The sequence below is a fragment of the Micromonospora sp. NPDC005163 genome (genome assembly GCF_053599835.1).
Genome location: NZ_JBSFYP010000010.1, coordinates 1 through 114,080 on the forward strand (window position 1 = coordinate 1; position 114,080 = coordinate 114,080).

Annotated in this window: 102 protein-coding genes, 8 pseudogenes and 1 riboswitch (1 of these 111 running past the window's edge); of the genes and pseudogenes, 68 read left to right on the plus strand and 42 right to left on the minus strand. The window is 68.9% G+C overall.

Annotated elements, in window-relative coordinates; genetic code table 11:
• Positions 1-5: 5 nt before the first annotated feature.
• Positions 6-1,136 (minus strand): IS110 family transposase, encoded by a 1,131-nt coding sequence (locus ACWD6N_RS09825; protein WP_450004654.1) that lies wholly within the window; start codon positions 1,134-1,136, stop codon positions 6-8.
• Between the two features lie 276 nt (positions 1,137-1,412).
• On the opposite strand from ACWD6N_RS09825, the pseudogene ACWD6N_RS09830 reads away from it, so the two are divergent.
• From ACWD6N_RS09830 to ACWD6N_RS09845, 4 genes and pseudogenes are all read left to right on the plus strand, one after another.
• A pseudogene (locus tag ACWD6N_RS09830) lies at positions 1,413-1,832 on the plus strand (transposase); the annotation flags it as partial.
• A gap of 590 nt (positions 1,833-2,422) precedes the next feature.
• Positions 2,423-3,892 carry a group II intron reverse transcriptase/maturase gene (ltrA, locus tag ACWD6N_RS09835; RefSeq protein ID WP_450004655.1) on the plus strand — a complete coding sequence of 490 codons (1,470 nt, stop codon included), beginning with the start codon at positions 2,423-2,425 and terminating at the stop codon, positions 3,890-3,892.
• Positions 3,893-4,001: 109 nt separating this feature from the next.
• A pseudogene (locus ACWD6N_RS09840) lies at positions 4,002-4,229 on the plus strand (transposase); the annotation flags it as partial.
• Positions 4,193-5,338, plus strand: a complete 1,146-nt coding sequence (locus ACWD6N_RS09845) for an IS30 family transposase (protein WP_450004656.1) — start codon at positions 4,193-4,195, stop codon at positions 5,336-5,338. The pseudogene ACWD6N_RS09840 and the gene ACWD6N_RS09845, both read left to right, overlap by 37 nt.
• 98 nt (positions 5,339-5,436) lie before the next feature.
• Here the strand turns inward: ACWD6N_RS09845 and ACWD6N_RS09850 are convergent, their stop codons facing one another.
• The gene (locus ACWD6N_RS09850; RefSeq protein ID WP_450004657.1) at positions 5,437-5,688 is read right to left on the minus strand and encodes a transposase; all 252 of its coding nucleotides are present in this window, start codon (positions 5,686-5,688) and stop codon (positions 5,437-5,439) included.
• Positions 5,689-5,721: 33 nt separating this feature from the next.
• Here ACWD6N_RS09850 and ACWD6N_RS09855 point away from each other — a divergent pair.
• Positions 5,722-5,874 (plus strand): annotated as a pseudogene (locus ACWD6N_RS09855) (IS256 family transposase); the annotation flags it as partial.
• An 88-nt stretch (positions 5,875-5,962) separates the two neighbouring features.
• Here the strand turns inward: ACWD6N_RS09855 and ACWD6N_RS09860 are convergent.
• From ACWD6N_RS09860 to ACWD6N_RS09875, 4 genes are all read right to left on the minus strand, one after another.
• Positions 5,963-6,859 (minus strand): phosphotransferase family protein, encoded by an 897-nt coding sequence (locus tag ACWD6N_RS09860; RefSeq protein ID WP_354965902.1) that lies wholly within the window; start codon positions 6,857-6,859, stop codon positions 5,963-5,965.
• A gap of 975 nt (positions 6,860-7,834) precedes the next feature.
• Positions 7,835-8,509: a DUF2848 family protein gene (locus ACWD6N_RS09865; RefSeq protein ID WP_354965901.1), complete on the minus strand. Its 675-nt coding sequence runs from the start codon at positions 8,507-8,509 to the stop codon at positions 7,835-7,837.
• 46 nt (positions 8,510-8,555) lie between these two features.
• Positions 8,556-9,356 carry a carbon-nitrogen family hydrolase gene (locus ACWD6N_RS09870; protein WP_354965900.1) on the minus strand — a complete coding sequence of 267 codons (801 nt, stop codon included), beginning with the start codon at positions 9,354-9,356 and terminating at the stop codon, positions 8,556-8,558.
• A 55-nt stretch (positions 9,357-9,411) separates the two neighbouring features.
• Complete coding sequence (locus tag ACWD6N_RS09875; RefSeq protein ID WP_354965899.1) at positions 9,412-10,905, minus strand: aldehyde dehydrogenase family protein; 1,494 nt, start codon at positions 10,903-10,905, stop codon at positions 9,412-9,414.
• 136 nt (positions 10,906-11,041) lie between these two features.
• Between ACWD6N_RS09875 and ACWD6N_RS09880 the strand changes: the two genes are divergently transcribed.
• From ACWD6N_RS09880 to ACWD6N_RS09945, 14 genes are all read left to right on the plus strand, one after another.
• Entirely contained in the window at positions 11,042-11,959 is a 918-nt protein-coding gene (locus tag ACWD6N_RS09880; RefSeq protein WP_354965898.1) for an ABC transporter substrate-binding protein, read from the plus strand.
• 67 nt (positions 11,960-12,026) lie between these two features.
• Positions 12,027-12,371, plus strand: coding sequence for a cupin domain-containing protein (locus tag ACWD6N_RS09885; protein ID WP_074308873.1), 345 nt, complete (start codon positions 12,027-12,029; stop codon positions 12,369-12,371).
• Positions 12,372-12,530: 159 nt separating this feature from the next.
• Entirely contained in the window at positions 12,531-13,544 is a 1,014-nt protein-coding gene (locus ACWD6N_RS09890) for an ABC transporter substrate-binding protein (RefSeq protein WP_354965897.1), read from the plus strand.
• Between the two features lie 4 nt (positions 13,545-13,548).
• A complete protein-coding gene (locus ACWD6N_RS09895; RefSeq protein ID WP_354965896.1) occupies positions 13,549-14,454 on the plus strand; it encodes an ABC transporter ATP-binding protein in 906 nt (301 codons plus the stop codon).
• Positions 14,451-15,305, plus strand: coding sequence for an ABC transporter permease (locus ACWD6N_RS09900; RefSeq protein ID WP_354965895.1), 855 nt, complete (start codon positions 14,451-14,453; stop codon positions 15,303-15,305). Before ACWD6N_RS09895 ends, ACWD6N_RS09900 begins: the two co-directional genes overlap by 4 nt.
• Positions 15,302-16,063: an isochorismatase family protein gene (locus ACWD6N_RS09905; RefSeq protein ID WP_354965894.1), complete on the plus strand. Its 762-nt coding sequence runs from the start codon at positions 15,302-15,304 to the stop codon at positions 16,061-16,063. Before ACWD6N_RS09900 ends, ACWD6N_RS09905 begins: the two co-directional genes overlap by 4 nt.
• Position 16,064: 1 nt before the next feature.
• A complete protein-coding gene (locus ACWD6N_RS09910) occupies positions 16,065-17,267 on the plus strand; it encodes an FAD-dependent oxidoreductase (protein WP_354965913.1) in 1,203 nt (400 codons plus the stop codon).
• On the plus strand, positions 17,264-18,511 hold the full coding sequence (locus ACWD6N_RS09915; protein WP_354965893.1) for an MFS transporter: 1,248 nt from the start codon (positions 17,264-17,266) through the stop codon (positions 18,509-18,511). The genes ACWD6N_RS09910 and ACWD6N_RS09915 overlap by 4 nt, the downstream gene beginning before the upstream one ends.
• 47 nt (positions 18,512-18,558) lie before the next feature.
• Complete coding sequence (locus ACWD6N_RS09920) at positions 18,559-19,212, plus strand: hypothetical protein (RefSeq protein ID WP_354965892.1); 654 nt, start codon at positions 18,559-18,561, stop codon at positions 19,210-19,212.
• A 252-nt stretch (positions 19,213-19,464) separates the two neighbouring features.
• The gene (locus tag ACWD6N_RS09925) at positions 19,465-19,971 is read left to right on the plus strand and encodes a MarR family winged helix-turn-helix transcriptional regulator (protein ID WP_074308883.1); all 507 of its coding nucleotides are present in this window, start codon (positions 19,465-19,467) and stop codon (positions 19,969-19,971) included.
• A gap of 389 nt (positions 19,972-20,360) precedes the next feature.
• Positions 20,361-21,629, plus strand: a complete 1,269-nt coding sequence (locus tag ACWD6N_RS09930; protein WP_354965891.1) for a flavin-dependent oxidoreductase — start codon at positions 20,361-20,363, stop codon at positions 21,627-21,629.
• A gap of 11 nt (positions 21,630-21,640) precedes the next feature.
• Complete coding sequence (locus ACWD6N_RS09935) at positions 21,641-22,543, plus strand: dihydrodipicolinate synthase family protein (protein WP_450004658.1); 903 nt, start codon at positions 21,641-21,643, stop codon at positions 22,541-22,543.
• A complete protein-coding gene (locus tag ACWD6N_RS09940) occupies positions 22,543-22,977 on the plus strand; it encodes a GlcG/HbpS family heme-binding protein (protein WP_354965889.1) in 435 nt (144 codons plus the stop codon). The genes ACWD6N_RS09935 and ACWD6N_RS09940 overlap by 1 nt, the downstream gene beginning before the upstream one ends.
• Positions 22,970-24,466 carry an NAD-dependent succinate-semialdehyde dehydrogenase gene (locus tag ACWD6N_RS09945; RefSeq protein ID WP_450004659.1) on the plus strand — a complete coding sequence of 499 codons (1,497 nt, stop codon included), beginning with the start codon at positions 22,970-22,972 and terminating at the stop codon, positions 24,464-24,466. The genes ACWD6N_RS09940 and ACWD6N_RS09945 overlap by 8 nt, the downstream gene beginning before the upstream one ends.
• Before the next feature lie 123 nt (positions 24,467-24,589).
• Here the strand turns inward: ACWD6N_RS09945 and ACWD6N_RS09950 are convergent, their stop codons facing one another.
• From ACWD6N_RS09950 to ACWD6N_RS09960, 3 genes are all read right to left on the minus strand, one after another.
• A complete protein-coding gene (locus ACWD6N_RS09950) occupies positions 24,590-25,459 on the minus strand; it encodes a DUF6745 domain-containing protein (protein ID WP_354965887.1) in 870 nt (289 codons plus the stop codon).
• Between the two features lie 361 nt (positions 25,460-25,820).
• Entirely contained in the window at positions 25,821-26,765 is a 945-nt protein-coding gene (locus ACWD6N_RS09955) for an alpha/beta hydrolase (protein WP_354965886.1), read from the minus strand.
• A gap of 1,109 nt (positions 26,766-27,874) precedes the next feature.
• On the minus strand, positions 27,875-28,219 hold the full coding sequence (locus ACWD6N_RS09960; protein WP_450004660.1) for a DDE-type integrase/transposase/recombinase: 345 nt from the start codon (positions 28,217-28,219) through the stop codon (positions 27,875-27,877).
• A 33-nt stretch (positions 28,220-28,252) separates the two neighbouring features.
• Here ACWD6N_RS09960 and ACWD6N_RS09965 point away from each other — a divergent pair, with 33 nt between their 5' ends.
• Together ACWD6N_RS09965 and ACWD6N_RS09970 are read left to right on the plus strand one after the other, a co-directional pair.
• Positions 28,253-32,539: a LamG-like jellyroll fold domain-containing protein gene (locus tag ACWD6N_RS09965; protein WP_450004661.1), complete on the plus strand. Its 4,287-nt coding sequence runs from the start codon at positions 28,253-28,255 to the stop codon at positions 32,537-32,539.
• 126 nt (positions 32,540-32,665) lie between these two features.
• Positions 32,666-36,070 carry a beta-N-acetylglucosaminidase domain-containing protein gene (locus tag ACWD6N_RS09970; protein WP_354965884.1) on the plus strand — a complete coding sequence of 1,135 codons (3,405 nt, stop codon included), beginning with the start codon at positions 32,666-32,668 and terminating at the stop codon, positions 36,068-36,070.
• Positions 36,071-36,088: 18 nt separating this feature from the next.
• Here the strand turns inward: ACWD6N_RS09970 and ACWD6N_RS09975 are convergent, their stop codons facing one another.
• Positions 36,089-36,862, minus strand: a complete 774-nt coding sequence (locus ACWD6N_RS09975; protein ID WP_450004662.1) for a GntR family transcriptional regulator — start codon at positions 36,860-36,862, stop codon at positions 36,089-36,091.
• A 132-nt stretch (positions 36,863-36,994) separates the two neighbouring features.
• Between ACWD6N_RS09975 and ACWD6N_RS09980 the strand changes: the two genes are divergently transcribed.
• The 7 genes and pseudogenes from ACWD6N_RS09980 to ACWD6N_RS10010 form a co-directional block, all read left to right on the plus strand.
• On the plus strand, positions 36,995-38,290 hold the full coding sequence (locus ACWD6N_RS09980; protein ID WP_450004663.1) for an ABC transporter substrate-binding protein: 1,296 nt from the start codon (positions 36,995-36,997) through the stop codon (positions 38,288-38,290).
• A gap of 104 nt (positions 38,291-38,394) precedes the next feature.
• Positions 38,395-39,219, plus strand: a complete 825-nt coding sequence (locus ACWD6N_RS09985) for a carbohydrate ABC transporter permease (RefSeq protein ID WP_354965881.1) — start codon at positions 38,395-38,397, stop codon at positions 39,217-39,219.
• The gene (locus tag ACWD6N_RS09990) at positions 39,220-40,116 is read left to right on the plus strand and encodes a carbohydrate ABC transporter permease (RefSeq protein WP_354965880.1); all 897 of its coding nucleotides are present in this window, start codon (positions 39,220-39,222) and stop codon (positions 40,114-40,116) included. It abuts the gene before it with no gap.
• Positions 40,113-41,048, plus strand: coding sequence for an N-acetylglucosamine kinase (locus ACWD6N_RS09995; RefSeq protein WP_450004664.1), 936 nt, complete (start codon positions 40,113-40,115; stop codon positions 41,046-41,048). Before ACWD6N_RS09990 ends, ACWD6N_RS09995 begins: the two co-directional genes overlap by 4 nt.
• A 47-nt stretch (positions 41,049-41,095) precedes the next feature.
• On the plus strand, positions 41,096-42,289 hold the full coding sequence (locus ACWD6N_RS10000; RefSeq protein ID WP_354965878.1) for a hypothetical protein: 1,194 nt from the start codon (positions 41,096-41,098) through the stop codon (positions 42,287-42,289).
• A complete protein-coding gene (locus tag ACWD6N_RS10005) occupies positions 42,282-43,031 on the plus strand; it encodes a sugar isomerase domain-containing protein (RefSeq protein ID WP_354965877.1) in 750 nt (249 codons plus the stop codon). Before ACWD6N_RS10000 ends, ACWD6N_RS10005 begins: the two co-directional genes overlap by 8 nt.
• A 538-nt stretch (positions 43,032-43,569) precedes the next feature.
• Positions 43,570-44,060, plus strand: a pseudogene (locus tag ACWD6N_RS10010) (helix-turn-helix domain-containing protein); the annotation flags it as partial.
• A gap of 90 nt (positions 44,061-44,150) precedes the next feature.
• Here the strand turns inward: ACWD6N_RS10010 and ACWD6N_RS10015 are convergent.
• Positions 44,151-44,915, minus strand: coding sequence for a group II truncated hemoglobin (locus ACWD6N_RS10015; RefSeq protein WP_354965876.1), 765 nt, complete (start codon positions 44,913-44,915; stop codon positions 44,151-44,153).
• A gap of 54 nt (positions 44,916-44,969) precedes the next feature.
• Between ACWD6N_RS10015 and ACWD6N_RS10020 the strand changes: the two genes are divergently transcribed.
• The gene (locus tag ACWD6N_RS10020) at positions 44,970-45,386 is read left to right on the plus strand and encodes a winged helix-turn-helix transcriptional regulator (protein ID WP_354965875.1); all 417 of its coding nucleotides are present in this window, start codon (positions 44,970-44,972) and stop codon (positions 45,384-45,386) included.
• A gap of 36 nt (positions 45,387-45,422) precedes the next feature.
• On the opposite strand, the gene ACWD6N_RS10025 is transcribed toward ACWD6N_RS10020, so the two are convergent.
• The gene (locus ACWD6N_RS10025; RefSeq protein ID WP_354965874.1) at positions 45,423-46,808 is read right to left on the minus strand and encodes a hypothetical protein; all 1,386 of its coding nucleotides are present in this window, start codon (positions 46,806-46,808) and stop codon (positions 45,423-45,425) included.
• 474 nt (positions 46,809-47,282) lie between these two features.
• Here ACWD6N_RS10025 and ACWD6N_RS10030 point away from each other — a divergent pair, with 474 nt between their 5' ends.
• On the plus strand, positions 47,283-49,352 hold the full coding sequence (locus tag ACWD6N_RS10030) for a hypothetical protein (protein ID WP_354965873.1): 2,070 nt from the start codon (positions 47,283-47,285) through the stop codon (positions 49,350-49,352).
• A gap of 55 nt (positions 49,353-49,407) precedes the next feature.
• Positions 49,408-51,000 (plus strand): hypothetical protein, encoded by a 1,593-nt coding sequence (locus ACWD6N_RS10035; RefSeq protein ID WP_354965872.1) that lies wholly within the window; start codon positions 49,408-49,410, stop codon positions 50,998-51,000.
• 180 nt (positions 51,001-51,180) lie between these two features.
• On the opposite strand, the gene ACWD6N_RS10040 is transcribed toward ACWD6N_RS10035, so the two are convergent.
• Together ACWD6N_RS10040 and ACWD6N_RS10045 are read right to left on the minus strand one after the other, a co-directional pair.
• Positions 51,181-51,705 carry a YfbM family protein gene (locus ACWD6N_RS10040; protein ID WP_354965911.1) on the minus strand — a complete coding sequence of 175 codons (525 nt, stop codon included), beginning with the start codon at positions 51,703-51,705 and terminating at the stop codon, positions 51,181-51,183.
• 51 nt (positions 51,706-51,756) lie between these two features.
• A pseudogene (locus ACWD6N_RS10045) lies at positions 51,757-51,873 on the minus strand (RNA polymerase subunit sigma); the annotation flags it as partial.
• Positions 51,874-52,252: 379 nt separating this feature from the next.
• Positions 52,253-52,466: riboswitch (cobalamin riboswitch) on the plus strand.
• A 197-nt stretch (positions 52,467-52,663) separates the two neighbouring features.
• Here ACWD6N_RS10045 and ACWD6N_RS10050 point away from each other — a divergent pair.
• Both ACWD6N_RS10050 and ACWD6N_RS10055 read left to right on the plus strand, forming a co-directional pair.
• Positions 52,664-53,110, plus strand: a complete 447-nt coding sequence (locus tag ACWD6N_RS10050; RefSeq protein ID WP_387330319.1) for an acyl-CoA thioesterase — start codon at positions 52,664-52,666, stop codon at positions 53,108-53,110.
• Positions 53,111-53,113: 3 nt separating this feature from the next.
• The gene (locus tag ACWD6N_RS10055; RefSeq protein WP_354965870.1) at positions 53,114-53,740 is read left to right on the plus strand and encodes a LysE family translocator; all 627 of its coding nucleotides are present in this window, start codon (positions 53,114-53,116) and stop codon (positions 53,738-53,740) included.
• Between the two features lie 62 nt (positions 53,741-53,802).
• Here the strand turns inward: ACWD6N_RS10055 and ACWD6N_RS10060 are convergent, their stop codons facing one another.
• From ACWD6N_RS10060 to ACWD6N_RS10080, 5 genes are all read right to left on the minus strand, one after another.
• Entirely contained in the window at positions 53,803-54,462 is a 660-nt protein-coding gene (locus ACWD6N_RS10060) for a DUF2306 domain-containing protein (protein WP_354965869.1), read from the minus strand.
• Positions 54,463-54,560: 98 nt separating this feature from the next.
• Positions 54,561-55,223 (minus strand): response regulator transcription factor, encoded by a 663-nt coding sequence (locus ACWD6N_RS10065; protein ID WP_354965868.1) that lies wholly within the window; start codon positions 55,221-55,223, stop codon positions 54,561-54,563.
• Positions 55,220-56,299, minus strand: coding sequence for a sensor histidine kinase (locus ACWD6N_RS10070; RefSeq protein ID WP_354965867.1), 1,080 nt, complete (start codon positions 56,297-56,299; stop codon positions 55,220-55,222). The genes ACWD6N_RS10065 and ACWD6N_RS10070 overlap by 4 nt, the downstream gene beginning before the upstream one ends.
• 196 nt (positions 56,300-56,495) lie before the next feature.
• The gene (locus ACWD6N_RS10075) at positions 56,496-57,167 is read right to left on the minus strand and encodes a response regulator transcription factor (protein WP_354965866.1); all 672 of its coding nucleotides are present in this window, start codon (positions 57,165-57,167) and stop codon (positions 56,496-56,498) included.
• Entirely contained in the window at positions 57,164-58,432 is a 1,269-nt protein-coding gene (locus ACWD6N_RS10080) for a sensor histidine kinase (RefSeq protein ID WP_354965865.1), read from the minus strand. The genes ACWD6N_RS10075 and ACWD6N_RS10080 overlap by 4 nt, the downstream gene beginning before the upstream one ends.
• Before the next feature lie 154 nt (positions 58,433-58,586).
• On the opposite strand from ACWD6N_RS10080, the gene ACWD6N_RS10085 reads away from it, so the two are divergent.
• The 3 genes from ACWD6N_RS10085 to ACWD6N_RS10095 are packed head-to-tail and all read left to right on the plus strand — an operon-like array spanning position 58,587 to position 61,911.
• Positions 58,587-59,552: an ABC transporter ATP-binding protein gene (locus ACWD6N_RS10085; protein ID WP_354965864.1), complete on the plus strand. Its 966-nt coding sequence runs from the start codon at positions 58,587-58,589 to the stop codon at positions 59,550-59,552.
• Positions 59,549-61,120, plus strand: coding sequence for a hypothetical protein (locus ACWD6N_RS10090; RefSeq protein ID WP_354965863.1), 1,572 nt, complete (start codon positions 59,549-59,551; stop codon positions 61,118-61,120). The genes ACWD6N_RS10085 and ACWD6N_RS10090 overlap by 4 nt, the downstream gene beginning before the upstream one ends.
• The gene (locus tag ACWD6N_RS10095; RefSeq protein ID WP_450004665.1) at positions 61,117-61,911 is read left to right on the plus strand and encodes an ABC transporter permease; all 795 of its coding nucleotides are present in this window, start codon (positions 61,117-61,119) and stop codon (positions 61,909-61,911) included. The genes ACWD6N_RS10090 and ACWD6N_RS10095 overlap by 4 nt, the downstream gene beginning before the upstream one ends.
• 27 nt (positions 61,912-61,938) lie before the next feature.
• Here ACWD6N_RS10095 and ACWD6N_RS10100 read toward each other — a convergent pair whose 3' ends face one another.
• Positions 61,939-62,748 (minus strand): metallophosphoesterase, encoded by an 810-nt coding sequence (locus tag ACWD6N_RS10100; RefSeq protein WP_354965861.1) that lies wholly within the window; start codon positions 62,746-62,748, stop codon positions 61,939-61,941.
• 87 nt (positions 62,749-62,835) lie between these two features.
• Here ACWD6N_RS10100 and ACWD6N_RS10105 point away from each other — a divergent pair.
• The 3 genes and pseudogenes from ACWD6N_RS10105 to ACWD6N_RS10115 form a co-directional block, all read left to right on the plus strand.
• Positions 62,836-62,928: pseudogene (locus ACWD6N_RS10105) on the plus strand (NAD(P)-binding domain-containing protein); the annotation flags it as partial.
• 25 nt (positions 62,929-62,953) lie between these two features.
• Positions 62,954-63,295 (plus strand): annotated as a pseudogene (locus tag ACWD6N_RS10110) (NAD(P)-binding domain-containing protein); the annotation flags it as partial.
• Complete coding sequence (locus ACWD6N_RS10115) at positions 63,287-63,688, plus strand: NAD-binding protein (RefSeq protein WP_450004673.1); 402 nt, start codon at positions 63,287-63,289, stop codon at positions 63,686-63,688. The pseudogene ACWD6N_RS10110 and the gene ACWD6N_RS10115, both read left to right, overlap by 9 nt.
• A gap of 71 nt (positions 63,689-63,759) precedes the next feature.
• Here the strand turns inward: ACWD6N_RS10115 and ACWD6N_RS10120 are convergent, their stop codons facing one another.
• The gene (locus ACWD6N_RS10120) at positions 63,760-64,206 is read right to left on the minus strand and encodes a DUF6069 family protein (RefSeq protein WP_354965859.1); all 447 of its coding nucleotides are present in this window, start codon (positions 64,204-64,206) and stop codon (positions 63,760-63,762) included.
• A 26-nt stretch (positions 64,207-64,232) separates the two neighbouring features.
• Positions 64,233-65,276, minus strand: a complete 1,044-nt coding sequence (locus tag ACWD6N_RS10125) for an RNA polymerase subunit sigma-70 (protein WP_354965858.1) — start codon at positions 65,274-65,276, stop codon at positions 64,233-64,235.
• A gap of 250 nt (positions 65,277-65,526) precedes the next feature.
• Here ACWD6N_RS10125 and ACWD6N_RS10130 point away from each other — a divergent pair, with 250 nt between their 5' ends.
• Positions 65,527-66,291: a DUF427 domain-containing protein gene (locus ACWD6N_RS10130; protein WP_450004666.1), complete on the plus strand. Its 765-nt coding sequence runs from the start codon at positions 65,527-65,529 to the stop codon at positions 66,289-66,291.
• Between the two features lie 126 nt (positions 66,292-66,417).
• Entirely contained in the window at positions 66,418-66,765 is a 348-nt protein-coding gene (locus tag ACWD6N_RS10135) for a hypothetical protein (RefSeq protein ID WP_354965856.1), read from the plus strand.
• 86 nt (positions 66,766-66,851) lie between these two features.
• On the opposite strand, the gene ACWD6N_RS10140 is transcribed toward ACWD6N_RS10135, so the two are convergent.
• On the minus strand, positions 66,852-67,931 hold the full coding sequence (locus tag ACWD6N_RS10140; protein WP_354965855.1) for a hypothetical protein: 1,080 nt from the start codon (positions 67,929-67,931) through the stop codon (positions 66,852-66,854).
• 107 nt (positions 67,932-68,038) lie between these two features.
• Between ACWD6N_RS10140 and ACWD6N_RS10145 the strand changes: the two genes are divergently transcribed.
• Positions 68,039-69,256: a low temperature requirement protein A gene (locus tag ACWD6N_RS10145; RefSeq protein WP_354965854.1), complete on the plus strand. Its 1,218-nt coding sequence runs from the start codon at positions 68,039-68,041 to the stop codon at positions 69,254-69,256.
• A gap of 29 nt (positions 69,257-69,285) precedes the next feature.
• On the opposite strand, the gene ACWD6N_RS10150 is transcribed toward ACWD6N_RS10145, so the two are convergent.
• Complete coding sequence (locus tag ACWD6N_RS10150; protein WP_354965853.1) at positions 69,286-69,945, minus strand: TetR/AcrR family transcriptional regulator; 660 nt, start codon at positions 69,943-69,945, stop codon at positions 69,286-69,288.
• 99 nt (positions 69,946-70,044) lie between these two features.
• On the opposite strand from ACWD6N_RS10150, the gene ACWD6N_RS10155 reads away from it, so the two are divergent.
• The gene (locus ACWD6N_RS10155) at positions 70,045-71,208 is read left to right on the plus strand and encodes an FAD-dependent oxidoreductase (protein ID WP_354965852.1); all 1,164 of its coding nucleotides are present in this window, start codon (positions 70,045-70,047) and stop codon (positions 71,206-71,208) included.
• A 167-nt stretch (positions 71,209-71,375) separates the two neighbouring features.
• Here the strand turns inward: ACWD6N_RS10155 and ACWD6N_RS10160 are convergent, their stop codons facing one another.
• Positions 71,376-73,613 (minus strand): hypothetical protein, encoded by a 2,238-nt coding sequence (locus tag ACWD6N_RS10160; RefSeq protein ID WP_354965851.1) that lies wholly within the window; start codon positions 73,611-73,613, stop codon positions 71,376-71,378.
• Positions 73,614-73,781: 168 nt separating this feature from the next.
• Between ACWD6N_RS10160 and ACWD6N_RS10165 the strand changes: the two genes are divergently transcribed.
• The 3 genes from ACWD6N_RS10165 to ACWD6N_RS10175 are packed head-to-tail and all read left to right on the plus strand — an operon-like array spanning position 73,782 to position 75,637.
• On the plus strand, positions 73,782-74,270 hold the full coding sequence (locus ACWD6N_RS10165; protein ID WP_354965850.1) for a hypothetical protein: 489 nt from the start codon (positions 73,782-73,784) through the stop codon (positions 74,268-74,270).
• Positions 74,271-74,320: 50 nt separating this feature from the next.
• Positions 74,321-75,406 (plus strand): IS630 family transposase, encoded by a 1,086-nt coding sequence (locus ACWD6N_RS10170; RefSeq protein ID WP_450004674.1) that lies wholly within the window; start codon positions 74,321-74,323, stop codon positions 75,404-75,406.
• A 39-nt stretch (positions 75,407-75,445) separates the two neighbouring features.
• On the plus strand, positions 75,446-75,637 hold the full coding sequence (locus ACWD6N_RS10175) for a GNAT family N-acetyltransferase (protein ID WP_354965910.1): 192 nt from the start codon (positions 75,446-75,448) through the stop codon (positions 75,635-75,637).
• On the opposite strand, the gene ACWD6N_RS10180 is transcribed toward ACWD6N_RS10175, so the two are convergent.
• Entirely contained in the window at positions 75,634-76,902 is a 1,269-nt protein-coding gene (locus tag ACWD6N_RS10180; protein WP_354965849.1) for an MFS transporter, read from the minus strand. The two genes, ACWD6N_RS10175 and ACWD6N_RS10180, sit on opposite strands and share 4 nt — an antisense overlap.
• 167 nt (positions 76,903-77,069) lie before the next feature.
• Here ACWD6N_RS10180 and ACWD6N_RS10185 point away from each other — a divergent pair, with 167 nt between their 5' ends.
• Together ACWD6N_RS10185 and ACWD6N_RS10190 are read left to right on the plus strand one after the other, a co-directional pair.
• Positions 77,070-78,305, plus strand: a complete 1,236-nt coding sequence (locus ACWD6N_RS10185) for a low temperature requirement protein A (protein WP_354965848.1) — start codon at positions 77,070-77,072, stop codon at positions 78,303-78,305.
• Positions 78,306-78,408: 103 nt separating this feature from the next.
• The gene (locus ACWD6N_RS10190; protein WP_354965847.1) at positions 78,409-79,587 is read left to right on the plus strand and encodes a MalY/PatB family protein; all 1,179 of its coding nucleotides are present in this window, start codon (positions 78,409-78,411) and stop codon (positions 79,585-79,587) included.
• A 65-nt stretch (positions 79,588-79,652) separates the two neighbouring features.
• Here ACWD6N_RS10190 and ACWD6N_RS10195 read toward each other — a convergent pair whose 3' ends face one another.
• Genes ACWD6N_RS10195 through ACWD6N_RS10205 form a run of 3 tightly spaced genes read right to left on the minus strand, consistent with a single transcriptional unit; the run spans position 79,653 to position 81,462 of the window.
• A complete protein-coding gene (locus ACWD6N_RS10195) occupies positions 79,653-80,315 on the minus strand; it encodes a response regulator transcription factor (RefSeq protein ID WP_354965846.1) in 663 nt (220 codons plus the stop codon).
• Complete coding sequence (locus ACWD6N_RS10200) at positions 80,303-80,548, minus strand: hypothetical protein (protein ID WP_450004667.1); 246 nt, start codon at positions 80,546-80,548, stop codon at positions 80,303-80,305. The genes ACWD6N_RS10195 and ACWD6N_RS10200 overlap by 13 nt, the downstream gene beginning before the upstream one ends.
• Complete coding sequence (locus ACWD6N_RS10205; protein ID WP_450004668.1) at positions 80,545-81,462, minus strand: histidine kinase; 918 nt, start codon at positions 81,460-81,462, stop codon at positions 80,545-80,547. Before ACWD6N_RS10205 ends, ACWD6N_RS10200 begins: the two co-directional genes overlap by 4 nt.
• A gap of 130 nt (positions 81,463-81,592) precedes the next feature.
• Between ACWD6N_RS10205 and ACWD6N_RS10210 the strand changes: the two genes are divergently transcribed.
• Complete coding sequence (locus tag ACWD6N_RS10210) at positions 81,593-81,994, plus strand: DUF6069 family protein (protein ID WP_387329013.1); 402 nt, start codon at positions 81,593-81,595, stop codon at positions 81,992-81,994.
• Positions 81,991-82,464: a hypothetical protein gene (locus ACWD6N_RS10215; RefSeq protein WP_354965843.1), complete on the plus strand. Its 474-nt coding sequence runs from the start codon at positions 81,991-81,993 to the stop codon at positions 82,462-82,464. The genes ACWD6N_RS10210 and ACWD6N_RS10215 overlap by 4 nt, the downstream gene beginning before the upstream one ends.
• 6 nt (positions 82,465-82,470) lie before the next feature.
• Here ACWD6N_RS10215 and ACWD6N_RS10220 read toward each other — a convergent pair whose 3' ends face one another.
• A complete protein-coding gene (locus tag ACWD6N_RS10220; protein WP_387329016.1) occupies positions 82,471-84,318 on the minus strand; it encodes a glycoside hydrolase family 15 protein in 1,848 nt (615 codons plus the stop codon).
• A gap of 131 nt (positions 84,319-84,449) precedes the next feature.
• Here ACWD6N_RS10220 and ACWD6N_RS10225 point away from each other — a divergent pair, with 131 nt between their 5' ends.
• From ACWD6N_RS10225 to ACWD6N_RS10240, 4 genes are all read left to right on the plus strand, one after another.
• Positions 84,450-84,884: a glutaredoxin domain-containing protein gene (locus ACWD6N_RS10225; RefSeq protein WP_354965841.1), complete on the plus strand. Its 435-nt coding sequence runs from the start codon at positions 84,450-84,452 to the stop codon at positions 84,882-84,884.
• Between the two features lie 144 nt (positions 84,885-85,028).
• Positions 85,029-86,468 carry an APC family permease gene (locus ACWD6N_RS10230; protein ID WP_354965840.1) on the plus strand — a complete coding sequence of 480 codons (1,440 nt, stop codon included), beginning with the start codon at positions 85,029-85,031 and terminating at the stop codon, positions 86,466-86,468.
• Positions 86,465-87,481 (plus strand): acetamidase/formamidase family protein, encoded by a 1,017-nt coding sequence (locus ACWD6N_RS10235; RefSeq protein ID WP_387329021.1) that lies wholly within the window; start codon positions 86,465-86,467, stop codon positions 87,479-87,481. Before ACWD6N_RS10230 ends, ACWD6N_RS10235 begins: the two co-directional genes overlap by 4 nt.
• 72 nt (positions 87,482-87,553) lie before the next feature.
• Positions 87,554-88,726, plus strand: coding sequence for a COG1361 family protein (locus ACWD6N_RS10240; protein ID WP_387329024.1), 1,173 nt, complete (start codon positions 87,554-87,556; stop codon positions 88,724-88,726).
• 28 nt (positions 88,727-88,754) lie between these two features.
• Here ACWD6N_RS10240 and ACWD6N_RS10245 read toward each other — a convergent pair whose 3' ends face one another.
• Positions 88,755-89,420 carry a class I SAM-dependent methyltransferase gene (locus ACWD6N_RS10245; RefSeq protein ID WP_387329026.1) on the minus strand — a complete coding sequence of 222 codons (666 nt, stop codon included), beginning with the start codon at positions 89,418-89,420 and terminating at the stop codon, positions 88,755-88,757.
• Between the two features lie 300 nt (positions 89,421-89,720).
• On the opposite strand from ACWD6N_RS10245, the gene ACWD6N_RS10250 reads away from it, so the two are divergent.
• The gene (locus tag ACWD6N_RS10250) at positions 89,721-90,743 is read left to right on the plus strand and encodes a S66 peptidase family protein (RefSeq protein ID WP_387329028.1); all 1,023 of its coding nucleotides are present in this window, start codon (positions 89,721-89,723) and stop codon (positions 90,741-90,743) included.
• Positions 90,744-90,831: 88 nt separating this feature from the next.
• Here ACWD6N_RS10250 and ACWD6N_RS10255 read toward each other — a convergent pair whose 3' ends face one another.
• Entirely contained in the window at positions 90,832-92,670 is a 1,839-nt protein-coding gene (locus ACWD6N_RS10255; protein ID WP_450004669.1) for a hypothetical protein, read from the minus strand.
• A gap of 154 nt (positions 92,671-92,824) precedes the next feature.
• On the opposite strand from ACWD6N_RS10255, the gene ACWD6N_RS10260 reads away from it, so the two are divergent.
• Both ACWD6N_RS10260 and ACWD6N_RS10265 read left to right on the plus strand, forming a co-directional pair.
• Positions 92,825-93,253 carry a hypothetical protein gene (locus ACWD6N_RS10260; protein WP_387329034.1) on the plus strand — a complete coding sequence of 143 codons (429 nt, stop codon included), beginning with the start codon at positions 92,825-92,827 and terminating at the stop codon, positions 93,251-93,253.
• Positions 93,254-93,255: 2 nt separating this feature from the next.
• Positions 93,256-95,760: a DUF4132 domain-containing protein gene (locus ACWD6N_RS10265; protein ID WP_387329136.1), complete on the plus strand. Its 2,505-nt coding sequence runs from the start codon at positions 93,256-93,258 to the stop codon at positions 95,758-95,760.
• Positions 95,761-95,832: 72 nt separating this feature from the next.
• On the opposite strand, the gene ACWD6N_RS10270 is transcribed toward ACWD6N_RS10265, so the two are convergent.
• From ACWD6N_RS10270 to ACWD6N_RS10285, 4 genes are all read right to left on the minus strand, one after another.
• On the minus strand, positions 95,833-96,759 hold the full coding sequence (locus ACWD6N_RS10270) for a peptidase inhibitor family I36 protein (protein ID WP_387329037.1): 927 nt from the start codon (positions 96,757-96,759) through the stop codon (positions 95,833-95,835).
• Between the two features lie 36 nt (positions 96,760-96,795).
• Positions 96,796-97,575 carry a peptidase inhibitor family I36 protein gene (locus ACWD6N_RS10275; protein WP_387329039.1) on the minus strand — a complete coding sequence of 260 codons (780 nt, stop codon included), beginning with the start codon at positions 97,573-97,575 and terminating at the stop codon, positions 96,796-96,798.
• A 53-nt stretch (positions 97,576-97,628) separates the two neighbouring features.
• Positions 97,629-98,492, minus strand: a complete 864-nt coding sequence (locus ACWD6N_RS10280) for a peptidoglycan-binding domain-containing protein (RefSeq protein ID WP_450004670.1) — start codon at positions 98,490-98,492, stop codon at positions 97,629-97,631.
• A 220-nt stretch (positions 98,493-98,712) separates the two neighbouring features.
• The gene (locus ACWD6N_RS10285; protein WP_387329045.1) at positions 98,713-99,756 is read right to left on the minus strand and encodes an NBR1-Ig-like domain-containing protein; all 1,044 of its coding nucleotides are present in this window, start codon (positions 99,754-99,756) and stop codon (positions 98,713-98,715) included.
• Between the two features lie 136 nt (positions 99,757-99,892).
• On the opposite strand from ACWD6N_RS10285, the gene ACWD6N_RS10290 reads away from it, so the two are divergent.
• Complete coding sequence (locus ACWD6N_RS10290; protein ID WP_387329048.1) at positions 99,893-100,309, plus strand: hypothetical protein; 417 nt, start codon at positions 99,893-99,895, stop codon at positions 100,307-100,309.
• A gap of 112 nt (positions 100,310-100,421) precedes the next feature.
• On the opposite strand, the gene ACWD6N_RS10295 is transcribed toward ACWD6N_RS10290, so the two are convergent.
• Positions 100,422-101,723 carry a vanadium-dependent haloperoxidase gene (locus tag ACWD6N_RS10295; protein WP_387329051.1) on the minus strand — a complete coding sequence of 434 codons (1,302 nt, stop codon included), beginning with the start codon at positions 101,721-101,723 and terminating at the stop codon, positions 100,422-100,424.
• A gap of 161 nt (positions 101,724-101,884) precedes the next feature.
• Here ACWD6N_RS10295 and ACWD6N_RS10300 point away from each other — a divergent pair, with 161 nt between their 5' ends.
• The 4 genes and pseudogenes from ACWD6N_RS10300 to ACWD6N_RS10315 all read left to right on the plus strand — a co-directional run bounded on the left by ACWD6N_RS10300 (position 101,885) and on the right by ACWD6N_RS10315 (position 102,785).
• On the plus strand, positions 101,885-102,058 hold the full coding sequence (locus ACWD6N_RS10300; protein WP_387329054.1) for a hypothetical protein: 174 nt from the start codon (positions 101,885-101,887) through the stop codon (positions 102,056-102,058).
• A gap of 42 nt (positions 102,059-102,100) precedes the next feature.
• Positions 102,101-102,328, plus strand: a pseudogene (locus tag ACWD6N_RS10305) (TetR-like C-terminal domain-containing protein); the annotation flags it as partial.
• A gap of 26 nt (positions 102,329-102,354) precedes the next feature.
• Entirely contained in the window at positions 102,355-102,555 is a 201-nt protein-coding gene (locus ACWD6N_RS10310) for a hypothetical protein (RefSeq protein WP_387329056.1), read from the plus strand.
• Complete coding sequence (locus ACWD6N_RS10315) at positions 102,519-102,785, plus strand: SGNH/GDSL hydrolase family protein (RefSeq protein WP_387329059.1); 267 nt, start codon at positions 102,519-102,521, stop codon at positions 102,783-102,785. Before ACWD6N_RS10310 ends, ACWD6N_RS10315 begins: the two co-directional genes overlap by 37 nt.
• 44 nt (positions 102,786-102,829) lie before the next feature.
• Here ACWD6N_RS10315 and ACWD6N_RS10320 read toward each other — a convergent pair whose 3' ends face one another.
• From ACWD6N_RS10320 to ACWD6N_RS10335, 4 genes are all read right to left on the minus strand, one after another.
• The gene (locus ACWD6N_RS10320) at positions 102,830-103,609 is read right to left on the minus strand and encodes an SDR family oxidoreductase (protein ID WP_450004671.1); all 780 of its coding nucleotides are present in this window, start codon (positions 103,607-103,609) and stop codon (positions 102,830-102,832) included.
• 88 nt (positions 103,610-103,697) lie between these two features.
• A complete protein-coding gene (locus tag ACWD6N_RS10325) occupies positions 103,698-105,491 on the minus strand; it encodes a glycoside hydrolase family 15 protein (protein WP_387329065.1) in 1,794 nt (597 codons plus the stop codon).
• Positions 105,492-105,519: 28 nt separating this feature from the next.
• Positions 105,520-106,038 (minus strand): MmyB family transcriptional regulator, encoded by a 519-nt coding sequence (locus ACWD6N_RS10330; RefSeq protein ID WP_387329138.1) that lies wholly within the window; start codon positions 106,036-106,038, stop codon positions 105,520-105,522.
• Entirely contained in the window at positions 105,942-106,544 is a 603-nt protein-coding gene (locus ACWD6N_RS10335; protein WP_354965825.1) for a TetR/AcrR family transcriptional regulator, read from the minus strand. The genes ACWD6N_RS10330 and ACWD6N_RS10335 overlap by 97 nt, the downstream gene beginning before the upstream one ends.
• Positions 106,545-106,888: 344 nt before the next feature.
• Here ACWD6N_RS10335 and ACWD6N_RS10340 point away from each other — a divergent pair, with 344 nt between their 5' ends.
• From ACWD6N_RS10340 to ACWD6N_RS10355, 4 genes are all read left to right on the plus strand, one after another.
• Positions 106,889-107,449, plus strand: coding sequence for a hypothetical protein (locus ACWD6N_RS10340; RefSeq protein WP_354965824.1), 561 nt, complete (start codon positions 106,889-106,891; stop codon positions 107,447-107,449).
• Between the two features lies 1 nt (position 107,450).
• Complete coding sequence (locus tag ACWD6N_RS10345; RefSeq protein WP_354965823.1) at positions 107,451-108,872, plus strand: dihydrolipoyl dehydrogenase family protein; 1,422 nt, start codon at positions 107,451-107,453, stop codon at positions 108,870-108,872.
• Between the two features lie 171 nt (positions 108,873-109,043).
• Entirely contained in the window at positions 109,044-109,400 is a 357-nt protein-coding gene (locus ACWD6N_RS10350; RefSeq protein WP_354965822.1) for a DNA polymerase ligase N-terminal domain-containing protein, read from the plus strand.
• Positions 109,401-109,492: 92 nt separating this feature from the next.
• A complete protein-coding gene (locus ACWD6N_RS10355) occupies positions 109,493-110,209 on the plus strand; it encodes an alpha/beta fold hydrolase (protein ID WP_354965821.1) in 717 nt (238 codons plus the stop codon).
• A gap of 33 nt (positions 110,210-110,242) precedes the next feature.
• Here ACWD6N_RS10355 and ACWD6N_RS10360 read toward each other — a convergent pair whose 3' ends face one another.
• Positions 110,243-110,419 carry a hypothetical protein gene (locus tag ACWD6N_RS10360; protein ID WP_354965820.1) on the minus strand — a complete coding sequence of 59 codons (177 nt, stop codon included), beginning with the start codon at positions 110,417-110,419 and terminating at the stop codon, positions 110,243-110,245.
• Between the two features lie 723 nt (positions 110,420-111,142).
• On the opposite strand from ACWD6N_RS10360, the gene ACWD6N_RS10365 reads away from it, so the two are divergent.
• Positions 111,143-112,381, plus strand: coding sequence for an MFS transporter (locus ACWD6N_RS10365; protein WP_354965819.1), 1,239 nt, complete (start codon positions 111,143-111,145; stop codon positions 112,379-112,381).
• Between the two features lie 172 nt (positions 112,382-112,553).
• On the plus strand, positions 112,554-114,080 hold the 5' portion of the coding sequence (locus tag ACWD6N_RS10370) for an FGGY-family carbohydrate kinase (RefSeq protein ID WP_387329072.1). Its footprint extends 12 nt past the window's final position; 1,527 of the gene's 1,539 nt are visible here — the first part of the coding sequence; its start codon is at positions 112,554-112,556; its stop codon lies off the right edge, out of view.

The following is a 114,080-nucleotide window of genomic DNA, read 5'->3' on the forward strand; positions in this document are numbered from 1 at the left end:
CACGCTCACGCAGCTCGTCGGGGTACTTCTTCGGTGCGGGCATCGCTGGTGTTCCTCCCAGGTTTCGATGTCTCCATCAAACCCGGTGCGGAACACTCCGTGTCTTTGATCATGGCTCGGTAGACGACGTCGGCGAGGCGGCGTTTCAGGCAGCGCATGGCTTCTTTGTGGGTTTTGCCCGCGGCTCGTTTGCGCTGGTAGTAGTCCCGGCCCGGGGTCGCTCGTTTGATCTGGGCCATGGCCATGACATGCAGGGCGTAGTTCAGCTGCCGGTCGCCTGCGCGGGATAGGCGATGCCGTTGGATGTCACCGGATGACACTTCTATCGGCGCGACACCGCAGTACGAGGCGAACGCGGACTCCGACCGAAACCTGCTGACCGCACCGGCGCGGGCCAGGATCTTCGCAGCGACCACATCTCCGATGCCGTGCAGGTCGGTCAGGGTGGTGCCTGATGCTGCGACGGCGGCGGACAGGGTCGCTGTTGCCTCGGCGATACGCCGATCGAGGCGACGCACCTCGCTGAGCAGGTCCACGGCAACCTGGCGCACAGTGCGGGCAAGCACGGCCCGAGGGCGGATGCTGCGCAGCGCGGCGGCTGCGGTCTCGGCGGTCAGTCCGCGGGGCAGGCCGCCGGGGATGAGCTGGGCGAGTAGCGCATGCAGCCGGTTGATGGTCTGGGTTCGGGTGCGGACCAGGTCATCACGGTGTTCGGTAAGGCACCGCAGGGTGGCGATCGCTTCGTCGACGACAGCGGCATTGAGTCGAGTGGCGGTGTGCGCGGCGATTCCGACCGACAGGGCGTCGGCCTGGTCGGTTTTGCGGCCGTGCCCGGTCGAAAGCAGCCGGACGCGGCGGGCCAGCTTCGCGGGCACGTCGACCACGTCGATGTGCTCGGCAGTCAGTCTGGCGGTCAGCGCGGCGCCCAGGCCGGTGGCGCCTTCAACCGCCCAGGTCGCGTCTGGCCAGCGGCCGGCGAAGCGTCGCAGTTGTCGGTAGCCGTCGCGGTTGACCTCGACGCGAATCGCGGCGAGGGGCTGGAGTCGGTTATCGACCGCCACGGCGGTCCAGGACGCCTTGTGAGGATCGATCGCGATGACGACCGGGGCAGGTGCTGAGGGCGGGGCCGGGGGCACGGGCTTCTCCTTGCGGAACCGGATAGGGGGAGTCCGGCGAGGAGGGCAGACCAACTTCGGGCTAAACAGACCTCTCTCGAGCCACTCTCGCCGGCGGTTGTGGCCGGGGCGCAGGCCGTTCGAGGGCCAGCCCGTGGGCGGCAGGTGTTTCCCGAGCGACCCCGACCACAACCTCGAAGATCATGGCTGCAGACCCTGATCTCCGCCACCAATCCAACAAGTTGGTGTTTCCGGCCTGACCCGCTAGGCGTTGTGCCTGGTCAGGAGGGTGCCGTGATGACCGCGACACAGAACAACGGGACCGAACGGAAGAAGCGGTCTGAGCCGTCGGCGGAGGCGAAGGCTGCCGCCGAGCTGGTCCGGGCGGCCAAGGAACAGGGCCTGTCCCTGACGGGCCCGGACGGGCTGCTGAAGCAGTTGACCAAGACGGTCCTGGAGACCGCGCTCAACGAGGAGATGACTGAGCATCTCGGCTATGTCAGACACGAACCCGCCGGCGCCGGGTCGGGCAACATTCGCAACGGCACCCGCTCGAAGACGGTGCTGACCGACGCGTCAGGGTCGGTGCAGATTGACGTGCCGCGGGACCGGGCCGGCACGTTCGAACCGCAGATCGTGCGCAAGCGGCAGCGGCGCCTGTCGGAAGTCGACGAGGTCGTGTTGTCGCTGTATGCCAAGGGTTTGACGACCGGGGAGAGTGCGCCGTGAGGCGCTGTTGGATTGTGTGGAGGTGAGAGACCTTCTCCGTCGGGCCGTCGCAGCGGTCTGGCGAAGCTGGGGGCAGCCTGATCCGGGAGGTGCCGGGGAGGGTGGCAAGCGGCCCTGACAACGCCGGGGCGTGTCAGCACTGCCAGATGGTGCGGGTCCGGCAAGCGAATCGGAAAGGCATACGCGAGGAACCGGCGTTTACGTCTCCTAAGTGGTCACCGGCTCGAACCTGGCGGATCTGGGCCGGTCGCGGTGCGCACCTGCTCTTTCATGACGGGCGGGGAACTCCTGAGCGGGGATTTTCACCTCCGCAGGGAGGCCATGGTGAAGGTCTGCGGCGTAGCCGTGGCGATGCCGCGGGGACAAAGTCGGGTGCCTCCTTCGATGAGCGATCCAGCAGTGAACACGGGAACCGTCCGGCGAGGCTCCCGACGGCGGGCAGCCAGCCCGATGGTCGGGATAGGCACATCGTCTGCTGAACGCGTCGGGCGGGGCGGAGCCGTCGTAGTACTCCGAGGTCGGGAAAGCCGACCACATGGGGAAGGACGGCAGCGGTTTCGAGAAGGAAGGACGCTGTAATGCCGAAAGACGCGCCACCGAACGGCGGCGCCCCACCGGAACACGTCCGTGAGGACGGGTTCGGGTGGGTATCGGGGATGCAGACCAAGCTTCACCGTTGGGCTGCGGCTGATCCTGGCCGCAGGTTCGACGACCTGTTCAACCTCGTGCACGACCCGGCGACGCTGATCGTGGCGTTCGAGCGAGTCGCGGGCAATACCGGGGCGCGTACTGCCGGTTCGGACGGCCTCACGGTCGCCCGGATCGAGCGGGAGATCGGTGTCCCGGCGTTCCTGGACGGCATCAGGTCAGCGGTCAAGGACGGTTCGTTTCGTCCGCAGCCGGTGCGGGAACGCAAGATCCCCAAGCCGGGTGGGTCGGGCAAGGTCCGCAAGCTGGGCATCCCGACCGTTGCTGACCGAGTCGTGCAGGCCGCCCTGAAACTCGTCCTGGAACCCATCTTCGAGGCGGATTTCGAGCCGGTCTCGTTCGGGTTCCGGCCCAACCGGCGAGCACACGACGCGATCGCCGACATCCACCTCTTCGGCAGCCGAGGCTACCGCTGGGTGCTGGATGCCGACATCGAGGCGTGCTTCGACACGATCGACCACACGGCCCTGATGGACCGGGTGCGGCATCGGGTCAAGGACAAGCGTGTGCTCGCGCTGGTCAAAGCGTTCCTCAAGGCCGGGGTCCTCACGGAGCTCGGCGAGGAACGCGACACCCCGACCGGCACGCCGCAAGGGGGCATCCTGTCACCGCTGTTGGCCAACATCGCGTTGAGTGTGCTCGATGAGCACCTGCACCGTGAGTGGAAGCCCGGCGGGCGGATGTCGACGGAGAATCGGCGCCACCATCGGCGTGATCATGGTCAGGCGACGTGGCGACTGGTCCGCTATGCGGACGACTTCGTCGTCATGGTGTTCGGCACCCGATATCACGTCGAGGCGCTGCGCGGGGACGTCGCGGCCGTGCTCGCTCCGCTGGGACTGCGACTGTCGCCGTCCAAGACGCGGATCGTGAACATGGCCGACGGGTTCGACTTCTTGGGCTTCCGCATCCGGTGGAGACGCAAGATGGGAACCCGCGACCAGTGGCACGTCTACACGTTCATCGGTGACCGGCCAGTCCGGTCACTGAAGGACAAAATCCGTGCCCTGACACGCAGGTTGTCACAGCAAGACCTGGGAGAAACGCTGATCCGGATCAACCAGATCACGCGTGGCTGGACCAACTACTTCCGGCACGCCGTCGCCAAACACACCTTCGACCGGCTCGCCTACTTCATCTGGTGGCGAGTTGTTCGCTGGGCCAAGGCCAAACGACGCTGGAGATGGAAGGACGTTCACCGCTGGCTGCGCACCCCGACCGGGTGGCGGACCATCACGGCGGACGGGATCGAACTGCACAACATCGCGTCGACCGCCGTTACTCGGTATCGCCGTCGCAGCAGAATCCCCACCCCCTGGGCAACAACGAACCAAGCCTGACGGCAGAAACCGTGGAGAGCCCGTTGCGTTGAGAGGCGCACGGCGGGTTCGGCGAGCGGTCCGCAGAAACGGGCCGGTGGCAACACCGGAACCGCGCTGCGGGCCGACTCAACTCAGCGCGCATTTCGCCGAGATCTACGGCGCCTCGGTGTCGAAGGAGACGATCTCCCGGATCACCGACAAGGTGATCGAGGAGATGACCGACTGGTCCCACCGGCCCCTCGACGAAAGGCGGTTTCTACTGGTCGTTGCGAATCCTGATGGGACGGGGTTCGCATGCCGAGATACGCGCCGAACAAGATGTCGACGGACGTCAAGCGTCGCTATTTCGAACTGATCAGGACAGGAGTGCGGGGTGCTCGAGCCGCCCAGGAAGTGGGCGTGTCGCTGAGTTGTGGATCATTGTGGTTCATCGACGCTGGCAGCGTGAGCTATGTCGAAACCCCGATCAGCGGGCGGTATCTGAGTCAGGACGACAGGATCGAGATCGCCGACGGGCTCGCCCGAGGAGAGCAGGTCAAGTCGATCGCCGCCCGGATCGGCAAGAGTTACCAGAGCGTGTACCGGGAGATCGCTCGCAACCGCAAACCCGACGGCCGGTATCAGCCGTGGTATGCACACAACCAGGCTCATGTGCGCCGACGGCGCCCGAAGCCGCGGCGGCTGGCGGCCGACAACGCGTTGCGCGAGGCGGTTGCCGGCAAACTGCATCGGGGGTGGTCGCCTGCGCAGATCAGCCGGTGGCTGCGACGGCGATACCCGCGCCGGCTGGCGTGGCAGGTGTGCGCCGAGACGATCTACGAGGCGGTCTATCGAGGCCTGGTCCTTCACGCCGATCCCGTCAATCTGCGCACTGGCCGCACCTACCGGCGTCGTCGTGGCCGGGGCCGGTCTCGCGAGGGCGCGCTGAAACAGTCAACCAACATGAAGTCGATCCGTGAGCGGCCAGCCGCGGTCGAGTCCCGCCGTCAGGCGGGGCATTGGGAGGGCGACCTGATCATGGGTGCCCGTCAACGATCAGCGATCGCAACGCTGGTGGAGCGCAAGACCAGGTTCACCCTGCTGGTGAGGCTGCCCGGCGATCACAGTGCCCGGTCCGTTGGCGACGCGCTGATCAGCACGTTCGCGAAGCTACCTGCCAGGCTGCGGCGCACGTTGACCTGGGATCAAGGCAACGAGATGTTCCACCACGAGCGCATCGAGCAAGCGACCGGCCTCAGAATCTTCTTCGCTGACCCGCACTCGCCCTGGCAGCGTGGCTCCAACGAGAACACAAACGGGCTTCTTCGCCAGTACCTGCCGAAAGGCACCGACCTGAGCAGATGGACCGACGATCAACTCCAAGAGATCGCCGGCGAACTCAACGAACGGCCACGCTTGTGCCTGAACGACAAGACGCCGCAGCAGATGATGAGACAATGGAGACGCCAAATGACAACGAGCTGATTCGCGACGATCCCTAGAAACCGCCAAATTTATGCGGCGGTGTTCATCGACGCCATCGTGGTCAAGGTCCGGGCTCTGTCGCCGGTTGTGTGAAGCGTTCAGTGCGCGAGTAGGACGCGTTTGCGCAGTAGGTCGAGGCTGGCGCGGCCGAACATCTGACGTTTGATCATCTTGAGGCGGTTGATGTTGCCTTCGACCGGGCCGGAGTTGTGCGGCAGGGTCAGGCCGTTGCGGACGGCGTCGAGGTCGCGGCGTAGGTTGCGGGCGAACCCGGCCAGGGGCGTGAGGGTGTCGTGTTCGACGGCGGTGATCCACTGCTCGAGGCACTCGCCGTGGCGGCCGGTCATCATGACCGAAGGCTCGTACGTGTGTGACCAGCCGGCGAGCTGGCCGCGTTGAAGTGTCTGTACCTGGTGACCCGGTCCCTTGACCCCACCGGCGTCGGCAGAGCCCGATGGACGATGCGCTGGAAACCCACGTTGAACGCCTTCGCCATCACCTTCAGCGACCGCTTCCCAGCCGCTGAAACCTACTAACCAAGATCGCCGAAAACACCGTTAGCGAGACAGCCCCTCAGCCGATGAGAATGCGGGCGCCATTGCTCGACGATCTTGCCTGCGTCTCCTATTCCATTCGGTAGCGGGCGAGGCACTCCTGCGTCCAGCTGGTGTGACGCTCGCGCAAGTGGGCTGCGGTCAGATCGCTGCGGCCGAGGTCGTGGTAGTTGGGGAGCCAGGTCTCGACGGTGCGGTAGGAGTTGTCGAGGGCGAACAAGTCCCACAGCGCCAGGTCGGGCACAGCTGCTGCTGCCGCTTGCTCGTACGCCGCCAGGAATATCTCAGCCGAGTCCGGGCCGTGCAGCAGAGTCAAATCAAGTCGGCACCAGCTCACGTCGAGGCCGCGTGGCGCCTGTGCAGCCCCTGACCAGTCGACGACGCCAGTGATTACCTCCTGCTCCCACAGGACATTGCCGGACCAATAGTCATAGTGCGTCAGAACGGGACTTTGACCGGCAAGGCGATGAGCATGGGCAGCCAGGATCGATGCGGTAGGCCCCGCGTCGACGCCGGCAGGGGATGAGGCGGATGCTGCTGCCATGCCGTCCCGGAGCCCGGTAAGCCGGGTGAGCGGCACGGCGTGGATGCGGGCCAAGACCCGTCCTAGCTGTTCGGCTGCCCCCCGCGAGGAGACGGACATGATGTCGGCGCGGCCGGGCAGCCGGGTGATCAAGATGGCCGGTTCACCGAACCGATGACCGGCGGGATCCACGTCCACCACCCTCGGAGCCCAGCCGTCCAAGCCGTCGAGAGTTGCCAGCACGCCGGCTTCCCGCGCGGCGGCGTCGTCGCCCGGCGGGAACCGGCGCAGCACCATCTCCCCCGTGGGGCGCTCGGTCCGTAGCAGATGGGTGGCGGCGTGAGTGCCGCCGGTGAGTCGCCGAACGGTGCGCGCGGAGGCACCCGGACCGGCGACTTCAGCGGCCCATGCAACGGCTGATGAAGGAGGCTGCGATTCGGTCACCGCGTCATACTGCACGGTCCGTCTTGCGCTGACCATCGGTGCTGCACGCGGTTCTCACGGGCGAGACGCTGACCACGACTTCTCGCCTGGTGACCTGTTCGGCGAACACGAAGAGGTCACCAACGCGGCTACTCATTAGTAAGCTTCAAAGTCTTGCCGATCGTCATCGACGGTGGGGCAATGGTTCGTGTCGCCCCTCGGACACAAACGATTTACCAATGGTGCGCGCTGAGATCCACTGCAGCGCGCACCGTTTGCGTTTCGGGTTGGTAGGTGAGCCGGAGTCCGAGTTGCCGGTAGACCTCGGCCTTGTCGGTGGGGTTCGCTTCGCGGAGCGCTTCACGGCTGGGTCGGCTCGCCGGCCGTAGACGCTGGATGACGAGGCGTAGACCAGCGCCGTACCCCGGATCAATCCGCACGAGGTGCGAACGTTGCCGACGACGTGCCGCCGAACGCGACCCTGAGGCGATCATTAGCTGGCTGCGCCGACGGTCTCCGGCGGTAAAGACCAGCTGCGGCGCGGGTGCGTGGATCTGCTTCCAGGACGAGGCAGGTCAGGCTCTGCGACCGCCGCGATCACGCACGTGGAGCCGACGCGGGCACACGCCCGTGGTCGCCGTCTCGGGCGAGGGCTCCGGCCGGATCTCGATCGCCGGGTTCGTCTGCCTCAAGCCCGGACGACGCGGCCGGCTGCAAGCGGTCTGCTTTGCCTCTGTCCAGGCAGCTTCAGCGGTATCCGCCGGAGCTCAACCGATAGAGCGCGGGCCTGGACGCTGAACGGCCGACAACGACGTTCGGGGCCGTGCCGAGAACGCGGCACGGCCCCACGGCGTCGGGTGTTCCGTACCTGCCCCTGATCGCATCAGGCGTCGACAAGCTTCTGCCGGCGCCTGATTACATGCCCAAGCCCGGCGCCGCCCTGCAGAAACCACAGCCTTCGCAGATGCGGCTGCGCACTTCTGATTGCCGACCGGATCAGACGCTTCCGTGCTTTACCTGGTAGGCGTGCGTCAGTGACTGGCCGTCCGGCAGGTGCATCTCCATCTCGTAGCTGGTCCCGTAGACGAACTCTCCGGTCAGCAACGGCAGGGTCCCGCAGAACATCACCGTGTCCGCCGTGAGCTTCGTGCCACTGGCCTCCAACTTGCCGAGCAGTTGCTGGGGCGTCAGCATCGCCGCCAGGCGGCCCTGCTGGTACGGCTGGCGATCGGTCCGGCACGTCACAACGATGTCGTCCCATCGCTCTTCGATGGACACCATCGGCACCACTGCGGCGCCCATCGGTTTGGGCGCCGCTGCCTTTGACTTGGCGATGCTCTGGGTTTCGAGTTCGCGGTCCGTGTGGTCACTGCCAATACCGAGGTAGAAGCGGCCCCCGTGGAACACCAGAACCGGTTCCACCTCCCCAGAGGTCTTGTCACCGGCCACGTCGACGGAGGCGTCCGTCGTTAGGAGGTCAGCGTTCAGCTCGTAGAACATCGGGACGCGTGGTGGCGGTGTGACGCCGATGTGGGCCAGTTCGTCAATGTGCGCTTGGACCGCTTGGCGGTCACGGCCGGTGTAGCCCGCCACGACGAGTCTGGGATCGGAGAGGTGGATCTGGTCGGCTGTGCCGGCGACTGTCAGAGTGATCAGGGGTGTGTCAGGCACGAAATGTCCTTCCCTCTGGGTTCGTGTAGACGAGATGGAAAGCTGTTCAGCCGAAGGTCGCCTGATTGCGTAGCCGGCGGTCTTCAAGCACGGGGAACTCGCGCCGTATTTCCGTGACTGCGGCACGGTCGATTTCGGTGTAGAGGACCTCCTCACCGGCGCCTGCTTCGGCCAGCACGCGTCCCCAGGGATCGACCACGACGCTGTGGCCGGCCAGCTCGACCTCGCCCTGCTTCCCGGCGGCGTTGCACGCCAGCAAGAACAGCTGATTCTCCACGGCACGGGTTCGGGTGAAGAGCTTCCAGTGCTCAAGGCGTGCGGCCGGCCAGGCGGCCGGCACGATGATGAGCTCCGCACCCTGGTCGACGAGGTGCCGGTACAGCTCCGGGAAGCGGAGGTCGTAGCAGGTCGTCATGCCGACCTGGCCGATGGCGGTGTCCGCCACGTCCGCCCGCTGACCGGCGCTGAGGAGTTTCGACTCGAGGGACTGATAGCCGAACACGTGGATCTTTCGGTAGTCCAACAGCACCTCACCGGTCGGATCGACGAGCACGGCGGTGTTGTGAAGGCGACCGGTTGGGTCCCGTTCGAGCACGCTGCCGGCGTGCAGGTGGGCCCCGAGCGCTCGGGCCCAGCCCCTGATCGTGGAGAGGAGCGGTCCGTCGAGGTACTGCGCAAGTTCGTCATAGCGGTCGAATGCGAAGTAGCCAGGGGCCCACAACTCGGGGAGGACCACCAGGTCGACGTCGGTGAGGCCGGCAACAAGGTCGCCGACACGCTCGATGCGGCCTTCGACCGGCTCGGTGAAAGGGCTGGCGACCTGCACCAAAGCTGTTTTCATGACCATCCACTCCGTTCGTCGTCGGCTGTTCTCATCGGAAACACCGTTCTTTGGCGCCGCGTCAGGCGGCGAGCTTCACGTGGACGCTCTTGGTTTGCAGGTAGCTCAACAACTCCTCCATGCACTCCTCCCGTCCAAGGCCGCTGTTCTTCCATCCGCCGAAGGGCGTGCCCCAGTAGTGGGTCGTGCTGTCGTTGACCCAGACGTAACCCGCTTCCACGTCATCGGCCAGTCGGAGCGCTTTGCGCACGTCATTCGTCCAGACGCTTGCGGTGAGTCCGTACTCGACGCTGTTCACGTCGCGCAACATCGTCGAGTAGTCGCTCCAGCGGAACACGGACACCACCGGACCGAAGACCTCCTCCTGCGCGATGCTCGAATCCGGCGCGACGTCAGTGAAGATGGCCGGAGCGACGAAGAATCCCTCCTGCGGAACCCGGGGGTCATCGAGTCCGCCCGAGACCAGGGTCGCGCCTTCCGCGGCAGCTCCCCTGATGAAGTCGCGTGTTCTGTCGGCGTGACGGGCGCTGATCAAAGGGCCCATGTCGACGGCGGGGTCGTACGCCGGGCCCAGCGTCAGGGCGGAGAACTCACTGGCCAACGCCTCGACGAACGCGCCGTGCACGTCGGCGTGGACGAACAGCCGTGACGTCGAGCCGCACGACTGGCCGGCGTTGGCGCGCAGATTCATCGCCTTCACGACCTCACGGGCGGTGCGCGCCACGTCAACGTCAGCGAAGACGATCATCGGGTTCTTTCCGCCCAGCTCCAGCGACACCGATCGCACGGCGTCTTCGGCGGCACGGCGCTGGATGAGGCGGCCTGTCGCTGGGCTGCCGGTGAAACCGATGCGGCGGACGTCAGGATGCGTCACCAGCGCGTCGCCGGTGTGCGCGTCGCCGGTGATGATGTTGAACACCCCTGGAGGGAAGATCTCCCGGACCAGGTCTCCGAGAAGCAGCGCCGACATGGGCGTTTGGTCGGCGACCTTCAGCACTACGGCGTTGCCCGCGGTGAGCGCTGCCAGGCTGCCTTTGACCGCGAACAGGAAAGGGTGGTTGTAGGCCACGATCTTGGCCACGACCCCGTAAGGCTTGTAGCGCGTGTAGTGCAGGGTGTCATCGTCGGGCAGGACATCACCTCGTAGCGCGCCCGCGAGCCCTGGCCAACCTCGCAGCGACCTCGTCGCCCCGGCGATATCGCCGAACATTCGCTGGACGGGCAGCCCGGCGTCGATCGCGTCCACCAACGCGATCTCGTGGGCGCGGTCCTCGATGGCCAGCGCGAGGCGCTCGAAGCAGCGACCTCGTTCACCGAGCGTCGTGCGGGCCCAGGATCGCTGGGCGTCCCTGGCCGCGTCGACCGCGGCGGCAACGTCGACCGGACCAGCGACGGCGTAACTGGCGAACTCGGTGCCGGTGGACGGGTTCAGTGTGCGACGCACGACTCCGGAGGAGGGCGTGACCCACTCGTTGTCGATCAGGAGACGCGGGGCCCGCGCCGCCAGCGAGCCAAGGACGTTCGACAGGTCGGGGTGCTGCGTCGGGTCGTGCATGCGTGCCCTCTCCGCCAGGACGTCGTACGGAGCGGGCCAGTGGGCCGGAAGTCCGTTGCGGCTGTATCCGCCGAAGTCCTTGACTCTAGGTACCGTACCTAGATTAACTAAATCACAACCGACCGAGGAGCGCGAGATGCGACTGGCTGTTCCCGACCTGATCTCGAACTCGTACTTTCCTGCTGTTGCGGCGGTGGAGCTTGGCCTCATGCGCGAGGAAGGCCTCGACGTCACGCTGGAGCTGCTCTTCCCGGTCACCGACGCGGCCGCCGCGCTGCGCGATGGCGAGATCGACTTCCTGGCGGGTGCCGCGCATGCACCGCTGTACGACGTGCGAGCGTGGGACGACACGACGCTCGTCGCCGCGCTGTCGAGCAACATGTACTGGTACCTCGTCGTGGCGGCGGACTCGCACATTGACGCCGGCTCGTGGACATCGCTGCGCGACGTGCGGATCGGCGCGGCACCCGGCCCTGACACAGGGCTCCGCCAGCTCCTGGTCGGTGCCGGCCTCGATCTCGACGAGGCTCGGATCGACATCGCTCCGGTTCCGGGCGCTGACGCCCCCAGCGTCTCGTTCGGCCTCACCGCCGCGCAGGCGCTCGAGCAAGGCCGCATCGACGCGTTCTGGGCCAACGGCATGGGCGCCGAGGTCGCGGTTCGCGACGGCATCGGCAAGGTCATTTTCGACGCACGGCGCTGCGACGGAGAAGCCGCTGGCTTCACGTTTCCTGCCCTCATGACGTCGCGGAGGCTGGCTGCCACGTCGCCAGAGGTCGTGTCCGCCGCCGTCCGCGCGATCGTCCGCGCACAGCGGGCCCTCCGGGAGGATCCGTCTCTGGCCGAGAAGGTCGCCGACGGCCTCTTCCCGCCAATGGAGACAGGGCTGATCGCGAACCTCGTAGAGCGAGACCTTCCCTTCTACAACCCCGCCATCAACGACAGCGCCGTCGCGAGCCTGCAGGACTTCGGGTGGCGCGCTGCCCTGCCAGGGGCCGGTGGCTCCTTCGCGCGAGCGGTCGCCAGGGAGTTCGCCCCCCTGTGGTCCTCATGAGGAGGCACCGCGCTGCTCCGCGGCGTTCCTGACCATCGCCCACCGTAGATACGGCCGAGAGGAAGACATGCCGAAGCCCGAGCTGGAGTTCGTCTCCATTGAAAAGACCGCGTTCACACCGTGTGAGGGCGTGGTACCCCAGCTGACCGAAAGAGTCCTCGCCCGCGACCCGGAGCGCGGCGTGGCGACGCGGATCCTCCGCTTCGAACCGCAGACGGACACGACGCCGAACGGTGTGCAGTCTCATGACTTCTGGGAGGAGGTCTACATCCTGGAGGGCTCCATCACCGACCTGCGGTTGGGGCAAACGTTCACCGCAGGGGACTACGCGTGTCGCCCGCCCGGCATGAAGCACGGCCCGTGGAAGTCCGAGGAGGGCTGCCTCACCTTCGAGGTCAGGTACGAGGCGTGAGCCGCGCCGGTGCCGAGGAGCGGCTGGACGCCCGAGGACGCCACCACTCCGTCCCCACGCCACCGAACAGCGTTGTCGTTCCCGGATCGCCAAAGTAGGTCACGAAAAATTCAACCGAAATAAGTTACCTGGCTTAACCACCCCCTAGGGAGTCCCCCGATGAAGCTGAGAGCCATCCCCCGCCTCGCAGCTGTCTTCGCCCTCAGTGCGGCCACGATGCTCAGTGGATGCAGTGCTGGAGCCGGCAAGGGCAGCGCGTCGAACGACACCACCTGGAAGGTGGGTGTCATGCCCTGTACCAGCGACTGCGGCTTCTTGCGCATGGCGCAGGCAAAGGGCTTTTACAAGGAGCAGGGCGTCAACGTCGAGTTCGTCGAGCTCAAGAGCGCGGAGCAGGTCTACCCGGCGCTGGCTTCCGGCGAGGTGGATGCCATCGAGCAGAGCCCCGGCGGACTCTACATCGCCGCGCAGCAAGGAGGTCTCAACGCAAAGGTGATCGGTTCCTCAATGGAGGGCAACCCTTTCGCAATCTTCGCTAACAAGAAGTACGACTCGATTTCGGACCTCAAGGGCAAGAGTGTGGGCATCTCGTCGCCGACAGGACTTCCAGCCCTCGTTGCCAAGCTGATGCTAAAAAACGCCGGCGTCGACTGGACGTCGGTCCAGAAGGTGAACGCGGGCGGCAACCCCGACCGGTACCGGGCCGTGGTGGCGGGCACGGTCGACGCGACGGCCGACGCCACGGACTACGTCCCGCGGGCCGAGAAGGACGGCGTGAACGTCCTCGGCCTCTCCGCCGACATCATCCCCGACTATCCGCGCTACATGATCATCGCTCGCGAGGACAGCCTCAAGAAGAAGGACGACCTGGCCACGGGGTACCTGGCCGGCCTGATCCAGGGTCTGCGGTACGCGTACGACCACCCGGACGAGGCCAGGAAGATCTCCGCGGAGGCGCTGAAGGTGAGCCCGGACGACCCCATGGTCACCTTCACCCACGACGTCATCGTCGAGAAGAAGCTGGTCGATCCCGACGGCGGCATCGACATGACCAAGCTCGAGTACCTGGAAAAGGTGCTGCAGGAGTCCGGTGATCTCAAGAAGTCGATCGATGTGAAGTCCCTCGTCGATGACTCGTACCAGCAAGCCGCGCTGAAGCGTTTGGAGGACTGAGACCATGCAGGCAAGCAGCACCGCCGGGAAGACGCAGGCGAGCCCTCCGACGACTCCACCGGCCCAGTCGCAGCCGAGGGTCGTCATCGACCGCGTCTCCAAGGACTTCACCGTCTCGGATCGCAAGGGAAGTCAGCCTCTGAAGGCCCTGGACCGGGTGTCGTTGTCGATCAACGACGGCGAGATCGTCGCCCTGACCGGCTTGAGCGGCTGCGGCAAGACCACCTTGCTGCGCATCATCATGGGGTTGGAGCGGGCGACCAGCGGCACCGTGACCGTGGGCGACAAAGTGGTCACTGGATGCGGTTTTGACCGCGGTCTGGTGTTCCAGCACGCCGAGCTCTTCCCGTGGCGGACGGCTCTTCAGAATGTGGAGTTCGGGCTCGAGGTGAAGGGCGTGCCGAAGGCGGAGCGTCGCCGGATCGCCCGCGAGAAGCTCGAACTCGTGGGCCTGGGCGCCGCGATGGACAGGCGTCCCAACCAGCTTTCCGGTGGCATGAAGCAGCGTGTCGGTCTGGCCCGCGCGCTCAGCATCGAACCGCAGGTGCTCCTCATGGACGAGCCCTTCGGAGCGCTCGACGCGCAGACTCGCGAGGGTCTTCAGCTCGAGGTGCTGCGCGTTCACCGCGAGACCGGCAAGACAATCATCTTCGTCACGCACGACCTGGACGAAGCCGTTCTGCTCGCGGACCGGGTCGTGCTGATGTCCCCGAACCCGGGCCGCGTGGATCACATCTTCGACATCCCGATCTCCGGGCCGCGCGAGGACCTGTTCGCGATCCGCGGTCTCGACGAGTTCGCTCACACGAGGTACGAGATCTGGCGCCGGCTCATGGCGCGGGTCCACGAGAACAGCGAAGCGGCGCACGGCATCGACCCGCAGGGCCGCGATCGAGGAGGGGACCGATGACTTCCCTAGCGCAGGAACGAACTTCCACCCGTCAGGGACCAGACCCCACCGCTGTCGCGAAGCGGCGCCGGGTCCTGCGCGGCCGACACACCTACACGCTGGTGACCATCGCCTCCCTGTTGGTCCTGCTCGTGGCCTGGGAGATCTTCGGGCGACGGATGAACCCCATCTTCGCCTCGTACCCGACGGCCATCGCCGTCTCGTTCCGCGACCAACTCGCCGACGGGACGCTCGTCACGGCACTGCTCGACAGCCTCAAGCCGCTGCTGCTCGGCTACCTGATCGCTGCTGTCGCAGGCATCCCCATCGGCCTGCTGTTGGGCCGGTACCGGGCCGTCGAGGCAGCCCTCGGCATCTACGTGACGGGCGGCTACGCCATGCCGATGGTGGCGTTCATCCCCCTGCTGATCCTCTGGTTCGGACTCGGCTTCGCCGTCAAGGTGGCGGTGGTCGTGGTCATGACGGTCTTCCCGATCGTGATCAGTACGTGGGCGGGGGTCAACGCCGTCTCGAAGCCCCTCCTCGAGGTCGGCAAGTCCTTCATGGCCAGTGAAACCGCCATCATGCGGAAGATCATCCTGCCCGCGACAGTGCCACACATCATGACGGGTCTGCGCCTGGGTATCGGACGCGCTGTCATCGGCATCGTGATCGCCGAGTTCTTCACCTCGATCGGTGGCCTCGGCGGCTTGATCATCAACGCGGGCCAGCGGTTTGACACGTCGGCGCTGTTCGTCCCGGTCGTCGTACTGATGGTGCTCGGCATCGGTCTGACGCGGGGGGTCGGCTGGCTGGAGTCGCGGGTTGCCCCTTGGTACGCCGGCGTCAGCGGCGGGCGGGACCCGGAGTGACCGCCGCGATCCACGTCGACGTGCTCGAAGGCCTGCTCGACGAGCATGAGCGCGCGGTCTTCGAGGCGGCGGGCTACGGGCAGCGCGCCGGCTTCGGTGAACGCCCGGTCCTGCTGGTCGTGGACGTCAACTACAACTTCTGTGGCGACCGCCCCGAGCCGATCCTGGACTCCATCAGGTCGTGGCGGAACAGCTGTGGCGAGCATGCCTGGGACGCGCTGCCGGACATCGGCAGGCTCACCGCTGCCGCTCGACGGCGCGGGATTCCGGTCATCTACAGCACGGGCCAGGATCCCCGTCCCGACGGACTCGACTCCGGACGCTGGGCGGACAAGAACCGCCGGCGAGCTGAGGACGCAGTCGTCACACGGGGGCGCGGCAATCAGATCGTGGAGCAGATTGCTCCTGAGGATCCCGACATCGTCATCTCGAAGCCGAAGCCCAGCGCCTTCTTCGCCACACAGCTCAACAGCCTCCTGGTGGAGCTGAAGGCCGACTCCGTCCTGGTGTGCGGCGCCACGACCAGTGGCTGCGTGCGGGCCACCGTCATTGACGGCTTCTCCAACAACTACCGGATGGCCGTGGTCGCCGACTGCACCTTCGACCGCGTGCAGCTGTCGCACCGGGTGAACCTGCTGGACATGCAGCAAAAGTACGCCGACGTGGTGACCCTCGACGAGACCCTCGAGTTCCTGGACTCGCTCCCGGACAGTCTCTTCCCGTGGTTCTCTCCGGCACGAACGAAAGAGTGTGGATGACATGGGGCACGTGATCGTCGTCGGTGGGGGACCGGTCGGTGTCGTCGCCGCCCTCGCCGCTGCACGAAGCGGCTTCGAGGTAACCGTGCTGGAGGCTGCGGAGCAGGTTCAGGACGACCCGCGAGCCTCCACCCTGCACCCCTCGACCCTCGAGATGCTCGACGACCTGGGCCTGGTCGACGAGTTGATCAGCGTCGGTCTGGTCGCCCGTCACTTCGACTTCTGGGACAAGCCGAGCCGGAGTCTCGTTGCACGGCTCGACCACGACGTCCTGCGTCACGAGACGAGGTTCCCCTTCGTCGTACAGACCGAGCAGCACAAGCTCGCCCGCATCGGCCTGCGCAGGCTCGCCGAGATGTCGAATGTCGAAGTACGGCTAGGGTGCACGTTCACGAGTCTGGAGCAGTCTGCCGACTCTGTCGTCGTCCATGGGCAGACCGCCGACGGGCCGGTCCGGCTCACGGGCGACTGGGTCATCGGGTGCGACGGCGGCCGCAGCGCCGTTCGCAAGGGGCTCGGCATCGAGTTCGAGGGCTACACCTGGCCGGAGCGGTTCGTGGTGCTGACCTCCCTCTTCGACTTCGCCGATGCCATGTCCTGCAGCTACCGCAGCTACTTCGCGGATCCGTTCGAGTGGTCCAACCTGTTCAAGGTCGCAGGTGAGGACCTGAAGGGGCGCTGGCGGGTGGTGCTTCCCACATCAGTCGGGGAGTCCGACGAACAGGCCCTGAGCGACGAGGCGTCCATGCAGCGGCTCGAGCGCATTTGCCCCGGCGCGTCGCAGGGGGAGATCTTGCACCGCAAGATCTACCGGGTGCATCAGCGCGTGGCGGCCCGGTTCAGGGTAGGCCGGGCCTTCCTTGCCGGCGATGCGGCCCACGTGAACAACCCGATCGGCGGCCTCGGGCTCAATTGCGGAATCCACGACGCCGTCGAGCTCCTTGAGGCGTTGGACGACTTCCGCGGCTCCCGAAACGAGGACGTGCTCGACGCCTACGAACGCCGCCGGCGGGACCTCAACATCCGCTATGTACAGCAGCAGACTGTGAGCAACAAGAAGCGGCTCGAGGAGAAGGACCCGGTCGTGCGAGCCCAGCGGCTCGACGAGCTACGTGCCATCGCGAGCAGCGAGGAGTCGCAGCGGGTGTTCCTGCGCAGGACGTCCTTGCTCGAGAGCGTGCGAGAGCCGCACGCGAGCGCATGAGAGGGCACGGCGGCAATCCGTCGACCGCCTATGAGCCGCTCCTCGCCGGATACCTCGCGCTGGGCATGGGGGTCGGTCCGCTGACGCACTATGCCTTGAGTGCACTGGGTCCCTTGGTCGTCTCCGACCTCGGGTTGTCGGCGACCGAGTTCGGCGGCCTCTGGCTTGTCGCCTTCGGTACGGCGGCCGCCTGCACCCCCGGATTCGGGCGGCTCACCGACCACCTCGGTGCCCAACGGATGCTTCGGCTCACCTTCGTCTGTGCGGGGGCGGCCATGGTGGCCGTGAGCATGTCGCACTCGCTGGTCCCACTGGTGCTCGGCGTGGGTCTCGCCGGCATGGCGGTCGCCACCTCCAACCCGGCGACGAACCTCGCGGTGGCCGGCTCGGTGACCGTCGGGCGACAAGGGCTCGTCGTGGGAGCGAAGCAGTCAGGGGTGCAGGCAAGCCAACTGCTGGCAGGTCTCGCCCTCCCAGGACTGGCCGTGGTGCTCGGCTGGCGCGTGGCGATTCTGCTCTGCGGGGTGTTGGCGGTCCTCGGGTTCGTGGCCACCCGATGGGTCGTGGGCCCCGCGGCTCCACGCGCCGCGCGAGCCGGCGCCCCCCGTGCGGCCATGGACCCCAGTGTGTGGTGGTTGGCCACCTACGCGCTGGTGACCGGTGCCGCCATCCAGGCGACGAACGTGTACCTGCCGCTCTATGCCCACGACGTGCTCGGCCACTCGGTGAGCGAGGCCGGGCTGGTCTCGGCCACGCTCGGCGGGACGGGCGTGCTGGCACGCCTTGTGTGGGGGCGGGTGATGGACCGCATCCTCGATACGCCGTCGCTCCTGACCGGGTTGGCGGTCCTGACGGGCGTGGGCTTGGCGGTATGCGGTCTCGCCGCTGCCGTCAGTGACCTGATGGTCTGGCTGGGCGCCGCGATCTTCGGAGCGAGTGCGTTGGCTGCGAACGTCGTGATCATGATGACGGTGGTGCGCACCGCGCCAAGTGGCTCGGTAGGCCGCGCCACCGGTTGGACCTCACTGGGGCTCTATGCCGGCTTCATGGTCGGGCCGCTCACTTTCGGCATGTTCGTCGACTCGGCGGCCGGCTACGACGGCGCGTGGTCGTACCTGTGCGCACTGACCGTACTCCTCGTCGTCATCACGGCCTGCTGGAAGCGGTTCGGTAGGCACGCCGATGACGTCAGTGGGTCCGAGGCCGCCCGGGCCGGTGCCGGCGGTGCGCGAGGAGCTGGCTAGAGCCGCTTTTTCACACAACGACGCACAACAATTTAGGAGCTACAGCTGTGAGCGCAGTACTTCTCGCGGTCCTCCGTCCGAAGGCCGATGACGTCGACGACTTTTTCACGTGGTACGAGGCCGAGCACGTCACCGGACGACTGGCGATGCCGGGCTTTCTCGACGCCCGTAGGTACGTCTCCGAAGACGATCACGACATGGGTTTGGTGATCTACGACCTCGCGAGTCTGGATGCGCTGGGCACGGAGGCGTACCGAGCCCTGCAGGCCAGGACGGCCGCGACCACGCAGACGCGGATGGGGGGACTGGACCAGTTTGTCAGGGTCACGGGGGAAGTCATCCAGGAGCACGGCGACGTCGAGGCTGCGGTACCCCTGCTCTTCGTCGTGGCGTTCTCGGCACCGCGGAGCGACCTGGACGACCTCGACGCGTGGTACCGCGAGGAACACGCACCCATGCTCCTCAAGGCCGCGGCCTGGCGCGGGGTCAGCCTGATCGATGTGACGGGATCCAACACTCCGTGGACCCGGGTGGCGATCCACCGGCTCGCCGATGCGTCTGCGCTCGAATCGCCGGAGCGCCGTGCAGCGGGGGAAGCGCCTCGGCGACAGCAGCTTGCTGCCCGACCCTGGTTCAACGCCGGCACCCGCTACAGAGTCAGGGCCGTGGATCGTCTGGACTCCGCCTCGAGGCGTCGCTAGACGGGTAGATGTTAACCGTGGGAGGCCTCCGATAAAGTCAGCAGGGCGCCCCAGGAGGCGAATATGACGCCTGGCCGCGCATTCGCGATCGCGAACGTGTATGGACACGTTCGCGACCGACCGGCCACGATTTCAAGAAGCGTAGGTATAGCAGTGGCTCGTCGATCAGTACGGAACCCAGGGCGCGTAGGCCGCGGCATCGCCGCCACCATCAACGCGCTCAGGGGCGGCCCTGGCGGAACCCCCGTCGAGGTGGATGCCTACTTCGAGGGTGTCGCACGTGCTCGCTACATCATCCGGCGCACCTTCCGGATCTTTGACGAGGTGGCCCGCAACTCGGACCTCGAGCCGCTTCAGCACCAGGCGCTCATCCAGATCCTCGGTGGCGGCGTCACCGAGGGAGCCCTTCCCGTGAGCCGGATCGCCGAGCGCCTCAACGTCACGAGTGCCTTCGCGTCGCGACTCGTTCAAGACCTCGAGGCCAAGGAGTTGGTCGTCCGGCGTCCCTCGGAAGTGGACCGTCGGGTCATCCTGGTGGAGGCGACTGCGCACGGTCGCCGGTGCCTCACGACGGTGTCCGACGGCGTCCGGCGCGACGTGGCCTACTTCCAGTCGCACTTGACGGAGGAAGACCGCGCGGCTGCCCTGACCGTCATGGCGTTCTACGTCGGCGTGCCGCTCAACGACGACGACCTGGAGTCCATCAGGAGCCTCGTCCAGTCGGCCATCCACGCACAGCGAGAGGCGGCCGCGAGATGAGTGTTCCGGCCTGAGACCTTGGGGAGTGGCTGGCGGCTGGTCGAGCGCCGAGTGCGGCGTGAGCCTGGTGTCGTAGGCGTGTAGCCGTGCGGGCATGGCGGCGCTCGGGGGGTCTGCGAGCGAAACGGCTTGGCGTAGGCCCCGTTCCAGCGGCGCCGGCGCGATCGCCCCTGCCCTGCTGACGCCCGCGAACGCGCCAGCCGCCGCTGTCGAAACGTTGCCGCGCGCGGAAGCTCGGCACGGCGTAGCGGGCCAGAGGCAGACGCTTCCGTTTCGCCGACCGGTGCCGCACACCCATCTCGCCGCTCCGCACCCCTTGACCCTCCACACCCAGATAGTTAATCTAGGTAACGTATAAAGGTCAGTGATTTCCTCCATAGGAGCGCTGGATGACCCATGCAACGAAAGACACCGAGGTTCTGATCGTCGGTGCAGGAGCGGGTGGCCTGATCCTCGCCCTCAGCCTCAAAGAGATCGGCATACGGTGCCGTGTGTACGACGCGGTGCCCGAGCTGACGGCCGTGGGTGTCGGTATCAACCTGCTTCCGCACGCCGTTCGTGAACTCGACGAACTCGGCCTGGTGCCGGCGCTCGACGAAGTCGGTATCCGCACCAAGGACGCGTCTTACTACAACCGGTTCGGCCAGCACATCTTCACCGAGCCCGCAGGTGAAGCGGCCGGCTACCCGTGGCCGCAGTTCTCTCTACACCGCGGTGACATGCAGATGGTGTTCCTGAAAGCCGTGCGCGAGCGGCTCGGCGAGGACAGCGTCGTCACCGGTCACCGACTCACCCGCGTCGACCTCGGTGACGACATGGTCACCGCCCACTTCGTCGGGCCGAACGGCGAGGACCTTCCCTCTGTCCGCGCCTCCGTCCTTGTCGGGGCCGACGGCATCAAGTCCGCGCTGCGCAAGCAGTTCTATCCGGACGAGGGCGATCCGCTCTACTCCGGCCTCACCATCTGGCGGGGCGCGACCCCCATGCCACCCTTCCTGAGCGGAGCCAACACCGTCCGCATGGGCTGGATGAGCGTCGGCAAGCTCATGGTGTACCCGATCAGGAACAACATCGATGGCCAGGGCAACCAGCTGATGAACTTCGTCGCGACCCTGGAGCGGCCTCGACCCGACTTGTACGACTGGAACGCCAAGGGCAGGCTCGAGGACTTCTTCCCGGTCTTCAAGGACTGGCACTTCGACTTCCTCGACGTGCCTGGCATGCTCCAGAAGACCGACCCGATCCTCATCTACCCCATGGTGGACCGCGACCCACTTCCCACGTGGACCTTCGGTCGCGCGACGTTGCTGGGTGACGCCGCCCACCCGATGTACCCGCGAGGCTCGAACGGCGCAGGCCAGGCGATCCTCGACGCACGGTTCCTCGCCGGCAGCTTCAAGCGCCATGGCGTGACCGACGAGGCACTCCACGAGTACGACGTCACGCGTGTCGAGGCGACGGGCAAGGTCGTCCGCATGAACCGGGCCAACCCGCCGGACGCCATCCTGCGCGAGGTGCACGAGCGCAGCGGCGACAAGCCGTTCGAGCGCCTGAGCGACATCGTCTCCGACGAGGAACTGCGTGCGATCACGGAGCGGTACAAGACCGTCGCGGGCTTCCAGGTCGACCAGCTCAAGCGGAGGCGGTCGCTCGTATGACAAGCACCGTCATGACCATCCCCGGTCTCGTGGTTCCCCCGCTGACCCCGTTCACCGCAGAGCTGACCGTGGACTACGACGCGCTGAAGCACGGTGTCGACTACGTGGTGAAGGACTGTGACGCTGCCATGGTGATCGCGGCGGGCGTCGAGGCGCAGGAGTACCAGTACCTCGACCTCCCGCAGCGGCGGGAGCTGATCCGCAGAACGATCGAGTTCGTCGATGGGCGCCGGCCGGTCGTGGTCGGCGTCTCCCACCCGTCGTTCAAAGTCAGCATCGACCTCGCTCACTTCGCAGAGGAGCTGGGCGCGAGCGCCGTGCAGCTGCTGGCGCCGCTTCGGCCCTTCGGTGGCGAGCCTTCACCCCGGGATCTGGAGCGTTACGTCGACGCCGTGGCCGGCGAAACATCGCTGCCGCTCATGCTCTACCTCAACGCCGGGGCCGGAGCCACCGTTTCCCCCGAAGCGACCATTGCGCTGGCGAGCCGGGACAGCATTCGGTTCGTCAAGGAGAGTTCGCGCGATCTCTCAAGGGTGTCGCGGCTGATCGAAGAAATCGACCAGGCCGGCCTGGCGCACTACTTCACCACCGTGCAGATGATGCTGATCAGCCTCCAGCTCGGCGGATCCGGTGTGACGCTGCCACCGCCCGTCGCGAAGATCGCATCGCTGATCCTGCAGTCGTTCCTCAAGGGCGACGTTGCCGAGGCGGTACGGCTGCAACGGCAGTTCTCGCTATATCCGACGAAGTGGATGCGATACGGCCTGACACCAACGATGAAGGCGTCGCTGAATCTTCTGGGCGTGCCAGCCGGTGCCCCATACCCGCCGTACTCGCCGGTGACCGGAGAGGACCTCGACGACCTGCGTGCCTTTCTCGCGACGACCGACCTAGAGATAGTGGAGGAACTCTGATGCTGACCGTCATAAGGCTCGGACGAGACGACGCCGCCGTACTCGTGGAGGGCGCGCGTCAGGCCGCCGTCGACCTGGGCATCCCGATGAGCATCGCGGTGACCGATGAGAGCGGGCACCTGATCATGTTCGAGCAGATGGACGGCGCCAAGGTGAGCAGCATCGCCACCGCGATCGACAAGGCCTTCACCGGTGCCACCGCTCGCAAGGGGACGCACATCTACAACCAGCTCTGCGTGCCCGGGGAGCCGACCTTCGGCATCCACAACACCAACGGCGGTCGTTTCTCCGTGATCGGCGGTGGACTCCCCGTCGTCGTCGACGACCAGGTGGTCGGCGGCATCGGCATCAGCTCCGGAACCGCGGGGGAGGACCTCGAGGTAGCCCAGACCGCCGTCAACCACTTCATGAAGTTCCATGCCGAGCGTGGTTGAGAGCGGCGGGGCCCAGCACTTAGTGGACGGTACCGCGGAGGCGATGCGCCGCCTTCTGTCCTCCGTGCCCACCGGGTCGTTCATCGACGGCCAGTGGGTGAGCACGGACGCCACGTTTGATGTGCGGAATCCGTCCACGGGCCAACCGCTCGCCGCAGTGACCGACGCCGGTCCGGACCACGGCATGGATGCCCTGGCCGCGGCGTCGCGAGCGCAGGACCGCTGGGCCGCCGTTCCACCACGTACCCGGGGCGAGATCCTGCTCCGGGTGCACGACCTGCTCCATGAACGGGCCGACGACTTCGCCATGCTCATGGCACTTGAGATGGGAAAGACCATCTCCGAGGCCCGGGGCGAAGTCGGCTACGGCGCCGAGTTCTTCCGGTGGTTCTCCGAGGAGGCCGTGCGTGTCGGTGGCGGATATGCGCAGTCGCCCACGGGCGGCAGTCGGATTCTCACCATACGACAGCCGGTCGGGCCGGTTCTCGCCATCACGCCGTGGAACTTCCCGCTCGCCATGGGCGCCCGCAAGATCGCGCCCGCGTTGGCGGCCGGATGCACCGTTGTGGTCAAGCCCTCCGAGCTCGCACCGCTGACCACTCTTGCGTTGGCGCAGGTCCTCGTCGAGGCCGGAGTGCCCGACGGCGTGGTCAACGTCGTGACAACCAGCCGGGCCGGCGGTGTCGCCGAGCCGCTCATTCGGGATCAGCGTCTGCGCAAGTTGACGTTCACCGGCTCAACGGCTGTCGGCAAGCGCCTGATCGCCCAGTCGGCGGACTCCGTGCTGCGCGTGTCCATGGAGCTGGGAGGAAACGCCCCGTTCATCGTCTTCGACGATGTCGACCTGGACGCTGCGGTGGAAGGTGCCCTGCTCGCCAAGATGCGCAATGGCGGCCAGGCATGTACCGCGGCGAACCGCTTCCTCGTGCACGACGCCGTCGTCGAGCAGTTCTCGCAGCGCCTAGCCGACCGAATGAACGCTCTCCTCGTCGGATCAGCAACCGACGAGGAGACGCAGGCAGGCCCACTGGTCAGCGAGGCCGCGGTGCGGAAGGTAGAGCGGCTGGTCTCGGACGCGGCGACGGAGGGAGCCCGCGTTCTGACCGGGGGCTGTCGACTCGAGCGTGAAGGCTTCTTCTACGCGCCGACGGTGCTGATCGATGTGCCGGTCCACGCACGGCTGCTGTCGGAGGAGATCTTCGGTCCGGTCGCTCCGATTACCAGCTTTTCCGACGACGAGCAGGCGACAGCTCTTGCCAACAACACAGAGTATGGCCTTGCTGCCTACATCTTCACCCGCGACCTCAATAAAGCGATCCGGCTGGCTGAGCGGCTTGAAACGGGAATGGTAGGTATCAACCAGGGAGTGATCTCCAACCCGGCCGCGCCGTTCGGTGGTATGAAGGCGTCGGGCCTGGGTAGAGAGGGTGGAACCCAGGGAATCGAGGAATATCTCGAGAGCAAGTACGTGGGAATCGACTTTTCCTAGCCTGCCCGCGACGTCTCGTGTGCTCTGTCCGTGGACGGAGACGTAGGTGAAGCGGCTGGCTTGTGGACGACGGTGCCGGCCGGGCCTGATGGGAGCCCCGACCCGGCCGGCTGTCGGCTCAGGTCACAGTTTCAGGAGCGGTTGCCAGCCGTCGCGGTAGCGCACACCGCGAGGTCGCAATCGGACCGGCTCGTGCACCATTGCGGAGACCGGCTCGGTTCGGATCTCCTGGGGCCGGTCCACCACGACGCAGACGTCCTCGGCCGGCCACCACCAGCCGCAGGAGCGGGCCAGGTTGGCCCACGCGTTGAGGTGTTCGGCCTCGTTCGGCCCGTACCGGGCAAGACCAAGCCGATGCAGCGTGTCGTAGTAGGCGACCCAGGACGCGTCCTGTTGGCCGTACCAGCAAACGGGGACCGGACCGCCGCCGGCCATTGTGGCACGCACGGGTAGGTAGTACCCGTGCGCGAGGCTCCGGTGCAGTGCCGTGCGTACGCCTTGGTGCAGCACGACACCGAGCGAAACGCCGCTGTCGAGCGCGTGGAGCGGCGCCAGTTCGGGCCATGGTTCTTTGGTCTTGCCCGCGCGTATCGGTGACAGCTCCGGGTCGGTGTGAGTGACGCTCGCGCTCAGCGCGCCACGGAGCTGCGAGGTGACCATTGCGAGATCGCTCGCCAGTGGTGGTGTTCCGCGCGGGCGAGGGTCGCGGATCCACTCGTAGAGTTGGTCGAGGGTGGGCCATCCGGTGATCAGGGAGCGTGCCTTGTCGGGCGACTCGACCCATTCAAATCGGGGTTGCGGCCGCTTCATTCTGGCGTAAATGGCGGTCAAACAGCGTTCGGCGGTCGGCTTGTCAGCCGGTTCTGTGGACAAGGCGTGGCCAAGCCACTCCTGCCGAATCCCGACGGCCTGCTGCCACAGGTCACGAACGTTGTTGCTGTAGACGGCCTGTGCAGGCATCGCGGCGTCGTTGCGCCGCGCGGGGGCGCTCATCGCGCCTGGGCGTCGCCGCCCTTCCGTGAAGAGATCATGGGGTGACTATGGCCCACCACGCGGCACAGACGCAAGCGGCTTCGAAAGCCATCCGGGGGAGGACCGAAGTGATCGGTCTCGGCTCGATAGCCTTGCCGCAGCGCGTGACGAGCGAGCGGAACGCGCTGAGGCTGGTGGGCCAGTGGCGTCCCGCTCGGGTCAGAACGTCCCGGGCCCGAGGGCGGTCAGCGCCGATTCGTCGGGCAGCAGCGGACCGCCGTCGTTCGAGGCAGGCGCCGTCCGTGCGACGGATCGGCATGCCCGGGCTCGACAACGGCAGTCCACTGGCCGGCCCCGGTCGGAGCAACCAGGGGTGGTTCGATCAGAGCCCCAGGCTCTTCAGCCAGCTCACTTCGGCTTCGAGTACCGCCTCGGGGTTCTCGTTGAGGCTGTGGCTGCCGCCGGGGATCTCCACGAACTTGATGCTCGGGACCAGCGAGCCCTCGGAGTTGGCCTCGGCCAGCAGCCAGTTGGGCTCGAAGTCCCGGATGGTGGTGTCCTGGTCGCCACGCATCATGAGGATGGGGATGGGAATACGCTTGATCCAGTAGGTGCCGTCCGCGGCGCTGGTGGCCTCCCACCGGTAGGACAGGAAATGCTGCCCGGTCACCGGACCCGTCCGGCTCGGACTTCCGCCCCCACCGCGCATCTCGGTCGGCAGAATCTCGTCAACTCGTCCCGCCGCCAGGAACCGCATCGACTCGTCGAAGAGCTGGTTGTAGTTCTGCTCGTCCTGAGTGAGGAGATGACGCGACTTCCACGGCAGTTTGGCGAACATCGACGGCAGGATGACCCCGCGGATGCGGGGGTCCCAGTTCGTGGCGGCGTAGAACTGGACCTGGATGTTGCCGAGGCTGCGACCGTTCAGGACAATCTTCTTGTATCCCATATCGACGGCGGTGAAGAAGGCTGCCTCGATGTCCTTCCGGATGTCGAAGAAGTTGTCCGTCTCGCCGTTGTCGTCGTGTTGCCGGGTGTTGATCGCCAGTACGGCATAGCCCGCCGCCGACAACCCTGGCATCTCGAATCCCAGGTAGTTTCCGCCGCTGCCGTGGACCCTGAGCACCAGCGTGGTGTCGCTCGGCTTCCTGTCACGGGGTTCGAAGAGCACGGCGTCGACCTTGAACCCGTCGATGGCGTCGATGGTGAGGAACTGCTGCCGCGCGTTCTTCGGCGCCACGAAGTCGTCGGGCACCCAGCCGGGCCTGGGGGTCGTCCGGTAGGTGATCGCCGCGACGGACTTGCCGCCATGGCCGGCTGCGGCCACGTCCGCCTGGCCCTCGGGCTGGAGTTGGCCCTCGGCGACGCCACCCCCCGCCATCGCCGGGCTCGCGGTGGCGCCAATCGCTGCCGCCGTAGCCGTTCCCGCGGCCGCCCCGAGGAAACTCCGGCGGCTCAGATCGTGTGCTTTGCCCATTCTTCTCCTTCTTTCGTCCCTGGCACTCGCGCTCGCCTGTGCGGACGGGCGGGACCGGATCTACAGGCCAAGCTCTTTGGTCGCATCCGACGGCTGCGGATCGTCGTCGGCTTTGGCGATCGACTGCGGCCGTTGCCGGGCCTGAGGGCTGCCGGGTGGGTGCCGTGTTGTTCGGTCACCGGGGTTCCGCCGAGGTGTGGACCTCCATACGTAGATCCGATGGCGTAACTCTACACTCAAATACAGTACATAGGTCAATGACTTATATTGCCGACCTGGGTACGTTATTGGTTCAATGGTCGTCGTCGCCAGCCCTTCTCTGTCCCTTGCAAACGGTGACCGCACCTCGGTCGCGCAGCGGTGCTCGTGGGGCGTGGCCGACGCCGGCGGGGGGAGACTCCTGGCCTGCCGCCCGGGTAGTTGCCAACCGGGCAAAACATTGACGACGTCCGGAGAAGGTTCGTCGGCCCCGGCCGAGGCGTCCAGATGCAGGACCACGCCCGGGACCGGCAGACGGGGCGCGGTCCTCTGCGGCAGGCCGCTGCAGGTCTTGATCGGCCGCACTCGGCCCACCTCCCGCGCCGCAATACGAACCTGACCCAGCCTCGGAGCGCCACAACGTCCATCCCGGACATCAATCGCCAGGCGGTCGGGTCGGACGCGTCCGGCCCGAACAGCTCCTCCTGGCCACGCAGCACGGCCAGGTCCCACACGCCTCACCACCGTCGGCTCGTATCACCGCGGGGTCCACCGCGACCCGGCCCGGGTCGGGCACCCCATGCGGCCGCCGCAACCCCGAGGGGGAGTCGCTGCCCGGCCGCTGAGGTGGACGCGACTGCGGTCCAGCAGCTGCGGCCGCAGCTCGGCCCGGATGGCGCGCCGGTCCCGCAGTAGCGCACCGGACGCGAGTCAGCTCCGGGGGCGGCGAAGGCCACAGACACCCGTGTTGCCGGCGGGTGTCAGCAGCGAGTTCGTAATGTCCGCGGCGGAGGTTCTGCATGAACGTGTGGCCGGATGATCACTTGTGCCGTCTTATCCGTTCGTAGACCGCGCATCGGTCTCAACCGGTGTTTCAGCTGGCTGTGAGCAGCCTCGATCGGATTATTGGTGTACTGCTCGACGTCGTGCCACGCCGACGGGACCAGCTCATCCAGTAACGAGCGGCTCACACTGGACGGCTCGCGCAAGCGCCGATCAACCGCGACGCATCCTCGCGCAGGCGGCTGCCGGCCAAAGTGTTGACACCGCCGTGGAACATGCCCCAGAGTTACTGGACTAGTCCGGTATTCCGTGCGGTAATCCACATGAAGGTGGATCAAATGGCTACGAGATCGACAGTGAGAGCGGGGCTGTCGCTGCTAACGGTGGTGACTCTGGCGGCCAGCTTGCTGGCGCAGGTATCCGAGGAGGTCCAGGCCGCCGGCGTCCAGGCAGTCGGTGAGCAGACAGCCAGCGAGCAAACGGCTCACGATCAGTCCGGCTCTCGCGGTGATCTGACCTTGCCCGATGGCTACGTCGATCGAGTGAACGGCGCGCTGGAGCAGGGATCCGACCACTGGGGCGAGAAGTTGCTTGACCTGCCCGACGGTCCGACCATGACCAACGTCAAGCCGCTGCTGGTGCCGGCCAACCACGGTGGTACGACGGACGCCGCTTCGCCCTGGTACTACCTGCCCTTTACCTACCCGGCGCCGGACCCCAGTCGGTGGGCCGAGGAGCGGGACTTCTCGCTGCACGTCGCTGACGGCAGCGAGCTGATGTCGCAATGGTCGGACGCGCGGGCGACTCAGCGCGTCCGCTTTTTCGTCGGCGCGGGCGGGGCCGAGCGCTACGGCCAGGCCGAGGTGAGGTCGGGCGACCCCCGCCTGACCGGAGGATACCTGCCGATTCTCTCCAACTCCTATCGTGACGCCGCCGGGGTTCGCTACGAACGCGAGTCGTTCGTCACCGAGCTCACCCCGGGCGGCCCGGCAGTCAGCATGCTCCGGTTTGTCGTCAACGGGCCGGCGAAGGCGCACCCGCGGCTCCGGCTCAACCTGAGCCGCGACAAGGTCGCAGACGTCGTCGCCGAGCCTGGGCGGCTGACACTCGATGGAGAGGCCGTGGTCGCATTCAGCGGTGCAGCGACCTGGTCCGCGCCTGACCTGAGCTTCACGCCCGACTTGAGCCGCGGAAAGGCCGAGTTGTACCTGATCGTGCCGAACGAGCCGGCCGAGCTCACCACCGTACGTCCGTCGGCCGCGCTGTACGACGCCGCGAAGTCCCGCACGGGCGACTACTGGACGACGCAGCTTAACGCCGGCGCCAAGGTCCGGATCCCGGAGAAGTACGCCGCGGACGCCATGCGCAGCACGCTTCTGAACAACCTGGTGATGGGCTTCAATCTGACCGTCGGAAACGGCTACGAGTCGCTGGACAAGTCCTTCGCCTTCGTGCCGGAGATCACGGCGACGGTCACCTCGCTCGGCGACTTCGGCTACCAGGATAAGGCGCGCGCGAACCTCACCGAGATGCTGCGACGCGGCCAGGGTAGCTTCTTCCTGTCCTGGGAGCGCGGGATCAAGCTGCAGACGGTGGCGACGTATTACCTGCAGAGCAACGACGGGTCGTTGCTGCAGGAAAACCTACCGATGTTCCGCGACTGGCTCGCCGACTTCAAGCGGCAACGCCTCGCGGACCCGAACGGTCTGCTGGCCAAGACCCGCTACGCCTCCGACATCCCGGAGCCGGTCTACGGCCTGCACCACCAGTCCGAGGTCTGGCGCGGTCTGCGCGATGTCGGTGTCGCGTTGCGGCTCTTGGGCCGTACCGACGAGGCGAAGCCGTTCCTCGATGAGGCGGCCGGCCTACGCTCGTCGCTGCTGGGCGCGGTGGAGAAGTCGAAGACGGTGTTGCCGGACGGCTCGATGTTCGTGCCGATCGCACTGCTGGACCCCGAGTCGTCGAAGCCGTACGACAAGGTAACCACCAACTTCCTCGGCAGCTACTGGAACCTGATCATGCCGTACGCCCTCGCGACCGGGCTGTTCGAGCCGGGCAGCGCGACAGCCACCGGACTGCGGGACTACCTCTACAAGCACGGGTCGCTGTTCCTCGGCCTCACAAGGTTCAACCTGTCGACCGCCGATCCCGGTGTCTGCCAGAACATCCCGCACAACCAATGGCCAGCGGTGCCTGGATACAAGTCCAGCGGCATCGACCAGCAATACGGCTACTCACTGATGCGGTTCCTGGCCGACAATGCCGAGTCCGATCGCCTCGACCTGAGCTTCTACGGGATGCTCGCGCATGACCTCACGCCGCACACCTTCGTCGGCGGCGAGGGCGCCACGATCTCGCCGTGCCCGCAATTCGGTGAGTACTACCGGTCGCAGTACTGGCCCCCGTTGTCGCCGAACAACGCCACCTACCTGGAGGCGCTGCGCGGTCTGCTGGTCAGCGAGGACCTGGACGCCGACGGCATGCCGACCCGGCTGCACCTGGCGCCGGCTACGCCGCGGCCCTGGCTCGCGGACGGCGAGCGGATCGAGATCGCCGACCTGCCCACGTCCTTCGGCAACGTCGGGTTCGCCTCTTCGTCAAAGCTGACGGACGGCCGGCTGACCGTGCGGGTCGACCCACCCCGCGCGGCCGCCGGACGGGCGCCGCTGACGGACGTGGTGTTGCACCTGCGCGCGCCGCGCGGTCACCAGCTGACCGGCGTCACTGTCGACGGCCGACCGGTGACGTTCGACGCCGCGCGCGAGCTGGTCGACCTTGACCGGCCGACGACGGCGATCACGGTCCGGGCGACATACCGGGCGACGAAGGTGGCCGACGCACCGAGCGCGGAGGCCACGAAGGTGACAACTCCGCGTCCATTGCTGGAGCCGGGTGAGACGTTTGCGCTGGACCTGGAGGTCGAGGCGCTCGGGCTGGGCACGGTCAGCGGCACCGCCGAGGTCGGCGCTCCAGCCGGGTGGACGGTCAACGGCTCCAAGCTGCCGTTCAGCGTGAACAGCAACCAGAGACTGGCCTGGTCCGAACTCGCGACCTCCGTCCGGATCCCCACTGATGCGGCACCCGGGAACTACCGGATCGACGTGGTCACCCGACCGTCCGGTGGTACGGCGCGGACCTCCTCGCTGTCGGTCCGGGTCGCCCGGCCGGACCCAACGGACTATGCCGCGCTGGTGAAACGGGACGGGCCGGTGGGCTACTGGCGGCTCGATGACGCCCCGGGCCAGCCGGTGGTCGATGCCTCCGGCAACGGAAACACTGGTGCCTACCGTGGCAGCGTCGGCCGGTCCCAGCCAGGGGCGATCGCCGACTCTGCCGACACCGCAGTCCGGCTGGACGACGGCCATGCTGAGATTCCTGACAGCGCCTCGCTCAGCATCACCGGTGCCTACACGCTGGAGTCGTGGGTCAAGGACGCCGCGGGTGGACCGCAGGGCATCATCGAGAAGTACGACGGCAGCGACTGCCTGCCGTCGCGCAACGGCTACGGTTTGCGACTGGTCAACGGCAACAAGCTGCAGGCGCTCACCGCCGCCGACCAGGCGCAGTCCAGTGCGTCCAGCCCCCGCAGTGTCCAGCAGGGGCGATGGCATCACGTCGCGGCAGCGTATGACGGAACAACGCTGCGGACCTACATCGACGGGCAGCTGCAAGCGTCCACACCGATGGCCAACGCACCGACTGACGGCAAGGGCAGCCTCAAGCTGGGCGCCCGTGGAGACGACGCGTTGGACCGTTTCGTCGGCAGCTTGGACGAGGTCGCGATTTACAACAAGGCCCTGACCCCAGGCCAAATCGATTCCCACTACGTCAAGGGCGTGCTCGGCAACCCCGGCCAGTCGCTCCATGCACTGCAGTCCGATGGGACTACCGTGCGAAGCACCTCATCGTCGGCTCCGGCAGGCTCGGCACCCAGGCACACGTCGCCACGTCAGCAGCCGGCGGTCACCGGCCAGTCCTCCTACGCGGCACAGGTGCTGGCCGACAAACCAGTCGGCTACTGGCGGCTGGGTGAGCGATCCGGCACGAGCGCCGAGGACTCCTCCGGCACCGGCAACCCCGGCGCCTACACAGACGCAGTGACACTGGGCCGCCCAGGCGCGTTGACGGGCGACCCGGACACCGCCGCCGAGCTGACCGACGGCCACATCCCCGTACCGGACTCACCCTCGCTGAGCGTCAGCGGCTCGTTCACCCTCGAGGCATGGGTGAATCTCAATGACGTCTGCCGGCAGTACAGCGTGGTCGAGAAATACGATGCCCCCGCCTACAACGGCTATGTGTTGCGCGTCCTGCCCGGCGGCAAAATAGGCGCCCTCACGTTGGGCGTAGCCGGGCAGTTGGCGTCGGTCGAAGGGCAGACGGTCGCCACACCGGACGAGTGGCATCACGTTGCCGCGGTCTACGACGGGTCGACCATCTCGGTCTACCTCGACGGACGACTCGACGGCTCGGCCGCCACAAAGGTGAACCCGACCGACGGGGCCGGAAGCCTCAAGCTGGGGGCCCGTGGTGACGACGCCGGTACCAGGCTCGCTGGGCTGCTCGACGAGGTTGCCGTCTACGACCATGCCCTGACTGCCGACGAGATCGCGCAACACTACTCGGTGGGCACGCCGGGTTGATGGTGGCCCTTGACTTCGGCGTTGGGCGGGGCGCGGGCATGCCGGCCTTGGCAGGTGCACGCCATCCTCGATGAGGCGGCAGCCGCCGACCGGCCTCGTCCCTGCTGACGTCATGTTGGTCAGTCCTTGCGGTGGCTCCCTCACCGCACGCAACGCCGAGACACGTCCCGAACCACGGCTGGCCCAAATAGATTGAGTGGAGGTTTGATGTTTCTGTTGCGTTCGTCTCGTGGCTATCGCCGCACCGTTGTATTGGCCGGATCGGTCGCGCTCGTCATTGGCCTGGTGAACCCTCCGCCGGCAAGGGGCGAGGCCCAAGTTCCTGATCGGGTGGGCGTCGCGCGTATTCTTCCGGCGCCGCAGCGTGTGGAGCCGCGTCCGGGCTCTGTCGTCCTGTCCGACAACGTCGATGTCGTCGCGGGTGCGGCCGTAGATCCGGCGGCTAAGGCGTCTCTTGTGGACGTGCTCCACACGCGCGGCGTCACCGCCAGGGTCGTCGGCAGCGCGGAAACTGCGAAATCGCGTCCGGTGATCTTCCTCGGCGGTCCGAGCGAGACGTCGGCAAGCACCGCCGCGCTGAATGCTCTCGGGGTGGAGGGGCCGGCGGGGTTGCCCGGTGAGGGGTACGTGCTGGTGGCCGGGCACGATCGGCTCGGCCGACCGCGGATCGTCCTCTCGGGTGTGGACGGCGCTGGCACCTTCTACGCCGTTCAGTCATTGAGTCAGCTGCTCACGTCGAAAGGCTCCCGGGTGGCCGTAGACGGCGTGGCGGTGCGCGACTGGCCGGGTTACCGGGTCCGTGGGGGCATGGAGTCGTTCTACGGACCGGTGTGGTCGCAGGAGGACCGGCGCTCACAGATCGAGTTCCTGGCCCGGCACAAGATGAACCAGTTCTTCTACGGACCGGCGGATGATCTGCGTACCGGATCGCACTGGGACTCCCTGTACGACGAGGCGGAGCTGGGCCGGCTGAAGGAGATCGTCGACCTGGCGACGTCCCGCCATGTCGACTTTGTGTACCGGATCTCGCCGGAGGCGCCCCTGGCACCTGGCCAGGGGATCTGCCACGTGCGCGAGGCCGACCGGGCCAAGCTGCTGGCACGCCTGGCGCAGTTGTCGGAGATCGGGGTCCGCAGTTACGTCATCGCCTGGGACGACGTGTCCGGCAACTTCGCGTGCCAAGAGGACCGGGACGCCTACGAGGGCGATCCGTCGCCGCTCGCGGCCGCTCAGGCCGGGGTCACCAACCTGGTTCAACGGGAGTTCATCGAAAAGCGTCCCGGCGCCAGCCGGATGGTGGCCGTGCCGACGGAGTACTGGGGCATGACGCCCACGCCGTACAAGAACCGGTTCGACGAGTTGGTGAGCACCGAGGTCGACCTCTACTGGACAGGCCCGGAAGTGGTCTCGTCGAGCATCACGGAGGACGACCTCCGGGCCGCTCAGAACGCCTGGCCGCGGCACCGGATCATGATCTGGGACAACTACCCGGTCAACGACTACAGCCCCAACCGACTGCTGCTGGGCCCACTGGTGAACCGTGACGCCGGCATGGCGGACGACGTCGTCGGCATCTCGTTCAACGAACTCGTCCAGCACCAGGAGGCCTCGCAGATCCCACTCGGCACCCAGGCCGACTACGCCTGGAACCCCGGGGCCTACGACGCGGAACGCTCCTGGACTCGGACGCTTCAGATCGTCGGCGGCGACGCGTACGACGAGCTGCGGCTTTTCGCGGAGAACAACAAGGCCAGCGCTCTGGACAACACCGCACGGCCGCAGTTCGCCGCTCTCATCAACCGGCTCATCGCCGACTACTCGGCGGGCCGGACAGTAAACGCCCAACTCAACCAGCTCGACCGGGAGCTGCGCCGTCTGGAGGAACTCCCGACCACACTCCGGGCGCGACTCGACAACCCTCGGCTACTCGAGCAGATCGGGCCCTGGCTAGACCGGGTCGGCACGACCGGCCAGGCGGGTCGGGCGGCCCTGGGCGTGCTCCGGGCGCAGGACCGGGGGGACGGCGAAGCTGCCTGGCTGGCCCGGCGGGGGCAGGCGCGTGCCCGCGGCATCCTCGACGGGACGTCGCACCAGATCAGTCCCGGCCCGGTCGATGATCTCCTCAGCTTCGCGGCCTCTCAGAGCGACGGCTACATCGGTGACCGTTGGTACGGTGATCTCGAGACCCCCACGGGCCTACCGGCTGCCGCCCAAGGGTCCGCGCTGGGTAACCTGAGCGACCGGCGCGACGACACGGCTTACGTCGCGGCCGGCAAGCCGCAGGACGGCGATGCGATCACGGTCCCGATCGCCAAGCCGCACCGGCTGTCGGCGGTGACCGTGGTGCAGGACGCGGCCGCTCCCGCCGACGGGATGATCCAGGCCTTGGTCGATGGCGCCTGGGTGAATCTCGGACCGCTCACTGACGGGTTCACCAAGGTGCCGGCGGCGGACCTGGCGGCCAGCGCGGTGCGGATCCGGTGGGCGCCGGGCAGCGCGGCCCCGCGCGTCTACGAGATCGCCCCGCGCTACTCCGACGTGTTCAGCGGTACCGTTTCGGTCGATCCGCCGGGGTCGCTCATCGCGCCAGGCAAGACGAAGCGGTTCCAGGTCTCCTTCGAGGTGTTCGCGGATCACAAGGTCAGTGGACGGGTGACCGCCACGGGCCCGGACGGCTGGACTACCGACCCGGCGACGCAGGTGTTCCGTGCCCAGCCGGGTGGCCGGACCATCGTCGCGAGCGTGCCGGTGGAGGTCACTGTCCCGGCTGGCGCGGAGCCAGGGCGCTACCAGGTCACGGTGGCCTTCAACGAGGAAGGCGCGCCACCGGTGAAGGTGTCGCTGCCGATCCTGGTGGGGGAGCAGAGCTACCCGAATATCGTGACCGGGGCGGACCCGGCCGGCTACTGGAGGCTCGGCGACGCGGCCGTCTCCAGCACCGCCGCGGACAGCTCCGCCAGCGGGCAGGACGGGACCTACCTGGCCGGCGCGCATCCGGACGCCGAGGGTGCGATCACCGGTGACCGGGCGGCGGACCTCTCCGCCGGCTACATTGAGGCACCACGAAGCCCCCGGGCCGACCTTCATGGCGCTTTCACGCTGGAGGCGTGGGTAAAGCTCGACACGCTCGCCCCGGCACCCGGGCAGGCGGTGATCGAGAGTTACGCCGGGCCGGCGATCAACGGTTACGCCCTGCGGGTGACCGACGGCGTCCTGCAGGCGTGGTCGCTCGGCGCTGCCGGGAAGGGGTCTGGCCTCGTGACCGGCCGTACCCGGCTGACGGCTAAGGAATGGCACCACGTCGCCGCCGTCTTCGACGGGTCACGACTGACCGTGTACCTCGACGGTGTCGCGGACAACAGCGTCGCGACGTCGGTGTCGCCAGGCAGCGGTACGGCGAGCGTCAAGCTCGGTGGCCGCGGGGACGACACGGCCCAGCGGCTGCAGGGCGACCTCGACGAGGCGGCGATCTACGACCGTGCCCTGACCGCAGCCGAACTCGAGACGCACTACCTCACCGGTCTCGGCTGAAGGGCCGCCGGATGCGCGTCAGCCTCCCTGGGACGGGGGGCTGACGTGCATCCGGATGGCGTAGCGGTCGCCGCGGTAGAGCGACCGCCCGTACTCCACGACCTTTCCCATGTTGTCGACCGAGATGCGCTCGATCAGGAACGCCGGGGCGTCCTCGGCGACGTCGAGTCGGTTCGCCTCGGTGTCAGTCAGCCGGGCGATGGTGACGGTCTGCCGCGCCGATTCGAGCCGCACCCCGAAGACGCGGCCCAGAACCTCGTACAGCGAGTCGTCGCGCTCCATCACCTTGAGCAGGCTGGGGAACCGCGCCGCGGAGAGGTTCGTCCGCTCCAGCGCCATCGGGATGCCGTCCGCCGTACGGATCCGCTCGATGTAGTGGGTCGGGTCGCCCGGGGCGATGTCGAGGTTGGCGGCGACCAGGCGGCTGGCCGGGCGGGTGCGGGCGCGGTACGACTTGGCCCCCGGTGTCATGCCGCGCATCCGCATGTCCTCGCTGAACGAGCGGAAGATCTCCGAGTGGGTCAGCGTGGGATGCTGCACGAAGGTCCCACGCCCGGGCACCCGCCGGACCATTCCCTTCGACTCAAGCGCATCGATGGAGCCCCGGACGGTCATCCGGGCGACTCCGAACCGCTCGGCAAGGACCCGCTCCGATGGGAGCAGCGCACCGTCCCGCGAGTTCAGCACCATGGTGGTGAGGACGTCCCTGATGTGCTCGCCCTTGCTGCCGGTGTGCTCCGCCAGCAAAGACTCAAGCGCCCCGTCGCTCGGTTCGTGTCGCGTCCTTGGCACGGACCGCTCCCCTTCCCACAACTTTGCCGTCATCGTACGGGCCAACTCCCCGGATGGCTGGCGACGTCGGCGAAACCGTTGACCTCCGGTCTATACCAGTATTAACCTCGGCTCGTTCGCCACGTTCAGCGGGTGGCGGCCACGACGATCGGAGATGCGATGCCCAGAAGACGCGGTGTGTTGGGGGCGGCGGCGCTGCTTGCCTTCGCCCTAACTGCGTGCGCGCCAGGCGGCGGGGGCGGCAGCGACGCCGTCAACCTAAAGGTCTGGGGCTGGCGACAGGAGGATGTCGCGGCGTACAAGAAGATCTTCCAAATTTACGAGAAGGCTCACCCGGGCGTGAAGGTGGAGTACCTCCCCTACAAGAACACCGAGTACGACACGATCCTCAAGACCGGCCTCACCGACTCCAGCGGCCCTGACGTCGCGCAGCTTCGCTCCTACGGGCTGCTCCAGCCGCTGGTCGGCGCCGGCAGCCTGGTGCCCCTCGACGGCCCGGTCGACAAGCTGAGCGGTTTTCCGAAGCAGATCCTCGACGGCGCGAGGGGCGAAAAAGACGGGCGCATCTACGGCGTCCCGTTCGCGCTCCAGACGCTGCACGTGATCTACAACAAGAAGATCTTCGCCGACAACGGCATCGCCGCCCCCACCACGTGGGCGGATATGATCGCGGGCTTCGACAAGCTCAGCAAGGCTGGCGTCATCCCGCTGGCGAACACCGTGACCGATAAATGGATGCTGCCGATCGAGCAGGAGATTTTCGGTGCCACGATGTACGGCGGCCCTGACTACCTCACCAAGATGCTCAACGGCTCGGCGAAGTTCACCGACGCGCCCTGGGTGAACTCCCTCGAGACCTGGAAAAGCACCCAGAAGTACTGGCCGGCGCAGGCGTCCGGGGTGAGCTACACGGACGCGCTGGCACTGTTCACCTCCGGCCGGGCCGCCGCGTTCCCCGGTGGTGTGTGGGAGCTCGCTGGGCTTCAGAAGGCTAACCCGCAGCTCTCCCTGGGCATCTTCAACGCCCCGCCTGCGCCCGGTGCGGCGGTCGACAAGACGCTGGTGCCCGGCTATGTCGACGGGTCGTTCGGCGTTTCCGCGAAGTCGCCCCACCGGGACGCGGCTCTGGACCTCGTGCGGTGGATGGCGACCGAGGAGTTCGGCCGGGCCCTGTCCACAGAGCTTCGTCAGATCTCTCCGGTACCGGGCGTCGAGCCGCAGGACGAACTCCTGGCCCAGGCGCTCAAGGAATACCAGGCGAACCCGAGCCCGTACGTCACCTACGCGTACTTCTCCGGCGGCACACCCACCGCCTGGGACCTCGCCTCCGAGGCGCTCTCCAACTACGTCCTCGGCCGAGGCAACGCCGCTGACGCGGCCGCACACATCCAACGAGGGGTCGATCAGTGGTTCCGGCCCAAGAACTAACAGTCCGTCCTGCCCGGCGCACACGCCGCCGGGCAGGACGGGTCTCGGCAGGGTGGATTACGACCTTCTGCCTGCCGGCGTTCGCGCTGTACGGCTTCTTCGTCGTGGTACCGCTCGTCACCGCCTTCTACTACGGGCTGTTCGAGTGGGACGGCACCCGCCAGGGAACGTTCGTCGGAATCGGTAACTACCAGGAGATATTTACCCGCTATCCGTTAGGCGACGAGATCCCGGCCGCCCTGGGGCACAATGTCCTCTTCTTCGTCGGCACCATGGCGATCCAGAACACCGTCGGACTGGGCCTGGCGGTGCTCCTGCACCGCAATCCCTGGGGCAAGCGGCTGTTCCAGACGCTCTTCTCGCTTCCCTACCTGATCAGCCCGCTGATCGTCGGCTACATCTGGTCGCTCCTGCTGAGTCCCACCTTCGGCCCGATCAATTTCGCGCTCAGAGCAGTCGGCCTGGACGCGTGGGCGCGGCCATGGCTCGGTGAGCCCGACCTCGCGCTGCCCGTACTGATCCTGGTCAACGCCTGGCAGTGGATCGGCGGACCAATGCTCATCTTCGGCGCCGCCCTGGCCGGTATCCCTCGTGAATTGGAGGAGGCGGCCGCGATGGACGGCGCGTCAGCGACCCGGGCGTTCTGGAGCATCCGCTTCCCGCTCCTGATGCCGGCGGTCGGCGTGATCACCGTGCTGACGTTCATCGGATGCTTCAACATCTTCGACCTTGTCTACGCGCTGGGTGGTTCCGACGGAGGCCCCGGCGGCGCCATGGACGTGCTGGGCCTGCTCTATTACCGAACCGCCTTTCAGGGCGGCAGCAACGCGATCGGAGAGTCGTCGGCGTTGGCCATGCTGATCTTCGTGCTCATCTTCGGGGTTTCCCTGGCCTTGGAGCGGGCGCTGCGCCGCCGGGAGGTCCACTAGATGAAGACACTGCACGCCGCCCCTCGCGCGGCATGGAAAGCCAGGGCTGACCTCCCACCTCCGCGCGGCACCCGCCAGCGTCCGCTACTCCACACCGCCGGCCGCCAGCTCATCCTGTGGGCCTACGCCGCGGTCGCCTTCGGCCCGCTGCTGCTGGTGCTGATCGGATCGCTGCGGCCCAACGCGGATATCCTCCGGGCACCGGTCGGGCTGCCCAGCTCGTTCGACCTGAGCAACTACACGCGCGCGTGGCAGACCGCGTCGATCTCGACGTACTTCATCAACTCGCTGACCGTCACCTGCGCTTCGGTGGCACTGTGCGTCAGCGTCTCGGCGATGGCCGCCTACGCCCTGTCCAGGTGGAAATTCCGGGGCCGCGCCCTGCTGGCGGCGTTCTTCCTGTCCGGGTTGATGATTCCCGCGAAGCTCGGCCTGCTACCGGTGTTCTACATGTTCCAGTCGATAGGTCTGATCGACAGCCGGATCGGGTTGGTACTGCTCTACGCGGCGAGCGGGATCCCGTTCTCGGTTTTCGTGATCATGGGTTTCATGCGGGGACTGCCCGGCGAACTGGAGGAGGCCGCGCGGATCGACGGGGCACACGAGGGCCGGCTGTTCGTGTCGGTCGTCCTGCCCCTGATGCGGCCGGCGATCGCCGTGGCCACGGTCTTCCAGTTCGCGCCGACCTGGAACGACTTCTTCTATCCGTTGGTGCTGCTGCGGAGCGGGGACAAGTACACCATCCCGGTCGGGCTGACCCGGTTCTTCGGCGAGTTCGCCGCCGATCGCGGCACCCTGTTCGCCGGACTCGTGATCGCCCTGGTGCCGCTGGCCGTGGTGTTCGCACTCGCGACCAAGCAGATCGTCGCGGGCCTGACGGCAGGGATGTCGCGTTGACAACGACGATCACCATCGACGGCGGCAAGTCGGAGCTTCGGCTTCTGCTACATACCCCGGCGGGCCGCCACCTCGGTGTTGGCCCGGGCTTCTCCTACCGGCCACATGAGGACGGCGTGGACCGGATCCTGACCGCAGTTCGTGGCGCCGCAGCGACGATCCCCCTTCCCGCGCAGGTGTCGGGCGTGGTAGCCGGCCTGACCGGCGTCCCGGGGGAGCACGCTGAGCGCCGGCGACTTGCCGTCGCCCTCGAACGGGAGTTCCGCGGCCCGGCCGTGGTCGTGGAGGACAGCATCCTCGCGCACGCCGGCGCTCTCGGCGGTCCCGGCGTACTGCTATGTGTCGGGACCGGAACGACCGTGCTCGCGGTGGACACCGACGGCGCACACGCCCGGCTCGACGGCTGGGGTCCCCATCTCGGGGACCGCGGCAGCGCGTACGCCATCGGACTGGCCGGGATGCGCGCAGCGGCCGCGTCGTACGACCAGGTCGGGCCGGCAACCGTGCTGGTCGACCCCCTCGTCGCGGCGCTGGGCGGCGTCGACCTGGCCTCGCTTCAGAGGTACTACCGGGACCCGGCCATGATCTCGCGTACGGCGGCCTTCGCCCGCGAGGTGAACGACGCAGCCGCCCAGGCCGACCCGGTGGCGTGCCGGATCTGCGTCGAGGCCGCGACCGATCTCGCCGACGCGGCGCAAGCGGCAACCGACCGACTCGGGCTCAGCGGGGCAGCACGCCGGGTGTCCTTCAGCGGACGGCTGCTGACCCCGGGCGGCGCTCTCTACCAGGCACTGTCGGCCGTACTCGAGGCCAAAGGGCTGCCCCTGGTCACGCCCAGAGCGGAGCCGCTCGACGGCGGTCCGGTGCTCCTGAACGGTGCCGCCCCGTATGCACGCCTACTTGGATGCCAGGAATCCGGTGGCGACGCATGAGGGCCGGACACGGGGTGGCACGTCTCGAGGTCGTGCCCGGAGAACCCATGGGTGGGTACGTCGACCGCTCCGACGGCGTCCAGAACGTGCTCGACCCGCTGGAGGTCCATGTCGTGACCTTCGCCGACGAGGGCCACCGGTTCGCGTTGGTGGTCGCGGACCTGATCTGCGTCAACGTCGACGTCGTCGACCGTATTCGGACCGCCCTGCGCGACGTCGGCGTGCAGTCCTGCTGGGTCGCCGCCACGCACACCCACGCCAGTCCCGAGGCGGGCTGCAGTCCCGGCGGCGACGCCACGCCACGGCACCTCGCCGACCGGCTCGAAGCCGCATCGCTCGTGGCCGCGCGATCCGCCATAGCTTCCGAGCGTGCCGCCAGACTCGACTCCGCCCGCACGTTGGTCCCCAAGCTGGCGGGTCATCGCAACATCGCTGACCCGGGTCCCCTGGACATTCCCGTCGACACCATTGTGGTCACCGCAGGTACCGACGTGGTGGGGTTGGTCGTGGTCTCGCCGGTCCACCCGACCATCCTTCCCGCCGACAACAATCATGTGAGCGCGGACCTCAACGGCGGCATCCGCCGGGCGCTGTCCACGCCTGACAGGTGGGTGGTCGTCGCCACCGGTGCGGCCGGTGACATCAGTACCAGGCACACCCGTCAGGGGCGGGGGCTTGACGAGGTGGATCGGCTCGGCGTCTTGCTGGCGGACCGGGTCGAACCGGTGTCGCCACGCGTCAGCAGGGGTACCCCGACGCCGGTACGTCCGCCGGTCTCGCGAACAGTGGCGCTTGCGCCGAAACAGCGAGCTGAGCTTGACGTCGCTGTGCGTCGGGCCCCGCCGCCAGGGAACGAAGACGAACGTATCCACCGGGTTCTGCAACAGGGACTGCGGATCGCGGAGGAACAGGCCGCCCGCCAGCGCACGGAACCGTATGTGATCGACGTAGAGGCGGTGGACCTCGACGGGGTCACGGTGGTGGCCGTTCCCGGCGAGCTGTTCCTGGAGCTGGGCGAAACGATCCGTTCCGCAGCGGCGGACCAGGTTAGGGACATTGTGGTCCTCGGCTATGCGAACGGCTACCTCGGCTACCTACCCACCCGTGACACGCAACCCTGCTACGAAACCTATGCCAGTCCCGTCACCTCGGGCAGCGGCGAGATCATCGTCGAGACCGCCGTGGAGACGGCCGTAGAGGCCGTCCGAAACCGTGAACAACCCAGGAGGATCAGTGCCTGAGCCCGCCTACGCCAACATCGCCCGGACCGCACTCGAACAGGTCCTGGCAACACAACTCGACGCCATCGAGGCAGCGGCCGGGCTCGTCGCCGACGCCATCACCGCCGGGGGTGTATTACAGGCGTTCGGGACCGGCCACTCGCGAATCGTCGCCCTCGAACTCGCGGCGCGTGCCGGCGGGCTCGCCGCCGTCAGCATGCTCGCGGTCAAGGATCTCGTGATGTTCGGTGGCGCCGAACCGGGGCCGATCCTTGATCCGACGTACGAGCGCGAGTCCGGCCTGGCCGAGCGGATCTACCACCTCGCCGCGCCCTCCGAGCACGACGCCTTCCTGATCGTTTCCAACTCCGGCATTAACGCCGCCGTCATCGAGATGGCGGCGCTGGCCCGCAAGCACGCGCATCCGATCGTGGCGGTCACCTCACTGGCACACACTCGCTCGGCCGGTGCCCGTTCGACACACGGACCGCATCTCGCTGACTTGGCGGATGTGGTCATCGACAACCGCGCCCCGGCGGGGGATGCGGCATTGGAGATCACCCCAGGAGTTCGGATAGGGGCGGTTTCGTCGCTCACCGGAGTCCTCATCGCGCAGCTGCTCACCGAACTGATCTGCGGTCAGTTGCTGGGCCGCGGCATCGATCCACCCGTCCACGTGTCCGCGAATCTCGCTCAGGGCGACGCGCACAATCGCGTCCTCTATGAGCGGTACCGCGATCAGGTCCGCCCGATTGAACCCTGACCCGCCACGGACGAAGGCCTCCAGGCGCCGGGGGAGGAGGTGAGACGCTCGGTCGGGATGGCCGAGTCGACGTGTGCTCCCAGAGAACACCGAAGTAGTCACGTCGCCAGCGACCCAAAAGATTGTCTACGCTGCCGGCCCCGCTCGCCGCGTTCTGTTCGAGGTCGAGTTGGCCTTTCAGCATGTCGTTGACCGACCCGGTGAGCTGCAGATTGTGTTGAATAGGTGCTTGTCCGGGCGTCGGGTGCGTTTGCTACGACCGTCGTAGCAAACGCACCCCACGCCCGGCTGTCAGTCGAGTCCGCCCCGGCGTCGGCTGAGTAGTAACTCCGTGAATAGGACCGTTGAAGGGCCTCGGCCGGGCAAAGGCCGCAGCGGTGGCCGTCGAAGTGAGCACCATCCAGGTGCAGCATCTGCTGGCCGCGACGACACCGGCTACGAGCCGGCAGTCGGTCTCTGCCTCGTTACGGCTTAGCCGGGCAGATCGAAAAGGTCGCCGAAGCGAATGCGAGCGCCGAGGGGACGTCTCGTAACCCGGCTGCTATCCCATGAGGACGGTCATCGAAGATGTCGTGGTGTAGGTGATCTCCTCAGCCGGCCGGAGTGGATCTTCCCGTTCACCGGTCTGCAGCCCGCCCAGTTCCGTAAGCTGGTGCGCTTGGTTGCCGAGCGTGGCGGGGACGCCATCGCTGACGGTTGGTCGGAACGGCAGTGGGCCGTCGACCTGCCCGACCGGGTACTGCCGGTCGCGGCGTACTGGCGCACCAACCTGACGATGCGGCAGATCGGGCCGCTGTTCGGGGTGTCCACTCCGCCGCCCACCGGGTCATCGACACCTTGGGTCCGCTGCTGGCCCTGGCCCCGGTCCGCCGGTGCCCGGTCGATCAGATCGCGATCGTCGACGGCACGCTGATCCCTACCAGGGACCACCGGCTGGCCGCGCGGAGCAAGAACTACCGCTACTCGACCAATCTGCAGGTCGCCATCGACGCCAGCACCCGCCTGGTCGATCCGCAGCCAGGCAACAGGAAATCGCCACCTGGCAGCGGTCCTCCTCCGTCCCGTTGACCGCGACCCGGCCGGACGGTCCTGACCGGTTGGCACTGCTGGCAGGGCGGGTCAGCCCTGGTATGGCGGTGCCACACCCCAGCCCCACCGCGGCACGGGCGCCTCCCGCGCCGGGTTCGCGCCGGGCTGCGAGTTGCTCAGTGCGAGCCGGGTGCCCCATTCGACGTAGCCGGCGAACGCCGCCCGGAATTCGGGGTCGGCGGGCAGGCCCACCTCGTCGGCGGCGTCCATCATGAGGTTGACCCAGCGCCGGCGTTGCGGCTCAGTGATGGCCTTGCCGAGGTGGTGGTTCAGCATGGTCGGATAGCCGCCGCGCTCGGCGCTGTACGTCGCCGGGCCGCCGAACACCTCGGCCAGCCACGTCGCCACGTGCCTGGCATGGTCGGGGTCTATGTGCGCGAATAGCGGCGCCAGCAGGTCGTCGGCGACCACCAGCTGGTAGAACGCGTCGCACAGCCGCACGAACGCGTCCGTGCCGCCGGCCCACACGTACAGCATGGGTGGTGCGCCGCCACCGGGTCCGGCGACCGGCGTCGGTGCGTAGTGGGTCATCTCCTCGATGTCCTGGACGTAGGGGCGGATCTCGGCGAAGAACGCGCCGAAGTGCGGCCCGCCCCGGAAAGCGCGGAGGTGGTCGTCCGCGGACGTCCAGGTGATGCGCAGGATGTACCGGCAGGGATCATCCATGCTGCGCATGAGCTCGTAGTCGACACATTGCGGCGCGGCGCGTAACGCGGCGGCGGCCCGATCGTATGCGGCCTCGAAGCCGTCCAGCCGCTCCTGCGGCAGGCGGTACCTGATGTACTCGGTCACCATGGGGAACAGCCCAGCACACCCGGATGTGATGATCAAGTACGCACCATTGGGTGCGTGCCCGGCGCGGAGGTGACGATGGCCGAGCGGTATCGCTGCCCGGTGGAGCTGACCGTCGACCTGCTAGGGGGCAAGTGGCGCACGGTGATCTTGGCGCACCTCAAAGAGGGCGTGCACCGGTATGGGGAACTGCGCCGGCGCATGCCCGGCGTGAGCGAGAAGATGCTCACCCAGCGGCTACGAGAACTTGAGGCGGACGGCCTCGTCGCACGGCAAGATCACGGGACCGTCCCGCCGCACGTCGAGTACTGCCTCACGGACGAGGGCCGCAGTCTGGCGCCGGTCTTGCAGGCGCTCTATGACTGGGGCGCGGAACGGGCCACCCGTTCCGGCATGCAGATCGACGACCATGGCTCAGTGGTCGACGTCGCCCCTCGGACACAATTAGTACATGATCCACTTGGGTGGGCCTGAGCGAATATCGGATCGGCGGACGTGAGGCACAGACCCTCACCGGAGGGCGCTGTCGAGGATGCGCCGAGGCAGGTTCAGCCACCACGATGCCGCGGCTCGGGGTTCGGCAGGAAGGGTGGCGTCGTTCCGCACGAGCTGAAGCATCCGCTCGTTGCGTGCGATGCCCAGCGCGTAGACCAGTCCAATCAAGGCGGTCGCGTGGGTGTTGCTCCGGTTCTGTCGCCACCGGCGGGTGTGGTGCTCTATCGCCTGTCTCCAGTAGTGATCGCTGCTGCGGCCACCGATGTGCCCGATCGCCTGAGTGGCGGCGAGGGCGATGACCGAAGGGAGCCCGGTTGCTGTGGTCAATCGTTCGATCATGGGGCGCTGCTCCGACGTACCGACGATCCGGAGCGCCTCGATGATGGTCAGCGCCTCTTCCGTCGGGCCGCTGGCGGCGCTGATGGCCAGCTCGGAGGCGAGCGCCGCGGCGAGAGGCTGACGATACGGCGTGCCGGAGAGCAGCATTGCGGCGTACATCCGGACGTCGAAGACCGGGCTGAACAGCATCTCGTCCAACAACGCCGGGAGCAGCCGGTCGTGGAAATTGGGCACCACGAACGGTGTCCGGACCAACGTCGCGCCCACGAGCCGGGTGACCAGTACCCGGGCTGCGTCCTCGTCGGCAGGGCGTTCGGCCTCCAGCGCCGGCCGGGCCGGGGCGAGGGTCAGCGCCCGGCCGAGTTGCGCCGTGGGCCGTGCGGAGTCCGTTGGCAGCCGCCGTAGCAGCTCGGCGGCGAGCGGCTGCGCCCTCTCGTAGGTGGCAGGGTCGAGCACCAGGTCTTGGACGACCGGTAGGAGCCGCTGTAGCTGCGGTCTGGTGAAGTGTCCGTACCGCAGCTTCCGGACGCAGCCGAGCAGGGCTCCGTACTGAGCCCGGTCGTTGGTGGGGTTGGCGAGTTGCGCGAGTAGGTGCCGGCTCGCGTCCGGATGAGAGCTGCCGTCGAGGATGCTCACCGTCTCGACGAAGACCTGACCCGTTCGGTCGGCCGCGAGGTCGGCGCAGGCGGCGATGGCGGCCTGTTGGCCGACGGGGTGAGCCAGGAGTCGATTGAGCGCTTCGTGACGCTGCATCCATGCCAGCCCGTCGGCGATGATCATCTCTGACAGCAGTCGCTGCGCCATCTCGCGCCAGGCCGAGTGTGGCGTGATGACCTGGCGGGGGGCCGCAGCCAGCTGTGTGGTCAGCTCGTCCCATTCCGACCCGGTCACGATGCTGTCCGAGAGGATGAGCTCCAACAGTTGCTCAATGCGCGCCAGCTTTTCGGTGGCGTGCGGATTTGCACCTCTGGCTAGCAGGGGAGAAGCGCTGACATCCGGTGCGAAGTAGCGGTAAATGGTGTCAAGAAGTGCAGTGAGACTGCCGTCAGGAAGGTCGAGCAACTGCTCGTAGCGCCGTACGGCCAGGAACGGAACACGTACCGCAGCCGTTTCCCAGCGGGAAATACGGTAGACGCTGGTGCGTTCCTGCCAGCAACCGCCCTGGAATGCGTCCGCGAACCCGGTGGCTGCCGCCCAGTCTCGTTCCTGCCCATGCAGCCGGTTGACGCGGAGCAGCCATGCGGCCCGGTCCTGGTGCGGTGGCCAGCCGGGTCGGACGGGTGTCTGGCGCGGTGAGCGGGGCGGTCGGCCTCGACGCCCAGTGAGTCGACTCCGCTCCCCACAGCGCATTTATTGCACGCCGTTCAGCGGAGTGTAACAGCGCAGCCACGAACTGACACTGAACGTACCTTTGACTGACCGCCCAACCAGGACCGCCAATATCCGAGTGAAAGCTCCAGGTCGAGTCGCGGTCATTTCGCCATGGATTCGGTGTTGGTTGGCAAGGGGTGGCCCGGACGTCAGCAGGGAGGACGGATGGAGATCATTCGCACCAGGAAGGTATCCGAGCTGGTCGCACCGGCCGGGTCGATGTCCCGTATCCCAGCGCAGCGCGGCGACACCGAGGGCGTGGGTCCCGAGCCGGTCCAGTCACCGCGTATGCCGTCGCTAGTGCAGGCGATCCGGACCGTGCCGGTGCCGGGGGCGCCGCCCCCGCTGTCCCGCGAGGGGGCCGCCGTAGGTCTCGCCTTCCTCGACATGGCGTTGCGGCAGAACCACATTCGCCGGCTCACCGAACGGCTCTCCTTCGTCGAGCACGGCGTGGCGAGCAGGACCACCGAGGTGGACGTCCGGTTGAGCCTGCTGGACCCGAGCCAGCGCGAGGCCAGCCACCTGTTCCAACGCCTCAGCAGCCGCAGCGCCCGCGACCCGGAACAGGAGCAACCCGCTACGCCCACCATCTGGGTACCGGTGACGCGCATCTCGAGGTTGAGCGTCTCGCCGATCGACGTCGTTGACGCGGCCGGGAACAAACTTCCCCGACTGACCCAGTACGAGACGTCCCGACTGCTCGCGTCGGGTCTGTACCGACTGTTGAAGGGCATCCTGTCCAGCCGGCCGGAGTCGCGCCAACCGTCCAACGTGAGCCGGCTACTCCGCGAGGAACAGGCCCGATGGCTGCTCCAGGCCGCCCTGCTCGCGCTCTTGACCGAACGCAGCAGGCCGTTGGGTGACGTCGAGCAGGGCGAGCACCGCATCCTTCGGCCCCCGCCAGCCGGCGCCTCCGAAGCCCACGACTGCCGAGAACTCGTCGTGTCCGTGCTGCGCCAGTACGAGCCGCAGCTCGAGTCGTACGCGGACCTGCTCGACGTGGCCCTCAACAACTACCTCCTGGTCACCGCCCTCGACCTGACCAAGGACGACCACCTGCTGAGCTACGACGCGCCGGTACATCTGAGCGAGCAGGGCCGCGCCGCCGACCGCGCCAGCGTCTGGTCCCGCTCGACTTCGGCCCGTTACCGCATCCAGTACCTGGCGCGGATCCCCGCGAGCCTGCGCTCCTACCATGTGGTCGCCGAAACCGAGCCCGGCGTCCATATCGAGGCGATGTCTCTCGTGACCGACGTGGACGAGGCGAACGCGACGGAGTTGACCGCGGATCTGCGCGCCCTCGCGGACCGGCAACGCAGGCACAAGCCGGGGCGGCAGACCGAGGCCCGCCTGCTGGAACTCGAACTGCAGTCAGCGCTGGGTCGCCTCTCCGAACTTCTCCGATCCCGGCGATGGGACGCCAGCCAGGCTGGGCTGGAGATGACGGACGCCGCGCTTCGGGGCAGCAGCCGGTTGGCGGACCTCTACCTGTCGGCTGAGCCGCTGGTCAACGAGCAGGACAGGATCGAGGCGCCCCTGCTGACCAACCCCACCCTGACCGCCGACAATCTCGATCAGGCGGCCGACGAGATCGAAGCACAGCAGCTCGGTTCCGACTTCTCCGTGGAGAACGACCAGGCGAGCAGCCGGGCGCACGCCTACTGGCGGCGCACCTCACCCCGATCGTCCGACGGCGAACACACCTCCGTGACCTGCACGCTGACCCTGCGAGACGCGACCGGGGTGCGCCCAGGCAGCGTCATCGCCTTCGCGCTCGCCGTGGCCACCACGATCTACCTCGTCGGCGCTCTGCTCGCGGGAAGTCCGTGGCCCTACGGCCGTTTCGCCAACGGTTCCTCTAACGCGGACGCGGTGGTCGCGGTACTTCTGCTGGTGCCCGGATTCCTCTACACGAGGCTCGACCTCCCGATGCGACACACGATTCTCGGGCACCTTCGACGACAGTCCCGGCGCCTGGCGCACCTGTCCATCGCGTCGGCCGTGGGAGCCTCCGCGGTCATCGCCACCGACGTCCACGGCTCCGCGCTGGGCGGGATGCTCGCCCTGACGACGGCGCTTCCGCTTCTGGCGGCGGCAATCCTGCACCGGCGCCTTGCCAAGCACCGCGACCTCGCACCCGCGCGCCTGTCCGCTCCGAGATGGCTTCTTACGCCGGCCGCCAAGCCAGTGCCGACGGACGCCGTTTTCCAATCGACTGGATGGCATCATGAGTGACGAAGAAGAAGCCTCCCCCGCCGCGTTGGCCGATCTCGCCCGAGCTGGATTTCTGATGGCGAGGCAGTCCCTGATGCAGGTGAACTTCGAGGTGCACCACGTCCTGGATCGGGGCGGCTACCTTCGTGACCTGTTCGACGACCGGGTTGCTGCCGGCCGGTCTCCGCTACCGCAACCCGACCATGGCGTGGCGAACGGCAGCCGCGAAGCGCCGCCACCACCGGGCCAGACTCCGCGCGAGACCCTCTCCGCCGCCGCGCACGGGGTCGGGCTGGTCATCGGGACGTACGTCGGCGCACTCCCGCAGGGTATGCAGCGTCGGCGCCGGGGCAGCGATCTTCCGGTGGCACTCAGAGTCGATGACCGGTCGTCCGACTCGTGGGTCTTCCAGGGCACCGCGTGGCCCAACCCGACCTTCATCTACGAGTCGGGGCAGAAGTTCGAGGGCCTCATCCTGATTCAGGAGAAGACCACCCGGCGGTCGAGCTTCCAGAGTCGGGCGATCGCCGAGTTGATCGCGGAGGTATCGAGGATCGCCGCCGAGCACAAGGCACCTCTACTGTCCGTGCAGGGCCCGGTTCAGCTGCCCGCTCGGCCCGACGACGGGGAATGGCCGGTACCGTCCGTCGTCGCGGTGCGTTTCGCCATGGCGCTCCGACGTGCCGGCGCCGAACGGCGCCTCAAGCTCTCCGAGGCGTTCGCGGAGTTCGCCGGCAAACGCGGTTACGGGTTCTGGCGGGCCGACATCCGGCCGGGCCACCGGCAAGGCAACTGGTATCTGGTCCGCCCGCACGACCGGTCGAGGGCCGAGAAGTACGCGGCCCGGGCCCGATGGGACGACGTGGAACCGCGGTGTTCCCTGCCCATCACCTTCGTCGGACCCGCCCGCGTCGGATCGACCAGCGCGATCATGTCGTACCTTCGCGAGTTCCCCGAACTGGGCGTGCTGGCCTGCTCGATCATCTCGCTGGACGACCTCGCCTTCATCCACCTGCAACTCGCCGTCAACCGGCTCCCACCCGGAGGAACCCAGGAGTTCGAGAGCGACCTGCGCCGTCGTGTCCGATCGGCGGGCGGGGACGACATGGAGGGCCGGACCAGTGCTCCGCAGGAGTTGCTCCCCGAGATCCTGCCGCTGGTGACGGGAAACGGCAATGGCAAGCCCGGCCTTGACAAGCTCACCGGCCTGACTGACCGCGCAGGCGACTATCAGGTCCTCACCGGGCCGACCATGCTCGTTCGACACGAGGGGAATGACCGCATCCCACTCTGGTTCTCCTGGCGGGCCGCGGGCACCGACGACGGTCTCGCCGCACCCCTGATCGCCTTCATGGACGCACTCGCGGTGACGGGCCTAGCTCCCGCCCGCGGGGGAGCGAAGGAGATCGGGGCCCAGCCGAATCTCGACTACCTGGTGTGCCGGGATGTCGGCGAGTCGACCCTGCGCGGGCGAGGGAAGATCACTCTTCCCCGCCGTGTCCTCCGTCAATTCGCGGACACCAGACCCGACGTCATCGGCCCCCGGATATCCACCAACCTGGAGGATGCCTGGCGCGTGGAACTGGGCCGATACGCGCTACCGGGCGGCGTGGAAGTCTCGGTGGCGTGGATGGAGTACCGCCTCAACAACTCGACAACCTTGATGTGATCCCAGCCGGTGCGGACATCAGGGCATGGTTGTCGGGGTTGCCGCGCCGACGGGGCCGCCGAAGACCACCGCGCCATGACCAGCGCATCCGCTGCGGTGACCTCTTCGGCGGACCCGAAGGGGTCGGCTATCGCCGTCACGTGACTGGCCCTGACGCACCCTATGCCGATGAGCGTGCGTTCAGTCGAGCCAGCAGATCACCGCATCGCCGTCTTTGGCGGCTGCGGCGAAGAAGCTTCGGGCGCCTGGCAGATAGTGCGCCACCCACGCCAGCTCGCCGGGTTTTTCCCAGGTTCCAGGGTAAATCTCGGCGCGCTTCAACTCCTGCGGGTCGACGCCGCGGATGAGATCGTCTTCGGTGAGTGCGGCCAGTTGCGAGGCAGCACCCGCTACCTGGACCGGTGTCAGATAGGAGGGCGGCCCGTAGCCCCAGTCGTCCTCGAGGTTTTCGAGGAAGTCGAACATCTCGTCGCTGTCGGGTTCGACGTCTGGCAACTCCACGAACCTCTCGGCTCCCAGGACCAGCGGAATCCCGAAGCCAAGCCGGTCGAGTAGGAAGTCGAGCCCGTTCCATGCCTTGTCGGTGGCGGTCCAGCGTCCGGAGTTGTCGTCCCGTTCCGTCATCGCGATCTCGTAGGCCCAGCCGAGGTTGGTCCTGGCACATTCCAGTTCGTCCGGGGAAACGCGCATCCAGTTGCCGTTCATGCTCACGACGCCAGCCTAGAATCCGGCTGCGACAGTTCCCGCAACAGCGGGCGCGGCGAGGAAACGCCGGACCTGCTGCTGCGTGGCGCGGATGAACCGAGCTGCCGCGTCATGGTCGCCCCGACCCGCCGCGAGGGCCCACGCGGTAATTTCGTCACCATCCGTCACCTGGTACCTCCGTGTCCGGTGCCGCCGGCGTCAAGGGCTACGACATCCGCGGCCAAACAATACGACGGGTTGTAGTAGGTGTTCGGGTGAGCGTACGGGACGCCTTTCGCGGCCCCCGGTCACCGGTACGCGCGAATGGTGTCGCTGGATCAACCCGGTGCCGGTCAGCGACACCTCGAATGGCCTGGTCGCTGCCCGGGTCTGCGCCGGTGGCGGCGCGGCCGCGGCGTACGCGCCAGGTACGTGGTGGTCGACGCCCAGGACGAGGGGCAGTTGCGTGCGGTCAAAGAAGACCACGAATTTGAATATCTTCATCATGTGGATGACGACGCCCGCTCTGCCTCGCGGTCGCGTTGGTTGGGCTGCGTCGCGGACCCGCTATGCTCCTGACGGCGCTGGTTCGCCCGGTCGTGACTGGCTGGGCGTCGTAAGAGGGAACCCGGTGTGAGTCCGGGACTGCCCCGCAGCGGTGAGTGGGAACGACCGCCGTCATCAGCACTGGGCCAGAGGCCTGGGAAGCGACGGCCAGTAGGAGACCGGCGCAGCCGGCCATGCCCGCGAGTCCGAAGACCTGCCCGTGCCGCGTACACAACCGTGTGCGCTGCCGTCGGCCTCGCGGGTGGGCTGGGCGGGTGACGTGCCGCGCGCGCTGTGCGTGGGTGCGTGCTCGTCAGCGTGTGTCCGCGTTCCGACGGTGTGGTTTCCCGAGGGACGGACTACCGCTGTGCACGACACCGCCACGATCGCCGGCCGAGCGCCGTCGGCGTCACACCTGACCCTGTCGCAGATCATGGATCAGCACCACACCAACCTCATGGGTACGGTGCACGGTGGCCGGATCCTCAACCTCATCGACTCCGTCGCCGGGGTGGTCGCCGCCCGCCATTCCGACGGACCGGCCGTCACCGCCGCCATCGACGAGACCGCGTTTCTCCGGGCGGTCCGGGTTGGCGACGTGGTCCATGTGGACGCTCGCATCACGTGGGCCGGGCGCAGCTCGATGGAGGTTGCGGTCAAGGTGACCGCTGACCGGTGGGACCGGGCGGTGCCGCCCACCGACGTGGCCACCGCGCACCTGGTGATGGTCGCCATCGATGACAACGGCCAGCCGCGTACGGTGCCGCCGCTGCTGCCGGAAACCGACGGAGACCGGCGCCGGTACCGAGAGGCGGAGATCCGCCGGGAGCACCGGTTGACTCTGAGGCGGGCGCTGCTTGACGGCGCCGGGGAGGGCTGAGACGTGCTCGGCCTCTCCGTGCCGGCATTGGCCGGCTACCTGGCCGCGATCGTCGTCCTCATGGTGACTCCCGGCCCGGACATGATGTTCGTGCTGGCCAACGCCACCCGCTACGGCACTCGCGCCGGGGTGGTGGCCGCGCTCGGCGTCGCCGCGGGGGAGGCGGTGCATGTGGCGGCGGTCGTCTGCGGTCTCGCCGCGGTGATCTCAGCCTCGCCGGTGCTGTTCACGGCAATCCGCTGGCTTGGCGCGGCATACCTGATCATCCTCGCGGTGCAGGCCCTGCGTGGCGCCGGCACTTCGGCTTCCGATGCGTCGCAGCCCGGTGGTCGTGCCGGGCGCGCCTTCCTGCGTGGACTGGTCACCAACCTGCTCAACCCCAAGATGATTTTGTTCAGCGTGGCGTTCCTGCCCCAGTTCGTCGATCCGGCGGCGGGCAACACCACCGCCCAGCTGGTGCTCCTTGGCGCGCTGTTCGTCACGGTGCAGCTCACGGTCGACATCGCCTTGGGCGCGGGCGCCGGGCGACTCGCCGGCCGCCTCGCCGACGGCCGCTGGCCGCGGCGGATCAACCGAGTCTGCGCGGTCGCGTTCGTCGCGCTCGGACTACGACTGGCGGTCGGCTCGTAGCGGCGGCAGCCAAGTGGCCGGCGGATTCGGCTCGTCGTCCCCGGGGTCGCCGTCGGACGATGTCATCGGGCAGCAGCACGCGGCTGACGAGCCGGTCGAGACGACGTTGCGCGGGCCGGACGACGCAGGTACCACTCGGCCACGGCAAGGTTGATCAACCAACCGGCGAGCACCAGGCCGGCGCGAACGTTCCCATCGGGCTGTTCGCCGGTCGCGACAAGGTACGGCGCGTGCGTGAACGCCTGGGTGCCGGCGCCGAGGCCGATCGCGTAGCCGCGCACCATCCAGCGGCGGTGCTGGGCGAAGTGCCGGCGTAGCGCGGCGGCGAGGCCGAGCAGGATCGAGCCGGCCATGGCCGAGCCGAAGACGAGCCGCATGCCGGCGAGCACGTCGTTGTCATGGGCCGGAAGGTCGTACGCGAACGCCATCCAGACGCCGGAGAGCGCGACCGTCAGTCCGCAGGGGACAAGCACCCGGCCGGCGAGGCGGTGCCAGCGGCGACGGCGCAGGCCGGGTACGAACTGGAAGGCTCCGAGAGTCGTGTAGACCACCGCGCCGACGATGTGCAGCACCACCGGCAGCGGGTCGGCGACGAAGCGAGCGTTCGCCGGGGTGACCTCCGGTCCGGTGCCCAGCTCGGTGAGCCGTCCCGCACCAGCGATCATCGGTATCAGGCCCAGCAGGATCAACGCGGCCGGTAGCCGCCACTCGCGCATCGTCATGCCATCGATGGTGGACGCGGCACCCGCCCCGGCTCATCGGCACATGGGCCGCAATCGGGCCGGCCCATGGTCGTACGCGGTCGTCGTACTTGTGCCGGTCACCAACGCGTCCGACGGCGGTTGGTCTCGTACGCCCACATCGCCACCTCGACCCGGTTACGCACACCGAGCTTGGTCATCAGGCTGGTGATGTGCGACTTGACCGTGCTCAACGTGATGTAGAGCTCGTCGGCGATCTCCTTGTTGGTGCGTCCCCGCGCGACGGCGACCAGTACCTGCTCCTCCCGGTCGGTGAGCGCCTCGATGGGCTGCTTCGGCGGCGCGGCTGGACCCGCGTCGGCGAACGCCTTCAGCAGCCGCGTGGTGACGCTCGGCGCGATCAGCGCATCCCCGTTGGCGGCCGCGTGCACGGCCTGGCTGAGCAGGTCGGGGCCAGCCTCCTTGAGCAGGAAGCCGCGGGCGCCGGCACGCAGTGCCGCGTACACGTACTCGTCGAGGTCGAAGGTCGTGATGACGACCACGGCGAGCGGCTCCGGGACCGATGGCCCGGCGAGCGCCCGGGTGGCCTCGATGCCGTCCATGCCGGGCATGCGAATGTCGAAGAGACACACGTCGGGGCGGAGTCGCTGGGCGAGCTCGACCGCCTGACGGCCGTCGCCAGCCCCACCGACGACCTCGATGCCGGGCTGAGTGTTCAGGATGATGGTGAGGCCGGTACGGACGATCTCCTGGTCGTCCGCGACGAGCACGCGTACCGTCACGCGCCGGCCCCCTCGCGCGGGAGCACGGCCGTGACGGTCCACCCACGGTCGCGATTGGGGCCGGCCTCGCAGGTGCCGCCGAGCAGGTCGGCGCGCTCCATCATGCCCACCAGGCCGAAACCGGGCGAGCCGGTCGGGCGGGCGGCGCCGGCGTCGCCGTCGTCGCTGACCCGCAGGCGTACGGAGGTGTCGTCGGCCGCGACGCTGACCTCGATGCGGGTAGCGTGGCGGGCGTGGCGACGGGCATTGGTGACCGACTCCTGAGCCAGGCGGTAGAGCGCGGAGCCGACCGTGGGCGGAAGGTCGCCGAGATCGCCGCGGAAGTCCACGTCGACGGCCGGCCCGGTGCGGAAGCGGCCGGCGAGCCGCTCGATGTCGGCGACCTGCGGGCTGGGTCCCAGGTCGGCGGGCTGGTTGCGGCGCAGGACGCGGACCATCGCGCGCATCTCGGCAAGCGCACGGGACGCCTCGGCCTCGATGACGCGGAGCGCCTCGACGGCGGCGCCGGGCTGGCTCGCCGAGGCGGCGATGCCGGCCTGGGCGCGGATCGCCATCGCCGACACGTGGTGGGCCACCGTGTCGTGCAGGTCACGGGCGAGCCGCTCGCGCTCCAACAGCTTCACCTGATCGAGCTCGCGCAGCAGGGCGGCGGCGCGGAAGCGGATCGCGGTGCCCAGCGTGGCGGCGGCGAACATCACCGCGAAGCCGGCGACCAGTTCGCCGCCATTGATAGAGCCGGCCAGGCCAGCGGCGACCACCTTGGCGACCACGAAGAACGAACCGATCACGGCATCCCGGCCGGAGCCCCAGCGGAACATTGCGGAGACCAGCAGGACCAGGAAGCTCGCCGTGAACATCTGGCAGGCATCGCCGGGCAGCACGAATGGGCCGACCGTCGTGAAGCCGAACGCGATCGCCACCATCGCGAGCGGCTCCGTACGCCGCCACAGGAGTGTGGGCAGCAGCGCGAGCGCGACGACGACGCAGCCCACCCGCCACGGCAGATCAGGCCAAAAGACCCCTTCCACCACGATCGCCGGAGCCAGGACGGCGATCAACGCCCAGTCGCGCCACACACGGGACGGAGCATGTGGCACACGTGGCTCGGCCAACACAGCGTGCAGGCGAGAGTGCATAGGACCATCGTACGAACGGTGGTGCGACTCCAGATCGGTCCAAAGTACGACTGATTTGTGACTTCTCATCGGAGGCCGGCTCGTCTCTCGCGGCCAGCTACACCGGCCACGGTGGCCGCGGGCCTGCACGGGCCGGTCAGCCCGGGTTGCCGCGCGGGATGACCAGCCCGGTCTCGTAGGCGACGACGATCGCCTGCGCCCGGTCCCGCAGGCCCAGCTTGCCCAGCAGCCGGCTCACGTGCGTCTTGACGGTCTCGTCGCCCACCACGAGCCGCTCCGCGATCTCCGGGTTGGACAGGCCTTCGGCGAGCAGTCGCAGCACCTCGGTCTCCCGTGGGGTGAGCACGCCGAGCGGGGTGAGGGGCCGGGGCGGTCGCGGGCGTATCCGCGCGAACTCGCCGATCAGCCGCCGGGTCACCGTCGGCGCGAGGAGCGCCTCGCCGGCCGCGACGACCCGGACGGCGTCGAACAGTCGCTCGGCGGTGACGTCCTTGAGCAGGAAACCGCTCGCCCCGGCGCCGAGGGCGTCGTAGACGTGCTCGTCGAGGTCGAACGTGGTCAGGATGAGGACACGGGGTCCGCCGGCGGCGGCGAGGTGCCGGGTGGCCTCGATGCCGTCCATCACCGGCATCCGCACGTCCATGAGAACCACGTCGGGCCGCCGCTCCCGGCAGATCCGCACCGCCTCCGCGCCGTCGGCGGCGCTGCCGACCACCGTGAAGTCCGGCTGTGTGTCGAGGAGTGCGGCGAAGCCGGCCCGGACGACCTCCTGGTCGTCGGCGACGACGACCCGCACCGGCCCGCTCATCCGTCCGCCCCGGCCGACTCGACGACGGTTGCGGCGCGTCGGTGATCCGCACCCGGGACCGCGGTCGCCTCCTTGGGCAACGGCAGTACCGCGTCGACCAGGAAGCCGCCGCCGGTCGGCGTCGGACCGGTCCACAGCTCGCCGTTGACGGTGGCGACCCGCTCGCGCATGCCGAGCAGGCCGTGTCCGACCTTGGCGGCCCGTCCGGGGGCCGGCCCGGGGCCGTTGTCACGGACGCGCACGCGCAGCGCATCGCTCGTGTACGCCAGTTCGACGTCGACGGCGGCGCCAGGCGCATGCCGGCGGACGTTGGTCAACGCCTCCTGCACGATCCGGTACGTGGTGAGCTGCACCCCCGGATCGAGCGGGATGACCCGGCCGCGCACGAGCAGTCGCGCGCCCGCCCCGGTCGAGTTGCGTGCCTCGTCGAGCAGTTCGGTCAGCTGCCGCAGGCCGGGCTGAGGGGTGCGGGGCTGGCCGGTCACCCCGGGCTCCTCGGTATCGTCGCGCAGGACCCCGAGGAGCCGACGCATCTCGGTGAGCGCCGCCCGCGCCGTGTCGCCGATCGCGAGGAGGCGTTTCGCTCCGTCGGGCGGCAGGCCCGGTGTGGTCAGCCGAGCCGTCTCCGCCTGCACCGCGATCATCGATATGTGGTGAGCCACGACGTCGTGCAGCTCGCGGGCGATGCGGGCGCGTTCGCCCCGCGCCGCGTACGCGAGCAGGGCCTTTTCCGTCGCCTGGCTGGACTCGTCGCGGACCGCGGCCTCAGCCCGGGCCCGCACGGCGGCACCCGCGCCGGCCGCCCCGACTGTCGCCGCCGCGACGGCGAAGGCGAACATCCGCCCGTCGACGCCGCCGCCCGGCGGGCCGAGGAGCGCGTAGACGGCGAACGGCGGTAGGAACCAGCCGGACACGGTGGCCCGACGGCGCCGCCCTACCAGGTACAGCGCGGCGACCTCGGCGACGAGCACCGCGATCGGCGGCCGCGGGTACAACGCGAGCGTGAGCGTTGCCGCCGCCGTTGTGATCACGGTGGCCGACACCGGCCGACTCCGCAGTAGTGCCACCGGCGCGGTGGCGCAGACGGCGAGGAGTAGCGCGGCCGGCAGCAGGGCACTGGAAACCGCGTCGCGCAGGACGGTCTCGACCATCGCGGCGAAGCCGAGCAGCGCCGCGGCGGCCGCCGGCAACTCGGGCAGGCTGGTGACCCGTCCGACGAACCACCCGACGGCGGCAGCCGTCCGCCCGTGCGTTTCGCCCCGCATGCCACCATTCTCGCCGCCCAGCCGATCCACCGCGTCCCCCGGTGTCCGTCCCCCGCGCGGGGGAGCCGCCGCCGCGATGTCACCCGGGCCCGGTCCCGGAAGACGGCTCCGTACGGGGACGACCGGGCCGCGCCGGCCGCCTAGCGTTACTGCCATGACCGAGTCTCCCCCGTGCAGCCCCGGCGTGACGATCGAGGTGCGTGGGCTGCGCAAACGGTACGGCTCGACGGTGGCCGTCGACGACCTGTCGTTCACCGTCGAGTCCGGCATGGTGACCGGGTTCGTCGGGCCGAACGGCGCGGGCAAGTCCACCACGATGCGGATCATCCTCGGCCTCGACACGGCCGACGAGGGCACTGCGCTGGTCGGTGGCCGGCCGTACCGAACGCTGACCAGGCCGCTGCGCACGGTCGGCGCGCTGCTCGACGCGTCCGCAGCGCACCCGGGGCGTAGCGCCCGCAACCACCTGCTCTGGCTCGCCCGGTCCAACGCCATCCCGGCTCGGCGCGTCGACGAGGTACTCGACTTGGCCGGGCTCGCGACGGTCGCGAAGCGGACGGTCGGCGGGTTCTCCCTCGGCATGCGGCAGCGTCTCGGCATCGCCGCCGCGTTGCTCGGTGACCCGGCCGTGGTCATCTTCGACGAGCCGATCAACGGACTCGACCTCGAGGGCATCCAGTGGATCCGCGGCCTGCTGCGGTCGCTGGCCAACCAGGGCCGCGCGGTCCTGATCTCCAGCCACCTGATGAGCGAACTGGAGGACACCGCCGATCACCTGTTGGTGGTCGGCCGCGGCCGTCTGCTGGCCGACACGACCGTTCGGGAGATGGTCTCTACGGCGTCCGGGGACCGGGTCGCGGTACGGACGGGCATGCGCACCGAGGCCATGACGACGCTCGCCGACGCGGGCGCGCTCGCCGCCATCACCGACGGGGAGACGGTGATCGTTTCCGGGCTGCCGGTCGAACGCGTCGTCGAGTTGCTCACCCGCCGCGGGGTGACGTTCACCGGCGTGTCCGCGCACCGGGCGTCCCTTGAAGAGGCGTACATGGAACTGACCCGCGACGCGGTCGAGTTCGGGGCCGCCACCGGCGGACGTGACGGGCGGGATGCCCGATGACCACTGTGCACCACGGCGCGGACCCGATACCGGGCCCCGGGCACCCCGGCTTCGGACGGCTCCTGCTGTCCGAGTGGACGAAGCTGCGCTCGGTCCGTCGCTGGACGCTCGCCCTGCTGGCCGCGCCGGTGTTGACCGTTCTCGTCAGCCTGCTGGCCGCCGCGGGCAGCGGACCCGGCAACCCGGACTCGATCGTCGCGGGCCCTGACGGCACCTGGGTGCAGGACCGGTTTCACTTCGTGCACCGCCCGCTCACCGGCGACGGCAGCGTGACCACCCGGGTCAGCGAGACATCCCTCGACTTCCGTGCTTCTCAGGATGACGCACAGGACAAGCAGATCGAGCTGCCCACGTGGACCAAGGCAGGGCTCATGATCAAGGATGGCGTGCGGCCCGGAGCGCGCTACGCCGCGGTGATGGTGACCGCCGGGCACGGTGTCCGGCTGCAGTCGAACTTCACGACCGACGTCGCCGGCCCCGCCGTCGGCGCGCCGACCTGGCTCCGGCTCACCCGGGTCGGCGCGACGATCAGCGCGTTCCAGTCGGCGGACGGCGTTTCCTGGACGCCGGTCGGGACGGTGACCGTGGCCGGCCTGCCGCAGACCGTCGAGGTCGGGCCATTCGTCACCTCACCGCCCGCGTTCCTGGTGCAGCGGCAGTTCGGCAGCGGCAGCGTCGTCCAACTCCCGACCTTCACCCGAGCGATGTTCGAGCGGCCCACCCTGGAGCCCGTCGGCGCACCAGGCGCCGAGCCCGGCGAGCCGGGGCGCGGCTGGCAGGACGACGAAATCAACGACGCCCCCGTACCGGACATCAAGGAGTCAACGGCCACGTCGCCCGGCGCCGCATGGGTCGGCGACCGGTTGACGCTCACCGGTACCGGCGACGTCGCGCCGCGAACGACGTCGGAGGACACCGTCGCGCAGGGCCTCACCGGCATTCCCGTCGGTCTGGTCGCGACCGTCGCGGTGGCGGTCCTGTTCGTCACCGCCGAGCACCGGCACGGCATGCTGCGCACAACGTTCATGGCAACTCCGGGACGAAGGCGGGTCCTGGCAGCCAAGGCGCTGGTCGTCAGCGCGGTCGCGTTCGTCCTCGGACTGGTGGCCGCGGTCACCGCGCTGCTCGTCGTCGGACCGATCCAGCGGCGGAACGGTTACCTGCCCCCCAGGTATCCGGACTGGTCACTGACCGATCCAGCGGTGCTGCGGGCGGTCATCGGCACCGCCGTCGTGCTGACCGCGATCGCGGTCTTCGGCCTGGCGCTCGGCACCGTGCTGCGTCGTGCCGCGGGCGCGGTCGCCACCGTCATCGTGCTTCTCCTCCTGCCGCAGCTGCTCGCCACCGGCCTGCCGGGAGCGGTTGGAACATGGCTGATGCGACTGACACCGGCCGCCGGGTTCACGATTCAACAGACGACCCCGCACTACGACCACGTGTCGCGCATCTGCCTGCCGCAGGACGGCTGCGCCTACGACCAACCCTGGGCCGGGCTCGCCGTCGTTTGCGCGTACGCGGTGGCGATGCTGGTCGTGGCGCTGTGGCTGGTCCGCCGGAGGGACGCATGAGCACGCTGGACGCGGTCCGCGCGGAATGGACGAAACTGCGGACGGTGACGAGCACGGTCTGGCTGGTACTCGCCGCCGTCGGAGGTACCGTCGGCATCGGCGCGGTGGTCACGGCCGCGGCCAGCATCACCAGGTGCCCGACGCCGTCGACCTGCTTCGAGGACCTGCCCAAGCTCAGCCTCACCGGTGCCGGGTACGGCCAAATCGCTGTGGTCGTGCTGGCCGTCCTCATGATGAGCGAGGAGTACGGCACGCGCACGATCGGCGCTACCCTGGCTGCGGTGCCACGCCGGTGGCGGGTGTACCTGAGCAAGGCGGCCGTCCTCACCGGCGTGGTGGTCGTCCTCGGCGGGCTCGGCGTCCTCGGCGCGCTGCTCGTCGCCCGGCAGGTCCTGCCCGGCAACGGCTTCAACGCCGCCAACGGCTACCGTTCGCTTTCGCTGGCCGATGAGCCGACGCTGCGGGCGGTGTACGGCAGCATGCTGTACCTCGCTCTGGTGGCGCTGCTGAGCTACGGCGTCGCCGCAGTGTTACGCGACACCGCCGGGTCCATCGCCACGATGCTCATCCTGCTGTACACCGGGCCGACCCTGAGCGCAGTGGTCACGGACGCCCAGTGGCTGAAGCGCATCGACCGGATCTCACCGATGTCCGCCGGCCTGAAAATCCAGGCGACGAGGGCACTGGAGTCGCTGACGATCGGACCTTGGCAGGGCCTGGGCGTCCTGGCCCTGTGGGCGGCGGGCGCACTGCTGATCGGCCTGCTGTCGCTGCAGCTGCGCGACGCGTGATCCGACGGGTGGTCGCCCGCTCGGCGCTCATCCGCCCTCGAGTCGGGTGACCAGGATCCGGCCGCCCTCGTACACGCCGCCATCGATGGCGAGGACGCGGCCGTCGGCGTACCGCAGGGCCTCGCGCACCTCGTCGGGGGCCACCCCGAAGTGCTTGGTGAGCGTGCTGTGCCCGTGCACCAGCACCTCGCCACCGTACGTGCCGAGCATGGTGGCCACCGGGTCGTCGGGCTTGGCCGGCTCGCTGTCCCGGAACGCGCCACGGTCGCTGATCTGCCGGCAGAACGCCAGCCAGCCGGCGGCGTCCCGGTTGGCGAGCGCCTCCGCGATCCCGGTGTTGACGGCGGCGACGCTGTCGCCGAACTCCAGGTAGCGGGTGGTGTCGGAATGCACCAGCAGGTAGTTGTCGACCACCGCCATGGCCGGCCGGGAGACGATCCACGAGATGTGCTCGTCGCCGAGCCGGCGCAGGTCGTCGTCTCGACCGCCGAATCGCGCCCAGCCACCCCGGAAGCCGTCCCGCTGCGGCCAGCCGGGCACGGTGGTGGTGTCGAAAAGGTACGCCGCGAGCAACTGCACCTCGTGGTTGCCCAGCAGTGCCTGCACCTGGCCGCCGACGGCGGCGGCCTGCCCGGTCAGCCGCCGTACGTCGTCGATGACCCCGATGCCGTCGGGTCCGCGGTCGACGTAGTCACCAAGCAGCCACAGCCGCGCGTCTGCGCCGGACCAGTGCCCGGCCGCGTCGGTGAGGCCGGCATCGTGCAGCGCGTTCCGCAGTTCGGCACGGTGGCCGTGCACGTCGGCGACCACGAAGAGCGGCGTCCGGTCGACAGTCACCCGCCGAACCCTACCCGCGACCGACCGGCGGGCGAGGGCGGTGAGCGGGGTGGGCCGCGGAGCATCAGGTGACGCTAGGTTGTGCGGATGACACGCATCGGATTTCTTGGCCTCGGCCGGATGGGCTCCCTGATGGCCGGTCGACTGGTCGCTGCCGATCACGAGGTGACGGTCTGGAACCGTACCGCCGACAAGGCGGCGGCACTGGTTGCAGGCGGGGGCCCGGGTCGCCGCGACCCCCGCCGAGGCGGTCGCCGGCGCCGAAGTGGTGATCACCATGCTGACCGGCCCGGCCGCCGTGGACGCGGTGCTCTTCGGCGACCACGGTGTCGCCGCGGCGCTCGACCCGGACGCGACGCTGGTCGACATGTCGACCGTCGGCCCCGACCACATCGCCTCGCTGCACGATCGACTGCCCAACTTGGACCTCGCGGACGCCCCGGTCAAGGGCAGTTTGCCCGCCGCCGCAGCCGGCGAGTTGGCGATCCTCTTCGGTGGCAGCGACAAGACTCTGGCCCGGGTGAGCGAGGTGCTGGAGGTGCTCGGCAAGGTCCAGCATGTCGGGCCACTGGGTGCGGGCGCGGCCGTCAAACTGGTGGTCAACGTGGCACTGTGCGGCTCCTTCGTGCTTGTCGGTGAGGCGCTGGCGCTGGGCGATCGGCTCGGGCTGTCCACCGAGACCACCTTGGCGGCGCTGAGCGGCACCGCGCTCGGCTCACTCGTGCCGCGGGTGCGCGCCCGGCTGGACAGTCCCGAGGCGCCCACCCAGTTCTCGTACGGATTGGCCGCGAAGGATCTGAAGCTGGCGCTCGAGGCCGGCGCGCCGGCGCAGGGAGTGATCGCCGCCGCGCACCAGCAGTTCGCCACCGAACTGCCCCGGCTCTCCGAGAGCGACATCGGGGAGATCGTCGCGGTGCTGCGGCGGGCCGCGACCCGCTGAATGGAGGGCAGCAGGACACGTTGGTGCGCTCGGGTACGCCCTGCGCCGCGCGTTGTCCCGTTGCGGGGTCGTCAATCGGTCCGGGCGCGGAGGCTCCGCGCCAGGGTCGGGATCATCACCGTCGCGGGGACGAGGTGTAGCCCGAGGAGAGCGGTGGTGGTGGCGGCGTTCGCCCCGGCGAGGAGAGGCGGGATCAACGAGATCGCGGTCAGCGACACTGCCGCCCACACGAATCGCTCGGCAGGACGAGCGCTCCAACGAAGAAGAGCGACGGCAATGACGACGCCCACGACCGAGAAGAAGCCGGTCACCACGGCGAACCCGGACAACGGGATCGTCTCGCCGCCATCAGGGATCTCGAAGTCGACGCCAACGGCCTGGGCGAGCGCAGCGGCGAGGGTGGTGGCCACCATCGCCGCGAGCGTGGCAAGGAAGCCGGTGACGGCGAGCCCGCGGAGTCGGCGGGTGCGGCTGGTCCGGCCCGATGCCGGGCCTGCGACGACGCTGGTGTCATCCATGCTGTTCATGTCGTTCCTCATCGGGACTACTCCGTGCCGTCAGCCGGCAGGCGCTCCGGCAGCCCGAGCCGCGGGAACTGGTCGTCGTGGAAGGTGATGATCTCGGTGATCGCCCCGCCGGTGACGCGCAGCACGTCGACCGTCAGCGGCAGATACGCGCCCTCTCGCTTGCGCCAGAGGTAGAAGGCGATGGCGGGCTGCCGGTTCACGGAGGTGGGGACGCCGCGCAGGCCCTTCATGCCCACGAAGCCGTCCTCGACCCAGTCGTTCACCACCGCGTCGCGGCCGACGAACAGGCCCGGCGTGGGCGGCATCGAGCAGCGGACGTCGTCCCGCAGCATTGCGGCGAGCCTGTCGATGTCCGTGGCCACGCTGGCGTCGGTGAAGCGGCGCACCAGCTCGCGCGTCCCGGCGTCCATCTCGTCGCCGGTCCAGTCCTGCCGCTCGGCGGGCAGGTGCTCCCGCATGCCGGCGCGGGCCCGCTGCAGCGCGCTGTTCACGGAGTTGACGGAGTCCCCGAGCAGCTCAGCGACGTCCTTCGCCGGCCAGCCGAGCACGTCCCGCAGAATCAGCACGGCCCGCGGGCGCGGCGCGAGGTGCTGGACTGCGACCAGGTACGCCAGCTCGATCGTCTCCCGCGCGACGGCGACGGTCTCCGGCTCGTCCGCGTTGCCCGCGGGCAGCTCGTCGAGCAGCCGGTCCGGGTAGGGCTGCAGCCACAGCACCTCGCCGCCGGTCGCGGGCTCCGGGCGGCACTTGGCGAGCAGGTCCAGGCAGGCGTTGGTGGCGATCCGGTACAGCCAGGCCCGGAACGTCGACCGCCCCTCGAAGGTCTCCCGCCGCCGCCAGGCACGCAGGAACGTCTCCTGCACGGTGTCCTCGGCGTCCTCGAACGACCCGAGCATGCGGTAGCAGTGCACGTGCAGCTCCCGCCGGTGCCGCTCCGCCAGCCCCGAGAACGCCCGCTCATCGACCTCGCCCAGCCCGCTCACGCCCAGCCCGCTCACGCCCAGCCCGCTCACGCCCAGCCCGCTCACGCCCAGCTCCTCCAGCCGCGTGTCCGCACCCATCACGTCATCCTTCCGCCTCGTCGTGTCCCGTCATAGGTGTGACGGGTACGGGCGCGACAACTCATCACCAGGGTCGGTCGGCATGGCTGATCCAGAATGCTTCTCATCCTTGAGCGTTGTCATGGGTAGACGCTGACGCCGTCCGAACTCGTGCAAGTCGGCGGCCACTGAAATCGGCGAGACACCCAAGCCGTCCTGATCGTTGAGCCAATGCCCCCGAATCGAGGCTGCTGCTGAACTGGAGGACATCGTGCCGGACTACCCGAAGGCGATCGCCCCGGACGACCGCGTTGAGCCGGTGCCCCGCCGCATCCGCGCCTACCTCGCCGGCGAACTGGTGCTGGACACCAGACAGGCGCGGTACGTGTGGGAGTGGCCCCTTTACCCCCACTACTACATCCCGGCCGCCGACGTGAACCGCAACCTCCTGATCGATGAGCACCGCACGGAGCAGGTCCGCTGTGGGACCGGACAGGTGCATGGGCTGCGGAGCGGCGAGACGATCCGTCCTTCGTCCGCCCGGTGGTACGGGGACGACGCGCTACCCGGGTTGGCGGACACCGTTCGGTTCGACTGGGCCGCCATGGACAGCTGGTTTGAAGAGGACGAAGAGATCTTCGTACACCCTCGGAACCCGTATGCCCGGGTGGACGCGATACGGTCCACCCGCCGCGTACGGGTGGAACTCGACGGGGTCGTGCTGGCCGAGTCGGCGTCGCCGGTGCTGGTCTTCGAGACCGGTCTGCCGACTCGCTACTACCTCAACCAGACCGAGGTGAACTTCGAGCACCTCGTGCCGTCAGAGACGACGAGCTCCTGCCCGTACAAGGGCCGGACCAGCCGCTACTGGTCCGTGCGTGTCGCGGGCACGGTCCACCCGGACCTGGCCTGGTCGTACACCTTCCCCACAAGCGCGCTCCTGCCGATCGCCGGGCTGATCGCCTTCTACAACGAGAAGGTCGACCTGATCATCGATGGGGAGCGAACGACCCGGCCGAAGACGCACTTCTCCTGATCGGGTCTGTCGACCACCGCCGACGGCCCCGACTCGCCACGTTCGCCTGATGGATCCCGCAGGTCTCCGTACGCTTGCTGTGAACTCAGAGCTGTACTCCTGAAGGGCCGTGGAAGGGGGATTGGCATGACCGACGACCAGGTCACCCGCAATCTGAAGGGCATGGATGAACTCGACTTCGTGGGATGGAACTCGGCCGACTGGCACGGAGTGTTCGCCCACCACCACACGGATGACGTTCTCGTGGACCTGAAAGGGCAACCGAAGACCCACGGCATCCAGGAGCACATCGACGCCATGGAGGCGTTCGCCGAGAGCACCGGTGGCACGCCAATCCAGATCAAGTCGCACCCCATCGGTTTCGGGTCGGGAGAGTGGACCTGCGTGGTGGGCGAGTTGGAAGACGGCAGCCGGATGGTGACGGTGGCGAAATGGCGCGACGGCGCCATCGCTGAGGAGTACATCTGGATGTAGCGGCCCCGTCACCAAGCTGCATTCCTGGTGACGCTCAACGTTCGGCGGTCCGCACCCACCACGAACTCACACTCTTTGTTGCGAGGTCAGCGGGTCTCGCCGGAACTGCGACTCACCATCAGTCCGGTGGCGTCGACAACCTCGAAGTCGCTGCCGCGCAGAGTGCCCAGCGTGTGCAGCGCGTCATTGTCCCATCGCCTGTCGGGCGTGCCGGAGATGAACCACGCCGAGCCGTGATCGGCGACGATGACGCCGTACCGCCGCATCGCCTCGGCGACGATCCTGGCCTGCCGGGGTAGCCGGGAGACGTCGACAGAGCGCTTGAGTCGCAGTCGCTGACCCAGCTGAGGCAACGAGGGCTCCTTGTTGACGGATGCGGAGTGCGACGCTGGCCAGGTCCAACCGCTGCGGGTGCGTGGCACGGTGACCCGGATCGCGTGGTCGATCCGTCCGGCGGCCACCTCGTCGTAGCGGACCAGACCGGCGAGGATCGAGAGTCCGGCGGCGTCGGCGGACGTCCAACCGGCCGGCCGCATGCGGTTGGAGCGCAGGTCGAAGACCGCCCCGGACCCTGCTCGCCAGCCTTCTCCGGCCGGGTGGGCGTCGAAGAGCTCGTAAACGCGGCACGCGTCGCGGTCCCAGACGATGACGTGCCGGTCACCGGCGCCGCGCGGCCCGCCCTCGACCGCTGCGTTCGGCGGGATCGGATAGGGCCCGGCGTCGCTCTCGTCGCCGTAGGAGAAGGTGACCGGCACCCGTCGCTGCCCGGCGCCGACGACGGTGACCGGGATGCCGATCGGTGCGCCCTGCCACGTGCCGGCGCCGAAGTCGGCGTGCACGGCGGCGGCCGGGCCGATGCTGCCGACGATGGCCGCGGAGCGGGAGTGCACGGGCAGCCGGGAGACGTCGGCGTGCCACACGTTGTCGGCGGGGAACACGGGGCACGCCGAGGCGGGCGGGCGCGGGCGGGCGCCGATGCCGGTCCGTGCGGACGGGCTCGCCGACGGTACGGTCGGCGCGGCGCTCTGCGCCGCCGCGGTGCCCGGGTCGGGAACGCTGGAGGTGGGTGCGGCCGTGGTCGTCCGCTGCGGGGTCCCACAACCAGCCATCAGGACGACGGACAGCGTTGCGACGACGCCGGCGCAGCGCGGGATCGGTGCGAGCATCTCGCGCATCCTGCCTCAACGGTGGTGACAGCGTCCATCGCGGTGCTCTCCGCGCCGCTGCCGTGGTACGACTGCTTCAGCGACATGCCGACGAAGCGGACGGGCCGGTGACGACGAACAGGGTGGCCAATCTGCTGCGTAGGCGTGAGAGTCCGCAGCGGCCGACGTTCCTGGAACTGTTCTTCGATCTGGTGTACGTATTCGCGCTCACCCGGATCGTGCACGAGTTGGTGCTGGACTACACCAGGGATCACGTCGCAGAGACGTTGACCACTTCCCTCGCGGAAAACGGCGAGACTCTGCTGCTGCTGTTGGCCGTCTGGTGGATCTGGACCCAGACGTCGTGGACGACCAGCAGATTCGACCCGTTCCAGCCGGCGATCCAGTTCGTTGTCCTCGCGACGATGCTCGGGAGTCTGTTTCTGGCGGTCGCGATATCCGGGGCTCTCGCCGAGACCGGCCTGCTCTTCGCGAGCACGTACGTCGCGATCCAGGTGGGCCGTACCCTCTTCTTCGTCGTCACCCTGCGGGGTGACGCCCTGCGCCGCGTCAACATGCTGGCGCTCGTCTGGTTCGGCGCGTCGGCGGTGCCGTGGATCGCCGGAGCCCTCGCACCGGGGGAGGTGACGCGCAATTCGCTGTGGACGCTGGCCCTGGCGATCGACTACCTGGGGGGCAGACTCGGCTGGCCGGTACCGGGGATGGGTCGCTCGCGGGTGTCCCCGTGGGCCGTCGCGGGCGAGCACCTGGCCGAACGCTACTGGCAGCTCGTCATCGTCGCACTTGGTGAGACGATCCTGACCTCCGGCTCGAGTCTTCTGCGCGGTCCGATCGTGGCGGAACGAACATTGGCCCTTACGTTGTCGTTCCTCACGACGGTGTTGCTGTGGCGGATCTACTTCTACCGAGCCGGCCAGATCCTGGGCGAGGCCATCGAAGCGTCCGCCGACCCCGGCCGGCTCGGTCGGTCGGCCGAGTTGTCCCACCTGCTCATGGTGGCCGGCATCCTCGCCACCTCGGCCGGTTCCGAGCTCGTCCTGATGGATCCATTCGACCACACCAGACCCGCCTGGGTCGGCGCCATCCTCGGCGGGCCCGCGCTCTTCCTAGCCGGGCGCTCACTATTCGAGTACGTGGCCTTCGCCCGCGTGTCCCGGCCACGGCCGATCGGGATCGTCGCCCTCGCGGCCATGGCGCCGGTGATGGTCGGCCTGCCGCCACTCTGGGTCGCTGCAGCAGCTGCCTCGGTCCTGCTCGGCATCGCCGTCTCGGACGCGATCCGAGCCCACGGACGCCCACTGGAGCAGGCCTCGCCGCCACGCTGACACCAGAGCGACGTGGTCAACGGCAACGCTTATGCGGAGGCTGTGTTGTTGTGACGTGGCCCGGTCAGCCCGTAGAGCAGCAGATCGGTGAGGGCGTCGATGACCTGTTCGTCATGGGCGTCCTTGCCCGTGGCTGGCATTGCGTAGCCGAGGGTGGCGAGCATCGCGCCGATGGCAGCCCCGATCAGCTGCGGATCACCGGGCAGGGAGTGGCCCCGCTCGCGCAGGTATTCCAGGTGATCGCGCAGGGGGGTGGTCTGGCCGGTCAGGTCGTGCCAGGCCCGGCCCGATGCGGGGTCGGCGGCGACCATGGACTGGAACAGGGCGATGCTGATCGGCCGGTGCTCGCGCATGACGGTCCAGGCGATTTCGAGGTGGTCGCGCAGTTGGGCGCGGTCGGTCAGGTCGTGGTCCTTGGGGTGGTCGTGGTCGGCGAGGTGTGCGTCGGCCGCGGCTTCCAGGTCGGCGAGGAGCGCCTGCAGCAGCTCGTCCTTGTCGGCAAAGTGCTCGTAGAACGAGCCGGTGGCCCGGCCTGCCGCCGCCGTGATGTCCGTGATCTTGGTGTTGAGGTAGCCGCGCTCCGCGAACACCTGCCGGGCCGCGTCCAGTAGCGCCTCACGGGTCTGCGCGGCCTTGATCTTGCGTACGCCGGTGCGGCGCTCGGTGGCGGTCGGCTTGCCTTGGCGCATCGGTGCCCCTTCCGCATGACCGGTTGACCACGTGAAGCATACCGAACATACTTTCACTGAATCTCGGTTCACTGAACGACCATTCAAGGAGTGATGGGTATGCGTGCGATCGTGATCGGCGGTGGCGTTGCCGGGGCTGGGGCCGCTCTCGCCCTGCGCGGCATCGGTGCCGAGGTGACCGTCTATGAGGCGTGGGAGGATCCGGCCGGAGACGTCGGCTCGTTCGTCAGTGTGGCCACCAACGGGCTTCGGGGCCTGGACGCGCTCGGCTGTCTGCCGCCGGTGCAGGCGGCGGGCGTGGACGTACCGCGGCAGCGGATGTGGTCAGCGGGCGGCTGGCTGCTGGGCGACGTGCCGCGGGGCAGGCGCAGCAGCGACACCCTGCACAGCGTCACCCTGCTTCGTGGACGGCTCGTCGGTGCGCTGCGCGACGCGGCCATCACCGCCGGCGCGCAGATCGTGACCGGCGAACGGCTCGTCGGCGTCACCGAAGCCCCTGACTGCGTCGCCGCCGAGTTCGCCAGCGGCAAACGGGACTCTGCCGACCTGCTGGTGGCCGCCGACGGCATCTGGTCGACGGTTCGCGGCCTGCTCGACCCGGAAGCACCGCATCCCGAGTACGCCGGGCTCTACGCCGTGTCTGGAATTTCTACGATGGACAACGTCGATCCCGGGGTGTTCAACATGACCGTCGCTCGCAACGGCGCCTTCATCCACATTGCCGCTGGCGACGGAGAGGTGTGGTGGTCGGCCCAAATCGCCGACGCCGTCGAGCCCGACCGCACCGGCGTGAGCGACGCCGAATGGGTGCACCGAACCGCGCAGCTCTACGAGGCCGAGACGGCGCCGTCGGCGGTCATAGCCGCCACCACCAGGCTGCACCCGACCGTCATCATGCACGCGGTCGACCCGGTCCCGACCTGGCACAGCGACCGCATCGTCCTGGTCGGGGACGCGGCCCACCCAGTCGGCGCCGGGCAGGGCGCGTCGATGGCGATCGAAGACGCCGTCGTCCTCGCCGCGGCATTGCAGGCCGAGCCGACGACCGCAGCCGCGTTGAAGGCGTACGACGCGGAACGCCGCCCCCGCATCGTCAAGCTCCTCGGCGCGGCCGAGGACAACCGCGGTGCCAAGAAGGCCGGACCGGTCAAGCGGCACCTGCAGGCGCTGATCATGCGCGTGTTCGTGCCATTGGTTTATGAAAAGGCCACCGCATGGCTGTACGACTACACACCCGGCACGCCCAAGCCCCAGAGGGCATAGCCGCCTTGACCGAGATTCGGCCAGCATGTGCCGGCCAGTAATCGACGCGGCGCTCAACGACCCGGCAGCCACCGTGCCCTACGACCGAATTCCTGTGCGCCTTCGCGTCCTCGGCGGACACAGCGGCGGCACCGGGAACGATGCCGCCGCTGTGCGAAACACGATCGCTAGCTGACGAAGATGCGCCGCCGCCGACGGGCCCGCCAGGTCAGAGCCGCGCCCGCGATGATCAGGGCGAGCGCGACGGAGACCAGCACGGGCACCGGAACGTTGTCGCCGGTGACCGGCAGGCCGCCGTCGTTGTCGCCGCCACCCGCACCGTCGGACGGCGGCTCGTCGGAGTCGTCGTCCGCCGGAGGCGTGGCAGTGTCGCCGGTCGTCGGCCTGGCCCTGGTGTTGCCGCCGAGCAGCAGCAGGTCGTCGCTCTCGGCGTCGTCGGTCATCGTCTGCACCGACGTCCTCGTGCTCCGCGGCAGGTACTGGTGCTGCGCCGTGAACTGCTGCTTCGACACGTTCTCCTTGGGCGACTTGGAGAAGTCGACGCCGCCCATCGTGTAGACGTAGACCTGCCCGCCGGCCTCCCACTCGAACGTGTAGTCGCCGTCGCGGAACGACTTGAGGTACCGCTGCCAGGTCTCGTTGAAGTCCCACTTCTCGCCGCGGATCGGCCACTTCGACGCGTCGTCGCTGTTGATGATCTTGTGGTAGTCGGTGGCCTTCTTCGCGTCCTGCAGCCGGATCCACTCGGCCGCTACCCGGGACGTGTAGACACGGCGCAGGTCGGCGTACGCGGCATCTTGATTGATCTTCTTCTCGACCGCCGGAACGATCAGCTTTTCGACGACCTTCTGGTTGTGCTCGATCTGCGCCTTGGTGGGCTCGCACGGGTCGCCGGGCAGGTCGAAGTCGACCTCCTGCGGCACCGAGTTGACCTTGAGCGGCGCGTCCAGAATGTAGATGCCGCCGTCCTGCTCACGCACCTGCGCGGGCTCCGGTTCGATCCAGTTGCGGATGCCGTGCAGGCAGGGCAGCCCGTCGGTCAACTGGTTCTCGTTCCAGAACTTCCTGCCCAGGTCGGTCTTCGGGTTCATGGCCGCGGCGAAGTCGTGCTTCATCTGCAGGTCGGCCTCGAGCAGCACCCGCCCGGCGTCGGTCTTGCCGAACTTGGCGTCCATCACGCGCTGCGGCTCGTCCGGGTTGAGGTTCACCCAGAACTTCTCCGGGGTGAGCGCCAGCCAGGTGAAGAACGAGTCGGAGATCAGCTGGGCCTTCTCCTGGCCGCCGAAGCCGGGGTTGGTGTCCGGGTCGGGCATCTTGTCGGCGGTGAACGAGTAGTCCAGGCCCTCGCCCTTGACCGGGGCGCCGACAAAACGCAGCTCGAGGGTGGAGAAGTCGACGCCGCCGGGGCCGCGCAGGCGCTGACCGGTGGTGTCGCCCTGTCGGATGCGCTCCATCTGCTGGCGCATGGTCTCCGGGGTCGGCTTCGACTGGTTGAGCATGTCGTTGAGGCCGCCGCGCGAGCCGGAGTTCGCCTGCGGGTTCGGGTTCAGCGTCGGGTCGAACTTGGTGTGTGGGCCGGGGGTGAACCGCACGACCGGGGTGGAGCGGTGCTGGTAGGTGGTGACCCGGGACTTGCCGTCCGGGTGCTGTCCGGCGTCGGCGCCGAGCTCGCGCAGCTTGGTGGTGCTGCGGGGCTCCGGCTCCTGGCCGTAGACGTAGCGCAGCGAATACTCCTTGAACCGCGGGTCCTTGAGCACCTGGCGGTCGTTGGGCAGCTGCTTGTCGACGATCCCGCCACCCGACTTGATCTCGACGAACTCCTTGGTCCTCTGGTTGACCGCGTCGTACCGGCGGATGACCTTGCCGTCCGCGTCCTTGACCTCGACCTCGCAGAGCCAGTCCGGGCCGACCAGGTTCAGGTCTTGCACAATTTTCTTGTGGAAGGCATCGCCACGCGTGCGGCGGGCGGCGTTGTCGATGTACGCGTCGTTGAGCCAGTCCTGGAACGTGCCCTTGTACGGGTTCGAGCTGAGCTGCCGGTAGTTGTAGCTGGCGTAGACCTTGCGCGGGTCGCCCTCTTTCCACTTCGTCGAGTCGACGCCGGCCTCCGCGAGGTCAACCGCTGTGGGCGCCGCCAGCCCGTCCATCGACTGCCGCTGATTCACGTAGTCGTACGTGTCCCACGCCGACTTGATCCGGCTGGCGTCACCGACCGGCAGCGTCCCCGGTTTCGACGGGTTGCCGGTCAGCTTGAACTTCACGTCGCAGCGCTTGCCGGTCAGCATGGGCGGCGCCGCCGCCGAGGCGACGGGCATGGTGCCGGCGGACAACAGCACGGCGCAGACGGCCGCTACCAGGCCGCGGAACAGCAGGTGCGCACGGAGCCGGACTCTGGGGTAGCTCATGTAGATCCCATCCAGGGAGGGAGACGCCGGTGCCTCCCCGTTCGTAGTCGTCTGGTCCCCGGCGCCGTGTGACACCATATGGAACGGCGTCGTATTGGCGTGCCCCGATGCAACCAATCGACAACTATGGGTATCTTTTCGTTATCAAATGCTGAGTGGAGACCGCGCATGAGCGACTGGGCCGACAACCCGCGGCTGAACACCTGGTTGGCGGCCCAGCAAACGGCCTTTCCGGTCTGGTCCCGTGAGACTGGGCAGGCGTGGGACTTCACCGTGGACTCCCTGGACCGCCTGGAGCAGCTGCTGCGTGAGCGGTTCGCCGGCTGGGACGACCTGCTCGCGGCCGAGGAGGCCGAGCAGCCCGCGGTCATGGTGCCGGGGTGGTACCTGGGCGAGGTGCTCAACCGCAATTACGGCACCGTGTGGCACCGCAACCCGGTCGAGCCCACCCACCCCGACCAGCCGAAAACCCCGTTCGTCCAGTTCTTGAAGGACCCCGGAGCGGAGGAGGAGTACGAGGACGAGGACGACTACGTGGACGAGGACAATCTCCCGCCGATCTGCAACCCGTTCATCGAGATCCGCGGCCTGTTCGTCCGCAGACCCAACGACCACCTGCGGGACGTTGTCATCCGATTCGAGCGGTACGAGCGCTAGTGTCGCGTGTCTGAATTGATTTGACGGTTGGGGTGCGGGACACTGTTCTCGTGTCTGTTGCTGCCGCATTGATTCTTCGTCCGGAGGATGGTGCTCGGCTTCGGGATCTGGCGAGGTCGTCGTCGGCCCCGGCCGGGCATGTGCAACGCGCCCGGATGGTGTTGTTGGCGGCCGAGGGGTTGTCCAATGCGGAGATCGGCCGGCGGGTGGGGATGACCCGGCAGACGGTGATCGCGTGGCGGGCCCGGTACGAGGCCGGCGGGATCGACGCCCTGGCTGACTTGCCGCGTTCCGGGCGTCCGCCGGTGATCGATGAGGCCGGTGTGGTGGTGTCCACGTTGAACCCGCCGCCTGCGGATTTGGCGGTGACGCACTGGTCAGCACGGTTGTTGGCCGGTCACCTGACGAGCAACGGCATGCGGGTCAGCTTCGCCGAGGTCGCTCGGATCTGGCGAGCCTGGGACCTGCAGCCACACCGGGTGGAGACGTTCAAGTTCTCTACCGACCCGCAGCTCGAGGCGAAGATCCGCGACGTCGTCGGCTTGTATCTCGACCCGCCCGCGAACGCCGTCGTCGTGTGCGTCGACGAGAAGTCCCAGATCCAGGCCCTCGACCGGACTGCACCGCTACTGCCGATGCGGTTCGACCAGGCCGAACGCCGCACCCACGACTACAAACGCCACGGGACGACCACACTGTTCGCCGCCCTGGAGGTCGCCACCGGGAAGATCACCGCCGACGCCTGCTACGACCGGCACCGCAACAACGAGTTCCTGCGGTTTCTCAAGCAGGTCGCCAAGGCCCACCCGCGGGTGAAGCTGCACGTCGTGGCCGACAACTACGCCACCCACAACCACCCGAACGTCAAAGCCTGGCTGGCGCGCAACCCGCGGATCACCATGCATTTCACCCCGACCAGCGCCTCGTGGATGAACATGGTCGAAATCTTCTTCGGCATCATCACCCGCCAGGCCATCCGCCGCGGAACCTTCACCAGCGTCCCGGACCTCATCCGCGCGATCCGCACGTTCATCGACGCCTACAACGAACGCTGCGAACCGTTCCGCTGGACCAAGACAGCCGATCAGATCCTCACCAAAGCCAACCGTCAAAAGACCTCAGACACGCGACACTAGGTCAGCTCTTCCAGAACTCGAGCAGGTCCCCGTCGAGCCCTGCCGTTCGTCGCCGAGATGGACGGGCACGTGGTCGGCGCAGCCTGGCTCCTCGTCGCGCAACGGGTGCCCACTAACGAGTCGCTGGACCGGTGGTACGGCGACATCCAGTCAGTCAAGGTCCGCGAGGAGTACCGCAACCGCGGTATCCCGCTCGACATCACCTGCGGCGATGCGACCGAGACAGCCTAGGGCGCACTCTGCCGATCGTGCAGTGGCCTTCCCGTCCGGGTAGGTGTGACCTGCCGCGTAGCTGCGGGGCTGGTGGCGGAACGGGCGGCGGTCGGCGCCGGCCCGGCGGCGCGACACCGCCGCGCGTCCAGGGCGAGCAGTGTGAGGGCGGCCAGCGTCAGCAACCCGCCGACGAGTGCCAGCGGGCGTGCTCCCGAGGTGGGCAGGAGGGCGCCGCCGAGCAGTGATCCGCCGGCGATGCCGGCGTTGAAGGCGGTGCTGACGCCGGCCGACGCGATGTCGGTGCTGCCCGGAGCCAGTTGCAGCATCCGGCTCTGCACGGCGGAGCCGAACGCCGCGTAACCGAGGCCTATCCCGGCGAGGAGTGCGACCGCGCCGGGCCGGAGCGCGCCGAGCGCGTACAGGCCGAACAGCGAGGCGGTGCCGATGCTCAGCGGCGCCAGCAGGGAAGCGATCGGCCGGGTGTCCAGGGTCCGGGCCGCGGCCAGGGTGCCGACGACGCCGGCCGCGCCGGAGACGAACAGCAGCGGCGCCAGCACCGCGTCGGCGAAGCCGCTGACGTCGAGCAGGAACGGTGTGACGTAGGTCTGCAGGGTCATGAAGCCGCCGATGCCGAGGGCGGTCGCGATCAACAGCAGGGCGAAGCGCCGCCCGTCCGGTGCGGTGCCCCGGGCGGCGCCGCCAGCGGCCGGCGGGTAGGAGGGAAGGAGGACGAGCACCGCGGCGGCGATCGCCAGACCGACCCCGGCCAGCACCGCGAACGCCGCGCGCCAACCGGCCTGCTGCCCGAGCCAGGTGCCCAGGGGTACGCCGAGCACCGGGGCGAGCGTCGCCCCGGTGGCGAACAGCGCTACCACCCGGCCGCGCACCGCGACCGGGAAGGGCCCGGTCACGGTCGCCGTGGCGATGGACCAGAACAGCGCCTGGGCCAGGGCGGTCACGAGGCGGGAGCCGGCCAGCACGGCGTACGTCGGCGCGAGCGCGGAGGTGGCGTTCGCGGCGGCGAACAGGAGCATCGTGCCGCCGAGCAGTTGACGCCTGGGTACCCGCTGGGTCAGCCGGGCCAGCGGCACGGACGCCAGCACGACCACGACGGCGTACCCGCTGACCAGCAGACCCACCTGCGTGCGCGACCGGTCGAGGTCGGGTGCGATGTGGGTCAGCAGGCCGACGGGCAGCAGTTCGGTCGTGATGAACGCGAACGCGGCGAGGGAGAGCGCGACGAGCACGGCCCTGGCCCTTCGCGGCGATACCTCCGGCGCCATGGCCCACCCCCTTCATGGTCACCGTAATCGAGGCCCGACCCCCGCTCAGCTCGCGGGCCTCAGCGGACCACACCGTGGATCCACCACAGCGAGGGGGACGCCCAAGGGGTTGACGCAACCCCTCGGGCGGCCGACTCGTTGGTGCGACGAGGGGGCGGAGGCGGACGATGGCGGCGGGACGCGGAGCCGATCTGCTGCGCCCTCCGGCGAGTTCGGGCCGCGCCACGTTTCTGGAGCTCTTCTTCGATCTGGCTTTCGTCGTGGCCCTCGCCCGGGTCTCGCAACGATTCGCCGACCTGAACGATGACACTGGTTGGGCGCTGCTCGAAGGTTTCGGTCGTACCCTGTTGCTCTTCCTGGCGCTCTGGCTGATCTGGTCGCACACCACCTGGATCACCAGTCGCTACGAACCAGAGCGGTCGATCATCCAGGCCGTCGTGGTCGGCACCATGTTCGCCAGCCTGGTGATGGCGGTGGCGCTGCCACGCGCGATGGAGGGGCGAGCGCTGCCGTTCGCGGTCGCGTACCTGATGGTGATGGTGGTGCGGCCGCTGGTGGTCGCCGCCGCGCTGCGTGGCCATCCGCGACGGCTGGTGCCGTTCCGGCTTGCCGGATGGGCGGCGATTTCCGCGCCGCTCTGGCTGGCCGGCGCGTTGGGCCCGGACCGGTTTCGCCTGCCGCTGTGGGCTGCCGCCCTCGCTGTCGACTACCTCGCCTGGGCTCTGGGCTGGCCGCTGCCGCGGCTCGGGGCTGCGGCGGTGAGCCGCTGGCGGATCACCGGGAAGCATCTGGCCGAACGTCACCAACAGATGTTCCTCATCGCACTCGGTGAGTCGATCCTCGTCATCGGCACGGTTTTCAGCGGCAGGGACTACTCCGCGGAGCGGGCCGTCGCGTTCGGGGTCGCGTTCGCCACCAGCGCGCTGCTGTGGCGGATCTACTTCCACCGCGCCGGGCTGCTGTTGACCGAGGCGTTGGATCGGGCGGGTATGCCCGGCCGGCTGGGTACGGCGTCGGAACGGACGCATGCGTTGATCGTGCTCAGCGTGCTGGTCACCTCGGTCGGCTACGAGCTGGTGATCGACCATCCGTTCGGGTCGCCGCGGCTCAGTTGGCTTCTGTTCGTGGTGGGCGGTCCGGTGCTCTTCCTCGTCGCCCGTCTGCGGCTGGAGTACGAGATCTTCGGCCGGGTTTCCGGACCCCGGATGATCGGCTTGGTGGCCCTGCTGCTGTGCACACCGGCGTTGGCCCGCTGGTCGCCGATGGTCGGGCTGAGCGTGGTGGCCGTAGTGCTGGCCCTGGTCGCGCTGCTCGACGCGCTGCGGAGCCGGGGACGGCCGCTGGAGGTTCCCGCGTCGCCGATCGGGCGGGAGACGCCCGGCGATCGCGACTTCGAGGCGTGACCGCGCGGCCGTGCACAGCGACCAGCCCCGACAGCCCGCACCGGGTGCCATCTCCACCCTCGGCCGTGATCGCGACGTGGCCGGAGCGGAATAGGCTTCAGCCATGAGTGCTGTGCTTCGTGGTGCCCGCAACGCGGTGAATCCGCTTCGCCAACTCACCATCGACCAGCTCCGGCAACGGACGAGCCTCAAGTGGCGGGAATACCCGGACGACGTGCTGCCGCTCTGGGTGGCGGAGATGGACGTGCCGCTGGCCGAGCCGGTCGCGAGGGCGATCACCGAGGCCGTCGCGCGCGGCGACACCGGCTACACCGCTGGCACGGCGTACCCGCAGGCGCTGGCGGAGTTCGCCCGGCGTCGGTGGGGTTGGGACGGGCTGGCCGTGGAGCGCACCGCGCTGGTGCCCGACGTGATGCACGGCATCGTCGAGGCGCTGCGGCTGGTCACCGAGCCGGGGGACGCGGTGGTCGTCAACTGCCCGGTCTACCCGCCGTTCTACGAGTTCGTGGCGCACGCCGGCCGCCGGATCGTGGAGGCGCCGCTCGGCGAGGACCTGCGGATCGACCTCGGCGCACTGGAGGACGCGTTCCGGCAGGCTCGGGCTGGTGGGCGGCCAGTTGCGTACCTGCTGTGCAGCCCGCACAACCCGACCGGCGTTCTGCACACCGCGGACGAGTTGGCCGCCGTCGCCAGTCTGGCTGAGCGGCACGGGGTGCGGGTGGTCGCCGACGAGATCCACGCTCCGGTGGTGGCTGGGGGAGAGCGGTTCGTGCCGTACCTCTCGGTGCCCGGCGCGGAGAACGGCCTGTCGCTGATGTCCGCCTCCAAGGGGTGGAACCTGGCCGGCCTGCGCGGTGCGCTCCTCATCGCCGGCCCGGCCGCGGTCGGAGACCTCGCCCGCGTTCCGTTCGAGGCCAGCGTCAGCACCAGCCACCTCGCCGTGATCGCCCACACCGCCGCCTTCCGCGACGGCGGCGAGTGGCTCGACGCCCTGTTGACCGGCCTGGACGACAATCGCCGGCTCCTTGCCGCGCTGCTCGCCGAGCACCTGCCGGCCATCCGTTGCCAGCCCGGTCAGGCCACCTATCTCGCCTGGCTCGACTGCCGTGCCCTGGGCCTCGGTGACGACCCCGCCACCGTGTTCCTCGACCGTGGCCGGGTGGCGCTCAACTCCGGTTCGGCCTTCGGCACCGGCGGCGGCGGCCATGTCCGGCTGAATCTGGCCACCGCACCGGAGTTGATCAGCGAGGCGGTACGCCGGATGGCCACCGCCGTCGCCTGAGAAGCCACTTCGGAGGGCCGCCGAGTCGCTGTCCTGTTCGTCGACAGGGTGGCCGCGCGTCCGGCTCAGGCCAGCCGGCCGTCGTGGGCGAGCAGGGCGATCTGGGTGCGGTTGTCGAGGTCCAGCTTGGTCAGGATGTGCGAGACGTGGGCCTTCACGGTGGTCACGCTCATCAGCAGCTCGGTGGCGATCTCGGCGTTGGAGCGTCCCTGCGCGATGGCCAGCACGACGTCGCGTTCACGGGGCGTGAGCAGGGCCAGCCGGGCACGCGCGTGCTCGTAGGACTCGGCGCCGGAGGCCACCCGCTGCATGAGGCGGCGCGTGACGCCCGGCGACAGCATCGGGTTGCCGGCGGCGACGGCGCGGACGGCCTGGCTGATCCGCTCCGGCGGGGTGTCCTTGAGCAGGAACCCGCTGGCGCCGGCCCGCAGGGCCCGCACCACGTGCTCGTCGGTGTCGAACGTGGTGAGCACGATGATCTCCGGTGGCCGGGGGCGGCGGCGCAGGCGCTCGGTGGCGGTGATGCCGTTGACGCCGGGCATCCGGATGTCCATCAGCACCACGTCGGGCATGTGCCGGTCCACCGCGGTGATCGCCGCACCGCCGTCGGCGGCCTCGCCCACGACGACGATCCCGTCGGCGCCGTCGAGCATCATCGTCAGCATTCCCCGTACCAGAGGGTCGTCGTCGACGATGACGACCCGGACCGGGCCCGTCACCTCGGCCACGGCAGCCACGCGGTGAGGTGGAACCGACCCGAGGCGTCGATGTGGTGGGCGACGCGGCCGCCGGTGAGGGTGGCCCGTTCGGCGAGACCGATCAGGCCCGCGCCGTCGTGCCCGGCGGCACCGCCGTCGGGCGTGGTCGGGTTGCTCACCGCGATGCTCAGGCCGGAGCCGGGAGCCCCGCCGACGGCGAGTCGGACCGGCTGCCCGGCGGCGTGCTTGCGGGCGTTGGTCAATGCCTCCTGCGCGATCCGGTAGGCGGTGCGGCCGACCGCCGGCGGGACCTCGGCCGGCGGGCCGAGCGGGTCGTCGACCTCGATGTGCTGCCCGGCCGCCGGGCCTCCTCGACCAGGCGCGGCAGGTCGGCGAGGGTCTGCCCGGGTGGCGCGTCCGCCGGAGCCTCGGCGTCGTCGCTGCGCAGCAGCGTGATGACCTCGCGCAGCTCGTCGAGGGCGTGGTGCGCGCTGGCCCGGATCACCCCGGCGGCGGCGCTGAGCCGCTCGGGTGGCGCGTCCGGCCGGTACTCCATCGCGCCGGCGGCCGCCGCCAACAGCGACAGCCGGTGGGCCAGCACGTCGTGCATCTCCCGCGCGATCCGGCTGCGCTCGGCCGCCCGGGCCTCGACGACCCGGCGTTCCTGCTCCTGCTCCGCCCGCCAGGCCCGGTCCCGCAGCGCCGCCAGCAGGGCGTGCCGGGCCTGCGCCCAGGTGCCCCAGCCCAGCAGGGCTGCGTACGCGGCCGTCATCAGCACCAGCCGCCACCCGTACGGCAGGCTGGGCATCGGCCGCCACACCGCCTGCACCGCCTCGCCCGCCACGCCGACCGCCGCCACCACCGCGGCCTGCCGGAACGGCCGGTTGCGGGCGGTGAACAGCACCGCGAAGCTCGCCACCGGAGTGGCCACCGGCGAGAGCGCCACCAGCAGGCCCGCCAGCACGCCCGCGACCTCCGGGCGGCGGACGACCACCGGAACGAGGGCCAGGGCGGCCACCGCCAGCGCGACATCGGCGCGGACCAGGGCGGTCGACCCGGAGCGGGTGGCGGACCACAGCACGGTCGCGATGAGCACGCCCATCGCCACGGTCGTCACGCCCACCGGGGCGGAACGCCACGTCCGCGGCGGGTTTACGTCGCACGTCGCCGCATCCACCAGCGCAGGCTACTGGGCTCGCGGAGGGCCGGACCACCTCCTTTGGTAGTAGGCGGCGCCGCCGACGGATGTACGCGCCGCGGCGTCCGGACCGACGTGTCCGACCCGGGCCGGTCCACAGACTCAGGGCATGACGAACAACCTTCTCCTGCACCGAGCCGCGGTGGCGGCCGGCGCGATCCTGGTGGCGACGGCGGAGTTCGCGATCCTGCACTCGGCGGCCGGCGTCGACCTGGCGGCGGGCACCGGAAACGCGACCCGGCAGATCACGGTGGCCGCGGTCGTGGTGGCCGCCGCGGTCGCGGCACTGGCCGGCTGGGCGCTGCTCGCGCTGCTGGAACGCCTCACCAACCGGGCGCGCGTCTGGTGGACCTCGATCGCGGTCGCAGCCCTGCTGCTGTCACTGCTGGCCGGGCCGCCGAGCGGCGTCGGCGGGGAAGTGAAGGCGGCGCTTGCGCTGCTGCACCTGAGCGTCGGCGTCGTCCTCATCCTCGGCCTGTCCCGGCCGCGCCCGGAAGGGCTGAACCGATGACCGCGCTGACCGTACGCAAGCAGGACGGCGCCTTCGTCCTCGACTCCGGTGCCGGGCCGCGCGCCTCGCTGCGTACCGGCTGGACCTGGCGGTGCGGCGAGATCCGGACCGACGCGGGCCTCTGGACGGTCGAGCCGACCGACCGCCGGCGCATCGGGGTCACCGCCAAGGCCGAGCACGGCGCCGCGGTGCGGCTCGACCCGGGCCGGTCGCACGTGCCGGGGTCGGGTGGGGCGGCGCGCTGGGCGTCCGGTCGCTGCGGCGGTGAGCTGGTACGCGACGGGCACCGGCTCGCGGTGCGCCTTTCCGGCCGGCCGGGTGGGCCGATTCGCGTCGACGTCACCGGTGAGTGGGCCGAGGTGGAGCTGGTGGCGCTCACCGCCTGTTTCGCGCTGATGAGCCGACGGCGGCAGCGCACCCTGATCATGATGGCGGTCATCGGCGCCGCCGGTCGCGGCCCGATGGGTTGACCCGAGCTACCGGCGACGCCGGGCGTCGGCCTCGGCGTCGAGCAGGTCGTTCAGCGCCAGTGCCGAGTTGATCAGGGAGAGGTGACTGAACGCCTGCGGGTAGTTGCCGATCTGCTCACCGGTCGCGGCGATCTCCTCGGCGTACAGGCCGAGGTGGTTGCTGAAGGTGAACATCTTCTCGAAGGTGAGCCGGGCGTCGTCCAGGCGACCGGAGCGGGCCAGCGCCTCGACGTACCAGAACGTGCACATGTTGAAGGTGCCCTCGTGCCCGGGAAGGCCGTCGGGGGAGTGGACCGGGTCGTACCGGTGGACCAGGCTGTCGGAGACCAACTCGCGCTCGATCGCATTCAGGGTGGACTGCCAGAGGGGGTCGCTCGGCGTCATGAAGCCGACCGCCGGCATGGCGAGTAACGCCGCGTCCAGCACGTTCTCGTCGTACGCCTGCACGAAGCTGCCGCGTCCGCGGTGGTATCCGCGGGCCATGACCTGGTTGTAGATCTGGTTGCGCTGCTCCGCCCACCGGGTGGTGTCGCCGGGGCGCCCGGTGCGGGTGGCGAGGCGGATGGCCCGGTCCAGCGCGACCCAGGACATCACCCGGCCGAAGGTGTAGTTGCGGGGGTGGTGGCGGCTCTCCCAGATGCCGGCGTCGGCCTGGTCCCAGTGCTGGCAGAGCCAGTCGACGAGCCGTATGGTGCTCTTCCACACCTGGTGCGAGACACGGATGCCCTGCTCGTCGGCGAGGTGCATGGCGTAGAGGGCCTCGCCGTGGATGTCGAGTTGGATCTGGTCGGCGGCGCCGTTGCCGATCCGCACCGGTCGGGAGCCGCGGTAGCCCTCCAGGTGGTCGAGAATCTCCTCGTGCAGGTCGGAGGAGCCATCCACCCGATACATGATCTTCAGCGGGTCCTGGTGGTCACCGGCCTCGCGAATCCGCTCGTCCAGCCAGTTCATGTACTGGCTGACCTCCTCGGTGAAGCCGAGGCCGAGTAGCGCGTGCACCGAGAACGACGTGTCGCGTACCCAGGTGTAGCGGTAGTCCCAGTTGCGCGTGCCGCCGACCAGTTCGGGCAGCGCGGCGGTGGGCGCGGCGATCATCGCGCCGGTCGGCGCGTACGTCATGAGCTTCAGCGTGATGGCCGAGCGCTCGACCATTTCCCGCCACCGCCCGGTGTAGCGGGAGCGCTCGACCCAGCGCCGCCAGTAGTCCCGGGTCCACTCCAACATCCCCTGGACCTCCACCGGTGGGATGATCCGTGGCTCCGTGCCGGCCGTGTCCAGGACCACCCCGCCGGTGTCACCCTCGTTCAGGGTGCCGTACGCGACCAGGTCGCCGTCTTCCAGGCTGATGTCGCCTCCCTGCGAGATCAGCTGCCGTACGGGGTCGACCGGGTTGAAGGTGAGCGCCGCTGACTGGCTGCGGAAGACGTACCCGTGGCGGTGGCGCTCCAGCTGGTGCGTCTCCCGGGCGTAGTCGAACCGGGGTCGGCACTCCACCCGGAACCGCATGCTGCCCCGGACCATGTTGACCATGCGGACCAGGCGGTGCGTGTCAGTGGCCCGATCGCCGGTGACTGGCATGAAGTCCATCACCTCGGCGACGCCGTCCGCGCTGATGAACCGGGTGATCAGGATCGGAGTGCCAGGCAGGTAGAGCTGCTTGGTGACGTACCGGACGTCGTGCGGGGCGATGCGGAAGTAGCCACCCCGCTCGCGGTCCAGCAGCGCGGCGAAGATGCTCGGCGAGTCGAAGCGCGGTGCGCAGAACCAGTCGATCGTTCCGTCGCACGTCACCAGCGCGGCGGTCTGCAGGTCGCCGATGAGCCCGTGATCTTCGATCGCCGGATAGCTCTCCACGTCGCCTCCCGGTCTCGACAGCCTCCTCCGCAGTAACCTAAGGTACGAATTGTCGAGTTCGTCTCGTATTCGTGGTCAGCCACCCTCTCGCGCGCCCTGACGCGCGCGGGCTCCTTGGTAAGGTCCTCGGCGTGCTGCGGCGGTGGACCCTGACGATCGTGATGGCGGCGTGCGGCGTGCTGGTCCTGGTGGCGCAACTGGCCGCCGGTATGTCCGCCGTCGGCGGCGTCGAGTTCCTGATCTTCTTGGCGCTGGCGCTGCTGCTGTCGCCGTGGGCCTTCCCCCGCTCGGTGGACGCCGCCGAAGCGCAGCGGGCCAGCGCGGCGGACGGCCGGCCGATCGTGTACTGGCGCCCCGGCTGTCGCTACTGCCTCCAGCTCCGGTTCTCCCTTGGCCGGCTCGCCCGGCGGGCGCACTGGGTGGACATCTGGCGCGATCCGGCGGGTGCTGCCGCCGTCCGGGCGGTGGCCGGCGGCAACGAGACCGTGCCCACCGTCGTGCTCGGCGGCCAGGCTGTCGTGAACCCCGACCGGGCCTGGTTCCGCGAGCAGCTCCGCTCGTCCTGAGCACGCACGTCACCCGCCGAGGGTCGATGGACCTGACTTTTTCTGAGTCGCGAATTCGCGATGCTCTCAATCCAGCCACACAGATCTAGCTGTTCGTCGATGGCTGGACTAACGTGCGGCCTGAGCAGATCAAGGAGGTGTGCCATGACTCAACCTCCCGACCCACCCCACACAGTCACCAAGGTCGAACAGTTCGGCTACCGGCAGGAGCTGAGTCGGACCCTCAGCTTCACCGACCTGCTGATCTACGGACTGATCTTCATGGTGCCGATCGCGCCCTTCGGTATCTTCGGCAGCGTGTACGCCGGCTCCGGCGGCATGGTCGCGCTGGCCTACATCATCGGCATGGTGGCGATGATGTTCACCGCCATGTCGTACGCGCAGATGGTCCGCGCGTTCCCCATGGCCGGCTCCGTCTACAGCTACGCCGGTCGCGGCATCGCACCGCCCGTCGGCTTCCTCGCCGGCTGGGTGATCCTGCTCGACTACGTCCTCGTGCCGGGTCTGCTCTACCTGGTGGCCAGCGTGGCCATGCACTCCCTCGTGCCCGGCGTGCCGGTGTGGGCGTGGCTGGTGGCCTTCGTCGTGCTCAACACCGTCGTCAACTATTTCGGCATCCGGATGACCGCCCGGGTCAACCGGGTGATGCTCGCCGCCGAGCTGGTCATCCTCGTGATCTTCCTGGTCGTCGGCGTGGTCGCGCTGGCGCAGGGCAAGGGTGCGGGCTTCTCGCTCCGGCCGCTGTTCGACGCGGACACCTTCTCCTGGCCGCTGGTCTTCGGCGCGGTGTCGATCGCCGTCCTCTCGTTCCTCGGCTTCGACGGGATCTCCATGCTGGCCGAGGAGAGCCGCGAGGAGGCCCGGCAGATCGGCCGGGCGATGGTCGCGGCGCTGCTGCTGGCCGGTGCCCTGTTCGTCGTGCAGACGTGGGTCGCGGCCCTGCTGGTGCCGGACGCGCCCGGCCTGCTCGACAACGGCGACCCCGAGGGAACGGCGTTCTACGACGCGGCCCGGGCGGCCGGCGGGGGCTGGCTGGCCGGGCTGACCGCCCTGGCCACCGCGATCGCCTGGGGCTTCGCCAACTCCCTGGTCGCGCAGGCCGCGACCTCCCGCCTGCTGTACGCGATGGCCCGCGACCGGCAGATGCCGCGCTTCCTCGCCCGGATCAACCCGAAACACAAGGTGCCGGCCAACGCGACCATGCTGGTCGCCGCCATCTCCCTGGCGCTCGGCCTCTACATGGCCAGCCGCGACGACGGCATCTCGCTGCTGTCCACACTGGTCAACTTCGGCGCGATGACCGCCTTCCTGGCACTGCACGTCTCCGTCGTAACCCACTACGTGGTGCGCAACGGCAGCCGGGACTGGTTGCGGCATCTGGTGGTGCCGGTGATCGGGTTCCTGATCCTGCTCTACGTCGTCATCAACGCCAAGGTCGCCGCCCAGGTGCTCGGCTTCGTCTGGTTGGGCGTCGGGCTGCTGGTCCTGCTGGCCTTCTACCTGACGGGCCGGCGTCCCGAACTCGCCGCGCTCGTCGAAGTCACCCACGACAGCACCGACGAGCCGGTGAAGGAGCCGCAGTGAACACGGACGTGGTGAAGTACCGGCCGGAGCCGGACGAACTCTCCTACACCTTCGGCGGGCGCGAGGCGGTGCGCCGGGTGCGCCCCGGCACGATCCTCGAGCTCTACACCGAGGACTGCTTCGGCGGCCGGGTCCGCAGCACCGACGACCTGCCGTCGCAGGTCTGCCAGTTCCCGTACCTCAACCCGGTGACCGGGCCGATCCACGTCGAGGGGGCCGAGCCCGGGGACACCCTCGCCGTGCACTTCATCTCCATCGAGCCGGCCCGGGACTGGGCCGTGTCCACCACCTTTCCGCACTTCGGCGCGCTCACCGGCACCCACACCACGGCGACCCTGCAACCTCCGCTCGACGAGGTGGTCTGGCGGTACGACATCGACGTCGCCGCGGGCACGGCGACGTACCGGGCACGCCGGGGCGACTACACCGTGGCGCTGCCGCTGGATCCGATGCACGGCACCGCTGGGGTGGCGCCGGGTGCCTTCGAGGCGCGGATGACGATCACCCCGGACGCGCACGGCGGCAACATGGACACCCCGGAGCTGCGGGCCGGAGTCACCGCGTACTTCGGTGTGAACGTTTCCGGAGCGCTCTTCGCCCTCGGTGACGGGCACTGCCGGCAGGGTCACGGCGAGGTGTGCGGCACCGGCATCGAGGCGGCCATGAACACCGCGGTCGTGGTGGACGTCGTCAAGGGGGTCGGCACCCCGTGGCCGCGGCTGGAGTCGGACGACGCGCTGATGTCCACCGGCTCGGCCCGTCCGCTGGAGGACGCCTACCGGATCAGCCAGCACGACCTGGTCACCTGGACCGCCGAGCTGGTCGGGCTGGACCAGCTCGACGCGTACCAACTCGTCAGCCAGGCCGGTGAGGCCCCGGTCGGCAACGTGTGCGACTCGAACTACACGATGGTGGCGAAGGTGGACAAGCGCTATCTGGGCGGGGTCGGCGCGTACGAGGGGGTGCACGCCCGGCTGCGTGAGACGGCCCGCCACTATCTGACCCACTGCTGACCGCACTGTCTATCTGTTGAAGGGCGCGCCATGAGATTCGGACGACGAAGGCTGCCACGAACAGTGGCCACAGTGCTGCTCGTTCTCGGAGGGGTCGGCGTGCCCGTCGGTTCCGCCTCGGCGGCACAGGCGGGTGCCGACCTCACCGTCGACCTGGCCGGAGCGACGATTCCGCTGGGCGTCACGAGCAAGATGCTCTACCTGAAGATCGGCAACCAGGGACAGGAGACGCCGACCGAGGTCACCGTCCGGGTCGACGCGTCCGAGCTGGACGGTTACAGACAGAGGGTCACACTCTGGCCCACCGGCGGTGTAGGCGAGTGTGACGGCGATACCGCGGGGTGGTACTGCAGTCTGCTGCCGGACCAGCTTCCCGGGCCCGGCGAGACGGTGGAGCTTCCCGTCACCGCCACCGTCCAGACCAAGGAGCCCCTTGAGGGCAGGATCAAGGTAACGGTCGATGTGAGACCGGATGACACGAATCCGGCCGACAACACCAAGTGGTTCCCCATCGAGGTCGTGGACCATCCCGAGGCCGACCTTTCCGTGGTCGCGCCGGACGTGACGCAGTCGGTGCGGATCGGTGCCGGCGGCAGCATCGAGCCCACCGGGACGTTGAATCCGGGCGAGACGGGTGCGGTCCGTTACACCATCGCCAACCAGGGACTGAAGCCGGTCAGTGGCGTCAAGGTCGAGCTACGTCTGCCTGAGGGCGTGACCTTCACCAAGCCGCTGGATGAGTGCGTTCTTGGTGACGCTCGACGTTCGGCGGTCTGCACCTACGATGAGCTCACACTCATTCCTGCCGACCAGGACACCGACCCGAACGACAAGCGGCACTCCGCCGTCGAGCTGTACAACCTGGTGACGGTCTCGGCCTCCGTGACAGCGCCCGCCACATTGAGAGACGGGAAAGTGCACGTCGAGGGCTTGGGCGATCAGCGGTCAGACGGCTCCGACGCGGCGCGGACCGAACTTCCCGCGAACGCCGTCGCCGTACGCGCCACCGACGTGGACGACAGCGACAACCAGGACGGATTCGCGGTCGTCCTGGCCGCGAACAGCAGCGGTGGAGGCGATGGCGGCGACGGTGGCGATGACGGCGGTAGTGATGGCGGCGGTGGTGGTTTGCCGATCACCGGGCCGCAGACCGGGCTGACCTTCGGAATCGGCCTCGTCATGCTGGCGGGTGGGGCCGTGCTGTTGCTGCTCACCCGGCGGGTCAGGAGGCGGACAGCCGACTGACCGGCCCCGGGCGCGTTCGAGACGGCGTTCATGCGTCTGCCTCGCGTGCGGTCGGTTTGCGGGCGAGGATGCGCTCGATGGTGCCCGCCTTGAGCCGTACGGTCTCGGCGATCTCGAATCCGGCGACTTCCACCAGGGGCAGTTGACGGCGGGTGAAGTGCTCCCCGCCCGCGCGGATCGTCATGCGTTCGAGCAGCCACTGAGCTGCCCGGAGAGGCTGCCAGCTGCTGGCGATGTGGTCCACCAGCAGCAGTGTGCCGCCTGGTACCAGGACCCGGTACATCTCGGCGATCGCGGTACCGGGGTCGGGGATGCTGCACAGCGACAGCGCACACACCACCGTGTCGAACGACGCGTCGTCGAAGGGCAGATGCTCGGCGTCGCCTTCACGTAGCTCGACCGGACGGTCGAGAGCGGCGGCGCGCCGTCGGGCGATGGCCAGCATCGCCGGGCTCAGGTCGATGCCGGTGAGGGTCGTGTCGGACGGGTAATGGGGCATGTTGCGGCCGGTGCCGATCGCGACCTCGAGGACCCGGCCGTGTGCACGTCGGCCAAGCCACTCGCGTCCACCGGCGAACCAGATCTTCTCGAAGAGAGCGATCTGCTTGTCATAGCCGGGTGCCATCGTGTTCCACACCCGCTTCTGCCGAGCGGTCGGGGTTTCGCCCGTCTGGGGTCCTGCCGAACTGGTCATGGCATTCCTTCCACGCGTGCGGGGTGGGGGCCGACTGGGCGGCCCGTCGGCCAGCTGCACCACCGCTTTCTCGGCGAACACCCGAACGTCCGCATCAAGCGCCTCGTCTGATGCCAGCAGTACAGCAGCGAACGTACAGCAGCCGTGCCAAGCGAAGCCGAGCCGAGAAGGGCATCAGCGGCCGTCTGCCTCGTATCAAGCCCGAACCAGCCGCCTCGCCGAGGGTTCACACCGAAGAGGTCACTGTTTCGATCCCAGGTCGCCCACATGGAGCGTTGCGCGTGTTGGGACACTGCGCCGGTGACCGGATCCGTACTGCCTCTACCGCTTCGACCTCGTGCCCTGAGGCCGGGAGATGTCGTCGTTGTCGCATCGCTGTCCGGGCCGCTCCATGCCGCTTACGAGCCCGACCTCGAGCAGGCGGTAGTCGTACTCGAGCGGATGGGATTCCGTGTGCGTCGGGCACCGCTACTCGTGGCAGGGCGGCACCATTGGTGGAGCGCGGCCACGCCGGCGGAGATCGCCAGGGAATTCAACGCTCTTCTGCGTGATCCCGAGGTACGCGCCATCATCGCGCACGACGGAGGCCAGACGGCGCTCGGCTATCTCGACCTGATCGACGTTGAGGCGATCACTGCCGACCCCAAGCCGATCCTCGGCTACAGCGACATCTCACTGCTGCATCTGGTGCTCTACGCACGCACGGGTCTGGTCGGGTTCCACGCCGACTTGGCCACGCCTGGACTCGGCGGGGCGTGGCAGGCCGCGCCCGTAGCGCGCCGGGCGGAACTTGAAAAGCTCTACTCGGCGTTGCTGACCGGTACGGAGGCGATCGGTGCGCTGCCTGCCACCCCGTCGTGGGAGTGCTGGCGTGCCGGTCGTGCCGAAGGCCGGCTGATCGGCGGGGTGCTCAATCGCATCGTGCTGGCGCAGGCGACGCCTTACGCGCTGCCGCTCGAGTGGTTCGACGGTGCGGTGCTGTTCTGGGAGGAGATGGGCGGCCAAGCGTCGTACGTGTGGAGCTATCTGCAGGTGCTGCGGCACTGCGGCATCCTCGATCGGATCTCCGGCATGGTCGTGGGCGTCCCGTACGCGATCGACGGGCTCGGGGCGCCGGACGCGTCCCCCACCCTGCCCGAGATAGTCCTCGACGTCCTCGGCGGTCGTGACATCCCGGTCCTGGGCAATGTCGAGTTCGGACACGCCGGCCCGAATCTGCCGATGCCGGTCGGCATCCGCGTCGGCCTCGATGCGCAGCAGCGGACGCTGTCGCTGCTCGAACCGGCGGTACGACCGCACACGACAACGGGACCGGTCGGCTGAGCAGCGCGAACCCTGCCCAATTCAGCGCGCCGTACGCGGGCGTTGCCAGGTCAGGCCGTTGGTGCAGCGGTGGGCCTGACCGTGGAGGTCAGTCGTTGTGGCGGCGGCCGGTGGAGTGGAGTGACCGGTGATCCGTCTCCTGATCCGGCTCGTGGTCCGCCACCGGCTTGCCCAGCCGGGTCACCCAGTCGACGAACTCCGCGTCCTGCCTCGGCAGCGGCTCGCCGTCCGCCGGTGTGCCCGCGCCGTCCCCGTCGGCCCGGGACCTGTTGCGCCGGAACAGGCCCAGCCGGCCGCTGGCCCGCCCGCTGTCCCGTCCCGACTCGACGACGGGTGCCGGGGCAGCCGGCGCGGGGACCGCGGCGACCGGATCGGTCCCGGTGGGGCTCGCCGACGCGGGGTCGGTCGTGGGCCGGGGCCCAGCGCGCTGGGCGGTCGCGAGGGCGTCCCAGTTCGCGGCCCGGTTCAGGTTGGGCAGGGGCGGCCGGTGCCGAGGGTGGAGCGCCGGTTCGAGCCTCTCCGGCGTGCCGGCCGAGTGGGTCGCCTCGGCGCCCGGCGCGGGCTCGGCCGAGGGCGGCACCCGCCGCGGCGGAACGACCTGCCGGGTCGCCTGAACCGGCGTCCGGTCGGTCTTCGGCGGCTGGTACATCCGGCTGGTTCCCGGGGCGACGCGTGCCCCGTCGGCCTCTGCCTCCGCCGTCCCGGAGTCGTCCCCGCCGGGTCCCGCGGGAAGGTGGGTCGCCGTCGCGGGGGCCGGTTCCGATGTCGCCGGGGTGTCGGCGGGCGCGGCTGGCGCGGCGGTGACAGCCGGTGCGGGGGTCCGCGTCGCGGCGTCGGCCGGTACGGCGTTGGCGTCCCGATCGCCAGCCGGCGCACCGAGACCGAGCGGTTCGGCCGAGGTCGGGAGCTTCGCCGCGATCGCGCCGGCGAGCGGCCTCGTGCCGACCAGGTCGACGGGCTCCGGCTCGTCGGTCGTACCACCGGCGGCCGGCGTGATGGCCTGCGGCGCGGCGGGGCCGGCGGACAGCGGACGAAGGACGTCGGTCGGCTCGACGACCCGCGCTTCGGCGGTGCGCGGCAGGAGCGGCCAGCGGAACGACGCGGCGGCGGCCGAACCGAGCACACCGGCGGCGACGGCGAGCAGCGCGCCGTAGTACGGCGTGATCTGGTACCGGTCGACCGCGTCGCCGGGACCGGCGGTCAGGTAGGCGAACGCGACCAGCACCGTGCCGGCCATGCCGGTCGCGAGGTTGACCAGCGGTGGATGCCCGCGCCGGCGGGCCAGCCCGCCGGTCACCGCGCCGATGAGCAGGGCCACCGCCGGCAGAATCAGGATCGCCTGCCGGCTCGCCGCGTCGGCGTTGAGCCCGGCCGACTCCAGCACACCGAGCCGTACGGCGGGCAACGGTCCGGCGGTTGCGAGCGACGGGACGACCGAGACGAACGCCAGCAGCCAGACCACGCCACCCACCGCCGTCATGCTCCAGCCCAGCGGCGGCTTCGCCAGTGCGGCGATCGCGGCACCCACGCCGACCAGCGCGCCGACGGTCGCGCAGATGCCGACGGCCCAGATCGGGTCCACAGAGAAGCGCTCCGCGGCCTGGGCCGGCCGGACGCAGAGCGGCGCCACGACGGTGGCACCCAGCGCGGCGGCGGCGGCGATGGCCGTCAGTCTGCCCGTGCTCTCCAGCAACCCGTGCCGGCGGGCCAGGCGTGCGGTGACGACGGTGCCGGCCACGGCGGCGTGTGCCGCGAACCAGCCCACCCAGACGAGCTGGGCGGGCCACTGGTTGACGGTGGCGCCGGCGGAGGCGCTGGCGAGCTGGACGATGCCGAAGCTGAATGCGACTCCGAGCTGGCCGGCAGCGGCGAGCACGCCCATCCCGAGCGATGTGAGCAAAAGGTTACGCCAGGTACGAGAAACCATGTCCGGCACGTTACGCATCTATCGCACCGGTTTACCCCGAAATGCCGGATTCCATGTCGGACCGCCGTGCTGAGTTGGCTGAGCGTCGCTATTAGCGCCGCCGAGGGAGTGATCGATACTTTGGTGCTCGGGTTGCGGTCGACAGGATGGACGCGTGTCGGTGTTGCAGGTGAAGGTGCGTGCGGTGGTGTCCGGCGCGGATCGGGACGGCATGCCGGACGTGCTGGTCGAGCTCGCGAGCGAGCGTACGACGGTGGGTGAGCTGATCCGCAGGGCGGTTGAGGAGCAGATCCGGGTGCTGGGCGTCGACGTTCCGCGTTGCCGCACCGTGCTCAGGCGCCAGTATCTTTCCGCAGCGGAGATCCGGGCACAGGCATCCACCGGCATGGTCCGGACGCCGTCGCCGCGGCTCGATCCGCCGGACGTCGCGGAGGAGGTAGCTCGGGCGTATCGAGCGTTCGAGCGAGACGTGTTCGTGTTGTTCGTGGGAGGACGCCAGGTCCACCGGCTCGCCGAGGAGATCGTGCTCCGTCCCGGCGAGCCCGTCGTCTTCCTGCGGCTGACCGCTCTGGTCGGTGGGTGACCATGGTGGATGTGCCGGAGATGTTTGCCGACGAGGTCCGTCACCAGCGAGACGCCCTGTGGCGGATGGTCGACGAGGCCTCGGCCTTGGCGAAAGCCGGTGACCTGCCAGGTCTGCGGGCCTACGCCGACGAGATCCGGCGTGCGTTGGAGGCCGGCAACAGCATCGACCGCACCGGTGGGCATCTGGACTCGAACGTCGGTGACGTCTACGCGGCGTTGAATGACATCTACGATGCGGCGCTTCCCGTGCAGAGGCCCGATGATCCGACAGACGTCCTGGATGCCCCGTGGCCGACCGCCAGCCGGACGGCCCTGCTCGCCTCCATTGTGGGTCATGAGGGTTGGCGTGAACCGCCACTCGAGCCCCTGGCCGCCCGGGCCATCGACGCTGGCGATGTGCACCTGCTGCGGCTGCTGGTCCGCACTCCGCTGGGTCGCGCCCGTCGGGAGACCGTGGCGCGGGTCCTGGACGCCCTGCACGAGGTGGGGGCGCTCGATGTCGAGATCATCGAGCGGGCGTTCACCGACGACATGTACCTGGGAAACGCCATCGTCGGACGCTCCCCGACGGACAGCGCCGCGCGGTTGACGCCCGCTGCCTGTGCGCCCGCAGTGCGCGACTACTTCGACGAGTTGGCCTGGCGCCTGACCTCGCCGTCCGAGCCCGAGTGGGCGGCGCTGCCCGAGGTGCTGGTGCCACGAGGCCTGCGGTTCGTGCTTCGGGCCGTGGAGCGACGAACGGATCGCCGGATGGCCGTGCGCCTCGGCGCCGCCGAGCTGACCGACGGCGAGCGGACGGCTCTGGTGGAACACCTGCGGGACCGCCCGGCCGAGCAGCAGCGATACGCCTTCGACCTGCGACTGCCGGCGGGAGACGCCGAGGTGCTGCTGCCACTGCTCGGGCTGCCCGGGGCGGCGCCGTTGCTGCGGTTGGTGCGGGCGACCTCCACAACGGAAGCCGTACGGCAGGACCGGAGCGCGATCCTCGCCGCCGTGCGGCAGGCCGGCGTCGACGGTGCGCGCTCGCTGCTGCAGCTCTGCCCGAGCGAGATCGTCTCCGCCGCTCTGGGCTGGAACCGCCCAGCCGTCTCCAAGCGAGTCAAGCACAACGCCCTGGCGGCCATCGCCGCTTTCGGCCTGCTGCCGCTGGCCGACGATGAGACGGTGCTCGACCGCTATCTGGCGCTGCGAGAGGTGGCAAAGCGGGGTCTGAAGCTGGGCCCGAACCGCAGGCACAGCCACGCCGCGGCGGTCGCAGTCGCCCTCGACCACCTCGCCCAGGTGGCCGCTTTCCCGGACGCCAGTCGCCTTGAGTGGGACTGCGAGGCGCGCATCGCCGCCGAGGCGCCTGGCGACTGGCACGTCGGCGACTACACGGTCGCGCTGCGGCTGTCCGGCGCCGAGCCGCTCATCACGGTCAGCAAGGCAGGCAAGCAGCTGAAGTCGGTGCCGGCCGCCGTACGCACCGACCCGCGGTACACCGAAGTCCGCGAACACCAGGAACGGCTACGGGCCCAGGCGCGCCGCATGCGTACCGGGTTGATCGAGCGGCTCGTCGCCACTGGTGGCACCGTCGCCCCCGACGAGCTCGCCCGCCTGCGCAGCCTGCCGGCCGGCGCGGTGCTGCTCCCCGCACTGATCTGGGAGGACCAGGCGGGCACGATCGGCCTGCTCGACCAGGTCGACCTCGACGGTCCGGTCACGGTGGTGCATCCGTTGCGGTTGTACGAGCGGGGCCTGCTCGCCCACTGGCAGGCGAAGGTCGTCCGGCACCGGATCCGGCAACCCGTGAAGCACGCGTTCCGGGAGTTGTACCTGTTGACTCCGGCTGAACGCGACGCTGTCGACGTGTCGAGGCGGTTTGCCGGACACACGGTCGACGGCAAGGTGTCGGGCCAGCTGCTGTCCGGGCGCGGCTGGTCGACCCATGACCAATATGACGAGCACCAGGCAACCAAGCTGATTACCACCGACATCACCGCCGCGCTGGTCTGCGACCTGCGTGGCTACTTCGGCGGGGGAGAGGCGGTCGTCGGCGAGTTGCGTTTCCTGACCGCCGGCTCGGTAGTTCCCCTGGCCGACGTGCCGCCGGTGGCGTTCTCCGAAGTCATGCGGGATCTGGACCTCGTCGTGTCGGTGGCCGGGATCGACCCGGCGGGGTACGCCTCGCCGCCACAGGCGGCGAGCCGGGTCCAGTTGCTGGCCAGCCTGATCGACGATCTCGGGCTGGATCGAGTGGCCGTCGACGGCACGTCGGCCGTGGTCCGTGGCTCCCGGGCCACCTATCGCGTGCACCTGAACAGCGGCAGTATCCACGTCGAGCCCGGCGGCTACCTGTGCGTGGTTCCCGCCTCGTTCGGCGGCACCGCCCATCGGAGCCTGTTTCTGCCATTCGCCGACGAGGACCGGATGACCAGCGTCATCCTCAGTAAGGTCCTCCTGCTCAATGAGGACGAGAGGATCACCGACCCGGCGATCCTGGCGCAGCTCGACGCACGGGGCTGACGGGTCGCGCCGTAGCCACGAGCGCGCCGCCCACCGCGGATCTGCGGCGGGCGGCGCGGTTGGTGCGTGACGTCAGGAAACCGTCACGTCTCTGTAGTAGTAGCGCAGAATCGCCTGGTAGTTGTTGCCCGCGTTCGCGAGATCACGCGAGCCGTACTGCGACAGCCAGTCCCCGTCCACCCAGCCACCGCACGCGGTCGTGGTGGCGCAGTAGTGCGCCCGCAGAATGTTGCCGCTGCGGGTCAGCCGGATTGACCAGGTGCGGTCCACCGCGGCGGACGTCGACGCCTGCGCCGACGACGGCCGGTAGACCTGGTCGCCGGTGTCGTCACGGACGTCGTAGCACTGTCCGCCGGAGGTCTTCCGGGTCGAGTGCAGCGCCCAGTACCAGCCGTAACTCTTGACGGCCATGGCACCGGCCTCCAGCGAGGCGGCCGGCCAGCTGGTCACCCACTCGTTCGGAAGGACGTTCTTGACGTACGTCTTGAAGTCGACCCGGTCGACTCGCCCGAGACTGACCCGGTAGACCAGAATGGTGGTCGGCAGCTTGCTGTTGGTGCCGTCGGTGCTACAGCCCGTCGGCCCGCTCACAAGTTCGTGCGAGGCGTTGTTGTTCTTCAGCGTGGCGTTGAGGTTGCCCTTCGCCCCGGCCGCGAAGTCCTGGCTCGCACCGGCGAAGTTGCTGTTGAAGTAGACCCGCACGGTCTTGCCGGTGCGGTTCCACACCGACGCGACGTTGTTCTTCACGCACAGGCCCTTGCCGGCGCCCGCTCCCTTGAAGTCGTAGCAGGTTGGTTGGGTCGTGCCGTAGTCGTCCAGGGAGTCGGTGAAGTCGGAGACCGAGCCGGCCTGGTTGCTGTTGTAGTAGTAGCAGAACTCGCCGCTGTCGCAGCCCCCGTCGCGATCGGCGGCGGACGCCGCACCGGGCGCCACCGCGACGCCGACGAGCGCCGCCACCACGACGGCCAGAAGGCCCGGAACTTTTCTCAGGATGGTCATCCGCGGCCGCCGATCAGAAGTGGAGTGCATACCGGGTCACCAGCTGCTCGGAACGTAGGCCCAGCCCAGGTAGTCGGACCGATCCCGGAACGTGCTGGTCTGGTAGACGGTCGGTCCGGTGCTGATGGCGCTGTTACCGCCGATGGAGAGCATGACGTGCCCCGCCGACGTGGTGGACGTGAAGAACACCGCGGTTCCGGCCGGCGGCACCGAGCCGGTGTGAATGCGCCCGTTGTCCTTCTGCCACTGGTAGTGCGTACGGGCCGTGGCGAACCGGCCGCTGGTGCCGAAGGCCCGCTCGACGAACAGCTCGCACTCGTTGTTCCAGTCGGTGTGCCCGAGGCGGGCCTTGGCGAACGCGACGGCCTCGGCCGCGCGCGGGTCGGCCGGGTTGGTGCCGCTGGTGCCGCCGATGTTGTGCGAGGCGTTGTTGTTCTTCAGCGTCGCGTTGAGGTTGGCCTTCGCCCCGGCCGCGAACGACTGGCTCGCTCCGCCGTAGTTGCTGTTGAAATAGACCACCACGGTCTTGCTGGTGCGGTTCCACACCGACGCGGCGTTGTTCTTCACGCACAGGCCCTGGCCATTGCCCGCGCCCTTGAACTCGTAGCAGGACGGCTGGGTCGTGCCGTAGTCGTCGATCGACCCGGTGAAGTCCGAGATCGAGCCGGCGTAGCCGCTGTTGTAGTAGTAGCAGAACTCGCCGCTGTCGCAGACCCCGTCCCGCGACGCCGCCTGCGCCGGCGAGGCGACGGCCAGGATGGACGTGGTCATGGCGAGCGCGGCGCCCGCGACGGCGAGGCTCTTGCGGATGTTCATGGTGCCCTCTCGTGAACAGTGAGTGATGGTTGATGGATCGGTTCGGGTGCGGGTCACTGCCCGCGCTGGTACTGCTCCCAGGTTTTGATCGGAATCCGGGGACCGTCGTCCGGGCCCTGGTTGGCCAGGCCGTTCATGCCGAGGTAGTAGTCGCCGGTCTGGTGCTGCGCCTGGCTGGACAGGTCCGTGTCGCTGATCGCCGCGGCGTGGATGTGCCACGGCCAGTCACCCTGACTCGGGTTCCGGACCCAGGCGGCGAAGCCGACCTGGCGTAGAGCCCGGACGACGGCGGTACGCCTGGCCGCGGTCATGCCGGTGACCGCGATGTCCACCACACCCCCGCCGTCGTGCGTACCGGCCGAGGTCGGGTCGCCCCCGGGGTTGTACGAGCCCTGCTCGAGCACCAGGGTGTGACCGAGCAGACGCTGCGCCTCGGCCAACATCGCCTGCGTACGGGCGTCGACGACGTACCCGTCCCGCTGGACCTTCGCGCCCGGGCCGATCGTGTTGCCGACGGTGTACCGGGTCCGCCCGAGCTTCGTCAGCGACGTCGTGCCGGGCAGCCCGTTCGCGGCCAGGCCGGTGTAGCCGAGCGAGCGCTGGTACGCCGCGTACGCCGAGATGGTCTCGGTGCCGAAGTAGCCGTCGACCCACTGCCCGTTGAGCAGGTTCTGAGCCTGGAGCGCCTGCTCGACGGCAAGCACGGAACTCTTCGCGCCCGGGGTCAGTGTGTGGTCGGCACGGCGGGGGTCGATCTGGGCGGCCAGGACGGTGGCCTCCATGTCCACGACCGGCAGCGCGGCCGTGGACACCGTTCGCTGCGCTGTGGCACCGGGTGTCGCCGCCCACGCATGGGCCGGGACGCCGACGGCCGCACACAGCGCGGCGAGCCCGACGGCTAACCAGGGACGGCGCATGGTCGATCCTCCTCGTAGGTGGTGAGTCGCGTTCGGAACGGACATCACCCTGCGAGAAGCGGCCTGTTGTTCGGTACCCCGCCGTCCTGTCAGATCTATTGGGTCGTCACCGACCTCGATGGATGCGGTGTTGTCAGATCGGGTGGCGCCCAGGTCTGACATGGAGCGCTCGCGCCTGACACCGGTGGGGCGACCCGGGACCCGTTGCCGCCAGGCCTGCTCAGATGACGGTCACCATGAAGTACACCGGCCGGCGACTGGGAAAGTAGGCCTTCCCGTGCTCGTCGACCATCTTCCAGCTGACCCAGCATTTCCCGGGGCGGTTCGGCGCGGTGACCGCAACACTGATCATCACCTGCCCGCCGGGCGGCGTGTCGCCGACCGCCACGCGATCCGGCACCCGGCAACCGTCATCGTCACCGGTGGGGTTCGTCCGCGCCAGGAAGCGGTTGTGCCAGTCGACCGATCCCGTGTTCTTGAGCGCCCACACCTTCACGAAGTGGGCGTTCACCTTCACCTGCGTACCGTCGGGGATGGTGACGTCGGCGACGAACTGGGTCGAGTCCCCGGGAATCATCGCGTCCGAGAATCCTGCCGATGTCGGCGCCACCGCGACGGCGTCGGCGTCGTCCAGGGACGACCGGTCGCGGACGGTGGCGGCCAGAACGGCGACCATCGCCGCCACCGCCACCACTGCGGCGGTGGCGAGCCACGGCATCCGATGCCGTCGCGCGCCCGTGACCTCGTCCTGCGCAACTGCCTGTGGGTGCTCGGCCGCCCGCAGCGCGCGTTGGCCCTGCGGCACGAGGTCCGAAGATGCGGCGACGCGGGACACCAGGGGCCTACCGGCCGCCGGTGTGGCCACGGCGTCGAACGTCTCGGCGCCCACGGCGCCGGTTGGCACAGTGTCCATGGTGCCGGGCGTGTCGACCCCGGCCGAGGAGTCGGTGCTGACCGGCGCCAGGTCGCCTTCCGGGGCATCGTGGTTCGCCCCCCGGCGCTGAGCGTCCTCCCATCCGCGCCGCCACTGAGCCTCGTCCGCCTCGCACGCCCGGACGAACTCGCGCGTGGTCTCCCACGAGGGAAACCTGGTCCCGGCGGCAGCCTCGTGCAGCGTCGTGTGCGAGATCCGGCCCGACCGCCCAGCCATCTTCCGGAATGACGGGTTGCCTGCGGCGGCACGCAGCGTCCGCAACTGTTCGGCAAATGTCTGGGTGGCCACGCCGTCTTGACTCGACTCGGCGGCAGCAGGCTGGGTTTCCATCTATCCCCAATGTCAGACGTCGTCGTCAGGCGTTGTCAGAGCGTGTAAGAGGGTACCGAACGGACCTCCACGGCGTTCACCGTGATCGATGACGACACCGGGCGCGACGGTCCCGGTGCATTGAAGGAGGTCACCGATGAAGAGCCTTTCCCGACGTGGCGTGCGCATCCTCGCGGCCGCCGGGCTGGCTGTGCCCGCGGCGCTGGCGGTCTCCGGACCCGCCTACGCCGAGACCAACCCGCACTGCGCGGGCTCGGTGCAGATCGGCGCGACGGCGTACGTCACCGTCGGCGGGCAGACCGCCGCATCGGTCAAGCAGTACAAGGGCTGCGGCAAGAACTACGCATACACGTACGTGTGGCAGCAGTACCGGGCGACCCACGGCTCGTACCAGGTCTGCACCTCGATCGTGACCGGGCGCACGCTGCGCGACCTGCAGTGCTCGAGTGGCCCGGACGTCTGGTCCTCGGGTGCCAACACGCTGGCGGAGTGCACCCGGGCCCTCGGCGGAATCTCCGACGTGGCGCAGAAGGAGACCGGCGAGCGCTGCTGACCGGCGACGCGTTCCTGTCCCGCCACCTCCGCCGGGCCTGACCGGTACCGGCGTCCGGCGCGAGTCTGGGCGCCGGTACCGGCGACATGTGCGGATTCGTGGCGGCGACGGGCTACCTCAGGGGGCGGAAGTAGTGCCGGACCGCGTAGCGGTAGACCTTCTCACCGAGTTTCGCCCCCTCGACGTCAGCGGTGCGGAAGTGGACGCCGCCCCAGACGCGCGCGCCGATGAGTTCGTTGAGCGCTTGCGAGAAGCTGTTGAATTCCCTGGTGGTGCCGGAGTCGACGCTGGATCCGCTGAACGTGATGTCGTCTCGGCCGAAGAAGTGCCGGTACAGCGACATCCGCGCACCGGTGCCGCAGGCGTGGCCGGAGGGGTACTCGGGGAAGGGAGGCGTGACGAGCAACGGCTGCCAGCCTGGATCGGCGGTCGTCCTCGGGTTGCCGTCCGTGTCGGCCAGTTGGATCGCCGTGACCGGACGCCAGTAGCTCCAAAAGTCCTTCTGGCTGAAGCACGCCACTCCTGAGTCGGCCACGATGAGGTCGGTCATCGCGAAGAAACGCGCGGTCTGCAGGGGGTCCAGCTGCTGGGTGGTGGCGAGCTGGCGCTTGATCTCCCAGGAGCCTGAACGCCGGTCGTGCCACCAGATCGCGGCCTCCGTCTGGTCCCGGGTGCGCACCGTGCTCGTCCCCGAGCCGACTTCCTTCACCTCGTTGAGGTCGCGGGTGTACGCGCTGCTGGTCAGTCGTGGCGGCTCGGGTGTGCGGAACATCGACGTACGGGGGATGAGGAACGGCCGCATGTGTCCGGTCCATGCGCCCTGGGAAAAGAACAGTGGCGGCGTGGGTCGCCACTGGCCGGGCCCTGTCCCGTTCCTCCACTGCTGGTCCCCGAACGCGCCGTCGTCCTGCCGTGCGGTGACCATCGTGTCCGCGGCTCGTGCCCCGATCGTGATGCCGCGCTGCTTCGACCGTCCGTCGGGAATCACGGCGAGAGCCGTGTCGTACTGTGCCCGAAGCCGCTCCTGCTGATCGGGGAAGAGAGCGGCGAGTACGTCGTGGGCGGCGGCGGCGACGGCAGCGTCCACCGACTCGGTCCCGTTCGACGGCGGTGCGGCAAGGTGCGGCTGGTACGGGGTGCCGGCGATCGCGTTCAGCGCGTCGTAGACGGCTCCGCTCACCATCGCGAAGCTCCGCACCTGCTCGTTCGGTTGCTGAGCCGCGACGTCCCAGATCGCCGTCTGAGCATTGATGTCCCATGTGACAACCGGATTGGCGGGGCCGGTGCTGGAGATCGCGGCCGCGGCGCGGGGCACCGGCCCGGTCATCGTGGACGCGACCAGCGAGCCCAGCGCGAAGGCTGCGGGAATGACGCGTGACCAGATCGTACGGCGTGTTTGGTTGCGGCTCGTCATGATCTCCCCGTCGGTAGGTTGTCGATGCTGGCCGTCGAAAGACACGGCGTGCGAAGCGGAATCGATGACTATCGAAAGTAGCATCGTCAGGCCTCGATGGTTGCCCGTCCGGTCGCCTCCTTTCGGCGCTCGCCCGGTGGTTCGACGTCAAGGTCCCGAGCTTGTACGCGCACCTGAAGAACTCACATGATCTCAAGATCCGCATCGCGCTGTTCGCGCTTGAGGAACTCGCCGACCGCGTCGCCGACGCCGTCGCCGGTCGTGCCGGCAGGGACGCGTTAGCCGCGTTCGCTGACGCCTACCGCGACTACGCCAGGGAGCACCCGGGCCGCTAGGCCGCGGCCCGGCTCCGGCTCGGTCCGGAAACGGCGGCCGCCAGCGCCGGCGTCCGGCACGCGCAGATGGCCCGGGCGATCCTGCGGGGCTACGAATTGGAGGAGCCGGATGCGACGCATGCGGTCCGGATGCTGGGCAGCGTCTTCCACGGGTACGTCAGCCTGGAGCTGGCCGGTGGTTTCGAACACAGCGCCCCCGGTGCTCAGGAATCCTGGGAATGGGTCGTGGATTCGCTCGACGCGCTGTTACGCAACCGCAGCACCCCCTGACCCGACAACGGCCGCACCGCCGCGAGATGTTCGCCGCGCGGCGCGGCGATGAAGCCGAGATTTCGGTCGAGAGGCTTGAGGTAATGACCACTGAACATGCCTGGATCACCCCGGTGACCGCGGACCTCCTGCGCGGCTTCGTCGACGTGGAGACGACCGCGCGGGGGGCGGGACCCTGCGGTTCAAGGCTATGGGCGATCCAGCCGAGCGCACCGCCGGCCGGCTGACGCTCAACGTCATCCGTGCCGAACTCGCCCGGATCGTCGAACAGCGCGCGGCCGACGACCCGAGCCTGCACTACCTCGACGGACGCGACCTGTACGGCGAGGCGGACTATGCCGAAATCCCGCTACCCGACGAGGTCCACCCCGACCCTGCTGGGCATCGCCGCATCGCTGAAAACTTCGCGCGGCTCGCGTTCGGCGACGGTAGCCCCTTCGCCACCAGGACCGGCTGACCGTTTCTTGGCCAGGCCGTTCTTGTGGTGTTCCTTCGAGGGGCCTACGCGCCCTGTCCCTGGTTCTGCATCAGCCCACCATCCATGAAGTACGTCGAGCCGGTGACGTAGTCGGCGTCGTCGCTGGCCAGGAAGACGGCGAGCTTGGCGATCTCCTCCGGCTGCGCGGCCCGCTTCCACGTGATGGACTGCACCTGCTCTTCCAGGAACTTCGGGTCGTCGATCGCCTGCTGGTTGAACGGGGTGAGCACCATGCCGGGTCCGATGTTGTTGACGTTCATGTGCATCGGGGCGACCTCCAGGGCGATGCTCTTGGCCAACTCCAGCATGCCGCCCTTGCTGGCGTCGTAGTCGGAGCCGCCGGCCCGGGCCACCTCCTGATGCACGGAGGTGATGTTGATGATCTTTCCGTGTCCGCCCTGGTCGCGACGGTGCTGGATGAACCGCCGGCAGCAGAAGAACATCCCGTACAGGTTGGTGCGGATGGCCCGGTCCCAGGTCGCGGTGTCCAGGTCGGCCACCGGGATGCCGGAGGCGTCCACGCCCGCGTCGTTCATCAGGATGTCCAGCCTGCTGAATTCCGCGAGGGCCTCGTCGAACATCGCCTCCACCTGGTGCTCGACGCTGATGTCGCCCTGCACCACGACAGCCCGTTGGCCGGTCCTCTCGATCTCGGCCTTCGTGTGGTTCGCGCCCGCGTGGTCGTGCAGGTAGTGCACCACCACGTCGGCGCCCTCGCGGCCGAATTCGATAGCGGTGGCCTGCCCGATCCCCGAGTCGGAGCCGGTGATCAGGGCAGTCCTGCCGGTCAGGCGTCCGGTCATCAGCACGCTCCCTCCGTGGCTGTCACATCGGCGCGCTTACCCGCGTGCCGCGGCCCTAAGCGAACGGGAGGTGGCGCGGCCGTCCGCCTTACGGTTTGCTGCCGGATTGGACTTGATCGATGACCCAGGCGGCGTTGATGAGACCGATGTGGGACAGCGCCTGGGGAAAGTTCCCGATCAGGTTGCCGTCGCGGTGGTCGATCTCCTCCGACAGCAGACCAAGATCGTTTGCCCGGGCGGTGACGCTCTCGAAGATTCGTTTGGCTTCGTCGACCTGCCCGGCCAGGGCCAGAGCCTCCACAAGCACGTACGAGCAGATGATGAAGGCGCCCTCCAACCCCGACCCCGTCCAGCGCTGCAAGAGGCCGTCCCGCCCCACTCCCAGTTCCCGCCTGATGGCGTCCATGGTGGCGAGGACCCGGTCGTCGTCGCCGGGGAGAAACCCGACGGTCGACATGACGAGCACCCCGACGTCGAGGTGGTCGGACCCGAACGCGCCGGTGAACGTCCGGGCCTCGGCGCTCCAGCCTTCGGTGAGGATCGCCGCGCGGAGCTGCTTCATGGCCTGCGACCACCGCGGGACGTGCGCCTCCGCGTCCATGGCCTGCGCCAGCTTGATGGCCCGGTCCAGGGCTACCCAGCACATCACCTTCGACGTCAGGTAGTGCCGCTCGCCCTCGCGCCCTTCCCAGATGCCGGCGTCGCGCTCCCGCCAACTGTCGGCGGCCCGGTCGGCCAGTGATCGCAGCAGGCCCGAGGCGGCGGGCGACAGATCCGCGAGTTCGTTCCGCAGGACCCAGGCGCACTCCAGGATCTCGCCGAGGACGTCGAGTTGCTTCTGCTGCCAGGCGTCGTTGCCGATCCGCACCGGTCGGCTGCCCTGGTAACCCTCCAGGTGCTCCAGGGTGTGTTCGGTCAGGTCCCGCTCGCCACCCGCGCCGAACATGATCGGCACGTGGTCCTCCGCGTCCACCGACCCCATGGAGGCGGCCATCCAGTCGAAGAAGCGGTGTGCCTCGTCGGGACAGGCCGCGACCCACAGCGCCTTGAGGGTGAAGCTGCCGTCGCGGAGCCAGCCGAACCGGTAGTCCCAGTTCGCCGCGCCGCCGACCTCTTCCGGCAGCGAGGTGGTGGCTGCCGCGATCACCGCACCGGTCGGCTGGTAGGTCAACGCCTGAAGGACCAGGGCGCTGCGCCGGACCTGCTCCCGATAGGCTCCCTGGTAGTCCTGGTGGAGGTGGTCCCAGGACTGCCAGGCGGCGACGGTGTCCCGCAGCGCGGCGCGCCCGTCGATCGGCACGGTCAGCGGGTCGGCGGCCCGGCGGTGGTGCAGCGCGAACACGGCGCTGTCGCCCGCTGCGAGAGTGAATCGCCCGGTCACCAGCGAACCATCGACGGCAAGATCACGATCAGTGGCCAGGACCAAGCGGTCGCCACCTCCGGATATCTCTATCCCCACCGGAGTTTCGGCAACCGTGGGACTGACCAGTCCGTACTCGGGTCGGGCCGCGACCTCGATCGCCACCTCCACTGCGCCGGCGACGACCTCGACCTGCCGTAACAGGACGTGCGGGGACGTGTAGCCGATCCGGTGACCGCGTTCCCCGGCACCGAGGCTGAGGGCGTCGGTCAACCGCAGCACGCCGCTCTGAGTGTGGAACTCCGTGCGGAGCACCATCGTCCCATCAAGGTAGTGACGGGAGGTTGTGTACGGCCCGAGCGGTCGGATCGACCAGAAGCCGCCGGCAGAGCCGAGCAGACGCGCGAAGATGCTCGGCGCGTCGAACCGGGGCGGGCACCACCAGTCCACGGACCCGTCCGAGGAGACCAATGCCGCGCCCTGACAGTCGCCGAGAAGTGCGTAGTCACTGATCACAGCCACGCCCGGCTCGTACCCGCGGTGGCGCTCCCTACGCCCGGCGATCCCCGCCAGCGACACACCCGCGGGTACCGGACATCCCTTCTGCCTGCGGCCGGCCTGAGACCTGCCGCTCGCTCATCACCGCCCAATCGTGGTGGCCAACGTGTCGCGTGGTGTGTAGAGCATGATCCCGTGATCTCGTTCGGGATCGTGGAGAACCTCGGTGTCGAAGGTCAGCCACCCGCGGGTCGGGTGGTGCAGGCGCTTGACGGCCGACCGCCACGCACTGATAGACGATGTTGCGCCGATACCGCCCGGAGGCCGAGAGTTGTCCGAGCAAGTCAGCGGCGGCGGCGTTGTAGGCCAGCAGGTCGAGGCGTCCGTCGTGGACGCTGATCGGCATGGTGTCGTCGAGGATGCGGAGCAGCCCTGGAACCTGCCGCCGCGACGTCCGCGCACGCTGTCGTGGTGCTAGCGGGGGGATCCGTGGCGCTCGGCATTGATCCGGAGGAGTCCTTCGACTCCGCGGAGGAAGGTCTCGGACACCAACGCGGGGTCGAACAGGCAGCCGGCTGCCATGGCGCCGTCGCGGAGCATGACGAAGTGGCGCGCGGCAGGGTCCGCCGTTTCCTCGTGGACCTGCGCCATCAGTGTGGTGAGCGTGTCCAGGAACCATTGGCGGTGGGCGATGATCTCCTGGCGCACGGGATGGTCGGTGTCGGGATACTCCGCTGCGGCGTTCAGGAAGGCGCATCCCCGGAACCCGGGGGACTGGATGCCCTGAGTGATGGAGTTGGCGATGGCCAGGAGGGGGTCGACCGGCGACGGGTTGGCGGCGATGGCCGCGTCGACCGCGGCGCGATCCATCTGATGGACTTCCCGCAGGTAGGCGAGAATAAGGTCTTCCTTGCTGGGGAAGTGCCGGTAAAAGGTGGCCCGGGTCACCTTTGCCTCGGCGATGATCCGGTCAACGCCGACGGAGTGGATGCCCTCGGCGTAGAAGATCCGGGTTGCCGTGGTGAGGAGCCGGAGTCGCGCCTCAGAGGGCCTGGTGTCGGGTCCGATGCGGGTCATACCACCACCTTAGCGATAGAACGTTCGGTCTGACATGCGTGAACGGCCTCCGCGGTGCACTCCGCGCGCCGCTGGCTGGGCGGCTGCGTCGACGACCTCGCCGAGCCTGACACCGTCGCCGACTCGCTCGCTCAGCCGCCCCCGAGGTTCAGGCCGTGGACTCGAACCGGCAGGCCTGAGGCCTTCCGCAGCCTGGGGGAGAACGTTCGGTCTTGACATCGCGCGGCGAGGCTGAGATGCTGGGCTAGACAGAACGTTCGGTCTTGACGACGCGCGGTGTGAGTCGCCAATGCTGAACGTGACAGAACGCCCGATATCCCCACGCCTCCACTGGAAGGGTCGCCGTGACCACCATCGCTGCTTCGCCCGCTATCTCCCAGACCGCCTCCGCACTGCGGCGGCTGTACTTCACCCGCTTCGCGTTCGCCATCGTGTGGGCACTCGTGACGATCGCGACCGCCAAGGAGATCAGTCCGCTCACGGTGGTGCTTTTCGTGCTCTACCCGCTGTTCGACGTGGGCGCCGCCATCTACGACCTTCGCTCGTCGCGGGCCACCAGCTCGCCGGCCCTGCTGTACGTGAACATCGCGGTCAGCCTGGTCGCCGCCGTTGGCGTGGGCGTCGCCAGCGCGTCCGGCATTCCGGCGGTGCTGCGGGTGTGGGGTGCCTGGGCGGTCGTGGCCGGGCTGGTTCAGCTGATCGTGGGTGTCACTCGTCGCAAGATGGGCGGGCAGTGGCCGATGATCATCAGCGGAGGCATCTCGGTGCTGGCCGGTGGGTCCTTCATCGCCGGTGCTTCCGTGGACAACCCGTCGCTGACCAACGCGGCTGGTTACGCCATCCCCGGCGCCATCTTCTTCCTCATCGCCGCCTTCCGCCTCGGCCGCAGCGCGAAGGCCAACTGACATGACCACCACGGAGTACGACGTCGTCGTGATTGGCGCCGGCCCGGTCGGGGAGAACGTCGCCGACCGGGTGGTGCAGGGCGGTCTGACCGCCGCGATCGTCGAGCGGGAGTTGGTCGGCGGGGAGTGCTCGTACTGGGCGTGCATGCCGACCAAGGCGTTGCTGCGTAGCGCGTCCGCGTTGCGGGCGGCGCGGCAGGTGCCGGGTGCCCGCGAGGCGGTGACTGGTGACCTCGACGTGGCGGCGGTGCTGAATCGCCGGGACTCCTTCGTGTCGCACTGGAAGGACGACGGGCAGGTGTCGTGGCTGGAGTCGGCCGGGATCGCGTTGTACCGCGGCCAGGGGCGGATCAGCGGCGCCCGGGTCGTCGAGGTGACCGGTGACGACGGTGTCACGACGAGGTTGACCGCGCGGCATGCGGTGGTCGTCGCGACGGGGAGCAGTGCGTTGCTGCCGGATATCCCGGGTCTGCGAGCGGCGGCGCCGTGGACCAGCCGCGATTCCGCCTCGGCCGGGTCGGTTCCCCGCCGCCTCGCCATCATCGGTGGCGGCGTGGTGGCGACCGAGATGGCAACCGCGTACTCCGCGCTGGGATCCGCGGTGACGCTGCTGGCCCGTGACGGTGTGCTGCCGCTGGTGGAGCCGTTCGCCGGTGAGCTGGTGACGAAGTCGTTGCAGGCAACCGGTGTGTCGATACGTCTCGGCGCGGAGGCCGTTTCCGTCAACCGCGACAATAGCGGAACCGTCCACATCGAGACCGCCGACGGCGAGCGGGTCGAGGCCGACGAGGTACTGGTGGCGATCGGCCGTACGCCGAACACCCAGGACATCGGCCTCGACAGCGTCGGACTGGCGCCGGGTGGCTGGCTGCCGGTCGACGACACCCTGCGCGTCGCCGGCGGTGGGGAGTGGCTGTACGCCGCCGGTGACGTGAACCGGCGGGTGCTGCTGACCCATCAGGGCAAGTATCAGGCGCGCGCGGTGGGCGACGTGATCGTGGCCCGGGCGAAGAGTGAGAAGGTCGAGGACGGCCGGTGGGGCCGGCACGCGGCCACGGCCGACGTGCGTGCGGTGCCGCAGGTGGTCTTCACCGACCCGGAGATCGCGTCGGTGGGGCTGACCGCGGCCGCGGCCGCGACGGCCGGACTGCGGATCCGGGTTGTGGACTACGACCTGGGCGCCGTTGCCGGATCTTCCCTCCAGGCCGACGGCTACAAGGGCCACGCCCGCATGGTCGTCGACGAGGACCGGAAGGTGATCGTCGGCTTCACCCTCGTCGGCCCGGACGTCGCGGAACTGATCCACGCCGCGACGATCGCCATCGTCGGCGAGGTCCCGCTGGACCGACTGTGGCACGCGGTCCCCGCGTATCCGACCGTCAGCGAGGTTTGGCTGCGGCTGCTGGAGACATACGGCCGCTGACGGTGAACCGAGCCCTCGTCCCGCCGCGGCGCCGTCGTGGGCGCGACCGCGCTCGCCCTGCTCGGTGCCGAACCGGCCAATCGGTGCGGCGGCGGGCGGAACGGGTCCCCTGATCGTGTCCGTCGTCCGCCGCGGTAGCGAGAGGGTGGGCGGGCGCCGACAATCGGAGGAGTGTCACTCGCCTTCGTGCTGCACCACCACCGCAAGCCACGACCGCACTTCGACCTGCGGCTCGAAGAGGGCGGTGTGCTGCGTTCCTGGGCGGTTCCCCGCGGCCTGCCGGACAATCCCAGCGACAACCGGCTCGCGATCGCGGTGGCCGACCACCACCTCGACCACCTCACCTACGAGGACGCTGACAAGTCGATCGCCGACATCGGTACGTGGGAAGAGCACGACCGCACCGAGCGTCGACTGCTGTTCACGTTGCACGGCCGCGCCGGCCGCCGACGGTACGCGCTAATCCGTACGGGCGAGGGGTGGCTGCTTCACCTGACGAAGGAGCAGCCCTCGGACGAGCAGCGATAGGGGCGGAATGTTTCACCCTCGCGTAACGGGTATTCGGGCGTACCGGCGCGGCCGGCGGGTGAACAGCGTCACGGAGTGAGGGAGTGCGTGTCATGCCCGATCCGCAGACCACCGTCGTCCTCGTGCACGGCGCGTTCGCCGAGTCGGCGAGCTGGAACGGTGTGATCGAGCGGCTGGGCGCCGCGTACGACGTGGTGGCCGCCGCCAATCCGCTGCGGGGCGTCGCAGGCGACGCCGCGTACGTGCGGGACGTGATGCGGGGGATCGGCGGCCCGGTCGTCCTCGTCGGCCATTCGTACGGTGGCATGGTGATCACGCAGGCCGCGGCTGACGAAACGTCGGTGCGGGCCCTCGTGTACGTCAATGCCTTGTGCCCGGACACCGGCGAGTCGGCGCTGTCGCTGTCCGGGAAGTTCCCCGGCAGCACGCTCGCCGACACGCTGGTGCAGTACCCGGTGCCGACCGGTGGCAACGAGGTGGCGATCGGCCAGGACGCCTACCATGCGCAGTTCGCCGCGGACGTGCCGACCGACCTTGCCGCGCTGATGGCCCGGACCCAGCGGCCGATCACCGAACAGGCCTTGAGTGACACGCTCTCCGGCGATCCCGCCTGGCGATCGCTGCCCAGCTGGTTCGTGTTCGGGGACGCCGACATGAACATCCCGGTCGCCGCGCATCGGTTCATGGCCGAACGGGCCGCCCCGCAGGGCCAGCGTGAGGTCGCTGGGGGCTCGCACGCGATGGCGGTGTCCCGGCCGAGCGAGGTCGCCGAGACCATCATCGAGGCGGTCCGGGGGGTGAGCGGCTGACGGTCGCTGGTCCTCAGCTGAGGTCGTGCAGCCTCACAGCCGGGATCTCAGTACCGCGACCTCGGGCCACGGGTCGAAGCCGTGCTCGACCAGCCAACGGACCGCCAGCAGGCTTCGCAACGACCACCACGCGCGGATCACGTCGAGGTCGACGTCGGTGCCGTAGCCAGCGACGACGTCGCCAAGGTGGTCCTCGTGTCCAAGCGTCAAGCTGGCGAGGTCGTACAGGGCATCGCCCCTGGCCCGCCTCGGACCAGTCGACCACGCCGGTGATCTCGTCAACATCGACGAACACATGGGCCACCTGCAGGTAGCCGTGCGTGAACACCGGTGTCCACGGCCGGAGCGCCGCCTCGGCAACCGTCGGTTGCGCGTGACCACGTCGGTGGGAAGGACGTCGTTCCTAACGAGCCACTCGCATTCGCCGTCGAGGTGCGATGCGATCTCGTCGAGGCTCCGGCCGGGCCATGGCGGCAGCGGCGCGTCGTGCAGCATCCGTGCGGCGGCACCCGCCGCGGCCCAGGCCGCCGTCGACGCGATCGACGGCTCGCCGAGGCGGCCGAGTGCCGTGCCTGGGAGGGCGGCGAGCGCGAGCACGGGCGGCTTCCGCCACAGGACCTCCGGAGTCGGGATCGGCGCCATAACCATCGCCTCGACCTCGACATCGGTGCGCATCTGGTCAGCGTCGATCTTCAGGAACACGTCGCCGACGCGCAGGGTCGCGCGCTCGTGATAGGGCGACGACGACCTCGACCTTATTCACCTTGGTCATTATCGCGGGATGACCACCGACGTCACCCGGTTTATCACGTGCGACTGCGCGGCTGACGTCGTGCTGCCCGGCGGCCTCGTGCACGACACCGGCCGTGACGAGTCGAGTCCGCATCGGTGAGGTCGACTCCTTCCCCACCCACCACTATAGTCAGTTCCATTATGAGACTTACTGTCTTCTGGCGTTGGTGGGTCGCCGGCACCACCAGTCACCTCGGCTCGGCAGTCGGCGCGGTGGCCCTGCCGCTGACCGCACTGACCGTGCTGGACGCGTCGGCGCTCGAAATGGGTCTGATCACGGCGGCCGGCTATCTCGCGTACCTGTTGATCAGCCTGCCGGCGGGGGTGATCGTTCAGCGCGTGCCACTGCGCGGCATGCAGGTCTCCCTGGATCTGATCCGGGCCCTCGCGATCGCGTCCGTCCCCCTGGCCTGGTGGTTCGAGGCACTGACGGTCGCCCAGCTGATCGCGGTCGCCCTGGTCGTGAGCTTCGCCAACGTGCTGTTCGACGTGGCGAACCAGACCTTCCTGCCGGAGATCGTGCCCGCCGCGCAGCTGCAGGCGCGCAACAGCCTCAACTCCGGTACGCACGCCGCCACCCAGCTGGGCGGGCCGTCCCTGGGCGGACTCGCGGTGCAACTGCTGGGTGCGGTGCCGACGCTGTTCGTGGACGCCGTCAGCTATCTGGTCTCCGCCGTGCTGCTGCGCACCCTCCCGGCCCGGCGGGTGCAGCGACCGGCCGAGCGGCCACCGATGGTCACGATGATCCGCGAGGGCTGGCACTTCGTACTCCGACACCCGATCATCGGGCCGGCCATGTGGGACGCCACCGCGACGAACTTCGTCTGCGGCGCGATGCTGGCCCTCTTCCCGTACTACCTGGTGCGCGAGCTGCACGCGTCGCCGCTCATGGTCGGGCTGCTGCTCGCCGCCGACGGCCTCGGCACGCTAATCGGCGCCGCGCTCACCACCCGGTTCACCGATCGGGTCGGCACCGCACGCGGCCTGATCGTCGCGGCCTTCGTCGGCGTGGCCGGCGCACTCATCATCCCGCTGGGCACAGGCACCGCCGCCTACCTCGCCTTCGCCGCCGGCAACCTCATCTTCGCCGGTTCCTCGGTGGTGCTCAGCGTGACCACCCGCACCTACCGGATGCTCGCCAGTCCGCCGGAGCTCCTGTCGCGGGTGATCGCCACGGTCAAGTTCGTCTCCTGGGGCGCCATCCCGCTCGGCAGCCTGCTCGCCGGCGCCCTGGCCGGGCCGATCGGTGCCCGCACCACTCTGCTGATCTTCGGTGGGCTCACCGTGCTGTCCCCGATCATCTACCTGTCGACCCCGATCCGCCGGCTGCGTGACCTGCCGCTCGACGCACCTCCGCAACCCGCCGAAGCTCGGGTGTGAACCGCACCGGCACGGCCTGCTGATCGGTTAACGATTTCTCGCTGAGCCTGCTCGAAGCCCGTTCCGTGGACCGGGTGTGGGTCGACGAAGGTTCGGCCTGGCGCCGGTGGCCGGAGAGATACGTGAGCGGCTCGGCCTTGATTCGGAAATCGATTGCTGGAACAGTGGCGCCATGAAGGTCGCGGCTGTCCTCGGCGTGGACATCGGCACATCGAGCAGCAAGGGCGTGCTCGTCGACATCGATGGCCGGGTCCTGCGGTCGTCCATCCGGACGCACGAGGTGAGCCGGCCACGGCCCGGGTGGGTCGAGATGGACGCCGACGTCTGGTGGCAGGAGTTCGTCTCGCTCAGCGGCGACCTGCTGGCACCCGGCGACGCCGAGGTCGTCGCGGTCGGGGTGAGCGGCATGGGCCCGTGCGTACTGCTCACCGACGCCGCGAACGTCCCGCTCCGCCCGGCGATCCTGTACGGCGTCGACACCCGCGCGACCGAGCAGATCGACCGGCTCAACGAGCGGTTCGGCGCGGACGAGATCCTGCGTCGGTGCGGCTCTGCGCTGTCCAGTCAGGCGGCGGGCGCGAAGGTGGCCTGGGTGGCCGACCACGAACCGGACCTCTTCCGCCGCGCCCGTCGGCTGTTCATGCCCAGCTCATGGCTCGCCGTCAAGCTCACCGACGAGTACGTGCTGGACCACCACTCGGCGAGCCAGTGCACGCCGCTGTACGACACCGACGGCCACGACTGGTACCACCCGTGGGCCGCCGAGATCGCCCCCGGGTTGATCCTGCCTCCACTGCGCTGGCCCGGCGATGTGGCAGGCCGGGTGACGGCGGAAGCGGCGGCGATGACCGGACTGCCGCCGGGCGTCCCCGTGATCACCGGAACCATCGACGCCTGGTCGGAGGCGATCAGCGTCGGCGCTCAGGGCGTCGGCGACCTCATGCTGATGTACGGCACGACCATGTTCCTGGTGCACACGGTCGCGGCCCGGGTCACCGACCCGGCGCTGTGGGGGACCGTTGGCGCCCTGCCCGGGACCCGCAATCTCGCCGGTGGCCTGGCGACGTCCGGGGCGATCACGGCGTGGCTGCGCGAGCTGTTCGGCTCGCCGGACTATCCCGACCTGCTCCGCCTCGCCGAGGCCTCGGGTCCGGGCGCCCGAGGGCTGCTCATGCTGCCGTACTTCGCCGGCGAACGTACGCCGATCCTGGATCCGCAGGCCCGGGGCATCCTCGCCGGCCTCACCGTCTCGCACGACCGCGGTGACCTCTACCGAGCCGCGCTGGAGGCGACCGGCCTCGGCGTACGCCACAACATCGAGACCATCGAGGCGAGCGGCGGTGACATCCGGCGCGTCGTCGCGGTCGGCGGGGGCACCCGGGGTGGGCTCTGGACGCAGATCGTCTCCGACGTCATCGGACGCGCCCAGGTGATCCCCGCGCAGACCATCGGAGCCAGTTACGGCGCGGCGTTCCTGGCCGCGCAGACGGGGTGGACCGTCTCGATCGAGGCGTGGAATCCCGTCACGGAGGTTTGCGAGCCACGGGCCGAGTTCGTCGCCGACTACCACGAGCTGTACGGGCTGTATCGCGAGCTTTACACGAGTTCCAAGCGGGTCGCTCACGCGCTCGCCGCACGTCAGGTCCGTTTCCTGGCCGCCGCTCGGACGGACGCCAGCGAAGAGCAACGCACAAGAGGA

Excerpts from the sequence above, each read along its gene's own strand:
- ltrA (WP_450004655.1), top strand. The coding sequence starts at position 2,423 with ATGCCGAAAGACGCGCCACCGAACGGCGGCGCCCCACCGGAACACGTC.
- ACWD6N_RS09845 (WP_450004656.1), top strand. The coding sequence starts at position 4,193 with ATGTCGACGGACGTCAAGCGTCGCTATTTCGAACTGATCAGGACAGGA.
- ACWD6N_RS09850 (WP_450004657.1), bottom strand. The coding sequence starts at position 5,688 with ATGATGACCGGCCGCCACGGCGAGTGCCTCGAGCAGTGGATCACCGCC.
- ACWD6N_RS09870 (WP_354965900.1), bottom strand. The coding sequence starts at position 9,356 with ATGGTCATGAAAACAGCTTTGGTGCAGGTCGCCAGCCCTTTCACCGAG.
- ACWD6N_RS09875 (WP_354965899.1), bottom strand. The coding sequence starts at position 10,905 with ATGCACGACCCGACGCAGCACCCCGACCTGTCGAACGTCCTTGGCTCG.
- ACWD6N_RS09880 (WP_354965898.1), top strand. The coding sequence starts at position 11,042 with ATGCGACTGGCTGTTCCCGACCTGATCTCGAACTCGTACTTTCCTGCT.
- ACWD6N_RS09885 (WP_074308873.1), top strand. The coding sequence starts at position 12,027 with ATGCCGAAGCCCGAGCTGGAGTTCGTCTCCATTGAAAAGACCGCGTTC.
- ACWD6N_RS09890 (WP_354965897.1), top strand. The coding sequence starts at position 12,531 with ATGAAGCTGAGAGCCATCCCCCGCCTCGCAGCTGTCTTCGCCCTCAGT.
- ACWD6N_RS09895 (WP_354965896.1), top strand. The coding sequence starts at position 13,549 with ATGCAGGCAAGCAGCACCGCCGGGAAGACGCAGGCGAGCCCTCCGACG.
- ACWD6N_RS09900 (WP_354965895.1), top strand. The coding sequence starts at position 14,451 with ATGACTTCCCTAGCGCAGGAACGAACTTCCACCCGTCAGGGACCAGAC.
- ACWD6N_RS09910 (WP_354965913.1), top strand. The coding sequence starts at position 16,065 with ATGGGGCACGTGATCGTCGTCGGTGGGGGACCGGTCGGTGTCGTCGCC.
- ACWD6N_RS09915 (WP_354965893.1), top strand. The coding sequence starts at position 17,264 with ATGAGAGGGCACGGCGGCAATCCGTCGACCGCCTATGAGCCGCTCCTC.
- ACWD6N_RS09930 (WP_354965891.1), top strand. The coding sequence starts at position 20,361 with ATGACCCATGCAACGAAAGACACCGAGGTTCTGATCGTCGGTGCAGGA.
- ACWD6N_RS09935 (WP_450004658.1), top strand. The coding sequence starts at position 21,641 with ATGACCATCCCCGGTCTCGTGGTTCCCCCGCTGACCCCGTTCACCGCA.
- ACWD6N_RS09940 (WP_354965889.1), top strand. The coding sequence starts at position 22,543 with ATGCTGACCGTCATAAGGCTCGGACGAGACGACGCCGCCGTACTCGTG.
- ACWD6N_RS09950 (WP_354965887.1), bottom strand. The coding sequence starts at position 25,459 with ATGAGCGCCCCCGCGCGGCGCAACGACGCCGCGATGCCTGCACAGGCC.
- ACWD6N_RS09990 (WP_354965880.1), top strand. The coding sequence starts at position 39,220 with ATGAAGACACTGCACGCCGCCCCTCGCGCGGCATGGAAAGCCAGGGCT.
- ACWD6N_RS10000 (WP_354965878.1), top strand. The coding sequence starts at position 41,096 with ATGGGTGGGTACGTCGACCGCTCCGACGGCGTCCAGAACGTGCTCGAC.
- ACWD6N_RS10015 (WP_354965876.1), bottom strand. The coding sequence starts at position 44,915 with ATGGTGACCGAGTACATCAGGTACCGCCTGCCGCAGGAGCGGCTGGAC.
- ACWD6N_RS10030 (WP_354965873.1), top strand. The coding sequence starts at position 47,283 with ATGGAGATCATTCGCACCAGGAAGGTATCCGAGCTGGTCGCACCGGCC.
- ACWD6N_RS10035 (WP_354965872.1), top strand. The coding sequence starts at position 49,408 with ATGGCGAGGCAGTCCCTGATGCAGGTGAACTTCGAGGTGCACCACGTC.
- ACWD6N_RS10040 (WP_354965911.1), bottom strand. The coding sequence starts at position 51,705 with ATGAACGGCAACTGGATGCGCGTTTCCCCGGACGAACTGGAATGTGCC.
- ACWD6N_RS10050 (WP_387330319.1), top strand. The coding sequence starts at position 52,664 with ATGGATCAGCACCACACCAACCTCATGGGTACGGTGCACGGTGGCCGG.
- ACWD6N_RS10060 (WP_354965869.1), bottom strand. The coding sequence starts at position 54,462 with ATGACGATGCGCGAGTGGCGGCTACCGGCCGCGTTGATCCTGCTGGGC.
- ACWD6N_RS10075 (WP_354965866.1), bottom strand. The coding sequence starts at position 57,167 with ATGAGCGGGCCGGTGCGGGTCGTCGTCGCCGACGACCAGGAGGTCGTC.
- ACWD6N_RS10080 (WP_354965865.1), bottom strand. The coding sequence starts at position 58,432 with ATGCGGGGCGAAACGCACGGGCGGACGGCTGCCGCCGTCGGGTGGTTC.
- ACWD6N_RS10085 (WP_354965864.1), top strand. The coding sequence starts at position 58,587 with ATGACCGAGTCTCCCCCGTGCAGCCCCGGCGTGACGATCGAGGTGCGT.
- ACWD6N_RS10090 (WP_354965863.1), top strand. The coding sequence starts at position 59,549 with ATGACCACTGTGCACCACGGCGCGGACCCGATACCGGGCCCCGGGCAC.
- ACWD6N_RS10095 (WP_450004665.1), top strand. The coding sequence starts at position 61,117 with ATGAGCACGCTGGACGCGGTCCGCGCGGAATGGACGAAACTGCGGACG.
- ACWD6N_RS10120 (WP_354965859.1), bottom strand. The coding sequence starts at position 64,206 with ATGGATGACACCAGCGTCGTCGCAGGCCCGGCATCGGGCCGGACCAGC.
- ACWD6N_RS10125 (WP_354965858.1), bottom strand. The coding sequence starts at position 65,276 with ATGGGTGCGGACACGCGGCTGGAGGAGCTGGGCGTGAGCGGGCTGGGC.
- ACWD6N_RS10135 (WP_354965856.1), top strand. The coding sequence starts at position 66,418 with ATGACCGACGACCAGGTCACCCGCAATCTGAAGGGCATGGATGAACTC.
- ACWD6N_RS10140 (WP_354965855.1), bottom strand. The coding sequence starts at position 67,931 with ATGCTCGCACCGATCCCGCGCTGCGCCGGCGTCGTCGCAACGCTGTCC.
- ACWD6N_RS10150 (WP_354965853.1), bottom strand. The coding sequence starts at position 69,945 with ATGCGCCAAGGCAAGCCGACCGCCACCGAGCGCCGCACCGGCGTACGC.
- ACWD6N_RS10155 (WP_354965852.1), top strand. The coding sequence starts at position 70,045 with ATGCGTGCGATCGTGATCGGCGGTGGCGTTGCCGGGGCTGGGGCCGCT.
- ACWD6N_RS10160 (WP_354965851.1), bottom strand. The coding sequence starts at position 73,613 with ATGAGCTACCCCAGAGTCCGGCTCCGTGCGCACCTGCTGTTCCGCGGC.
- ACWD6N_RS10165 (WP_354965850.1), top strand. The coding sequence starts at position 73,782 with ATGAGCGACTGGGCCGACAACCCGCGGCTGAACACCTGGTTGGCGGCC.
- ACWD6N_RS10180 (WP_354965849.1), bottom strand. The coding sequence starts at position 76,902 with ATGGCGCCGGAGGTATCGCCGCGAAGGGCCAGGGCCGTGCTCGTCGCG.
- ACWD6N_RS10185 (WP_354965848.1), top strand. The coding sequence starts at position 77,070 with ATGGCGGCGGGACGCGGAGCCGATCTGCTGCGCCCTCCGGCGAGTTCG.
- ACWD6N_RS10190 (WP_354965847.1), top strand. The coding sequence starts at position 78,409 with ATGAGTGCTGTGCTTCGTGGTGCCCGCAACGCGGTGAATCCGCTTCGC.
- ACWD6N_RS10210 (WP_387329013.1), top strand. The coding sequence starts at position 81,593 with ATGACGAACAACCTTCTCCTGCACCGAGCCGCGGTGGCGGCCGGCGCG.
- ACWD6N_RS10215 (WP_354965843.1), top strand. The coding sequence starts at position 81,991 with ATGACCGCGCTGACCGTACGCAAGCAGGACGGCGCCTTCGTCCTCGAC.
- ACWD6N_RS10230 (WP_354965840.1), top strand. The coding sequence starts at position 85,029 with ATGACTCAACCTCCCGACCCACCCCACACAGTCACCAAGGTCGAACAG.
- ACWD6N_RS10245 (WP_387329026.1), bottom strand. The coding sequence starts at position 89,420 with ATGACCAGTTCGGCAGGACCCCAGACGGGCGAAACCCCGACCGCTCGG.
- ACWD6N_RS10255 (WP_450004669.1), bottom strand. The coding sequence starts at position 92,670 with ATGGTTTCTCGTACCTGGCGTAACCTTTTGCTCACATCGCTCGGGATG.
- ACWD6N_RS10265 (WP_387329136.1), top strand. The coding sequence starts at position 93,256 with ATGGTGGATGTGCCGGAGATGTTTGCCGACGAGGTCCGTCACCAGCGA.
- ACWD6N_RS10270 (WP_387329037.1), bottom strand. The coding sequence starts at position 96,759 with ATGACCATCCTGAGAAAAGTTCCGGGCCTTCTGGCCGTCGTGGTGGCG.
- ACWD6N_RS10275 (WP_387329039.1), bottom strand. The coding sequence starts at position 97,575 with ATGAACATCCGCAAGAGCCTCGCCGTCGCGGGCGCCGCGCTCGCCATG.
- ACWD6N_RS10280 (WP_450004670.1), bottom strand. The coding sequence starts at position 98,492 with ATGCGCCGTCCCTGGTTAGCCGTCGGGCTCGCCGCGCTGTGTGCGGCC.
- ACWD6N_RS10285 (WP_387329045.1), bottom strand. The coding sequence starts at position 99,756 with ATGGAAACCCAGCCTGCTGCCGCCGAGTCGAGTCAAGACGGCGTGGCC.
- ACWD6N_RS10290 (WP_387329048.1), top strand. The coding sequence starts at position 99,893 with ATGAAGAGCCTTTCCCGACGTGGCGTGCGCATCCTCGCGGCCGCCGGG.
- ACWD6N_RS10295 (WP_387329051.1), bottom strand. The coding sequence starts at position 101,723 with ATGACGAGCCGCAACCAAACACGCCGTACGATCTGGTCACGCGTCATT.
- ACWD6N_RS10310 (WP_387329056.1), top strand. The coding sequence starts at position 102,355 with ATGTTCGCCGCGCGGCGCGGCGATGAAGCCGAGATTTCGGTCGAGAGG.
- ACWD6N_RS10315 (WP_387329059.1), top strand. The coding sequence starts at position 102,519 with ATGGGCGATCCAGCCGAGCGCACCGCCGGCCGGCTGACGCTCAACGTC.
- ACWD6N_RS10320 (WP_450004671.1), bottom strand. The coding sequence starts at position 103,609 with ATGACCGGACGCCTGACCGGCAGGACTGCCCTGATCACCGGCTCCGAC.
- ACWD6N_RS10335 (WP_354965825.1), bottom strand. The coding sequence starts at position 106,544 with ATGACCCGCATCGGACCCGACACCAGGCCCTCTGAGGCGCGACTCCGG.
- ACWD6N_RS10345 (WP_354965823.1), top strand. The coding sequence starts at position 107,451 with ATGACCACCACGGAGTACGACGTCGTCGTGATTGGCGCCGGCCCGGTC.
- ACWD6N_RS10355 (WP_354965821.1), top strand. The coding sequence starts at position 109,493 with ATGCCCGATCCGCAGACCACCGTCGTCCTCGTGCACGGCGCGTTCGCC.
- ACWD6N_RS10365 (WP_354965819.1), top strand. The coding sequence starts at position 111,143 with ATGAGACTTACTGTCTTCTGGCGTTGGTGGGTCGCCGGCACCACCAGT.